The 115,343-nt window shown below is 74.4% G+C and carries 98 protein-coding genes and 3 tRNA genes (2 of these 101 only partly in view); 36 read left to right on the top strand and 65 right to left on the bottom strand.

The features are described from left to right. The 5 genes in view from IR170_RS06030 to IR170_RS06050 are tightly spaced (at most 5 nt apart) and all read right to left on the bottom strand, a layout consistent with a single transcriptional unit that may run on beyond the window. Positions 1-512: the 5' end (the start) of a hypothetical protein gene (locus IR170_RS06030; RefSeq protein ID WP_193661662.1), read on the bottom strand. 709 nt of this gene lie to the left of the window's left edge; 512 of the gene's 1,221 nt are visible here — the first part of the coding sequence; it begins with the start codon at positions 510-512; its stop codon lies beyond the left edge, outside the window. Beyond that, positions 509-1,651, bottom strand: coding sequence for a hypothetical protein (locus tag IR170_RS06035; protein ID WP_193661663.1), 1,143 nt, complete (start codon positions 1,649-1,651; stop codon positions 509-511). Before IR170_RS06035 ends, IR170_RS06030 begins: the two co-directional genes overlap by 4 nt. Continuing rightward, positions 1,648-2,733: a hydroxymethylglutaryl-CoA lyase gene (locus tag IR170_RS06040; protein WP_425572648.1), complete on the bottom strand. Its 1,086-nt coding sequence runs from the start codon at positions 2,731-2,733 to the stop codon at positions 1,648-1,650. The genes IR170_RS06035 and IR170_RS06040 overlap by 4 nt, the downstream gene beginning before the upstream one ends. Further along, positions 2,730-4,859, bottom strand: coding sequence for an ATP-binding protein (locus IR170_RS06045; protein WP_193661664.1), 2,130 nt, complete (start codon positions 4,857-4,859; stop codon positions 2,730-2,732). The genes IR170_RS06040 and IR170_RS06045 overlap by 4 nt, the downstream gene beginning before the upstream one ends. A gap of 5 nt (positions 4,860-4,864) precedes the next feature. Further along, a complete protein-coding gene (locus tag IR170_RS06050; RefSeq protein WP_193661665.1) occupies positions 4,865-6,469 on the bottom strand; it encodes a carboxyl transferase domain-containing protein in 1,605 nt (534 codons plus the stop codon). A gap of 120 nt (positions 6,470-6,589) precedes the next feature. On the opposite strand from IR170_RS06050, the gene IR170_RS06055 reads away from it, so the two are divergent. Further along, positions 6,590-7,165, top strand: coding sequence for an SACE_7040 family transcriptional regulator (locus IR170_RS06055; RefSeq protein WP_251534539.1), 576 nt, complete (start codon positions 6,590-6,592; stop codon positions 7,163-7,165). 34 nt (positions 7,166-7,199) lie between these two features. On the opposite strand, the gene IR170_RS06060 is transcribed toward IR170_RS06055, so the two are convergent. The 3 genes from IR170_RS06060 to IR170_RS06070 form a co-directional block, all read right to left on the bottom strand. Continuing rightward, positions 7,200-8,450: an MFS transporter gene (locus tag IR170_RS06060; protein WP_056865159.1), complete on the bottom strand. Its 1,251-nt coding sequence runs from the start codon at positions 8,448-8,450 to the stop codon at positions 7,200-7,202. A 159-nt stretch (positions 8,451-8,609) separates the two neighbouring features. Beyond that, a complete protein-coding gene (locus tag IR170_RS06065; protein ID WP_193661667.1) occupies positions 8,610-9,371 on the bottom strand; it encodes an SWIM zinc finger family protein in 762 nt (253 codons plus the stop codon). After that, entirely contained in the window at positions 9,368-12,268 is a 2,901-nt protein-coding gene (locus tag IR170_RS06070; RefSeq protein ID WP_227488765.1) for a DEAD/DEAH box helicase, read from the bottom strand. Before IR170_RS06070 ends, IR170_RS06065 begins: the two co-directional genes overlap by 4 nt. Before the next feature lie 196 nt (positions 12,269-12,464). On the opposite strand from IR170_RS06070, the gene IR170_RS06075 reads away from it, so the two are divergent. The 3 genes from IR170_RS06075 (at position 12,465) to IR170_RS06085 (ending at position 16,685) form a co-directional block, all read left to right on the top strand. Next, on the top strand, positions 12,465-12,953 hold the full coding sequence (locus IR170_RS06075) for a glutathione peroxidase (protein ID WP_056865157.1): 489 nt from the start codon (positions 12,465-12,467) through the stop codon (positions 12,951-12,953). 439 nt (positions 12,954-13,392) lie between these two features. After that, a complete protein-coding gene (locus IR170_RS06080; protein ID WP_227488766.1) occupies positions 13,393-15,384 on the top strand; it encodes a glycosyltransferase in 1,992 nt (663 codons plus the stop codon). Beyond that, positions 15,381-16,685, top strand: coding sequence for an acyltransferase family protein (locus IR170_RS06085; protein ID WP_193661668.1), 1,305 nt, complete (start codon positions 15,381-15,383; stop codon positions 16,683-16,685). The genes IR170_RS06080 and IR170_RS06085 overlap by 4 nt, the downstream gene beginning before the upstream one ends. 81 nt (positions 16,686-16,766) lie before the next feature. Here the strand turns inward: IR170_RS06085 and IR170_RS06090 are convergent, their stop codons facing one another. From IR170_RS06090 to IR170_RS06115, 6 genes are all read right to left on the bottom strand, one after another. Further along, positions 16,767-18,029, bottom strand: a complete 1,263-nt coding sequence (locus IR170_RS06090; protein ID WP_193661669.1) for a hypothetical protein — start codon at positions 18,027-18,029, stop codon at positions 16,767-16,769. An 882-nt stretch (positions 18,030-18,911) separates the two neighbouring features. Beyond that, positions 18,912-19,778, bottom strand: coding sequence for an LLM class flavin-dependent oxidoreductase (locus IR170_RS06095; protein ID WP_193661670.1), 867 nt, complete (start codon positions 19,776-19,778; stop codon positions 18,912-18,914). A gap of 52 nt (positions 19,779-19,830) precedes the next feature. Next, positions 19,831-20,379, bottom strand: a complete 549-nt coding sequence (locus IR170_RS06100) for a hypothetical protein (RefSeq protein WP_193661671.1) — start codon at positions 20,377-20,379, stop codon at positions 19,831-19,833. Between the two features lie 132 nt (positions 20,380-20,511). After that, the gene (locus tag IR170_RS06105) at positions 20,512-21,159 is read right to left on the bottom strand and encodes a hypothetical protein (RefSeq protein ID WP_193661672.1); all 648 of its coding nucleotides are present in this window, start codon (positions 21,157-21,159) and stop codon (positions 20,512-20,514) included. Between the two features lie 281 nt (positions 21,160-21,440). Next, positions 21,441-23,546, bottom strand: coding sequence for a RecQ family ATP-dependent DNA helicase (locus IR170_RS06110; RefSeq protein ID WP_056865150.1), 2,106 nt, complete (start codon positions 23,544-23,546; stop codon positions 21,441-21,443). Positions 23,547-23,637: 91 nt separating this feature from the next. Further along, positions 23,638-23,826, bottom strand: coding sequence for a hypothetical protein (locus IR170_RS06115; RefSeq protein ID WP_193661673.1), 189 nt, complete (start codon positions 23,824-23,826; stop codon positions 23,638-23,640). Between the two features lie 44 nt (positions 23,827-23,870). Here IR170_RS06115 and IR170_RS06120 point away from each other — a divergent pair, with 44 nt between their 5' ends. Further along, positions 23,871-24,380 carry a hypothetical protein gene (locus IR170_RS06120; protein ID WP_193661674.1) on the top strand — a complete coding sequence of 170 codons (510 nt, stop codon included), beginning with the start codon at positions 23,871-23,873 and terminating at the stop codon, positions 24,378-24,380. A 58-nt stretch (positions 24,381-24,438) separates the two neighbouring features. On the opposite strand, the gene IR170_RS06125 is transcribed toward IR170_RS06120, so the two are convergent. From IR170_RS06125 to IR170_RS06135, 3 genes are all read right to left on the bottom strand, one after another. Further along, positions 24,439-24,747, bottom strand: coding sequence for a DUF2470 domain-containing protein (locus IR170_RS06125; protein WP_235557697.1), 309 nt, complete (start codon positions 24,745-24,747; stop codon positions 24,439-24,441). Positions 24,748-24,754: 7 nt separating this feature from the next. Next, positions 24,755-26,704: a M13 family metallopeptidase gene (locus tag IR170_RS06130; RefSeq protein ID WP_056865147.1), complete on the bottom strand. Its 1,950-nt coding sequence runs from the start codon at positions 26,702-26,704 to the stop codon at positions 24,755-24,757. A gap of 78 nt (positions 26,705-26,782) precedes the next feature. Then, positions 26,783-27,181: a hypothetical protein gene (locus IR170_RS06135; RefSeq protein ID WP_193661675.1), complete on the bottom strand. Its 399-nt coding sequence runs from the start codon at positions 27,179-27,181 to the stop codon at positions 26,783-26,785. A 375-nt stretch (positions 27,182-27,556) separates the two neighbouring features. Between IR170_RS06135 and IR170_RS06140 the strand changes: the two genes are divergently transcribed. Continuing rightward, positions 27,557-27,853: a putative quinol monooxygenase gene (locus tag IR170_RS06140; protein WP_056865145.1), complete on the top strand. Its 297-nt coding sequence runs from the start codon at positions 27,557-27,559 to the stop codon at positions 27,851-27,853. 36 nt (positions 27,854-27,889) lie between these two features. Here the strand turns inward: IR170_RS06140 and IR170_RS06145 are convergent, their stop codons facing one another. Continuing rightward, on the bottom strand, positions 27,890-28,855 hold the full coding sequence (locus IR170_RS06145) for an NADPH:quinone oxidoreductase family protein (protein ID WP_193661676.1): 966 nt from the start codon (positions 28,853-28,855) through the stop codon (positions 27,890-27,892). 92 nt (positions 28,856-28,947) lie between these two features. On the opposite strand from IR170_RS06145, the gene IR170_RS06150 reads away from it, so the two are divergent. Then, positions 28,948-29,805, top strand: coding sequence for an alpha/beta fold hydrolase (locus tag IR170_RS06150; protein WP_193661677.1), 858 nt, complete (start codon positions 28,948-28,950; stop codon positions 29,803-29,805). 51 nt (positions 29,806-29,856) lie between these two features. Here IR170_RS06150 and IR170_RS06155 read toward each other — a convergent pair whose 3' ends face one another. Together IR170_RS06155 and IR170_RS06160 are read right to left on the bottom strand one after the other, a co-directional pair. Continuing rightward, a complete protein-coding gene (locus IR170_RS06155) occupies positions 29,857-31,188 on the bottom strand; it encodes a M15 family metallopeptidase (protein WP_319804925.1) in 1,332 nt (443 codons plus the stop codon). Positions 31,189-31,418: 230 nt separating this feature from the next. Further along, on the bottom strand, positions 31,419-32,822 hold the full coding sequence (locus tag IR170_RS06160) for an MFS transporter (RefSeq protein ID WP_193661678.1): 1,404 nt from the start codon (positions 32,820-32,822) through the stop codon (positions 31,419-31,421). Positions 32,823-33,019: 197 nt separating this feature from the next. Here IR170_RS06160 and IR170_RS06165 point away from each other — a divergent pair, with 197 nt between their 5' ends. Beyond that, positions 33,020-33,874 carry a GTP-binding protein LepA gene (locus tag IR170_RS06165; protein WP_193661679.1) on the top strand — a complete coding sequence of 285 codons (855 nt, stop codon included), beginning with the start codon at positions 33,020-33,022 and terminating at the stop codon, positions 33,872-33,874. Between the two features lie 128 nt (positions 33,875-34,002). Here the strand turns inward: IR170_RS06165 and IR170_RS06170 are convergent, their stop codons facing one another. Together IR170_RS06170 and IR170_RS06175 are read right to left on the bottom strand one after the other, a co-directional pair. Further along, positions 34,003-34,623, bottom strand: coding sequence for a TetR/AcrR family transcriptional regulator (locus IR170_RS06170; RefSeq protein WP_193661680.1), 621 nt, complete (start codon positions 34,621-34,623; stop codon positions 34,003-34,005). Between the two features lie 92 nt (positions 34,624-34,715). Next, complete coding sequence (locus tag IR170_RS06175) at positions 34,716-36,215, bottom strand: fatty acid desaturase (RefSeq protein ID WP_193661681.1); 1,500 nt, start codon at positions 36,213-36,215, stop codon at positions 34,716-34,718. Between the two features lie 145 nt (positions 36,216-36,360). On the opposite strand from IR170_RS06175, the gene ppgK reads away from it, so the two are divergent. After that, entirely contained in the window at positions 36,361-37,113 is a 753-nt protein-coding gene (gene ppgK / locus IR170_RS06180) for a polyphosphate--glucose phosphotransferase (RefSeq protein WP_406603372.1), read from the top strand. A 24-nt stretch (positions 37,114-37,137) separates the two neighbouring features. On the opposite strand, the gene IR170_RS06185 is transcribed toward ppgK, so the two are convergent. Further along, positions 37,138-38,247: an alkaline phosphatase family protein gene (locus IR170_RS06185; protein WP_193661683.1), complete on the bottom strand. Its 1,110-nt coding sequence runs from the start codon at positions 38,245-38,247 to the stop codon at positions 37,138-37,140. Between the two features lie 144 nt (positions 38,248-38,391). Here IR170_RS06185 and IR170_RS06190 point away from each other — a divergent pair, with 144 nt between their 5' ends. After that, entirely contained in the window at positions 38,392-39,243 is an 852-nt protein-coding gene (locus IR170_RS06190) for a hypothetical protein (RefSeq protein ID WP_193661684.1), read from the top strand. A 29-nt stretch (positions 39,244-39,272) separates the two neighbouring features. Here IR170_RS06190 and IR170_RS06195 read toward each other — a convergent pair whose 3' ends face one another. Beyond that, positions 39,273-40,610, bottom strand: a complete 1,338-nt coding sequence (locus IR170_RS06195; RefSeq protein WP_193662073.1) for an NAD-dependent malic enzyme — start codon at positions 40,608-40,610, stop codon at positions 39,273-39,275. A 158-nt stretch (positions 40,611-40,768) separates the two neighbouring features. On the opposite strand from IR170_RS06195, the gene IR170_RS06200 reads away from it, so the two are divergent. Next, a complete protein-coding gene (locus IR170_RS06200) occupies positions 40,769-41,413 on the top strand; it encodes a TetR/AcrR family transcriptional regulator (RefSeq protein ID WP_227488767.1) in 645 nt (214 codons plus the stop codon). 86 nt (positions 41,414-41,499) lie between these two features. After that, a complete protein-coding gene (locus IR170_RS06205) occupies positions 41,500-43,941 on the top strand; it encodes an MMPL family transporter (protein ID WP_193661686.1) in 2,442 nt (813 codons plus the stop codon). 79 nt (positions 43,942-44,020) lie between these two features. Here the strand turns inward: IR170_RS06205 and IR170_RS06210 are convergent, their stop codons facing one another. From IR170_RS06210 to IR170_RS06220, 3 genes are all read right to left on the bottom strand, one after another. Next, positions 44,021-44,500: a CoxG family protein gene (locus tag IR170_RS06210; RefSeq protein WP_193661687.1), complete on the bottom strand. Its 480-nt coding sequence runs from the start codon at positions 44,498-44,500 to the stop codon at positions 44,021-44,023. Next, on the bottom strand, positions 44,497-44,979 hold the full coding sequence (locus tag IR170_RS06215) for a glutathione peroxidase (RefSeq protein WP_193661688.1): 483 nt from the start codon (positions 44,977-44,979) through the stop codon (positions 44,497-44,499). The genes IR170_RS06210 and IR170_RS06215 overlap by 4 nt, the downstream gene beginning before the upstream one ends. 69 nt (positions 44,980-45,048) lie before the next feature. Further along, positions 45,049-46,023, bottom strand: a complete 975-nt coding sequence (locus IR170_RS06220; protein ID WP_193661689.1) for an SDR family NAD(P)-dependent oxidoreductase — start codon at positions 46,021-46,023, stop codon at positions 45,049-45,051. A gap of 165 nt (positions 46,024-46,188) precedes the next feature. On the opposite strand from IR170_RS06220, the gene IR170_RS06225 reads away from it, so the two are divergent. Continuing rightward, positions 46,189-47,097 (top strand): hypothetical protein, encoded by a 909-nt coding sequence (locus tag IR170_RS06225; protein ID WP_193661690.1) that lies wholly within the window; start codon positions 46,189-46,191, stop codon positions 47,095-47,097. On the opposite strand, the gene eda is transcribed toward IR170_RS06225, so the two are convergent. The 3 genes from eda to zwf are packed head-to-tail and all read right to left on the bottom strand — an operon-like array spanning position 47,054 to position 51,274. Then, positions 47,054-47,734 carry a bifunctional 4-hydroxy-2-oxoglutarate aldolase/2-dehydro-3-deoxy-phosphogluconate aldolase gene (gene eda / locus IR170_RS06230; protein WP_227488768.1) on the bottom strand — a complete coding sequence of 227 codons (681 nt, stop codon included), beginning with the start codon at positions 47,732-47,734 and terminating at the stop codon, positions 47,054-47,056. The two genes, IR170_RS06225 and eda, sit on opposite strands and share 44 nt — an antisense overlap. Continuing rightward, complete coding sequence (gene edd / locus IR170_RS06235) at positions 47,718-49,703, bottom strand: phosphogluconate dehydratase (RefSeq protein ID WP_319804926.1); 1,986 nt, start codon at positions 49,701-49,703, stop codon at positions 47,718-47,720. Before edd ends, eda begins: the two co-directional genes overlap by 17 nt. After that, positions 49,700-51,274: a glucose-6-phosphate dehydrogenase gene (gene zwf / locus IR170_RS06240; protein ID WP_193661691.1), complete on the bottom strand. Its 1,575-nt coding sequence runs from the start codon at positions 51,272-51,274 to the stop codon at positions 49,700-49,702. Before zwf ends, edd begins: the two co-directional genes overlap by 4 nt. An 83-nt stretch (positions 51,275-51,357) precedes the next feature. Here zwf and IR170_RS06245 point away from each other — a divergent pair, with 83 nt between their 5' ends. Then, positions 51,358-52,665, top strand: a complete 1,308-nt coding sequence (locus IR170_RS06245) for an ROK family transcriptional regulator (RefSeq protein ID WP_319804927.1) — start codon at positions 51,358-51,360, stop codon at positions 52,663-52,665. 51 nt (positions 52,666-52,716) lie between these two features. Here IR170_RS06245 and ppsA read toward each other — a convergent pair whose 3' ends face one another. Together ppsA and IR170_RS06255 are read right to left on the bottom strand one after the other, a co-directional pair. Further along, positions 52,717-55,185, bottom strand: coding sequence for a phosphoenolpyruvate synthase (ppsA, locus tag IR170_RS06250; RefSeq protein WP_193661692.1), 2,469 nt, complete (start codon positions 55,183-55,185; stop codon positions 52,717-52,719). After that, entirely contained in the window at positions 55,182-56,081 is a 900-nt protein-coding gene (locus IR170_RS06255; RefSeq protein WP_193661693.1) for a pyruvate, water dikinase regulatory protein, read from the bottom strand. The genes ppsA and IR170_RS06255 overlap by 4 nt, the downstream gene beginning before the upstream one ends. Before the next feature lie 161 nt (positions 56,082-56,242). Between IR170_RS06255 and tpx the strand changes: the two genes are divergently transcribed. Then, a complete protein-coding gene (gene tpx, locus IR170_RS06260) occupies positions 56,243-56,737 on the top strand; it encodes a thiol peroxidase (RefSeq protein ID WP_193661694.1) in 495 nt (164 codons plus the stop codon). Here the strand turns inward: tpx and IR170_RS06265 are convergent. The 3 genes from IR170_RS06265 to IR170_RS06275 are packed head-to-tail and all read right to left on the bottom strand — an operon-like array spanning position 56,707 to position 61,457. Further along, positions 56,707-57,972 carry an MFS transporter gene (locus IR170_RS06265; protein ID WP_319804928.1) on the bottom strand — a complete coding sequence of 422 codons (1,266 nt, stop codon included), beginning with the start codon at positions 57,970-57,972 and terminating at the stop codon, positions 56,707-56,709. The two genes, tpx and IR170_RS06265, sit on opposite strands and share 31 nt — an antisense overlap. 5 nt (positions 57,973-57,977) lie before the next feature. Then, positions 57,978-59,315, bottom strand: a complete 1,338-nt coding sequence (locus tag IR170_RS06270) for an AI-2E family transporter (RefSeq protein WP_319804929.1) — start codon at positions 59,313-59,315, stop codon at positions 57,978-57,980. A gap of 57 nt (positions 59,316-59,372) precedes the next feature. Then, positions 59,373-61,457 (bottom strand): MMPL family transporter, encoded by a 2,085-nt coding sequence (locus IR170_RS06275; protein WP_193661695.1) that lies wholly within the window; start codon positions 61,455-61,457, stop codon positions 59,373-59,375. Between the two features lie 145 nt (positions 61,458-61,602). Here IR170_RS06275 and IR170_RS06280 point away from each other — a divergent pair, with 145 nt between their 5' ends. Together IR170_RS06280 and IR170_RS06285 are read left to right on the top strand one after the other, a co-directional pair. Beyond that, on the top strand, positions 61,603-62,004 hold the full coding sequence (locus IR170_RS06280; protein WP_251534493.1) for a MarR family winged helix-turn-helix transcriptional regulator: 402 nt from the start codon (positions 61,603-61,605) through the stop codon (positions 62,002-62,004). Positions 62,005-62,108: 104 nt separating this feature from the next. Then, positions 62,109-63,818: an alpha/beta hydrolase gene (locus IR170_RS06285; RefSeq protein ID WP_193661696.1), complete on the top strand. Its 1,710-nt coding sequence runs from the start codon at positions 62,109-62,111 to the stop codon at positions 63,816-63,818. A gap of 376 nt (positions 63,819-64,194) precedes the next feature. On the opposite strand, the gene IR170_RS06290 is transcribed toward IR170_RS06285, so the two are convergent. Beyond that, a tRNA-Leu gene (locus IR170_RS06290) sits at positions 64,195-64,278 on the bottom strand. A 174-nt stretch (positions 64,279-64,452) separates the two neighbouring features. Between IR170_RS06290 and IR170_RS06295 the strand changes: the two genes are divergently transcribed. From IR170_RS06295 to pknB, 7 genes are all read left to right on the top strand, one after another. After that, positions 64,453-65,220: an FhaA domain-containing protein gene (locus IR170_RS06295; protein WP_227488770.1), complete on the top strand. Its 768-nt coding sequence runs from the start codon at positions 64,453-64,455 to the stop codon at positions 65,218-65,220. After that, a complete protein-coding gene (locus IR170_RS06300) occupies positions 65,213-65,689 on the top strand; it encodes an FHA domain-containing protein FhaB/FipA (RefSeq protein WP_056865128.1) in 477 nt (158 codons plus the stop codon). Before IR170_RS06295 ends, IR170_RS06300 begins: the two co-directional genes overlap by 8 nt. Then, the gene (locus IR170_RS06305) at positions 65,686-67,113 is read left to right on the top strand and encodes a PP2C family protein-serine/threonine phosphatase (RefSeq protein WP_193661697.1); all 1,428 of its coding nucleotides are present in this window, start codon (positions 65,686-65,688) and stop codon (positions 67,111-67,113) included. The genes IR170_RS06300 and IR170_RS06305 overlap by 4 nt, the downstream gene beginning before the upstream one ends. After that, positions 67,113-68,525, top strand: a complete 1,413-nt coding sequence (locus tag IR170_RS06310; RefSeq protein WP_193661698.1) for an FtsW/RodA/SpoVE family cell cycle protein — start codon at positions 67,113-67,115, stop codon at positions 68,523-68,525. The genes IR170_RS06305 and IR170_RS06310 overlap by 1 nt, the downstream gene beginning before the upstream one ends. 76 nt (positions 68,526-68,601) lie before the next feature. Further along, entirely contained in the window at positions 68,602-70,101 is a 1,500-nt protein-coding gene (locus IR170_RS06315) for a peptidoglycan D,D-transpeptidase FtsI family protein (protein WP_056865126.1), read from the top strand. Then, positions 70,098-71,798, top strand: a complete 1,701-nt coding sequence (locus IR170_RS06320) for a serine/threonine protein kinase (protein ID WP_193661699.1) — start codon at positions 70,098-70,100, stop codon at positions 71,796-71,798. Before IR170_RS06315 ends, IR170_RS06320 begins: the two co-directional genes overlap by 4 nt. Next, positions 71,795-73,669, top strand: a complete 1,875-nt coding sequence (pknB, locus tag IR170_RS06325) for a Stk1 family PASTA domain-containing Ser/Thr kinase (protein ID WP_193661700.1) — start codon at positions 71,795-71,797, stop codon at positions 73,667-73,669. The genes IR170_RS06320 and pknB overlap by 4 nt, the downstream gene beginning before the upstream one ends. Here pknB and IR170_RS06330 read toward each other — a convergent pair. Then, positions 73,645-74,517 (bottom strand): DUF881 domain-containing protein, encoded by an 873-nt coding sequence (locus IR170_RS06330; protein ID WP_227488771.1) that lies wholly within the window; start codon positions 74,515-74,517, stop codon positions 73,645-73,647. The two genes, pknB and IR170_RS06330, sit on opposite strands and share 25 nt — an antisense overlap. 92 nt (positions 74,518-74,609) lie before the next feature. On the opposite strand from IR170_RS06330, the gene IR170_RS06335 reads away from it, so the two are divergent. After that, positions 74,610-75,068 carry a cell division protein CrgA gene (locus IR170_RS06335; protein WP_193661701.1) on the top strand — a complete coding sequence of 153 codons (459 nt, stop codon included), beginning with the start codon at positions 74,610-74,612 and terminating at the stop codon, positions 75,066-75,068. Positions 75,069-75,549: 481 nt separating this feature from the next. Here the strand turns inward: IR170_RS06335 and IR170_RS06340 are convergent, their stop codons facing one another. Then, the gene (locus IR170_RS06340) at positions 75,550-76,254 is read right to left on the bottom strand and encodes a rhomboid family intramembrane serine protease (RefSeq protein ID WP_227488772.1); all 705 of its coding nucleotides are present in this window, start codon (positions 76,252-76,254) and stop codon (positions 75,550-75,552) included. On the opposite strand from IR170_RS06340, the gene IR170_RS19365 reads away from it, so the two are divergent. Further along, the gene (locus IR170_RS19365) at positions 76,244-76,420 is read left to right on the top strand and encodes a hypothetical protein (RefSeq protein ID WP_227488773.1); all 177 of its coding nucleotides are present in this window, start codon (positions 76,244-76,246) and stop codon (positions 76,418-76,420) included. The genes IR170_RS06340 and IR170_RS19365 overlap by 11 nt on opposite strands. A gap of 128 nt (positions 76,421-76,548) precedes the next feature. Here IR170_RS19365 and IR170_RS06345 read toward each other — a convergent pair whose 3' ends face one another. Then, the gene (locus tag IR170_RS06345; RefSeq protein ID WP_056865121.1) at positions 76,549-77,061 is read right to left on the bottom strand and encodes a peptidylprolyl isomerase; all 513 of its coding nucleotides are present in this window, start codon (positions 77,059-77,061) and stop codon (positions 76,549-76,551) included. Positions 77,062-77,226: 165 nt separating this feature from the next. On the opposite strand from IR170_RS06345, the gene IR170_RS06350 reads away from it, so the two are divergent. Beyond that, complete coding sequence (locus IR170_RS06350) at positions 77,227-78,030, top strand: hypothetical protein (protein ID WP_193661703.1); 804 nt, start codon at positions 77,227-77,229, stop codon at positions 78,028-78,030. A gap of 124 nt (positions 78,031-78,154) precedes the next feature. Here IR170_RS06350 and IR170_RS06355 read toward each other — a convergent pair whose 3' ends face one another. From IR170_RS06355 to dnaA, 17 genes are all read right to left on the bottom strand, one after another. After that, positions 78,155-79,210, bottom strand: coding sequence for a 1-acyl-sn-glycerol-3-phosphate acyltransferase (locus IR170_RS06355; protein WP_319804930.1), 1,056 nt, complete (start codon positions 79,208-79,210; stop codon positions 78,155-78,157). Then, complete coding sequence (locus IR170_RS06360; RefSeq protein ID WP_227488820.1) at positions 79,207-80,064, bottom strand: patatin-like phospholipase family protein; 858 nt, start codon at positions 80,062-80,064, stop codon at positions 79,207-79,209. The genes IR170_RS06355 and IR170_RS06360 overlap by 4 nt, the downstream gene beginning before the upstream one ends. Continuing rightward, on the bottom strand, positions 80,061-80,501 hold the full coding sequence (locus tag IR170_RS06365) for a DUF3817 domain-containing protein (RefSeq protein WP_319804931.1): 441 nt from the start codon (positions 80,499-80,501) through the stop codon (positions 80,061-80,063). Before IR170_RS06365 ends, IR170_RS06360 begins: the two co-directional genes overlap by 4 nt. After that, a complete protein-coding gene (locus tag IR170_RS06370) occupies positions 80,498-81,484 on the bottom strand; it encodes an SURF1 family protein (protein ID WP_193661704.1) in 987 nt (328 codons plus the stop codon). The genes IR170_RS06365 and IR170_RS06370 overlap by 4 nt, the downstream gene beginning before the upstream one ends. Before the next feature lie 1,137 nt (positions 81,485-82,621). Further along, positions 82,622-83,530 (bottom strand): hypothetical protein, encoded by a 909-nt coding sequence (locus IR170_RS06375; protein ID WP_193661705.1) that lies wholly within the window; start codon positions 83,528-83,530, stop codon positions 82,622-82,624. Positions 83,531-83,681: 151 nt separating this feature from the next. Continuing rightward, a complete protein-coding gene (locus IR170_RS06380; protein WP_193661706.1) occupies positions 83,682-84,215 on the bottom strand; it encodes a hypothetical protein in 534 nt (177 codons plus the stop codon). A 115-nt stretch (positions 84,216-84,330) separates the two neighbouring features. Continuing rightward, positions 84,331-84,406, bottom strand: a tRNA-Ala gene (locus IR170_RS06385). Positions 84,407-84,474: 68 nt separating this feature from the next. Then, entirely contained in the window at positions 84,475-84,600 is a 126-nt protein-coding gene (locus IR170_RS19370; protein ID WP_228941994.1) for a DLW-39 family protein, read from the bottom strand. Positions 84,601-84,673: 73 nt separating this feature from the next. Then, a tRNA-Ile gene (locus IR170_RS06390) sits at positions 84,674-84,750 on the bottom strand. Between the two features lie 117 nt (positions 84,751-84,867). Beyond that, positions 84,868-85,413, bottom strand: coding sequence for a DUF3566 domain-containing protein (locus tag IR170_RS06395; RefSeq protein ID WP_193661707.1), 546 nt, complete (start codon positions 85,411-85,413; stop codon positions 84,868-84,870). Beyond that, positions 85,413-88,088 carry a DNA gyrase subunit A gene (gyrA, locus tag IR170_RS06400; protein ID WP_406603376.1) on the bottom strand — a complete coding sequence of 892 codons (2,676 nt, stop codon included), beginning with the start codon at positions 88,086-88,088 and terminating at the stop codon, positions 85,413-85,415. The genes IR170_RS06395 and gyrA overlap by 1 nt, the downstream gene beginning before the upstream one ends. Positions 88,089-88,226: 138 nt before the next feature. Beyond that, positions 88,227-90,410: a DNA topoisomerase (ATP-hydrolyzing) subunit B gene (gene gyrB, locus IR170_RS06405; RefSeq protein ID WP_227488774.1), complete on the bottom strand. Its 2,184-nt coding sequence runs from the start codon at positions 90,408-90,410 to the stop codon at positions 88,227-88,229. A 183-nt stretch (positions 90,411-90,593) separates the two neighbouring features. Further along, complete coding sequence (locus IR170_RS06410) at positions 90,594-91,199, bottom strand: DUF721 domain-containing protein (RefSeq protein ID WP_193661709.1); 606 nt, start codon at positions 91,197-91,199, stop codon at positions 90,594-90,596. Continuing rightward, the gene (recF, locus tag IR170_RS06415) at positions 91,192-92,436 is read right to left on the bottom strand and encodes a DNA replication/repair protein RecF (RefSeq protein ID WP_193661710.1); all 1,245 of its coding nucleotides are present in this window, start codon (positions 92,434-92,436) and stop codon (positions 91,192-91,194) included. Before recF ends, IR170_RS06410 begins: the two co-directional genes overlap by 8 nt. 13 nt (positions 92,437-92,449) lie before the next feature. After that, entirely contained in the window at positions 92,450-93,367 is a 918-nt protein-coding gene (gene gnd / locus IR170_RS06420) for a phosphogluconate dehydrogenase (NAD(+)-dependent, decarboxylating) (protein WP_193661711.1), read from the bottom strand. 58 nt (positions 93,368-93,425) lie between these two features. Beyond that, the gene (dnaN, locus tag IR170_RS06425) at positions 93,426-94,565 is read right to left on the bottom strand and encodes a DNA polymerase III subunit beta (protein ID WP_056865110.1); all 1,140 of its coding nucleotides are present in this window, start codon (positions 94,563-94,565) and stop codon (positions 93,426-93,428) included. Positions 94,566-95,026: 461 nt separating this feature from the next. Continuing rightward, complete coding sequence (gene dnaA, locus IR170_RS06430) at positions 95,027-96,460, bottom strand: chromosomal replication initiator protein DnaA (protein WP_082503277.1); 1,434 nt, start codon at positions 96,458-96,460, stop codon at positions 95,027-95,029. 555 nt (positions 96,461-97,015) lie between these two features. On the opposite strand from dnaA, the gene rpmH reads away from it, so the two are divergent. The 8 genes from rpmH (at position 97,016) to IR170_RS06470 (ending at position 102,376) form a co-directional block, all read left to right on the top strand. Beyond that, a complete protein-coding gene (gene rpmH, locus IR170_RS06435) occupies positions 97,016-97,153 on the top strand; it encodes a 50S ribosomal protein L34 (RefSeq protein WP_056156542.1) in 138 nt (45 codons plus the stop codon). A 25-nt stretch (positions 97,154-97,178) separates the two neighbouring features. Continuing rightward, the gene (rnpA, locus tag IR170_RS06440) at positions 97,179-97,511 is read left to right on the top strand and encodes a ribonuclease P protein component (protein WP_193661712.1); all 333 of its coding nucleotides are present in this window, start codon (positions 97,179-97,181) and stop codon (positions 97,509-97,511) included. After that, a complete protein-coding gene (gene yidD / locus IR170_RS06445) occupies positions 97,508-97,777 on the top strand; it encodes a membrane protein insertion efficiency factor YidD (protein ID WP_056865107.1) in 270 nt (89 codons plus the stop codon). The genes rnpA and yidD overlap by 4 nt, the downstream gene beginning before the upstream one ends. 3 nt (positions 97,778-97,780) lie before the next feature. Next, complete coding sequence (gene yidC, locus IR170_RS06450; protein WP_193661713.1) at positions 97,781-98,782, top strand: membrane protein insertase YidC; 1,002 nt, start codon at positions 97,781-97,783, stop codon at positions 98,780-98,782. Then, positions 98,779-99,402: a Jag family protein gene (locus IR170_RS06455; RefSeq protein ID WP_406603373.1), complete on the top strand. Its 624-nt coding sequence runs from the start codon at positions 98,779-98,781 to the stop codon at positions 99,400-99,402. The genes yidC and IR170_RS06455 overlap by 4 nt, the downstream gene beginning before the upstream one ends. 102 nt (positions 99,403-99,504) lie before the next feature. Beyond that, positions 99,505-100,200, top strand: coding sequence for a 16S rRNA (guanine(527)-N(7))-methyltransferase RsmG (gene rsmG, locus IR170_RS06460; protein ID WP_193661714.1), 696 nt, complete (start codon positions 99,505-99,507; stop codon positions 100,198-100,200). A gap of 206 nt (positions 100,201-100,406) precedes the next feature. Beyond that, positions 100,407-101,327 (top strand): ParA family protein, encoded by a 921-nt coding sequence (locus IR170_RS06465; protein ID WP_156697963.1) that lies wholly within the window; start codon positions 100,407-100,409, stop codon positions 101,325-101,327. After that, entirely contained in the window at positions 101,324-102,376 is a 1,053-nt protein-coding gene (locus IR170_RS06470; protein WP_193661715.1) for a ParB/RepB/Spo0J family partition protein, read from the top strand. Before IR170_RS06465 ends, IR170_RS06470 begins: the two co-directional genes overlap by 4 nt. A gap of 93 nt (positions 102,377-102,469) precedes the next feature. Here IR170_RS06470 and IR170_RS06475 read toward each other — a convergent pair whose 3' ends face one another. Further along, the gene (locus IR170_RS06475) at positions 102,470-103,240 is read right to left on the bottom strand and encodes a lysophospholipid acyltransferase family protein (RefSeq protein WP_319804932.1); all 771 of its coding nucleotides are present in this window, start codon (positions 103,238-103,240) and stop codon (positions 102,470-102,472) included. Then, positions 103,240-104,559 (bottom strand): aminotransferase-like domain-containing protein, encoded by a 1,320-nt coding sequence (locus IR170_RS06480; RefSeq protein ID WP_056905117.1) that lies wholly within the window; start codon positions 104,557-104,559, stop codon positions 103,240-103,242. The genes IR170_RS06475 and IR170_RS06480 overlap by 1 nt, the downstream gene beginning before the upstream one ends. A gap of 153 nt (positions 104,560-104,712) precedes the next feature. Here IR170_RS06480 and IR170_RS06485 point away from each other — a divergent pair, with 153 nt between their 5' ends. Continuing rightward, complete coding sequence (locus IR170_RS06485) at positions 104,713-105,396, top strand: GNAT family N-acetyltransferase (protein ID WP_193661716.1); 684 nt, start codon at positions 104,713-104,715, stop codon at positions 105,394-105,396. A gap of 30 nt (positions 105,397-105,426) precedes the next feature. On the opposite strand, the gene trxA is transcribed toward IR170_RS06485, so the two are convergent. The 7 genes from trxA to IR170_RS06520 form a co-directional block, all read right to left on the bottom strand. Further along, positions 105,427-105,756 carry a thioredoxin gene (gene trxA / locus IR170_RS06490; RefSeq protein WP_056865099.1) on the bottom strand — a complete coding sequence of 110 codons (330 nt, stop codon included), beginning with the start codon at positions 105,754-105,756 and terminating at the stop codon, positions 105,427-105,429. Positions 105,757-105,844: 88 nt separating this feature from the next. After that, positions 105,845-106,870, bottom strand: a complete 1,026-nt coding sequence (gene trxB, locus IR170_RS06495) for a thioredoxin-disulfide reductase (RefSeq protein ID WP_193661717.1) — start codon at positions 106,868-106,870, stop codon at positions 105,845-105,847. Between the two features lie 148 nt (positions 106,871-107,018). Continuing rightward, positions 107,019-107,855, bottom strand: a complete 837-nt coding sequence (locus IR170_RS06500) for a hypothetical protein (protein WP_193661718.1) — start codon at positions 107,853-107,855, stop codon at positions 107,019-107,021. A gap of 141 nt (positions 107,856-107,996) precedes the next feature. Next, entirely contained in the window at positions 107,997-108,740 is a 744-nt protein-coding gene (gene sigM / locus IR170_RS06505; RefSeq protein ID WP_193661719.1) for an RNA polymerase sigma factor SigM, read from the bottom strand. Continuing rightward, on the bottom strand, positions 108,737-110,935 hold the full coding sequence (locus IR170_RS06510) for a protein kinase family protein (protein WP_193661720.1): 2,199 nt from the start codon (positions 110,933-110,935) through the stop codon (positions 108,737-108,739). The genes sigM and IR170_RS06510 overlap by 4 nt, the downstream gene beginning before the upstream one ends. Before the next feature lie 268 nt (positions 110,936-111,203). Next, positions 111,204-113,006 carry a murein biosynthesis integral membrane protein MurJ gene (gene murJ, locus IR170_RS06515; protein ID WP_227488775.1) on the bottom strand — a complete coding sequence of 601 codons (1,803 nt, stop codon included), beginning with the start codon at positions 113,004-113,006 and terminating at the stop codon, positions 111,204-111,206. Then, positions 113,003-115,343: the 3' portion of a DUF6049 family protein gene (locus IR170_RS06520; RefSeq protein WP_193661721.1), read on the bottom strand. It continues 170 nt past the right edge of the window; 2,341 of the gene's 2,511 nt are visible here — the last part of the coding sequence; its start codon lies beyond the right edge, outside the window; the stop codon is at positions 113,003-113,005. Before IR170_RS06520 ends, murJ begins: the two co-directional genes overlap by 4 nt.

Raw genomic sequence — 115,343 nt, forward strand, 5'->3', positions numbered from 1 at the left:
GCGAGCTCGCGGCGCCACAGCGAGCCCAGCCACGGGTCGCCGGCCAGGCGGTACGCCGGGGCGCGCCGGGCCCACGGCCACGCCGTGCGCACCCGCTGCAGGACCGGGCGCGCGGTGCGGGGGGCCGCCGCGGCCGGGTCGGACGCGCGTGCGGCCGCCTCCCGGACGTCCTCGGCGACCAGGCCGGTGGCGACGCGCACGAGCTCGTCGTCGGGCAGGTCGGCGGGGTCGACGGGGGCCCAGCCGAAGCCGCGCACCTCGGTGGCGCCGACGAGCTCGAGGTCGGGTCGCCCGCGGCCCGGCGCGCTCGCGCCCAGCACCCGCTGCGCGAGCCGCGGGGAGACCCCGCCGGCGAGGTTGAGCCGGCGCAGGAGCTCGAGCTGCTGGGCGCCGGGCAGGACCCGGCCGCGCGTCGGCACCTCGGCCGACCACCGGGCCCACGGGGTGGTGCCGCCGGCCTGCAGGTGGTCGAGCCACGCCCAGGCGCGTCCCTCGCCGGGCGTGCCGCTCACGAGTCGAGCAGGCGGCGGGCCTGGTCGCGCACGCGGCTGCCGATCTGACGGTCGGGGTCCTCGCGGCGCGCGGCCTCGCGGGTCATGGCGGCGAGGGCGTCGACGGCGGCGGCGAGCTGGCGGCGCGGGGGCACCCGGTCGGGGTCGTTCCACGACTCGTCGGGGCCCGGACGCACGGGGCGCAGGTCGGCGACGTCGCCGACGACGTGCACGCCGCTGGCCTCGACCCACTCGATCCAGCGCTCCGACTGCTCCTCGGCCCAGTCGTGGAAGCGCGGCGGCAGGCCGACGCGACCCGACTCGCGACCCACCAGCTCCTGCTCGGCCAGCAGGCCGCGCACGAGGGCGTCGAAGTCGGGGCCACCGCGGGTGCGTCGCCCGAGGCTGGTGTTGAGCCGGCGCAGCAGCGCGCTCTCCGCGGCACCCAGCGAGGGGTTGGTGCGCTCGCTCTCGGCGGGCGCCCAGGCGGGGTCGATGGAGAAGGCACGGCAGAAGCGCAGCCACAGCTCGTCGCCGCCGGGCGCGCCGGGGCCGGCCACCGAGACCCCCGAGCCCCGCTGGGGCACGGTGACGACGTGGACCTGCTCGGGCGGGAGACCGGCCGACCACGTGCCGAGCACGGCGGGCAGGTCGAAGGACCGGGCGAACCACGTGCGGCCGCGACGCGCGCGCTTGAGGAAGCGGCGGTAGCTCCACGTGCGGCCCTGCTTGATGCTCTCCTGCCACGCGGCGGGCAGCTGCCGACCGAGGTCGCGGGCGCTGTAGACGACGTGGATCTCGGTGTCGCCGCCGGGCCCGGCGAGGTCGCGCTTGGCCTTGGCCACGTGCTCGGCGCTGGCGGGGGCGAGGATCTCGTGGCTGACCACGACGGTGCCGGTGCGGCGGCGGACCCGGCGTACGAGCGCGTCCCAGCTGCCCTCGGCGTGACCCGGCTCGCCGCCCCAGTCCTGGCCCTGGAGGTCGAGGGCGGCGCGGAAGTGGAAGAGCGCGGGGCTGACCAGCGCCGAGCGGGTCGGGAAGTGCACGTCGTGGGCGGCCAGCGCCTTGGCGTTGAGGCTCAGCCGGTCCTGAAGGTAGGTCGTGCCGGTCTTCGGCGCACCGATGTGCAGGTAGACCCGGCGGCGGGCGGCGGCACTCACGGTGCTGATTGTGCCAGCGCCCTCACGACCGCCGACGGGCTGGGCCGCCCGAGCCGCTCGGCCATCCAGGTGCTGGTGCCCACGAGGGCGTCGAGGTCGACCCCGTGCTCCACCCCCAGCCCGGTGAGCAGCCACACGAGGTCCTCGGTGGCGAGGTTGCCGGTGGCGCTGGCCGCGTAGGGGCAGCCGCCGAGACCGCCGGCCGAGGCGTCGAACGTCGTCACCCCGGCGCGCAGGCCCGCGGCGGCGTTGGCGAGGGCCTGGCCGTAGGTGTCGTGGAAGTGCAGGGCCAGCCGGTCGGGGCCGATGCCGGCGTCGCCGAAGGCCTCGACCAGCGCGGTGACGTGGGCGGCGGTGCCGACGCCGATGGTGTCGCCGAGGCTGAGCTGCCCGGCGCCGAGGTCGAGCAGGCGGCGGCCGGTGGCCACGACCTGCGCGACCGGCACCGGACCCTCCCAGGGGTCGCCGAAGCACATGCTGACGTAGGCCCGCACGTCGAGGCCGGCCGCGCGGGCGCGGGCGACGGTGGGGGCGAACATCTCCAGCTGGCTCTCCAGCCCGCGGTTGAGGTTGCGCCGGGCGAAGGTCTCGGTGGCCGAGCCGAAGATGGCGACGTGGCGCAGGCCCAGCTCGAGAGCGCGGTCGAGGCCGCGCTCGTTGGGCACGAGCACGGGCAGGTCGCGCGAGGCCTCGCCGAGGTCGTCGGCCAGGCGGCCCATGAGCTCGGCGGCGTCGGCCAGCTGCGGCACCCACCGCGGGTGCACGAAGCTGGTCGCCTCGACCGTGGTGAGCCCCGCGTCGAGCAGGCGGCGCACGAACTCCGCCTTCACCTCGACCGGCACCAGCGACGCCTCGTTCTGCAGGCCGTCGCGCGGCCCGACCTCGTAGATCGTCACCCGCTGCGGCAGGGCGGGGTCGCGCACCACCATCGGCAGGGCACCCACCGCAGGCTCGCCCGCCGGGGTCGCCGCCGTCGGGCCCGCGCCGGGCGTGTCGCCGGCACCGGCCGGGGCCGCGGCCGCGGCGTCACCGGCGGCGGGAGCGCCGGGGCCGCCCGTGCGGGGCTGCTCGCCGCCGGTCACCGGGCGCCTCCGTCGCGATGTGCTCCGCTGCTGGGTTCTTCGCTGCTGGGTGCTCCGTCGCTGGGTGCTCGCGTGCCGGCGCTGTCCGCCCCGGTGCCGGCGGTGCCGGGCGCGTCGGGCGCGGCCTCGACCACGAAGAGCGTCGCTCCCAGCGCGACCTGGCGTCCGGCGACGGCGTCGACCTCGGTGACGGTGCCGGCGAAGGGCGCCCGCAGGGCCAGCTCCATCTTCATCGCCTCCACGACGCCGAGCACGTCTCCCTCGGCGACCTCCTGGCCCACCACCACGCGCACGTCGAGCACGGTGCCCGGCATCGGGGAGACCAGCGTGCCGTCACCCGCGGCGGGCCCGCGGTCGGCGGCCGGGTCGGGTCGTCGGAAGACGTGGCGCTGACCGCGCAGGACGACCTCGACCTCGTGGGCCCGGGCGTCGACGACGGCCTCGAGGCGCTCCCCGTCGACGTCGAGCAGCATCGTGTGGTGCTCGGCGCGCAGCTGCACGACCCGCACCCCGTCGACGGCACCGCCGAGGCCGTCGGCGGCCCGCTCGACGACCACCGGTCGGTCGAGGCCCACCCGCTGCGGGGCGGGCGGCCCGCCGAGGCGGAACCCGTCGGCGTGGAAGGGACCGGCGCCGGGGCGGGCCCGGCCGGTGTCGCCGACCTCGCCGCTGCCGCCGGTCGCGGTGAGCATCGCCTGGGTCCACGCGGCGACGACCCGGGCCTGCGACTCCTCGGGCCGGGGCAGCTCGTGGCGGTCGAGCCAGGCGGTGTCGATCGTGGCGTCGCGGAACTCCTCGGAGGCGACGAGCGCGCGCAGGAAGCCGGCGTTGGTGGTGAGACCGAGGATGGCGGTGCGGTCGAGGGCCGCCACGAGGGCGCGGCGGGCGCTCTCGCGGTCGGGCCCGTGCACGACGACCTTGCCGAGCATCGGGTCGAAGGCGGTCGAGACGACCTGGCCGTCGGCGAGGGCGTGGTCGACGCGGACCACCGTGGCGCCCCGGGGGTCCGCGGCAGGGCCAGCGGCGGGGCCAGCGGAAGGTCCAGCGGCAGGCGCGGCGACGGGGGCGGCCGAGGTCGCCGCGGGCCAGCGCACCAGGCTGGCCCGACCGGCCTGCGGGAGGAAGCCGGCGTAGGCGTCCTCGGCGTAGACCCGCGCCTCGATGGCGTGGCCCACCAGGGTCAGGTCGTCCTGGGCCAGGCCGACCGGCTCGCCGGCCGCCACGCGCAGCTGCAGCTCGACCAGGTCGACCGGAGCGCCGTCGACGCGGGCGACCAGCTCGGAGACCGGGTGCTCGACCTGGAGGCGGGTGTTCATCTCCAGGAAGTAGAACTCCCCGGTGTCGGCGTCGAGCAGGAACTCCACCGTGCCGGCGCCGGTGTAGCCGACGTGGGCGGCCAGGTCGACGCCGGCCTGGCGCACCCGGGCGCGCGTGGCCTCGTCGAGGGTCGGCGCGGGCGCCTCCTCGAGCACCTTCTGGTGCCGGCGCTGGGTGGAGCAGTCGCGCTCGAAGAGGTGCAGCACGGTGCCGTGGGCGTCGCCGAGGACCTGGACCTCGACGTGGCGACCGCGCTCGACGTACTTCTCCACCAGCATGGTGTCGTCGCCGAAGGCCGCCAGCGCCTCGCGGCGCGCGGCGGCCGTGGCCTCCTCGAGCTCCGCGGCCGAGCGCACCACGCGCATGCCCTTGCCGCCGCCGCCCGCGGCGGCCTTGACCAGCACGGGGTAGGCGGCGTCCTCACCGGTCGGCACCACCGGCACCCCGGCGGCCACCGCGATCTCGCGCGCGGCGTCCTTGCGGCCCATGCGGTCCATCACCTCGGCCGACGGGCCGACCAGGACGACACCGGCGGCCTCGAGCGCCCGCGCGAACGCCGCCCGCTCGGAGAGGAAGCCGTAGCCGGGGTGCACCGCGTCGGCGCCCACGGCCACCGCGGCGGCGACCACCGCGTCGACGTCGAGGTAGCTCTCCACGCGCACCGCGGCGTCGGCGGCGCGCACGTGGGGCGCCGTGGCGTCGAGGTCGGTGTGGATCGCGACCGTGCGCAGGCCCAGGCGGGCGGCGGTGCGGAAGACGCGCAGCGCGATCTCGCCGCGGTTGGCGACGAGCAGGGTGTGGATCGTCATCTCGCTCACATCCGGAAGACGCCGTAGGAGGGGCTGGGCACCGGCGCGTGCGCGGCGGCCGCCAGGCCCATGCCGAGCACCCGGCGGGTGTCGACGGGGTCGATGACGCCGTCGTCCCACAGCCGGGCCGTGGAGTAGTACGGCGAGCCCTGCGCGTCGTACTGCTCACGGATCGGGGCGCGGAAGTCCTCCTCCGCCTCGGCCGACCAGTCCTCGCCGCGGGCCTCGAGCCCGTCGCGGCGCACCGTGGCCAGCACCGAGGCGGCCTGCTCGCCGCCCATCACCGAGATCCGCGCGTTGGGCCACATCCACAGGAAGCGCGGGTCGTAGGCCCGCCCGCACATGCCGTAGTTGCCCGCGCCGAAGGAGCCGCCGATGACGACGGTGAACTTCGGGACGACGCTGCACGCGACCGCGGTGACCAGCTTGGCGCCGTCGCGCGCGATGCCGTTGTTCTCGTACTCGCGCCCGACCATGAAGCCCGAGATGTTCTGCAGGAAGACCAGCGGGATGCCGCGCTGGTTGCACAGCTCGATGAAGTGCGCGCCCTTGAGCGCCGACTCGCTGAAGAGGATGCCGTTGTTGGCCACGATGCCGACCGGGTGGCCCCACACGTGGGCGAAGCCGCACACGAGGGTCTCGCCGTAGAGCTGCTTGAACTCCTGGAAGCGGCTGCCGTCGACGACGCGGCGGATCACCTCGCGCACGTCGTAGGGCGTGCGGACCTCCGCGGGCACGACGTCGAGCAGGCCGGCGGGGTCCTCCAGCGGCTCCTCCACCGGGCGCACCTCCCACGGCGGCGGCGGGGTCGGTCGCAGCGTGTCGACGATGCCGCGCACCACCGCGAGGGCGTGGTCGTCGTCGTCGGCGAGGTGGTCGACGACCCCGGACGTGCGGGCGTGGACGTCGCCGCCGCCGAGCTCCTCGGCCGTGACGACCTCGCCGGTCGCGGCCTTCACCAGCGGCGGGCCGCCGAGGAAGATCGTGCCCTGCTCGCGCACGATGACGCTCTCGTCGGCCATCGCCGGCACGTAGGCGCCGCCGGCGGTGCAGGAGCCCATGACGCTGGCGATCTGCGGGATGCCCCGCGCCGACATCGTGGCCTGGTTGAAGAAGATCCGCCCGAAGTGCTCGCGGTCGGGGAAGACGTCGTCCTGCATCGGCAGGAAGGCCCCGCCGGAGTCGACGAGGTAGACGCAGGGCAGGTGGTTCTCCGCCGCGACCTGCTGGGCGCGCAGGTGCTTCTTGACCGTGAGCGGGTAGTAGGTGCCGCCCTTGACCGTGGCGTCGTTGGCCACCACCACGCACAGCCGGCCGCTGACCTGGCCGACCCCGGTGACGATGCCGGCGCTGGGCACGGCGTCGACCGGGGCCCCGACCGCGGCGTCGGCCCCGGGTCCGGCCTGGCCCGGGGTGCCGTACATGCCCGTGGCGGCGAGGGGGCTCAGCTCGAGGAAGGGGCTGCCGGGGTCGAGCAGCCGGTCGACCCGGTCGCGCACCAGCAGCTTGCCGCGGTCGGTGTGCTTGGCCCGCGCGGCCTCGGTGCCGCCGCGCCGCGCCGCGGCCAGCCGCTCGTGCAGGTCGGCGGTGAGCTCCCTGAGGTCTGTCACGCGCCCAGGTTAGCGATCGTTAACCGCAGCGTCCACGGGGTGCCCCCGGCGACCCGTCCGGGGCGGCCGGGGTCTGGAACGTCGCCCGGTGCGCCGGTGAACGAGCGCTAACCTGTGCCGGTGACGACCGAGCAGGACGCCCCGCCCAGCCGGCGGCAGCAGATCCTCGACACGGCGGCCGAGCTCTTCGCCCAGCGCGGCTTCCACGGTGTCTCGGTCGCCGACCTCGGCGCGGCGTGCGGCATCTCGGGCCCGGCGCTCTACAAGCACTTCGCCAGCAAGGACGCCGTGCTGGCCGAGATGCTGGTCTCGATCAGCGAGCAGCTGCTGGCCGTCGGGCGCGAGCGGGCCGCGGCGACCGACTCGCCGGCGGCCGCGCTCGAGGCCCTCGTCGGCTGGCACGTCGACTTCGCGCTGCGCCACCGGGCGCTCATCGTGGTGCAGGACCGCGACTGGGAGTCCTTGCCCCCCGCCGCGCGCGAGCAGGTGAGGCTGCTGCAGCGGCAGTACGTCGAGGTCTGGGCCGAGCAGCTGCGGCTGCTGCACCCCGACCTCGGGCTCGGCGCCGCCCGCGCGACCGCCCACGCGGCCTTCGGGCTGATCAACTCCACGCCCCACAGCGGCCTGCTCGACGACGCCGCCATGCGCGACCTGCTGCGCGCCATGGCCGTCCGCGCCCTGCGCGCCGACGCCTGACCCGGGCCGGGCGACCGCGCGCGGGGCCGCGGGGTCAGGCGACGGGGCTGACCGCGGGCTCGGGCGTGGCGACGGGGTCGGCGACCCGCTCGATGCGGCGCAGCGCCGGCTGGGCGACGAGGGCGAGCACGACCGCGAGGCCGGCCCCGGTCACCGAGACCGCGAAGGCCGCGGTGTGACCCGAGGCGTCGGCCAGGCGCCCGGCCGTGCTGGAGCCCAGGGCGTAGCCGATGCCGGTGGCGCCGGCCATCAGCGTCATCGCGGCGCCGACGCGGGCGCGCGGGGCGACCCGCTCGGCGAGGGTGAAGGTGGTGATCATGTAGGGCGCGATCACCGTGCCGAGCACCATGACGACGGCGACCAGCGGACCGAGGCCGTCGACCAGCAGCAGCGGCGCGGACAGCACGAGCATGCCGACGGCGAAGGCCAGCAGCCGGCGGGCGGGGTGGAAGGAGTCGGGCAGCAGCACCATCGCGAGGCCGGCCAGCACCGAGCCGATGCCCAGCGTCGCGTGCACCAGGCCGGCCAGGCCGAGCTGGCCCTGGGCCTCGGCGAGCACCGACGTGCCGGTCTGCACCGACCCGAAGAGCACGCCCACCAGCAGCTGGGCCCCGAAGAGCGCCGCGAAGGTGCCGGTCACCAGGCGGCCGCGCGCGGCGCCGGCGTGGTCGGGGTCGACCAGACGGGCCGTCGGGTGCAGGCCGAACCACGTGCCGAAGGCCAGCAGCAGCGCGGCGGCCACCACGACCGCGGTGCCGGGGCTGGCGATCGCGACGACGACGCCGAGCAGCGCCGGGCCCAGCACGTACGACGCCTCGTCGGCCGCGCCCTCGTAGGAGAACGCGGCGTCGACCAGCCGCGAGCGGGCCGCGCCGGTGCCGCGGGTGATCGGGCGCCAGCGCACGCGGGCCAGCGGGCCCACCTGCGGGATGAGCAGGCCGGCCGCGCCGGCCGCGGCGACGAGCACGCCGGTGGCGGCGCCCCGGTGGGCCAGTGCGACGAGCACGAGCAGGCCCGCCCCGCCGAGGAGCGACTGCACGACCACGACGGGGCGCTGGCCCAGGCGGTCGGCGAGCGCGCCGGCGACCGGCGAGCCGACCGCGTTGGCCACGGCGAGGCTGCCGGCGGCCAGGCCGCCCGCGGCGTAGGAGCCGGTGACGGAGGAGACGAGGAGCAGGGCGCCCATCTGGCTCATCGCGGCGGGCAGGCGGCCGACGAAGGCGACGACGACGTAGAGCGGGCCGGTGAGGCCGAGGAGACGGCGGTAGCTGACGAGGGGTGACACGGATCGATCTCGAATCTCGCTGGTGTCGGGGCACGACACGTCCGGCGCGCGTCGAACCCACCTCCGAGACGCGCAGGAACCCTCTGCTCCGACCATCGTAGCGAGTGCTACGTCGCGCCGGGAAGTCCTCGTCCGCGCCGCGGCGCCGGGCCGGGTCGCTCAGAACAGACGGTCGAGCGCGGCCCCGGGGGCACCGTCGGCGCCCGGGTCGCCGGCGCCGCGCTCGAGCAGGTCGAGCAGCCGCGCGGCGCGCACGCTCGCGTCGAGCGCCAGGGTCAGGTCGTCGAGGTCCTCCCCCGCGCCGGCGGCGTCTCCCTGGCCGGGGTGGTCCCCGCGACCGGCCGGGCCGGGGTCCGCGCCGTGATCCCCGTGGTCGGCGTGCAGCCGCGCCAGCAGCTCCTCGCGGCCCAGTCCGCGCAGGTGCAGCAGCACGAAGGGGTCGGCCTCCAGCAGCCAGGTCAGCTGGTAGAGCACCGCGAGGGCGTGCGCGCAGGGGTCGGTCCGGGCGGGGCAGGTGCAGGTGGTGGCGAGCTCGCCGCCGTAGGGCAGCAGCTCGACGCCGGCCTCCTCGGCGTGCTCGACCAGGTCGTGGGGCAGGTCGCCGCCCAGCAGCGCGGCCACACGGCCCGAGGCGGCCGCCACCGCCTCCACCAGGGCCTCGGCGCCCGGCCGGTCGAGCACGGGGACCTCCCCGGAGACCGTCCACAGGCCGTGGGCGTCCTCGACGGAGGCGAGGAAGGACCCGTCGTCGACGCTCACCTGACCCACCCGGCCGCCACGGGCCAGGCTGCGGCCGGCGGCCAGGTCGGCCTCGGCGTAGGCCGACTCCTCGACCGCGCGCACCCACGCCTTGCCCCACCACGTGCTCGCCCGGGTGCGCGAGCGGCGCGGGGCGAGCCGGGGGTGGAGCAGGGCGGTCACGGGAGGTCCGGCCCGCCGGACGAGGCGCCCCCGGCGACGTCGCGGCGCAGGGTCACGAGGTCGCGCAGCTCCTCGTTGCTCAGCTGCGTGAGCGCGGCCTCCCCGCCGCCGAGCACGGCATCGGCCAGCGCCCGCTTGCGCGCCAGCAGCTCGGCCACCTTCTCCTCGATCGTGCCGCGGGTGGTCATGCGGTGCACCTGCACCGGGCGGGTCTGACCGATGCGGTAGGCGCGGTCGGTGGCCTGCTCCTCGACCGCGGGGTTCCACCAGCGGTCGAGGTGGACGACGTGGTCGGCACGGGTGAGGTTGAGCCCCGTGCCCCCGGCCTTGAGCGAGAGCAGGAAGACCGGCGCGGGCTCGTCGGGCGCAGCGTCCTGGAAGCGCCGCACCATCGCCTCGCGCTCGCGCACAGGGGTGCCGCCGTGGAGGAACTGGTGGGCGATCCCCTGGGCCGACAGGTGCGACTCGACCAGCCGCGCCATCGCGACGTACTGCGTGAAGACCAGGGCGGCGCCGCCCTCGGCGAGCACCGTGGAGAGCAGCTCGTCGAGCAGGTCGATCTTCTCCGAGCGTCCCGCGACGCGGCCGCCCGACTGCTTGAGGAAGTGCGCGGGGTGGTTGCAGATCTGCTTGAGCCCGGTGAGCAGGGCCAGCACCAGGCCGCGCCGGGTCTCCTCGTCGGCCCGCTCGATGCGCTCCATCGTGTCGCGCACGAAGGCCTCGTAGAGCACGGTCTGCTCGCGGGTCAGCGAGAGCGGGTGGTCGGTCTCGGTCTTGGCCGGCAGCTCCGGGGCGATGCCGGGGTCGGACTTGCGCCGGCGCAGCAGGAAGGGCTCGACGAGGTCGGCGAACTGCCGGGCCTTGGTCGGCTCGAGGCCCGACTCGATGGGCGCGGCCCACACCTTGCGGAAGGCGTTGCGGCTGCCGAGCAGCCCCGGGGTGGCCCAGTCGAGGATCGCCCACAGCTCGGTGAGGTCGTTCTCGACCGGGGTGCCGGTGAGCGCGACCCGGGCGCGGCTCGGGATGCGGCGCAGGTGGCGGGCCGTGGCCGAGCGGGGGTTCTTGACGTGCTGGGCCTCGTCGGCGACCACGAGGTCCCAGGCCACACCGGCCAGCTGCTCGTAGGAGACCCGCATCGTGCCGTAGGTCGTCAGCACGAAGCCGGGGTCGCCGGTCAGGCCCGCCTCGAGGTCGTCGAGGGAGCGCTGGCCGCCGTGGAAGCGGCGCACCGGCACGCCGGGGGCGAAGCGCGCGATCTCCGCCTCCCAGTTGCCCAGCAGCGAGGTCGGGCAGACCACCAGGGTCGGGCCGGTGGCGCCCTCGTCGTGACGGTGCAGGTGCAGCGCGATGAGGGTGACGGTCTTGCCCAGGCCCATGTCGTCGGCCAGGCACGCCCCCAGCCCCAGCGACGTCATCTCGGCCAGCCAGGTCAGGCCGTGGCGCTGGTAGTCGCGCAGGGTCGCGCGCAGGCCGGGGGGAGTCTCGACGGGCGCCCTGACCGCGGCCTGCGTGATCCGGTCGCGCATCTTCAGCAGGCTCGCCCCGACCACCACCTGCTCCAGGGCGGCGGGCTCGGCGTCGGCACGACGGCGCTCGACCACCCCGACGCCGGTCAGCGCCGTCGCGAGCGCCTCGACCGCCGAGAGCGAGCGCACCATCCGCTGGCGGGCCTTGCGGGCGACCGCGGGGTCGACGACGGTCCAGCCGCCCCGCAGCCGGAGCACCGGGGCCGCGGCGCCGGCCAGCTGCTCCATCTCCTCCTCGGTGAGCGGGTCGCCGTGCAGCGCGACCTGCCAGCGGAAGGCGAAGAGCTGGTCGGGGGCCAGGATGCTGTCCTGGAGGGCCTCCTCCCGCGGGCCGGGCGCGGCCCGGCCGGGTGGGGCGGGCCGCGCGTCGAGCACCGCCGTGGCGGTGAGGTCGCGGCCCAGCGAGCGCGGCCACAGCACGTCGACCCCGCGCTGCCCGAGCACGCCCACGCCGACCTCGAGCAGGCTGACCAGCTCCTCGGCGTCGAGGGTGATCTCGTCGGGCACGCGCTGCTCGAGCAGCCGCTCGAGCACCGGCCAGGTGTCGGCGGCGGCGCGCAGCGCGACGAGGGCGTGGGTGCGGGCCCGGTCGCCGAACCCGTGGCCGCCGGGCTCGCCCGGGTCCTGCGTCCACAGCAGCGCCGCGTCGCAGACGTGGAGCGGGTTGCGCTCGTCGTGCACCTGGGGCACCAGCCGCACCGCACCGGCGACCAGCTCCTCCTCGTCGGCCTCCACCCGCAGCGACACCGTCACCAGCTGCGGGCGGTCGTCGGCCGGCTCCTCGCGGTGGGCCTCGATGCGCCGGCGCAGCCGGTCGGCGAAGGTCTCCCCCGACCCTGACCCCGACCCCGAGCCCGGCCCCGTACGCCGCGCAGCGCCCGCCGCCCGCCGCGCACCCGGCGCGTCCGCGCCGCCGGGCCGGGCCGCGTCGCGCCCGCCGGTGGGGGCGCCGCGAGGCATGGCGTCGCACACGGCGTCGAGCACCTGCCGCACGACGGCCTCCGCCTCCTGCTCGCTCAGGTCGTCGTGGTGGCGGGCCCGCGCCAGCATCGCCACCCGGTCGGCGTCGGCGTCGTCGAGTGGTGCGGCGCGCCACGAGGCCGGGCCGGTCCCGCCGTCGGGGACACCGGCCCCGACCGCGGGCTCGAACCGGCCCGCGGCCACCAGCCGCAGCCCCAGCAGCGCCGCGCCGGAGAGCAGGGCCACGCTCGGGTGGAGGTCGTCGCGCGTGTGGGCCCGGGTGAGCACCGGCAGCGCCGCCCGCATCGGCAGCGCGACCGTGCGTCGCTCGTCGACGAACTCCACCACGCTCTCGCGGGGCGGGTCGGCCGGCCGGAAGCAGGCCGTGCCGGTGACGGGGACGAAGCTCAACGCAGCACCTTCGCAGCCGGGTCGGGGAGGGGACACCGACCGTAGCCGCCCCCGCCGACCACCCCCGCCGACCACTCCCGCCGACCAGCCCCGCCGACCGGCCTCCCCCGGCGCCGGTGGCCGCGCGCCGCGGCCCGCACCCCGGGCCGGGCCCGCCCGCCGCAGGGGCGCCTGGGCGCGCCGTAGGGTCGGGCCCATGAGCATCCTCGACGCCCCGATCGCCCGCCTCGACGGCACGCCGAGCACCCTGCGCGAGATCACCGGCGGCCGCCCGGCGCTGCTGGTCAACGTGGCCAGCCGCTGCGGCCTGACCCCGCAGTACGCCGGCCTCGAGCGGCTCCACGAGGAGGTCGCCCCCCAGGGCTTCACCGTGGTCGGCCTGCCGTGCAACCAGTTCGCCGGCCAGGAGCCCGGCTCGGCCGAGGAGATCGAGGAGTTCTGCTCCGCGACCTACGGCGTGACCTTCCCGATGACCGAGAAGGTCGAGGTCAACGGGGAGGGCCGCCACCCGGTCTACGCCGAGCTGGTCCGCACCCCCGACGAGCAGGGCGAGGCCGGCGACGTGTCGTGGAACTTCGAGAAGTTCCTCCTCGCCGCCGACGGCACCGTCGTCGCGCGCTTCGGACCCCGGGTGGAGCCCCACGACCCCCGCCTCGTCGACGCCGTGGCCGCCCTCGTCGGCTGACCCGCCGGCGGCACCCGCCGCCACCGGCCGGCACCGGCCCCTCCCCGACCCGACCCCCGACCCGACTCCCGGACCCGTCCCCCGCCCTCCGGCGGGAGGCGGGTCCGCTGTCGTTCGCCGGTCCCCGGCCACGGATCGACCTCACCCCCACGGGTGGGCTCCGGGTAAAACCCGTGTGACGGGGCCGACGTAACGCCGGGGCGTTCCAGCGTGCCTGCGCCGACAAGACCCCTCTCAGTGACGGCGCGCACGATCCGCCGACTTGAACGATCCAGACCCGCCTCGCCATGGTGGTCGTTGCCTCGCGGCTCATGCAGCCGCACCGGTCGACGGGCCTCACGCAGCGCCCACCGGCAGTCAGGACCCACGACCCCGTCGTGCGCCGTCCGACCCATCTCACCAGTTCTGCGCATCAGCGCGTCCACCGAGAGGCTTCTCCATGTCCTTGCTCGAACGACACTTCAACGACCCCCACACCGACCACACCGGCGCGCCCGCCGGCCAGACCGGCCGCGTCGTCTCCGCCGACGAGGTCCTCGACCTCACCGTGCGCAGCCGGGTCTCGCTGCCCGGTCCGCGCCCGCGCGAGATCGTCGCGGTGCTCGACCCCGTGCGCGCCGACCCCGAGGACGCGACCTCCTCGGTGCGCACCGAGGAGGAGGTGCTGGCGGCCGCCGCCGAGCGGCTGACCCGCCACCTCCAGCCCGGCGAGCTCGTCGCGCCCACCGACGACGGCCAGCTGCGGCTGCGGCTGCGCCACGAGGACAAGGCCGCGCGCCCCGAGCGCCTGCAGGCCATGGCCTACCACGCCGTCGAGGCGCTGGAGTCGGTCGACCACCGCGAGGGCGACCGGCCCGCGGTGCTCGACCTCGGCGTCGGCTGGGCCCCCGTGAGCCGCAAGCAGGACGCCCACCAGGCCGAGGAGTACGCCGCCTCCGCCGCCGCCGAGTCGGTCCTGCAGCGCGACCTGCAGCCGCGACAGCTGGGTCGTCACCTGCGCGTGCGCCGCCCCCACATCGACTGGTGGTCGGCCGGCAACCAGGTCGCCATGGCCACCGTCGGGGCGGTCTTCCTGCCCTTCCTCGCCCTGGTCGGCCTCTACTCCTTCGGCCTCGACGTCTCCAGCGCCCTCTACTGGGTCCTCGTCGGGTCGCTGGGCGTGACCGCCCTGACGCTGTGGGCCGAGAGCTCCTACGCCCTCGACCCGCCGCGGCTGCCGGCCCGCCCGAGCGCCCCGGCGCCGCGGGCGAGCGCCGTCATCGCGGCGTACCTGCCCAACGAGGCCGACACCATCGTCGAGACCCTCGAGACCTTCCTGGCCCAGGAGTACTCCGGCGGCCTGCAGGTCGTGCTGGCCTACAACACCCCCTTCGCCCTGCCGGTCGAGGACGACCTGCGCGCGATGGCCGAGGCCCACCCCGACCTGACCCTGCTCAAGGTCGAGGACTCGACCTCCAAGGCGCAGAACGTCAACGCCGCGCTGCGGGTGGCCGAGGGCGAGCTGATCGGCATCTTCGACGCCGACCACCACCCCATGCCCGGTGCCTTCGAGCGCGCGTGGCACTGGATCGGCGCCGACGAGGACCCCGCCGACGTCGTGCAGGGCCACTGCGTCATCCGCAACGGCTCGGAGTCGGCCCTGGCCAAGCTGGTCGCGGTGGAGTTCGAGCAGATCTACGCCGTCTCCCACCCCGGCCGCGCCCGCCTCCACGGCTTCGGCATCTTCGGCGGCTCCAACGGCTACTGGCGCGCCTCGGCGCTCGAGCGGATCCGCCTGCGCGGCTCCTTCCTCACCGAGGACATCGAGGCCTCGATGCGGGTGCTGGAGGCCGGCGGTCGCATCGTCAACGACCCGGGCCTGATCTCGCGCGAGCTGGCCCCCGAGACCCCCCGCGCGCTGTGGAAGCAGCGGATGCGCTGGGCCCAGGGCTGGTTCCAGGTCTCGCTGCGCCACCTCGGCCCGATCCTGCGCTCGCGCAGCCTCAGCCTGCGCCAGAAGATCGGCGCGTCCTACCTGCTGGCCTGGCGCGAGCTCTACCCGTGGATCTCCATCACCGCCTGGCCGCTCTTCGGCTTCCTGGCCTGGCGCGACGGCGGGCTCGACATGACCTCGCCGCTCTTCCTGCTCATCACCCTCTTCGTGAGCGTCTCGGGCCCGCTGCAGACGATGGCGGCCTACCGCCTCGCCGCTCCGGAGATCCGGGCCCACAAGGCGTGGTTCTGGGGCGCGATGGTGGCCAACCTGCTGCTCTACACCGAGGCCAAGAACCTCGTGAACCGCGTGGCCCAGCTCAAGCAGCTGCGCGGGGAGCACCAGTGGGTCGTCACCCCGCGGCGCTCGCGCGGCGACGAGGCCGCCTCCGCCGAGCAGCCCCCGTCCGACCGCACGACCGACCGCACGTCCGCCGAGACCGAGGAGGTGGCCGCATGAGCTCGACCCTGACCTCACGTCCCACCGCACACCCCGACACCACGCAGGACACCAGCCAGGACGCCGGCCTCGCCACCGGCCCGACCGGCCGCACGCCGTCGCAGGACCCGGTCGCGGCCACCGCGTCGCCGTCCTCGCCGGTCTACCCGCTCGGCTGGCTGCGCGCGCTCGCGGCGCTGTCGGTCGTGACCTTCCACGCCTACCAGAACAACCGCTCGGGGCCCGACTCCGCCTGGCCCTTCAGCGGGATCGGGCACCAGCTCATGGGCGGCACCGACCTCTTCGTCGACATGTTCTTCGTGCTCTCGGGGCTGGTGCTGTGGCTGCCGATCGCCCGCGCCGCCGAGCGCGGCGTGGCCAGCCGGTCGGGGCGCGCCCTGCTCTACCGGCGCATGGCCCGGCTGCTGCCGCTCTACGTCGTGCTCGTGCTGCTGGTGTGGTCGCTGACCAACCCGACCTTCCCCGGTCACTGGGTCGACCTGGTGACCCACCTGACCTTCACCCACATCTACAGCGACCAGTACATCTTCTGGACCAACGGCCCGGCCTGGTCGCTCGCGGTGGAGTTCCACTTCTACGTGCTCGTCGCGCTGAGCGTGCCGCTGGTCAACGCCGGTGTCCGCCGTGCCACCACCCGCCGCGGCCGGCTGGCCGTCGCCTCGGCGCTGCCCGCCGCCCTGGTGGTCGTGAGCCCGGTCTACCTGGCCTGGGCGATGCTCGCGGGCGTCCCCCACACCGACTGGTCGACGTGGTTCTCCCCGCTCTCGCGGGCCACCGACTTCGGCCTCGGCATGGGCCTGGCCCTGCTCGCGGTCGCCGGCGTCCGCCTCGGCGGCGCCGCCCGCGGGGCGCTGCTCGCCCTCGGGCTGGGTGCGCTGATCGCCCTGGTGATCACCCGCCCGCTCTCGGTGGCCGGCGAGTGGTGGCACCCGCTCTACGCCCTCGCCATCTGCGTGGCGCTGTCGTCGATCGTGCTGCACGACGGGCCCTACCCGTCCTGGCTGTCGTGGCGCCCGCTCGCCTGGCTCGGCGGCCTGGGCTACGGCATCTACCTCATCCACGAGCCGGTCATGCGCTTCCTGGGTTCCCTCGGCCTCTTCCCCGACCCCGCTCCCGGCTGGCGCTTCCTCGTCACCGCGGTGCTGGTGGCCGTGCCTTCGGTGGCGCTGGCCTGGGTCAGCTCGCGCACCGTGGAGGCCGCGGGTCAGCGGATGCTCGGTCTCATGGAGCGCGACGGCTCGCCGCGCGACTTCTACGCCCACCTCGAGGAGCCGGCGAGCGCCGGGTCCCGGCGCGCCTGACGAGATCGACCCCGGCCACCCGGCCCCGGCCCGACGGCCGGGGCCGGGTGGCTTCTGCGCGGGTGGCTTCTGCGCGGGTGGCTACTGGGCGGGCGGCGCGGGCGGCGCAGGCGGCGGGGTCGTGGGCCGGATGCGCGTGCCGTCGGGCTCGGGACCGGTGCCGGGCGGACCCCAGCCGCCACTGGGAGGCTCGCCGGGGGCCGGGCCCCAGGCGGGGCGGGCCTGGTCGGCGTACGCCGGGGGCAGCGGGGGCAGCGGCTGGCTCGCGGGCCCACCACCGCGGCCGCCGGCGCGGGCCAGGCCGCCCGGTCCGCCGAGCGCGCGCAGCACGACCAGCACCAGCAGCGCCCCGCCGAGCGCGCCCAGGACGACGCCCCACCAGGTGGGGTGCTCGACGGCCAGCACGATCGTCGCCAGCGGGGTGACGGTCACGGCCATGGCCACCACCAGCACGCGGAAGCCCACGTGGCGGGTGAGCGCGGCGCAGGCCGACCAGCCGAGCATGAGCAGCAGGGCCAGCACGAGGACCACCCAGGCGTCGTCGTCGAAGCGGTCGACCCGCGGCACGGGGCGCCCCTGGTCGTCCAGGCTGAAGCCGGCCATCGCCCGCGCGAAGAGGCCGGTGACGGCCAGCACCCCGGTGAGCGTGGCGTAGCCGGCCACCGTGAGCGCCCCGACCACCACGCCGCTGAGCGCACGGGTCGGCAGCAGCCAGCCACCGGCGGTGACCAGCACGGCGAAGAGCAGCAGCGCGACGGCGGGGCCGACCGCGCCGAGGTCGTCGCCGCTGTCGGAGGTGCCGAGCACGTCGTCGACGAGCTGGCCGTAGACGACGAAGAGCCCCAGCACGGCCACGACCACGAAGGGCGCCCGGCGGGTCAGCACGTAGCCGCCGGCGGCGAGGAGCACCGCGGCGAGACCCGCGAGGTAGAGGGTCGCGTCACTGTCGTCGAGGGCGACTCCCACCATGAGGGCCACCGCGAGGGCGCCGAAGGCACCCGGCCAGGAGACCAGGTCGTGGCGGTCGCGCCGGTCGTCGGCGCCGCCGGCGGTCCCGCCGCTGGCCGCGCCGCTCGCCGGGACGGACACCGGGCCGGTCGGGCTCGCGCCGACCGGGCGGCCGTGAGCGGACCCCGGGGCCGCGGACGCACCGGTCGCCACGGGGAGGCCCGTGCCCGGGCCGGTGGTGGCGGCGCCTGCGCGGCTGGTCACCACGCCGAGGGCGGCGACGCCCAGCAGACCGAGCGTCGCGAGCAGGCCGACGACGTAGTTGGACCAGTCGAGCTCCTCGTCGAAGCGGGAGTAGAGCGTCGAGAGCACCACCGCGGTCGACAGCAACGCCACCCCGAGCCCGACCGCAGCGCGCTCCGGGTCCAGCGGCCCGTCGGCGTGCAGCCGGGCGAGCAGCGACGGGCCGGGCGGGTGCGCGGCTCCGCCCGGGTGTCCGACACCCGCGCCAGGACCGGGGTACGCCGCTGCCGGCGGCGCCGACGGCGGGGCGCTCGGCGGCGCGCTCGCCGTCGGCGCGCTCGGCGGCGGCGCGCTCGGCGGCGGGGCGCTCGGCGGCGGGGCGCTCGGCCGGGGCCCGGTCGGCCCCGGGGCCGCGGACCCCGCCTGCGGGGGCCCGGACGGAGGCGGGTCCGCCGGGACCGGCACGGGGGCAGTCGGACCTGAGTCAGGCGGCGCGGGGGCGGGCGGACCGGACGAGCGCGGACTGGCGGGAAGGGGGCCGGTGGGGGGCCCGGCGTCGGGGGGCTGCGTCATCCCGGCAGCCTAGGGGCCGGCTCTTTACCTCCACAGCGTTCTTCGCGGCCCTGCCCCCGCCGCCCCGCTCGCGGCGCCACCTCGCAGGGTCCCCGCGCGGCGCCGCGGACCGCAGGTGTCCCGGGCTGCGCCGTCGCCCGAGTCCTCGGCCTGCCTGCCGACACCCCCGGGCCGCGACACGTCCTGAGGTTGAACGAACGTTCGATCAACCCGACGCACTCCTCGACCGTCGGCGACACCGTGGCGCGGACGACACGGGACCCGCACGTCCCGGGTCGGACGAACGTTCGACCAACCCGACGCACTCCTCCAACGTCGGCCACTCCGCGGCGCGGACGACCCGGGGTCCGCGGCTGCGCCGCACCGCCGGGCGCGACCGGTCAGGCCGGGCAGGACGGGCCGTGGGCCGGGCCCCGGCCACGAGCGCGACTACCGCACCGACCGCACCGCCCATGCCGACGGTCAGCCGCGCAGGGCCGGCAGCACGTCGGCGGCCACCTGCTCGAGGACCGCCTCGTGGCCGGCGTAGGGGCCGTCGGGGCGGGGCCAGTGCGTGATGACGTCGGTGAAGCCGAGCGCTGCGGCCCGCCCCGTCATGTCGGTGAAGACGCCGGCGCTCTCCAGCGAGAACTGCGGTGCCGAGTCGAGGTTGAGGTAGCGCGGCACCTCGGCGGGGTCGCGACCGTGCTCGACCAGCGCCTCCTCGAGGGTCCGCCGTGCCTGGTCGAGGCCGTCGAACCACGCGTCGAGGGTGTCCACGCGCGGACCCGTGGTGACCCACGCGTCGCCGGTGCGGGCGGCGAAGCGCAGCGAGCGGGGGCCGTTGGCGGCCACCACGAGGGGCACGTCGCGCAGCGGTGGCAGCGTGCGGGCGTCGCGCGCGGAGAACCAGCGGCCGTCGGCGTCGACGTGGTCCTCGGTGCGCAGCCGCACCAGCAGCTCGACGAACTCCTGGAACCGGTCGACCCGCTCCCGGGTGCTGAGCTCCTCGCCGCCGAGGATGCGCGAGTCGAGGTCGCCCCCCGTGCCGACACCGAGCAGGAAGCGGCCGCCCGACACGTCGTCGAGCGACTGCACGTCGCGGTGCAGGGCCACCGGGTGCCGGAAGTTGGGCGAGGAGACGAAGGTGCCCAGACCGATCCGCGCGGTGACCAGGGCGGCCGCGGTGAGGGTCGGCGTCGTGCCGTACCACGGCGACTCCGGCAGACCGCCCCACACGAGGTGGTCGTAGGTCCAGGCGTGGTCGAAGCCCATGGCCTCGGCGGCCTCCCACCGCGGGCGCAGCTGGGCCCAGGGCAGCTCGGGCAGGATCGTCAGTCCGAAGCGCATGCCCGCGACTCTAGGGGCTGGAGCCCCCGCCCGGTCGGGGCGGCGGCCCGTGTCAGCCGCGCGGGATCCAGACCGAGCTCCCGATCTCGCCCTGCGCGGTCTGCGGCGCCTCGTCGGAGTCGCCGCCGCCCGCGCGCTCGGTGAGCACGGAGAACCGGACGGCACCGTAGTCGCCGTCGTGCAGGCACGTCGAGGGCATCGACAGCCGCGCGACGTCGTCGGCCCAGCGCAGCCGCAGCCCGTCGCACTCCAGCGGCGCCTCGGTGGGCTCGCGGTCGGTGAAGGCGCCCTCCACGACCTCGGCGCTCACGTCACCGCTGCCGTTCTTGCGGGCGACCAGCCGCAGCCCGGTGTCGCCGCGGGGGTCCAGGCTCACGACCAGCACCCCGGACCGGTCGGCGGCGAAGGCCGTGCGCACGACGACGCGGCGGTCGTCGTTGGCGACCTTGACCCGGGTCACGTCGAGCCGCTTGGCGCCGCCGGCGTCACCGGTCGCGTCGGTGACGACCACCGTGGCGGCCGACGCCGGGGCGGTGAGGGCGAGCGGGGCGGCGACCCCGAGGACGAGGGCGGCGGCCGCAGCCGCGGGGAGGAGGCGCATGGTCCTTGCTCCCACACCGGCGGCTCGGCGTCACGCGACACGCCGTACGGCGGCCCCGCGGCCACCCGCTGCCACCCGCTGCCGGGCGGCCGCAAGCCGGTCGCCGCGGTGTCGGCCGGTCCCCGCGGCCGGTCAGCCGGTGGCGCCGGGGTCCTCGAGCCCGGGCGGCGGCGGGTAGCCGTTGCCCTGCCCGTAGTAGTCGAGCCACACGTCGTCGCCGATCGCCGCGCCGGCCTCGACGTAGGACGCGCTGGTGCGGAAGCCGACGGCGGGATCGGCCGCGAGGTCGACCAGCCCGTCGGCCAGGGCCCGCTCGTCGCCGAGCTCCTCCTCGAAGAACGGTCCGTGGCTGCTGATCGTGACGGTCCAGCCGTCGTGGAGGCCGGCCACGCTGAGGGAGCCGGGATCCTCCTCGGGGTAGCCCGCCTCCCAGCTGAGCGCGGTGCGCACGCCTCCCGGACTCGACTCCTCACAGCCGGTGGCGAACCGCGTGGCCCGGCTGTTGCACGTGAAACGCCCGAAGGCCGCCGTACGCCGGCTGACCACGACCCTGACGTGGGTGCTGATCCCGCGGTCGTCGGGGAAGGCCACCTCCACCCCGAGGGCACCGTTCGGCACGCCGTCGCGGCGGAAGAGCGGCGCCGCGGCCGACGCCGGACGCCCGACGTGGTCGATCACCGCTGCCGCGAGGGCGCGAGGGGTCGTCGCCTCGGCGGTGGGGCGCTCGTCGTCGGACCGGTCGGCCGGGCCGGCGCCGCCGCCGCAGGCCGTCAGCGCCACGGTCAGGGTCGCGATCGCGGCGGACCAGCCTCTCCGCGAGGCGCCGCCGGGCCCGGTGCGGACGGGGCCCGACCCCCTCACCGCGGCGACCGGCCCCGGTCCACGGCCCGCCGATCCCTCGCCCCGGCGCCGGGCGCGGCTCGTCCTGCGGGGGCCGGCGGGTCGCGGGGTCATGCCCGGTGACGGTAGTGCCCCGGCGTCACGGGCGGGTCACGACTACGCGGGCTCGCCGCCCCGGGCCACGGCCCGGGAGGGATCTGGGGCGGGGGCCCGGGGCGGGCCTAGGCCTGCGCGGCCAGCGTGAGCGGGTGGACGGCGGCGGCGCCGGCGCCGCGGATCGCCCGGGCGGCGAGGGTGAGGCTCCAGCCGGTGGCGACGAGGTCGTCGACGAGCAGCACGGAGCGGCCCTCGAGCGCGCCGGGCTCGGCCTCCAGGGCGCTGCGGCGACCGACGGCGGCGACGCGCTGGGCGGAGTTCATGGAGCCCTTGCCGGGTGCGACGTCGGGGTCGACGACGGCCCAGCGCCCGAGCACCGGCACCTGCAGGTAGCGCGAGAGGCCGTCGGCGAGGTCGGCGGTCAGGGTCGGTCGGGTGGCCGACTCGACCACGACGATGCCGTCCACCGGGGGCCGCCAGTCGCCCAGCACCTCCACCACGGCGCGCACCAGGGGCACCGGCACCGGCCCGTCGGGGGTCTCGGGGCGGAACAGCTCGCGCAGGGCCTGGCCGTAGCCGAGGTCGGTGAGCCGCGCGACCGCGCGGCCCTCCTCGGCCGCGGCGGCGATCTTGCCCTTGAGCTCGACGCCGAGGCGGTCCATGCCCACCGGCCACATCTTGCGCGGCGCGATCGGCACGCCGGGCCGGGCCAGGCGCTGCTGGGCCTCCTCCACCGCAGCCTGCGACACCGCGCTCGACAGGGTCAGCCCGCCGCAGTTGTCGCAGCGACCGCAGGGCTCGGCGGCCGGGTCGTCGAGCTGGTCGCGCAGGAACCACATGCGGCAGCGATCGGTGTCGAGGTAGTCCAGCATCGCCCGCTGCTCGCGCTCGCGGGCCTCGCGCACGCGGGCGTAGCGCTCCTCGTCGTAGCTCCACTCCTGCCCCGTCGACTCCCAGCCCCCGCGCACCCGGCGCACGGCGCCGTCGACGTCGAGGACCTTGAGCATCGTCTCCAGGCGGGTGCGGTTGAGCTCCACGCGCGGCTCGAGCGCGGCGGTGCTGATCGGCCGGCCCTCCTGCGCCAGCACCTCCAGGGTCTGACGCACCAGCTCCTCGCGGGGGAAGGCGAGGGAGGCGAAGTAGGCCCAGATGTCGCGGTCCTCGGTGGCGGGCAGGAGCACCACGGTGGCCTCGCTCGTGCCGCGCCCGGCGCGGCCGACCTGCTGGTAGTACGACACCGGCGAGGACGGCGCGCCCATGTTGACCACGAAGCCGAGCGTGGCGTCGAAGCCCATGCCGAGCGCGCTGGTGGCCACCAGCGCCTTGACCTTGCCGGCGATCAGGTCGCCCTCGAGGGCCTGGCGCTCGGTGGGCTCGGTCTGCCCGGAGTACGCCGCGACCTCGTGGCCGCGCGAGCGCAGGTAGTCGGCGATCTCCTGGGTGGCCGCCACGGTGAGGCAGTAGACGATGCCCGACCCGGGCTGCTCGGCGAGGTGGTCGGCCAGCCAGGCCAGCCGCTGGTCGGCGGTCGGCAGCCGCACGACCCCCAGGCGCAGCGACTCGCGGTCGAGCGAGCCGCGCAGCACGAGCACGTCGCGGCCCAGCTGCTGCTGGACGTCCTCGGTGACGCGCTCGTTGGCCGTCGCCGTGGTGGCGAGCACCGGGATGCCCTCGGGCAGGTCGTCGAGCATCGTGCGGATGCGGCGGTAGTCGGGGCGGAAGTCGTGGCCCCAGTCGGAGATGCAGTGGGCCTCGTCGACCACCAGCAGGCCGGCGGTGGCGGCCAGCCGGGGAAGCACCTCGTCGCGGAAGCCGGGGTTGTTGAGCCGCTCGGGGCTGACGAGCAGGACGTCGACCTCGCCGGCGTTGATCGCGTCGTGGATCGGCTCCCAGTCGCCGATGTTGGTGGAGTTGATGGTCACCGCGCGGATGCCGGCGCGCTCGGCGGCGGCGATCTGGTTGCGCATGAGGGCCAGAAGCGGGCTGACGATCACCGTGGGCCCGGCGCCGCGCGAGCGCAGCAGCAGGGTGGACACGAAGTAGACCGCCGACTTGCCCCAACCGGTGCGCTGCACCACCAGCGCGCGCCGGCGGTGGACCGCGAGCGCCTCGATGGCCGACCACTGGTCCTCGCGCAGGACGGCGTCGTCGCGGCCGACCAGGGCGCGCAGGTGGGCCTCGGCCTCGTGACGGACCTCGGCGGGGGTGGCCTCGGTGGCTGCTGCGCTCATGCGGCCTGTCTACCAGCGTCCGCCGACGGCCCGGGGGCCGCCGTCCACAGGCCCGTCCGCCCGGCGCACCCCCGGGCCCGCGGCCCGCGACTCAGAGGTCGTGGTCGCCCCCGGTGACCCCCTTGCCCATCGAGAAGCTCAGTGTGAGGCCGGCGTCGACGGGGAGGGAGGCTCCCTTCACGACGTACTCCGAGATCACCGTGGTGGCCGACTTCATCGCGGGACTGATCTCTCCGACGAGGTCGGCGAACCTGTCGAGGGAAGCCGAGAGACCCTTCATGAACGTCCGGCACCCCGTGGCTACCTGGCCCCTAGGGTGGCCGCATGAACCCTGGTCTCGGGACGCCCCTGCCCCGGTCCACGGCCCTGGCCCTGTCGCTCATGGCGGGGGCGGTGGTGCTGGCCGTGCCCACGGCACTCGTGCTGCTGCGCGCCCTCGACGGGTCGGTGGGATCGGCCGTGCTGGGCCTGGGCATGGCCCTCGTCCTCGTCGTGGGGCCCCTGCTGCTGGCCCGCGGACTGCTGCGGATCCGGGTCCACGTCGGTCCCGACGCGGTCACGCGCACCCTCGGCGGCCGGGTGGCCCACCGGATCGCCTACGCCGACGTCACCCGGGTGCGGGTCAAGCGCGAGCCCTACGCCCTGACGATCACGCTGTGGGGCACCGACCCGGAGGGGCGTGAGGTGGTCTTCCCGGTCTCGCGGTCCTACGTCGGCGACCTCGAGCCGCTCGCCCGACGACTCGACCCCGAGGTCGAGCACCGCGGCGCGCAGCTCTTCGCCGACGAGCACGAGCGCCGCTGGTGGCAGGAGTTCCGCGCCGGCACGTTCTGAGCCGCAGCCCGCCGGCCGCCCTGCCGCAGCGGGCCGTCGTACGCCGCCGCGCTCCGGCTCAGCCGCCCAGGGCGGCCCGGGCGGCCTCGTGCAGCGCAACGACCTCGCGTCGCAGCTGCGCCCGCTCGGTGACCGGGCCGCCGGGCCAGGCCACCCGCAGCGAGGCCTCCCCCGTGGCGTCGACGACGTGCCAGGTGCCGCCGTGGGCGTCGACCGAGGTCATCTCCGCCGACGTGGCCGCGGGGTAGCCGTGGGCGCGCACGATCCGCAGCGAGTCCTCGGCGTGGTCGTCGTTCATGTGTGCGAGCACGGCGTCGACGACCTCCTCGCCGAGGCCGCCGTCCGAGGCCCCGGGCCCGGCGGTCACGGCCGGCTCACCAGATCCTGACCCGGTCGGCGGGGTCGAGCCACAGCCCGTCGCCCTCGCGGGTGCCGAAGACCTCGTGGAACTCGTCGAGGTTGCGCACGATGTTGGCGCGGAACTCCGGCGGGGAGTGCGGGTCGATGGTGAGGTACTGCCGCTCCTGCTCCACGCGACGCTTGGTGCGCCAGACGAAGGCCCAGTTGAGGAAGAGCCGCTCGCGGTCCTCGACGCTGGCCGCGCCGCCGGTGGAGATGACGTAGGCCTTGTGGCCGATGGTCAGGCCGCCCAGGTCGCCGATGTTCTCGCCGACGGTGAGCGAGCCGTTGACCTTCTCACCCGGCAGGGCGCGCGGCTCGAAGGCGGCGTACTGCTCGACCAGCGCCTGCGACTTGACCTCGAAGGCGGCCTTGTCGTCGGCGGTCCACCAGTCGTTGAGGTTGCCGGCGCCGTCGTACTGCGCGCCCTGGTCGTCGAAGCCGTGGCCGATCTCGTGGCCGATGACCGCGCCGATGCCGCCGTAGTTCTCCGCCGGGTGGGCGTCGGGGCTGAAGAACGGCTTCTGCAGGATGCCCGCGGGGAAGCAGATCTCGTTGGTGCCGGGGTTGTAGTAGGCGTTGACGGTCTGCGGCAGCATGAACCACTCGTCGCGGTCGACCGGCCCGCCGAGCTTGCCCAGCTCGCGGTCGGTCTGGAAGGCCGACGTGGCGGCGACGTTGCCCATGAGGTCGTCGGGGGTGACCTGCAGGCGCGAGTAGTCGCGGAAGCGGTCGGGGTAGCCAATCTTGGGCCGGAAGGTCGCGAGCTTCTCGTAGGCCCGCTCCTTGGTCTCCTCGGTCATCCAGTCCAGCGCCGCGATCGACTCGCGGTAGGCCGCGAGCAGGTTGGCGACCAGGTCGTCCATCATCGCCTTGGAGGCCGGCGGGAAGTGGCGTGCGACGTACTCCTTGCCCACCGCCTCGCCGATCGCGCCCTCGACCAGCGCGATGCCGCGCTTCCAGCGCGCCCGCAGCTCGGGCGTGCCGTTGAGGGTGCGACCGTAGAAGTCGAAGTTGGCCTCCACGAACTCGTCGGTGAGGTACGGCGCGGCCGAGCGCAGCACGTGCGTGAGCAGCCACGGGCGCCAGTCGTCGAGGTCGACCTCGGTCAGCACCGAGGAGAGGTGCTCGAAGAACGAGGGCTGGCGCACGCAGACCTCGGCCAGCACGAGGGCCTGGTCGATGCCGGGGCCGGCGAGGTTGGTGACGTAGGCGTCCCAGTCGAAGGCCGGGCACAGCGCCAGGAGGTCGTCGTGGGTGAGCAGGTTGTAGGTCTTCTGCACGTCGCGGGTCTCGGCGCGCTCCCAGTGGCCGGCGGCGATGCGGGTGTCGACCGCCAGCACGGTCGCCGCGGCGCCGGCGGGGTCGGCGTGACCGACCAGGCCGAGCAGGCGGGTGAGGTAGGCGACGTACTTCTCGCGGGTCTCGGCGAACTTCTCGTCGCGGTAGTAGGACTCGTCGGGCAGGCCGAGACCGCCCTGGCCCAGGTGGAAGAGGTAGCGGTCGGAGTCGCGGCTGTCGGTGTCGACGTAGGACCCGAAGAGGCCGTGGCCGCCGATCCGCTCGAACTCGCCCAGGAAGGCGGCCAGGTCACGCACGTCGCGCAGGCCGGCGACCGCGTCGACCAGCGGCTGGATCGGGCGGGTGCCGCGGGCGGCGATGGTCTCGGTGTCCATGAAGGAGGCGTAGAGGGCGCCGATCTTGCGGGCGTCGTCGTCGCGGGGCTCGCCCGCGGCCAGCTCTTCCACGATCGTGCGCACGTGCTGCTCGGCCGCGTCGGCCAGCTGCACGAACGGCCCCCAGCTGGAGCGGTCGGAGGGGATCTCGGTCTCCTCCAGCCACCGGCCGTTGACGTGGCCGAAGAGGTCGTCCTGGGGGCGGGTGGCAGGGTCCATGCCCGCGCGGGCGTCGTCGAGGATGCTCACGCAGCGACCCTAGCCGGGCGCCCCGACCGCGGGCACGCGACCGGTGCGGGTCGTGCCCGCCGGGGGGGCTCGGCCGGGTCAGACCGCGTCGTCGATCGCGGCGCGCACGGCCATCACGACGCTCTCCTGGCTCACGCCCTCGCGCACGGCGAGCTCGGCGACGAGACGGCGCACGACGAGCATCACCCCGCCCATCAGCGGCGAGATGTCGAGCTCGACCTCCTCGGCCGCCTCGTCGAAGGCCAGCGCGATCGCCTCGATCTCCAGCAGGTGGGAGAAGGCCAGCTCCATCGGGTCGACGTCGGGGTCGACGCCCTGCGCGTCGGCGGCGGTGACGCCGTCGAGGATGATGTGGCCCGCCCGGCGGATCCGCTCCTCGTCGCCCAGGTCGGCGAAGGGACCGGGCTGGTCGTGGTCGTGGGGCTGGTCGTGGTGCTGGTGGTCCGCGGCGTGGTCGTGGCCGTCGTCGTGGGTCATGGCGCCATCATCTCGCGGGCCGGTCCGGTGCCGGCGGGTGGCGCGCGCCGACCACGCAATGGCGCTCCCCGGCACCAGCACCGCAGCGGTCTGCACGATCCACGCGACCCGCGACCCCCGAGGACTGCCCCAACGACGCAATTGCGCTCCCCCGGCACCCCCACCGCAGGGGTCTGCACGATCCACGCGACCCGCCACCCCCGAAGGCTGCGCCAACCGCGCCATTGCGCCACCCCGACACCCGCACGGCCGCAGCGGGCGGAGGAAGGCCCGACGACACCGCAGCGGGACCGCGGGCCGCGTCCGCCCGCGCCCCGACGGCACGCGCGGTCGCGACGCGCCGGGAGCGGTGCCGCGCGGGAGTACGGTCCGGGCATGAGCTCCGAGCTGCAGGTCGTCGCCACCATCCCCACCGACCCCGCCCACCGTGAGGCGGTGCAGGCCGGGCTGGCCGAGCTGGTCACCGCCACGCGCGCCGAGGACGGCTGCCTGGCCTACACCGCCTACGAGTCGGCCACCGCCCCCGGTGTCTTCGTCACCGTCGAGACCTGGCGCAGCCAGGCCGACCTCGACGCCCACATGCAGACCGCGCACATCGCGCGCGCCTTCGAGGTGCTCGGTGCGGCGCTCGTCGGCGAGGTGGCCATCCACCCGCTGACCCCGCTGGCCTGACCCGCCACCGGCCACCGGCCACTGACAGCGGCGGCCTCAGCGCATCCGCACGACCGACTTGCCGAGGGTGCGGCGCTCGTCCATGTCGACGAGCGCCCGGCCGAAGTCCTCGAGGGCGTAGGTCGCGCTCACGGGAGGCTTGACCACGCCCGAGGCCATCATCGGGGCGAGCTTCTCCCACTGCTGGTGCATGTAACCGGGACGGCTCATCGCGTAGGCGCCCCAGCCGACGCCGCGGACGTCGGTGTTGTTGAGCAGCAGCCGGTTGACCTTGACCTGGGGGATGCCCTGGCCGGCGGCGAAGCCGACCACGAGCAGGCGGCCCTGGGCGCCGAGCAGGCGCAGGGAGTCGGTGAAGACGTCGCCGCCGACGACGTCCACCACCACGTCGACCCCGGCGCCGCCGGTGAGATCCTGCACGGCGTCCTTGAACCCGTCGAGCAGCACGACCTCGTCGGCGCCGGCGGTGCGGGCGACGGCGGCCTTCTCCTCGGTCGAGACCACCGCGATGGTGCGGGCGCCCATGCCCTTGGCCACCTGGATCGTCGCGGTGCCGACCCCGCCGGCGGCGCCGTGGACCAGCACGGTCTCCCCGGCCTGGAGGCCACCGCGCTCGTCGAGGGCGAACTGCGCGGTGAGGTAGTTCATCGGCAGCGCCGCGGCCTCGTCGAAGGAGACCTCGTCGGGCACGGGGAAGGTGAAGATCGCGGGGCTGGCGACCAGCTCGGCGGCGCCGCCGTAGGGCCCGACGCCGGCCACCCGGGTGCCGGGCTCGTAGCCCTCGGGCCCGGAGACGACGACGCCGGCGAAGTCGACGCCGAGGGTGAAGGGCGGCTCGGGCTTGAGCTGGTACTCCCCGCGGCTCAGCAGCAGGTCGGGGAAGGAGATGCCGACCGTGTGCACCTCCACCAGCACGTCGTCGGGCCCGGGCGTCGGCTCGGCGACGTCGCGGATCTCGAGGTGGGTGGGACCGGTGGCGTCGACGACCTGGACTGCGCGCATGGGGGCACCGTAGCCACCCGCGCCGACCCCGGCGCCCATCGCCGCGCCCATCGCTGTGCCATCCGTCACGCCCGCGGCGTCGAAGCACCCCCATGAGGCTCGCCGACCGCGTCCAGGCCACGCTCATGCACGCGACGGCCCGCTGGACGGTGCGCTACGGCGAGGACCTGCGCTTCGCCGGCTCCGACCTGCCCGCCCCGACCCGCCTGCGCGTGCCGACGCGTCACGGCGACGTCCGCGTCATGGAGTACGTCGCGCCCGCGGCCACGCACGGCTCGGGCCCCGCGCACGTGCACCTCCACGGCGGGGCGTGGCTGATGCGCCACGCCGCGATGGACGACTGGTGGTGCCGCTACCTCGCCGCCACCGCCGGCGTGCGCGTGCTCAACGTCGACTTCCGCACCGGCCCCTACGTCACCTACCCCGTGGCCCAGGAGGAGAGCCACGACGTGGCCGCGTGGGTCGCCGACGGCGGCGACCCCGTGTCGGTCGGCGGCTTCTCCTCCGGCGGCGGCATGGCCGCGGCGGTGTGCCTGATGGCCCGCGACACCGGCTCCTTCACCCCGCGCCTGCAGCTGCTCGGCGTGCCGGCCCTCGACCTGGCCAGCGACCTGCCCACCGGCGCGGGCATGATCTCGCCCTCGCTGCGCGCGCTGGTGCGGCGCGTCTACTTCCCCGACCCGGCCACGCGCTCGGCGGCGTACGCCTCGCCCCTGCTGGCCCCCGACCTGGCCGGGCTGCCCCCGGCGGTGGTGATGACCGCCGAGCGCGACACGCTGCGCCGTGACGGCGACCGCTACGCCCAGCGGCTGCGCGAGGCCGGGGTGCCGGTCGTGCACGACGTGACCCCCGGGGTCGACCACTACTTCCTCACCGAGGACCCCGCCCGGGCCCGCACCACCATGGCGATGGCCGCCACCGCCGTGCGCGAGGCGCTGCTCGGCCACTGAGCGGGCTGAGCAGGCCGAGCGGGCTGCGCGGCGCGACCGGCCGGTCGGGGCTCAGCGCGGGTCGACGATCCGGTTGGCCTCGAAGTGCATGGGGTCGGTGTAGCTCCAGTCGCCGCCCCAGGTGAAGCCCCACTTCTTGAAGATGTCGACGACCCCGCGGTCGATCTCGCCGACGGTGCCGCGCAGGTTGCCCGGCACGTTGAAGTCGAGGGCCAGGCCGAAGGAGTGGTTGGACAGCGTGGTCGACCCGGCGATGAAGCGGGGGTAGTAGCAGCCGCCGTACTGCCCCGGGATGATCTTGTCGCCCAGGCCGCGCTCGACGACCTCGCGCAGGGCCGCGGTGAGCTGCGGGATGATCGCCTTGTTGCAGGTCACCGAGCCGAGGATCGGCACGTCGGCGGTGACGATGTGGGTGGAGACCCATGACGGCTCGGGGGCGATGCGACCGCCGCCGATGACGGTGTAGTTGAAGGTGCCGACCGCGTCGGCGACGGCGCCGACGACGAAGGCGGTCTGGGCGGCGTCGATGTCGAGGCCCAGGGTGGCCACGACGTCGAGGCGCTGGATCGACGTCTGCCCCGGGAGCATCCGCTGCAGCGGCCCCACCACCCGGTCGGGGGCGGTGGTGCCGGTCGAGACGAGCAGGGCGTTGGCCGGCTTGGCGCCGATCGCAGCCCCCCACTTCTCGTTGACGACCGCGTCGACGGCGTTGGGGATCTGGGGCGCGAAGGCCCCGACGTGGACCTCCTCGGAGTCCTCCGCGCTGCCCAGCCGCAGGAAGCCGTCGTCGTCGGTGGGCAGCTTCTTCTCCAGGTCGGAGGCCACGGCCACCTCGCCGGCGGCGACGCGGTCCCAGACCTCCTGGGCCTCCGGGCTGGGCTGGGTGGTCCAGGCGCGGTAGCTCGCGGGGTCGACGACCGCGACGTTGAGCACCTTGCCCTCGATGCTGGCCTGGGCCAGGGACATCGACTCCACCGAGACGTCGTCGAGGTCGTCGATCGCGGCCACGGTCTCGGGATCGATGGTGTCCTGGGCGACGACGAGGATGTCGGCGTACTGCGGCGGGCCCTCCAGGGGGCCCGGCGCCTCCACCGCGAAGGCCGGGTCGAGCGCGGGCGCCGCACCGGAGCCCTCGCCCGCACCGTCATCCGCACCGTCGGCGGTGTCGTCGCCGGGCGCGTCGCCGCCGGGCCCGCCGGGCTCGGCGGTCGTCGAGGCGCCGGCCGGCGTCGGGTCGGCGGCGGGGTCGCCACCGGTGTCCTGGCCGCAGGCCGCGAGCAGCAGCCCGAGGGCCACGAGCGCGGCCGCGGCGGCCCGACGGCGCGCGGGCCCGGCCGCCGTGCGCCGGTGGCGCAGCGGTGCTCCCAGGTGCAGCGTCCTCACGTCGATCCCTCCCCTGCCCCAGCGTAGGTGGCGTGCTGTGACGGCGGGCACGATCCCCGCACGTCGTGCGCCTCGACGGGTGTTCGTCACCGCGGCCCGACCGGACGGGGGCCGCCCGCCGCTCTTACTGACCGTTGCACCCTCTGGGCGGGCGTCCTGACGGTCAGGTAGTGGTCGCAACGGTCAGTAAGACGCAGCGGCGCCACGCCCAGCGCCGCCAGCGCACCGGGTCAGCGCACCGGGGCGCGGAGCACGTCGGCGCGCACGGTGAGCCACGACAGCACGCCGCCGGCGACGAGCAGCCCGGCGCAGGCCAGCATGGCCCGGCCGAAGGCGGGGTCGAGGAGGGCGGGGTCGGCGTACTCCTCCCCGCCGAGGCCCACCGCCATCGGCAGCGCGGCCACGGCGAGCAGCGTGCCGGCGCGGGCCACGGCGTTGGAGACGCCGCTGGCGACGCCCGCGTGCTCGTCGGGGGCGGCCGCCAGCACGGTGGCGGTGAGCGGCGCGACGAGCAGCGCCAGGCCGAGGCCGAAGACGGTGATGCCGGGCAGCACGCCGACGACGTAGGGCCGCTCCCCCGCGCCGAGCAGCAGCAGCACGCCCGCGGCCATCACGAGCGGACCGAGGCTGAGCGGCAGCCGTGGCCCGGTGCGGGCGCCGAGGGCCCCGCCGCGGGAGGCCAGCAGCAGCATGCACACGGTGAGCGGCAGGCTCGCGAGACCGGCCTGCAGCGCGGTGTAGCCGCCCACGACCTGCAGCTGCAGGGTGAGGAAGAAGGTCATGGCGCCCAGCGCGCCGTAGACGAGCAGCGTCATCGCGTTGGCGGCGGCGAAGGTGCGGTCGGCGAAGAGCCCGGGCTCGAGCATCGGCCAGCGCTCGCGCCGCTCGACCACGACGAAGGCGACCAGCCCCGCCACCCCGACCGCAGCCGCCGCGGGCGCCAGCGGCCGGCCCCACTCGATCAGCGCGTACGTCGCGCCCGCCAGCCCCAGCGTGGCCAGGGCCGCCCCGGCCCAGTCGAGCCGCGGGGCGGCGTGGGGGTCGCGGGTCTCGGGCACGCCGCGGGCCAGCCACACGGTGGCCGCGGCGAGCGGGAGGTTGACCAGGAACACCCACCGCCACGAGGCGTGGTCGACCAGCAGGCCGCCGACGAAGGGCCCGGCCGCGGCGGCGATCGCGCCGAGACCGGTCCAGGTGCCGATGGCGGCCGCGCGGTCGGCGGGGCGCACCGCGCCCTGGATCATGGCCAGGCTGCCGGGGGCGAGCGCGGCCGCGGCGACCCCCTGGGCGACGCGGGCGGCGACCAGCACCTCGGGGGTCGGCGCCAGGCCGCACAGCAGGCTGGCCAGCGCGAAGCCGATCGTGCCGGCCACGAAGACGCGGCGCCGCCCCAGCCGGTCACCGAGCGAGCCGCCGAGCAGGATCAGGCTGGCCAGGGCGAGGAGGTAGCCGTTGGTGACCCACTGCAGCTGGGCCAGGCTGGCGTCGAGGTCCTCCCCGATCGAGCGCAGCGCCACGTTGACCACGGTGCCGTCGAGCATGGTCAGGCCCGAGCCGAGCACCGCCGCCGCGACCACGCGGCGACCGGCGGGGCTGCTGCGCGCGACGCCTCCCGCGGCGGGCTCGACGGTCATGGGCCCACCGTAGGGGCTGCCCCCCCGGGGCACCCCCGCGTGTGACCCGCCGGCGCCACCCCCGCCCCGGCGCCGCGGACGTCCTACGGACCGTGCCTGCGCCTCCACCCTGCGCATGACGTCCCGCCCGCCACGCCGGGCGGGCTCGCCCGCCCGGATCGACCCGGGCGGGGGGCGCCCGTCCTAGGGTGTGGTGCGTGCGCACGACCTCGACCCCGCGACGGCTGGCCGAGCACGTCGCCCGCCTCGGTGAGGAGCACCCGCCGATCGACCCGGCCACCGTCGACTTCACGGTGCGCCGTCCCGCGGAGCTCGAGCGGCGCTTCGGCCACGTGCTCGACTACATGGCGCGCGTCGAGCTCGAGGTCGACCGCAACGTCCTCGAGATCACCACGATGCTGCCCGACCCGCCCGAGATCGACGTCGTGTTCTACCGCGACGTCTGGCACCCGCAGGAGACCCGCCACGGAGCGATCCTCGACGAGCTGCAGGTCAGGCTCGGCCGGGCACCGGCGACGCCCGACCTCGACTCGGTCGGCGCCAAGCTCCGCGTGCTGGGCGCGCTGGCCCACCTGCCGGCCTTCCAGGACGTCTGCCGGATGCTCTACTACCTCACCGGCATGGCCACCGAGCGCTCCGCCGTGCTGGCCTACAACCTGCTCCACGACGGGGTCGCCGAGATGGGCGAGCACGCGATCAGCGAGACCCTGATCGCCCCGATCCGGCGACAGGAGCCTGGCCACTACGCCTTCTACCAGCTCTCCGCACGCGACCTGTGGTCGGCGCTGGCGCCGTGGCAGCGCTGGCTGGTGCGCCGCCTGCGCACGCTCTCCTTCGCCCCGGTCGGCGCCAACGACGCGGCCCAGCGCGGCGACTTCGGCGCCGTCATGGGCTCCCTCGGCGTAGCCGACGCGCCCGACGACTTCGCCATCCAGGTGGCCCGCGTCGAGACCGAGCTGCTGTGGGCCCACCGCGACGGCCTGGCCGTGCCGGGCTACGTCGCCCGGGCCTTCCGCGACGCCGTCGAGCTCGCCCGCGACCGCGCCGCCTGACCCCACCCGTCCACGACCCGCCTCGTGCGGACGTCATGCGGACCGTGGATGCGCATCCACCCTTCGCATGACGTCCCACCCGGCCCGTCGCACCCGCGAAGGGCCGGCGACGCGCCCGCCCGGTGCGGCTAGGGCCGCAGCACCCGGGCGGAGACCCAGGCGATGGCGTCGGCGGAGGCCTCGGGGGTCGCGGTGGGCTGCATGACGTGGCTCAGCACCAGCCGCACGACCATGTCGATCGCGGCGTCGAGGCGCTCGCCGGGCAGGTCGAGACCGTAGGGCGGCAGCCGCTCGCCGACCACGGTCTTGGCCACGGCGAGCAGCGACTCGGCGTGGGTGGTGAGCAGCGGCAGCAGCTCGGTGTCGGCGCCGTGGGTGGCCGAGACGACCGCGTGCAGCAGGGGGTTGCCGTGGGCGTTGCGCAGCACCAGCAACGCCGAGTCGTGGATCGCGGCCACCAGGTCCTCGGGGTGGTCGTCGAAGGCGGAGGACACCAGCGCGAGGAAGTGCTCGAGCTCGCGCAGGATCATCGCCTCGGCCAGGCCCGGCTTGGTGCCGACCTCGTTGTAGACCGTCTGCCGGCTCACACCCACCCGGTCGGCCAGCCGGGCCATGGTGACCCGCGACCAGCCCACCTCCGCGGTGAGCTCGACCGCGGCCTCGACCACGCGGTCGCGCGTGCTGCCCGCCGTACGCCGCACCGGGCCCGCGTCGCCCGCCGACCCCACCCGCGCGCCCGAGGACTCCATGCCGGTCAGTCTAGGAAGGCCCACCAGCGGCTCCCGGACCGACCCGACCGGGGGGACCGGGTCGGCGGAGGCGGACGCGCCGGCGGGGAGGCTCAGGCCGCCTCGGCGGTGGACAGCGGCACGAAGTCGACCTTCTCGCGCACGCCGCAGTCGGGGCAGCACCAGTCGTCGGGGATGTCGGCCCAGGCCGTGCCGGCGGCGAAGCCCTCCAGCTCGTTGCCCTTCTCGACCTCGTAGGTGTGGCCGCAGCCGGGGCAGCGGGCGGCGAGCACCTCCTCGGCGACCGCGCCGGGCATCGCGTCGACCGCCCCGCCGGTGAGCGCCGCCGCGGTGGCCGCCTGCTCGGCGCGGGCGGCGGCGGAGGGGTAGCGGGCCAGGTAGCGCTCGCGCTTCGAGGGGTGCACGTTGGCGCGGGTGACGTCGCCGTCGAAGTGGGCCAGGACGCGGGGGTCCATGACCCGGCGGAAGAGCGGCGGCACGAGGGCGAGGACGATCATCCCGGCGTAGCCCGTCGGCAGCACCGGGCTCTCCTCGAAGTCGCGCAGGGTCTGGTAGCGCCGCGTCGGGTTGGCGTGGTGGTCGCTGTGGCGCTGCAGGTGGTAGAGCAGCACGTTGGTGGCGATGTTGTTGGAGTTCCACGAGTGCGAGGGGTCGACGCGCTCGTAGCGCTGCCGGGCGCCGACCTTCTGGCGCAGCATGCCGTAGTGCTCCATGTAGTTGACGACCTCGAGCAGCGAGAAGCCGACGACGGCCTGGAGCACGAGCAGCGGCAGGATCGACCAGCCCAGCCACGCGACGAGGGCGCCCCACAGCACCAGCGACATCACCCAGGCGTTGAGCACGTCGTTGCCGGGCCGGAAGGGGTGCTGCTGCTTGCGGGCGTAGCGCTTCCGCTCCAGGCTCCAGGCGCTGCGCACGCCGCCGGAGACGGTGCGCGGCCAGAAGGCGTAGAAGCTCTCCCCGAGCCGCGAGGAAGCGGGGTCCTCCGGGGTCGCGACGCGCACGTGGTGGCCGCGGTTGTGCTCGATGTAGAAGTGGCCGTAGAAGCTCTGGGCCAGCGCGACCTTGGAGAGCCAGCGCTCGTTCTCCTCGCGCTTGTGGCCGAGCTCGTGGGCGGTGTTGATGCCGATGCCGCCGATTGTGCCGATGGTGATCGCCAGCCCCACCTCCCCGATCGTGCCGAGCTCGCCGAGGCCGAAGGGGGCGCCGCGGGCGATGACGTAGAAGGCCGCCACGAACCCGAGGTACTGGATGGGCAGGAAGAGGTAGGTGATCCAGCGGTAGTAGCGGTCCTTCTCCAGCGCCTCGATCGCGTCGTCGGGCGGGTTGGTGCGGTCGAGCCCGGCGACGAGGTCGATCGCCGGCACGAGCCCGAGCACGATGATCGGGCCGATCCACAGCCACACGCCCCACCCGGTCGCCGCCCATCCTCCGAGCGCGACGAAGGCCAGCGACGGCACGACGAGGCCGATCAGCCACAGGTAGCGCTTGCCGTCCTTCCACTGCTCGGTCGACGCGGCCGACACCGTGCTGTGCGGGATCGACTCGGGGGTGCCGGGTGCGGGCGGGCTCGTGCGGGGGTTCGTGGGCATCGCGTCCTCCAGGGGGTGACCCCGATCACGACATCGGGTTGACAGAACCCTAGGGATTGTCAAGCCGCTTGACAAGAGGCTGTGCGATGTAAAGCGGGCGGGGTCCGTCGGCGCCCGGGAGGCCGCGCCCGGCACAATGAGCCCGGTGAGCCACGACCAGCACCCCTTCGGCATCGACTTCGGCGGCACGGGCATCAAGGGCGCCCCCGTCGACACCGCGCGCGGGGAGTTCGCCGCCGAGCGCGTGCGGATCAAGACCCCCCGGCCCGCCACCCCCGAGGCCGTCGCCGCCGTCTTCGTCGACCTGCTCGCGCAGTTCGAGCCCTCCGACGCACCCATCGGGGTCACCGTGCCCGGGGTCGTGCGGCGCGGCGTGGTCGGCTCGGCCGCCAACATCCACGACTCCTGGATCGGCACCGACGCCGACGCCCTCTTCACCGCGGCCACCGGTCGCGAGGTGCACGTGGTCAACGACGCCGACGCCGCCGGCCTGGCCGAGGTGAGGTACGGCGCCGCCCGCGACCGCAGCGGCCTGGTCATCGTGACCACCCTCGGCACCGGCATCGGCTCCGCGCTGGTCCACGACGGCGTGCTCGTGCCCAACGCCGAGCTCGGCCACCTCGAGGTCGACGGCCACGACGCCGAGTCGCGCGCGGCCAACAGCGTGCGCGAGGCCGAGGACCTCTCCATGGAGCAGTGGGCGCAGCGCCTGACCCGCTACTACCGCACGCTGGAGCGGCTCTTCTCCCCCGAGCTCATCGTGGTCGGCGGCGGCATCAGCAAGCGCTCGGAGGAGTTCCTGCCGCTGCTCGACCTCGACACCGAGATCGTCCCGGCCCGGCTGCGCAACCGCGCCGGCGTCGTCGGCGCGGCCTGGTGGGCCTCCCTCCCCCGCTGAGCGACCCGCGCGTGCGGTGCGGGGTCACTCCCAGTCGAGGTCCTGCTCGGCGTCGAGGAGGCTGCCGGCCAACGCCGGCAGACCCAGCAGGTCGAGGGCGACGTTGGCCAGGTCGCCGTTGCGCACGGGCTGCGCCCCGTCGTACGACGGACGGCTGCGGCCGGGGTCGCGGTAGTCGGGGTTGAGCGCGTAGAGGTCGCCCGCGGCGACGCCGGGGCCCCACACCAGGAAGGGCACCCGGTAGTCGACGAACCTCGTGGGGTCGGAGTGCCCCGGGCCGCGACCGCCGTGGTCGGCGGTGAGCACGACCCTCACCTCGGCGGCGTCCTCGGGATCGGCGGCCAGCGCGGCCAGGAGCCGCCCGACGAGACGGTCGGTGCGCACCACCGCGTCGAGGTAGGCCGGACCCATGAAGCCCTCCGCGTGGCCCACCAGGTCGGGCAGGGCGACGTGGACGAAGGTCAGGTCGCGGTCGGTCTCGGCGAGGTCGGCCGCCGCCCGCGCCACGAGCGAGCGCGGCCGCTCGTCGAGCACGAAGGTGTCGACCGCGCCGGGCCAGGAGTCGTCGAAGAGGCGGAACTTCGCCTTGCCCGCGAAGAGCGCCGTGGTGAGGCCCGCGTCGTGGGCGGCGCTGAGGACCGAGCCGACCGGGCGCCCCGCCGCCTCCTGCACGGTCGTGCCGGGGCGCTCGACGTTCCACGTCACGCCGTGGCCGCCGCGGTCGGCGTCGACCCGCAGCCCGGTGAGCATGCCGGTGTGGTTGGGCAGGGTGTCGGTCAGCTCCCGCTCGGTGCGGGCGTGGGTGGTGGCCGCGCCCTCGCGCAGCAGCCGGTGCAGCACCGGCGTCCGGTCGCGACCGAGCCGGTCGAGGGCGGCGACGTTGAAGCCGTCGAGGGAGACCGCGAGCACCCGGGCGGTGCCGTCACCCGCCACCGGGGCCGTGCTGGCGGAGGTCGGGGCCGTGCCGGCCGCGACGACACGGGCCGTGGCGCGCTCGCGGTCGGGCGCGCCGCCGGTGGCGCAGGACGCGAGGGTCCCGACCGCGAGAGTCGCCGCGAGCGCCGCGGCCGTGCTGCGACGCCGACCCGAGGGGGGTGCGGCGGAGGGGGACGGCGCGGTGGGCCGGGGCGTCATGCCGGCGACCCTACGCCCGCTCGGCCGCCCGGGTCCCCGGGACGGCGCAGACTCCGCGAGCACCGGGCCGCGGTCGACCTGCACCTTCTCCGGACGTGCGCCAGGGTCGTCGGTCACAATGGCGCGCAGACGACAGGAGGCCCCATGCCGCAGACCCAGGCGCAGCCGGGCGCCGAGTGCGCCACCTGCGGCGAGGAGCTCGGCGCCTCGCGGTACTGCCTCAACTGCGGCACGCCCCGCCCCGGCACCGTCCGCCCGCCCACCGGCACCGCGAGCACCGCCGGCGGGTCGGAGGCCGACGGGCACGACGTGACGGGCGACGGGTCCGCCCCCGACGGCGAGGACCCGCTCGTCGGCGAGGACCCGCTCGTCGGCGAGCCGCCCCCGCTGGCGGCCTCCCCCACGGGCGCCTGGGGCGTGGTCTCGGTGGTGGTGCCGCTCGTCGTGCTGCTGGCCACCGCCGGCCTGATCGTGCAGCGGGCGGTCTCCGGCGAGCGCGGCGAGGCCCTCGCCGCCGCCACCGAGACCTGCTGGGACGGCCGGGTCACCGACGCCGGGTGCGAGCTGCCCACCGGCGTCGAGGGCCTGGAGTGGGTGTTCCCGTCGTTCCGCCCCGACGAGCAGACCTGCCGCGACTTCCTGCTCCGCAACCCGCAGTTCAACCGCCCCACCATGTGGCAGTGCGACGTGGTCGTCGACGACCTCCCGGTCGTGGTCACCTACAACGAGCTGACCGGCCAGCGCGCCGCCCTGCGCTTCTTCGACCAGCGCCACGGCCGGGAGAACCGCACCGAGGTGCCGGGCTACGACGGCCAGGACGCCGCCTGGGTCTGGCTCGACGAGGCCGGCGACCGGCGCAGCTCACGCACGCTCATGCTGCAGGGCTACCCCTACGCCGTCACCGTGGAGAGCGGCTCGACCACCGCGGTGGAGGCCGCCTTCGAGGAGGTCGTCGAGATCCGCCCCGTCGACGAGCTGGCCGTGCGCCCCGACTGAGGCGCCCGGCAGCGGGGCCAGCCGCGGGGTCAGCCGCGGATCGCGTCGGCGACGGCCTTGGGCACGTCGGGGTGGAAGACGGTGGGGATGATGAAGTTGGGGTTGAGCTCCTCGTCCTTGACCACGAGCGCGATCGCCTCGGCGGCGCGCAGCAGCATGTCGAGGGTGACGTCGGAGGCGCGCGCGTCGAGCAGGCCGCGGAAGACGCCGGGGAAGGCCAGCACGTTGTTGATCTGGTTGGGGTAGTCGGAGCGGCCGGAGGCGACGACGGCGGCGTACTTCTCCGCCTCGGCGGGGTCGACCTCGGGGTCGGGGTTGGCCAGGGCGAAGACGACGGCGTCGTCGGCCATGTCCTTGATCCACAGCGGGTCGAGCAGGTTGGGGCCGCTGACGCCGATGAAGACGTCGGCGCCGGTGAGCCCGTCGTGCAGGTCGCCGCGCACCAGGCGCGGGTTGGTGACCTGGGCCAGCTCGTGCTTGGCCGGCGGCAGCGCGTCGTCGTCGCGCGACAGGCAGCCCTCGCGGTCCCACACGACCACGTCGACGGCGCCCGCGGCGAGCAGCAGCGTGACGATCGCCGTGCCGGCGGCGCCGGCGCCCGAGACGACGATGCGCACGTCGGCGAGCCGCTTCTTCACCACGCGCAGCGCGTTGGTGAGGGCGGCGAGCACGACGATGGCGGTGCCGTGCTGGTCGTCGTGGAAGACGGGGATGTCGAGGCTGGCGCGCAGGCGGCGCTCGATCTCGAAGCAGCGGGGGGCGGCGATGTCCTCGAGGTTGATGCCACCGAAGCCGGGGGCGATCATCTCGACCGCGCGCACGATCTCGTCGGTGTCCTGGGTGTCGAGGCAGATGGGCCAGGCGTCGATGTCGGCGAAGCGCTTGAAGAGCGCCGCCTTGCCCTCCATCACCGGCATGGCGGCGCCGGGGCCGATGTTGCCGAGACCCAGCACGGCCGAGCCGTCGGTGACCACGGCGACGGTGTTGCCCTTGGTGGTCAGGCGCCAGACGTCCTCGGGGTGCTCGGCGATGGCCATGCTGACGCGGCCCACCCCGGGGGTGTAGGCCATGGAGAGGTCGTCGCGGTTGCGCATCGGGACCTTCGAGCGGACCTCGATCTTGCCGCCGATGTGCAGCAGGAAGGTGCGGTCGCTGGTCTTGTGCACCGTGACGCCGTCGACGGCGTCGACGGCCTGCTCGAGCAGCTTGGCGTGGTCGGCGTCGCCCGCGGAGCAGGTCACGTCGACGACCAGGCGCTCGTGGCTCGACTCGGCGACGTCGACGGCCATGACGATGCCGCCGGCCTGGGCGATCGCGGTGGCGACCGCTCCGACCACCCCGTGGTCGGGCGCCGTGTGCAGGCGCATGGTGATCGAGTACGACGACGTGGTGGCGGCACGGGAGGTCACGGGGTCACTGTCGACCCGGCACGGGGTTACCAGCAAGTCACCTGCGGCCGCAACGACCAGAAGTGACCGTCGTCACCTTTCTGCACTTCTTGGCTAATAGTGCAAGAATGCACTCCATGTTCGAGAGTGCAACGCTGCGGGCGTCGAAGCGTCGACGCACCGAGCACCACATCAACCACTGCGCCCAGCAGCTGACCGAGGCGCACGGGCTCGACGGCTTCACCATGGACGACCTCGCCGAGGCCGCCGAGGTCTCGCGCCGCACCCTCTTCAACTACTTCCCGAGCAAGCTCGACGCCGTGCTCGGCAACATGCCGGTGCTCTCCGCCTCGGCGCTGGCCACCTTCGAGGCCGGCGGCCCCCACGGCGACCTGGTCGACGACCTCGGCGAGCTGGCCCGTGTGATCTTCACCGACGAGGGCCTCAGCCGCGAGCAGCTCGAGCTGAGCCAGCGGGTCTTCTTCGCCAACCCGCGGCTGATCGTCACCGCCCACGAGCGCTTCGAGGCCTTCTCCGAGGCCCTCGTCGAGCACATCCTGGCCCGCGAGGGCGCCGACTTCGGCCGGGCGCGGGCCCGGCTGCTGATGCGACTGCTGGTCGCGGTCTTCGACTCCTCCCTCGTGCTCGACCCCTCCGCCGAGGGCCGCGGCGCCCGCGGGACCGACGGGTCCGACGAGGACGGCGCGCCCGACGTGCCCGACCGGCCCCTGGCCGACGTCTTCAGCGACCACCTCGCGACCGCGCGGGCGCTCCTCGCCTGACCACGGCGCCGGCCGGCCGGCGTCCCCGCCCCTGCGGCGTACCCCTGACCCGCTCGTCCCTTCCCCACCCCGACCAGGAGACCTCGATGGCCACCCTGCTCCACCGCCTCGGCACGACGGCCTTCCGCCGCTGGCCGCTCTTCATCGCCGGCTGGGTCGCCGTGCTGCTCGCCATCGGCGCGCTGGCGGCCGGCTTCGCCAAGCCCACCTCCGACTCCTTCTCGATCCCCGGGATCCCCTCGGAGCAGGCCGCCGACCTGCAGGCCGAGCTCTTCCCCGGCGCCACCGACGCCTTCGACCAGGCCAACGTGACCGTGGTCGTCGCCGCGCCCGAGGGCGAGAGCCTCAGCGACCCGCAGTGGTCGGGCGCCGTGGACGACCTCGTCGCCGCGCTGTCGGGGCTGCCGCAGCTGCCCGAGGACCCGCAGGCCACCAACCCCGGCCTCGGCAACCCGGTGCAGGTGGCCGCCGGCCAGGAGCAGCAGCTGGTGCAGCAGGCGCGCCAGTCCGGGGGCGACGTCGACGCCGCGCGCGCCGACGCCGCCGCCGTCTCGCCGCTGTCCTCCGACGGCCGCGTCGGACTCATCACCTTCGCCTGGGACGTCGACACCGTCGCCGACGTCGAGCCCACCACCATCGACGACCTCACGTCGGTCATGGACGACGCCCGTGACGGCGGCCTGGTGGTCGAGGCCAACGGCGCCGGCTCGCAGACCCAGACCGCCCCGGGCGGCACCGCCGAGCTGATCGGCGTCGGCATCGCCCTGGTCGTGCTGCTGCTGACCTTCGGCTCGCTCGTGGCCGCGGGCCTGCCCATCCTCATCGCCCTCGTGGGCGTGGCCATCGGCAGCCTCGGCATCACCGCCGCCACCGCCCTGGTCGACGTCAGCTCCTTCACCCCCGTGCTCGCGGTGATGATCGGCCTGGCCGTCGGCATCGACTACACGCTCTTCATCCTTGCCCGCTACCGCACCGAGCTCGAGCACACCGACGACCGGCAGGAGGCCGCCGGCCGCGCCGTCGGCACCGCGGGCTCCGCGGTGGTCTTCGCCGGCCTGACCGTGCTCATCGCGCTCTCGGCGCTCTCGGTCGTGCGGATCCCGTTCCTCACCGCCATGGGCGTCGCCGCCGCCGCCACGGTCTTCATCGCCGTGCTCATCGCGCTGACCCTGCTCCCCGCCGTGCTCGGCATGCTGAAGTCGAAGTCCTTCGGCGGCCGCGTGCGCCGCTACGCCCCGAAGCGCGAGGCCGACGGGCGCCTGCTCAACAACGGCGTGCGCTGGGCGCGCGTGCTCGGCAAGCGACCCGTCGCCTTCGTGCTGCTCGTCGTGGTCGCCCTGGGCGCCCTGGCGATCCCGCTCAAGGACCTGCGCCTGGCCTTCCCCACCGACTCCACGGCCTCCACCGACACCACCCAGCGCCAGGCCTCCGACCTGATGGCCGAGGCCTTCGGCGCCGGCCGCGAGGGACCGCTGCTCGTCGTGGTCGACGCCCGCGACGTGGCCGCCGCCGACCGCAACGCCGCCTTCGGCGAGGTCGCGGCCTGGGCCGCGGGCCAGGACGACGTGGTCAACGCCCAGATCGTCGCCACCAACGCCGACCCGACGGCCGACCCCGCCGACCCGGCGTCGGCGCCCACCGGCGCGCTCGTGCAGATCACCCCGGCCTCCGGCCCCGACGACCCCGACACCCAGGACCTGCTCACCGCCCTGCGCGACGGGCAGTCCGACATCGAGGCCTCCACCGGCACCACCACCGGCGTCACCGGCCTGACCGCCATCACCACCGACGTCTCCGACCGGCTGGCCGACGCCCTGCCGATCTACCTGGTCATCGTGATCGGGCTGGCCTTCATCCTGCTGATGATCGTCTTCCGCTCGATCCTCGTGCCGCTCACCGCCACGCTGGGCTTCCTGCTCTCGGTGCTGGCCACCCTGGGCGCCACCGTCGCGATCTTCCAGGAGGGCGCCTTCGGCATCTTCGAGGGCCAGCCGATCGTCAGCTTCATCCCGATCTTCCTCATCGGGGTGGTCTTCGGCCTGGCGATGGACTACCAGGTCTTCCTGGTGACCCGCATGCGCGAGGCCCACGTGCACGGCATGACGACCCGCGAGGCCGTGGTCGACGGCTTCCGCAACAGCGCCCGCGTCGTCACCGCCGCCGCCACGATCATGACCGCCGTCTTCGCCGGCTTCATGCTCGAGGACGACCCGATCATCAAGTCCATGGGCTTCGCGCTGGCCATCGCCATCGTCTTCGACGCCTTCGTCGTGCGCATGGTGCTCGTGCCCGCGCTGCTCTACCTGCTCGGCGAGAAGGCCTGGTGGCTGCCGCGCTGGCTCGACCGCATCCTGCCCGACGTCGACGTCGAGGGCGAGAAGCTCGGCCGCCCGGCCGGCGTCGCGGCCGGCGGGGCCCACGCGGGCGCCGTCGCCGACACCGAGGACGCCGCCCACCACGGTGGCGCCCACGCGGCCCGCGGCCACCTCGCCGCGGACCGCTCCGAGGAGGAGCGCACCCGCTCCTGACCGCAGCGCCCGGCGTACGACGGGCCCCGGTGACCTGCTGGTCACCGGGGCCCGTGTGCGTGTCAGGTCCGCGCCGGGGTCAGGCCTTCGGGTCGATCCCGAGGTGGTCGAGCAGGTTGCGGGAGAAGCGGTCGCCCATCTGGTCGATGACGCCGCGCATCGCGGTGGTGACGACCTTCGAGGAGAGCTTGGGCAGCGGCAGGTCGAGGGCGATCTCGAGGCTGGTGGCCAGGTGGGTGCCCCCCTCGACCTCCTTCAGGACGTACCACCCCGTCACCGCCGTCCGCTCGGTGCGACCGGCCGGCGGGTCGTGGTGGAAGTCGATGCGCTCGAGCTCTACGAAGTCCATCTTCTCGGTGAAGACCGGCGCGACCTCGATCGGCAGCACGTCGAGGCCGGTCATCTCCCAGCGCCAGTGCGAGTCGCCCTCGGGCGTGATCCGCTTGAGGAAGGGCGTGAGCGAGGCCAGGGTGTCGGGGTCGGTCAGCGCGTCCCAGATCGCCTGGCGCGGCGCCGCCACGACGGCCTCGGCGGAGGTCCTCGCGGTGAAGACCGTCACCGGGCGAGGGCCTTCTCGATGTCCTTGGAGATCTTCTCCGGCTTGGTGGTCGGGGAGTAGCGGCCGAGCACCTGGCCGTCCTTGCCGATGAGGAACTTGGTGAAGTTCCACTTGATCTTGCCGCCCAGCAGGCCCGACTTCTCGTCCTTGAGCCACTGGAAGAGCGGGTGGGCGCCGTCGCCGTTGACCTCGATCTTGGAGAAGAGCGGGAAGCTGACGCCGAAGTTGCGCTCGCAGAAGCCGGCGATCTCCGCGTCGTCGCCGGGCTCCTGGTTGCCGAACTGGTCGCAGGGGAAGCCGAGCACCGCGAAGCCCTGGCCGGCGTAGCTGTCCTGGAGCTGCTGCAGGCCCTGGTACTGCGGGGTGAAGCCGCACTGCGAGGCCGTGTTGACCACCAGCACCACCTGGCCCTGGTACGTCGAGAGGTCGACGTCGTGGCCGTCGATGCTGCGCGCGGAGAAGTCCTGGAGGGTCGTCATACCGACAGTCTGCCAGCGCGGACCAGCCGCCGTGGCGGCTCGGCGGGAGCCGCGCAGCGGTCCGGACCCTCAGTCGAGCACCGGGGTCCCGGTCGCCGAGGCGACGTAGGCCAGCAGCCGCGCCACCAGCGCGGGGTCGTCGGAGCGCTGCCAGCCGTAGGTCGTGGGGCGCTGGGCGCGGTCGTGCCAGAAGTGGCCCGGGCGCGACTCCGGCCGGGTCGCGACCAGCCAGACCGCGGTGTCGGCGCCGTCCTCGGCGTCGCGCAGCAGCGGACCGGTGAGCCGGTTGAAGCCCGGCAGGCTCTCGGCGAAGCCGGCCGTCTCCACCCAGCCGGGGTGCATGCTCTCCACCCGCACGTCGTCGGCGCTGAGCCGGCGCGCCCAGGCGTCGGCCAGCACGACCTGCATCCGCTTGGTGCGGGCGTAGGCCTGGACGCCGCTGAAGCGGCCGGTGCGGTACTCGATGGCGTCGTCGTCCTCGGCGCGCAGGCGTGCGCCGTACATGCCGCCCGAGCTCATCCACACCACCGACGAGCCGTCGGCGGCCGCGAGGAGCGGGGCGAGCAGGTCGGTGGCGAGGTGCGGGCCGAGCACGTGCGCGGCCAGCGACATCTCGTGGCCCTGCGCGCTCTCCTCCCGGTCGGTCGTCATGACGCCGGCGTTGTGCACCAGCCCGTCGAGGGAGGGCACGCGGGAGGTGAGGTCGGCGGCCCAGGCACGCACCGCCTCGAGGTCGCTGAGGTCGCACAGCTCCTCGACGACCTCGGCCGTCGGGTGGGCCAGGCGCAGGCGCCGCGCGGAGTCGGCGGTCTTGGCGGGGTTGCGGCCGAGCACGTGGACCGTGGCGCCGAGCGCGGCGAAGGAGCCCGCCATCGCCTCGCCGATGCCCGAGGTGGCCCCGGTGACCAGCACGCGGCGCCCCGCCATCGAGCCCGGCTCGGGGTCGGCGGGCCACCAGCGGCGGCGCAGCGAGGAGCCCACCTTGGTGTAGCCCAGCACCACCGAGCGGTCGAGCGCGACGTCGAGGACCCGGGTGAGACTCATGGCCCCAACCTAGCCAGACCGCCCCCGCTGCCCGACGTCGGACGTCATGCGTCGCGAGGATGCGCATCCACCGTCCGCACGACGTCCGCACCCGGCGCCGCGCCACCCCACCACGCCCCGTTGCCGACCCCGGCTCCGACGCGGGCCCGTGGGACGATCGCGCCCATGAACCGGGTTCGCTCCGCCCTCGCCCACCTGATCGCCGTCGTGGCCGTGCTCCTCATGCCGCTGGCGCTGACCTCGGCGTGGTCCTCGGCGGTCGTCAACGACGAGGACCGCTGGGTCGAGACGGTCGGGCCGCTGGCCACCGACCCCGACGTGGTCAACGCGGTGGCGGTGCGCCTGGAGGACCTCGCGGTCGCCACGGTCGACGTCGGCGGGGCCGAGCGCGCCCTGGAGGACATCCTCGGAGCCGACCTGGGCGGCGCGGGCGCGCGCACCGAGCAGGCGCTGCGCGAGGCGGTGCGCCAGGTGGTGGTGCGGGTGGTCTCCAGCGACGTCTTCCCCCCGGCGTGGGAGGAGGCGATGCGGGCCACGCACACCCAGCTGCTGCGCGCGCTGCGCTCCGACAGCGGCGCCGAGGTGAGCGTCGACCTGGGCCCGCTGCTGCAGGCGGTGCTCGACTCGCTGAGCGAGCAGGGCCTGCCGGTGACCGTCGACGCCTCCGGGCTCGACGCGGCCTTCTCGGTGGCCTCGAGCGGCGAGCTCGACCAGGCCCGCGCGGGCTACCAGGTCGTCGACGCCGCGGGCCTCGGCCTGCCGGTGGCGGTGGCGCTGCTCGCCGCCGTGGCCCTGCTCGTCAGTGCCCGACGCATGGTCACCGCCGGCATCCTGCTCGTCGGCGCCGCGCTCTCGGCGGTCGTGGTGTGGCTCGGCCTGGGCGCGGCGCGCACGCTGCTGCTCGACCGCGCCCCGACGGCCGACCGCAACCTGCTCGCCGCGATGTACGACGTGCTCGTGGCCGACCTCGAGCGGCTCGCGCTGCTGGTCGTCGTGGCCGGACCGGCGGTGCTGGTCGTGCTGCTGCTGCTCAGGCGCCTCGGAGGTCGGCGGCGGCGCGAGCCAGCTGCGTGACCCGGGCCCAGTCGCCGGCCCGCACGGCGTCGGCCGGGGTGAGCCAGGAGCCGCCGACGCAGCCGACGTTGGGCAGGGCGAGATAGGACGCCGCGCTCGCCGCGGTGATGCCGCCCGTGGGGCAGAAGCGCGCCGCGGGCACGGGCGAGGAGATCGCCTTCAGGAACGGCGCTCCCCCGGAGGCCTCGGCGGGGAAGAACTTCATCTCGCTCAGCCCCGCCTCGAGCACGGCCAGCACCTCGGAGACCGTGGCCGTGCCGGGCAGGAAGGGCAGCCCGGTGGCGAGCATCGCCTCGAGCAGCGCCGGCGTCGCGCCGGGCGAGACGAGGAACTGCGCGCCGGCGTCCTGCGCCTCACGGGCCTGGGCCGGGGTCACCACGGTGCCGGCGCCGAGCACGATCTCGGGCACCTCGGCGGCGATGGCGCGGATGGCGTCGAGCGCCACCGGGGTGCGCAGGGTGAGCTCGATGACCGGCAGGCCGCCCGCGACCAGCGCCCGGGCGATCGGCACGGCGGTGTCGAGCTCGTCGACGACCACGACCGGCACGACCGGCACGAGGTCGAGCAGCGAGGCCAGCGGCGCCGGGGCGGCGAGCGGCGAGCCGGTCGAGGAGCGGGTGTCAGACGTGCTGGGCAAGGGGGACCTCCTGCTGAGGGGCGTCGTACGCCGGGAACACCGAGGCGCCCGCGTCGGCGGGGCCGACCGTGGCGCGGAAGGCGGAGAAGAGCTCGCGGCCGGTGCCGGCCCAGTCCTCGCCCTGGGGCGCGGAGCCGGTGGCGGGGCGGGCCAGGACCGTCTCGGCGTCGGCGAGGCCGAGCAGGCCGCGCTCGGCGTCGACGGTGACGACGTCGCCGTCGCGCACCCGCGCGAGCGCACCGCCGAGGGCGGCCTCGGGGGTGACGTGGATCGCGGCGGGCACCTTGCCCGAGGCGCCCGACATGCGGCCGTCGGTGACGATGGCGACCGCGTGGCCGCGGTCCTGGAGCACCCCGAGGGCCGGGGTGAGCTTGTGCAGCTCGGGCATGCCGTTGGCGGCGGGGCCCTGGTAGCGGATGACGGCCACGAAGTCGCGGTCGTCGAGCTCGTGGGCGGCGAAGGCGGCCAGGAAGTCGGCCTGGTCGTCGAAGACGACGGCGGGCGCGGTGACCACGCGGTGCTCGGGCTTGACCGCGGAGGTCTTGATGACCGCGGAGCCCAGGGGCCCGCCGAGCACCCGCAGGCCGCCGTCGGGGGCGAAGGGGTCGCTGGCGGGGCGCAGCACGTCGGTGTCGAGGCTGGCGGGTGTGCCCTCCACCCACTCCAGGCTGCTGCGGCCCCCGGGGCCCTCGGGGCCCTCGACCAGGCGCGGCTCGCGGGTGTAGCGCGACAGGCCGGGCCCCGCGACGGTCTGCACGTCGTCGTGGAGCAGGCCGGCCTCGAGCAGGGTGCGCACGAGGAAGCCGATGCCGCCGGCGGCGTGGAAGTGGTTCACGTCGGCGGAGCCGTTGGGGTAGATGCGGCACAGCGACGGCACGACCGCGGAGAGGTCCGAGAGGTCGGCCCAGGTGAGCACGATCCCGGCGGCGCGGGCCATGGCCACGAGGTGCATGGTGTGGTTGGTCGACCCGCCGCTGGCCAGCAGGGCCACGCAGGCGTTGACGATCGCCTTCTCGTCCACGACCTCGCCGACCGGCGCGCGGTCGGGCTGGGCGGCGCGCTGCGACCACTCGCCCAGCGGCAGGCCGGCCAGCCCGGCGCTGCCGCGGGCCAGGGCCACCGAGCGGGCGGCCGCGGCGTCGGTGAGCGCCTCGCGCAGCTCGGTGCCGGGGTTGACGAAGGACGACCCGGGCAGGTGCAGCCCGAGCACCTCCATGAGCAGCTGGTTGGAGTTGGCGGTGCCGTAAAAGGTGCACGTGCCGCGGGAGTGGTAGGAGGCCGACTCGGCCTCGAGGAGCTCCTCGCGGGTGGCCAGCCCCTCGGCGTAGCGCTGCCGCACCGCGGCCTTCTCCTTGTTGGGCAGCCCCGAGGTCATCGGCCCGGCGGGCACGAAGACCGTGGGCAGGTGGCCGAAGGACAGCGCGCCGATGAGCAGGCCGGGCACGATCTTGTCGCAGACGCCGAGCATGAGGGCGCCGTCGAACATGTCGTGGGAGAGCGCGATCGCCGCCGACATCGCGATGACGTCGCGGCTGTAGAGGGAGAGCTGCATGCCGGCGCGGCCCTGGGTCACGCCGTCGCACATCGCGGGCACGCCGCCGGCGACCTGGGCCAGCCCGCCCGCGCCGATGACGGCCTTCTTCAGCTGCCGCGGGTAGGTCTCGAAGGGCTGGTGGGCCGAGAGCATGTCGTTGTAGCTGGTGACGACGGCCAGGTTGGGCTTGACCCCCGAACGCAGCTCGGCCTTCTCCGCCGGATCCGAGGCGGCGAAGCCGTGGGCGAGGTTGGCGCAGGCCAGCCGGCCCCGCGCGGGGCCGGTCTCGGCGGCGCGGGCGATCCGGGCGAGGTAGGCCGCGCGGGGGCCGGCGCTGCGCGCGACGATCCGCTCGGTGACCTCCTCGAGCACGGGGTGCAGCCGCTCGGGCAGCACGGGCGCCCCGGAGGGGGCGGGGGTCTCGGGGGTGCTCACTGGTCGGTCTCCTGCCAGGCTCGGCCGTCGCGCTCGAGGAGCATCGCGGCGGCGGTGGGGCCGGTCGTGCCGGCGGGGTAGCGCAGGGGCCGCTCGCCGAGCTCGTCCCAGCGCTCGAGGATCGGCTCCACCCACGACCAGGCCGCCTCGACCTCGTCGCGGCGCATGAAGTGGGTGGGGTTGCCGCGCACGACGTCCATGAGCAGCCGCTCGTAGGCGTCGGGCGAGCGCTGCGTGAAGGTCGTGGCGTACGACAGGTCCAGCGACACCGGCCGCAGCCGGATCCCGCCGGGGCCCGGCTCCTTCGCGGTGAGGTGCAGGCGCATGCCCTCGTCGGGCTGCACGAGGATGTGGAGCCGGTTGGCGGTCGTGGCGCCCTCGCTGCCGGGGAACATCGCGTGCGGCGGCTCCTTGAAGACCACGACGATCTCCGAGACGCGGCGGTCCATCCGCTTGCCGGTGCGCAGGTAGAACGGCACGCCGGCCCAGCGCCAGTTCTGCACCTCGGCCTTGAGCGCCACGAAGGTCTCGGTCGAGGAGCCGGCGCGCCCCAGGTCGTCGGAGTACGCCGCGACCGCCTGGCCGTCGACGAGCCCCTGGCGGTACTGCCCGCGCACGGTGTCGCGGTCGACGTCCTGGGGGCCCATCGGCTTGAGCGCCTGGAGCACCTTGAGCTTCTCGTCGCGCACGGTCTCGCGCCCGACGTAGGTCGGCGGCTCCATCGCGGTGAGGCAGAGCAGCTGGAGCAGGTGGTTCTGCACCATGTCGCGCAGCGCGCCCGAGCCGTCGTAGTAGCCCCCGCGCTCGCCGACGCCGAGCGACTCGGCCACGGTGATCTGCACGTGGTCGACCCACCGGGAGTTCCACAGCGGCTCGAGGAAGGTGTTGGCGAAGCGCGTGACCAGGAGGTTCTGCACGCTCTCCTTGCCCAGGTAGTGGTCGATGCGGAAGATCTGCGACTCCTCGAAGACCGCACCGACGGCGTCGTTGACCGCGCGCGCCGAGGCCAGGTCGCGCCCGATCGGCTTCTCCATCACCACGCGCGCGGTCGGGTCGACCACGCCGATCTCGTCGAGGCGCGCGCAGATCGGACCGAAGAGGGCCGGTGCCACCGCGAGGTAGAAGACGCGCACGGCCTCGTCGGGGCCGCCGACGGCCGCGGTGCGGCCGCGGTCCTTGAGCAGGCCGTGCAGCTGGTGCCAGTCGTCGGGCTCCTCGGCGTCGAGCACGAGGTGGTGCAGGCGCCCGACCAGGCGCTGGAGGGCGGCGTCGTAGGTGGCCGGGTCGTGGCCGGCGGGGTCGACGTGGCCGGGCAGGGCCTCGCGCACGAGCTGCTGGTAGCCCTCGGTGTCGAGGTCGCTGCGCGAGACGCCGATGATGCGGAAGTCGTCGGGCAGTTGGCCCTCGAGGTCGCGGTGGAAGAGCGCGGGCAGCAGCTTGCGGAAGGCGAGGTCGCCCGTGCCGCCGAAGACGGTGAAGTCGCAGTGCTCGGGCAGCGCGGCCGCCGCCCCGGCGGGGGTGCCGGGCTGGCTGCTGGGCTGGCCGCCGAGCGGGGGGTGCTTCTGGTCCATGCCTCTACGGTCGCAGGACTTTTGGATCGATACAAGCGCTCTTACGCTTTTTTGTGAACAAAGTCTGTGCTTGACTCCTCGTCGTGACCGACAGCACCGCCTCGCGCCCGGGCTCCCGGCCCGCCCCGCCCGACGGCGTGCGCGGCCCGGTCCCGGCCACAGTCCTGGCTCCGACGACCCCCGCGACCTCGGCCCTGCCCGGCTCGGCGGCCCTCCCCGACACCGGGCCCGGCGGCACCAGCGGCACCGGCACGTCGGCGGGCGCGCTCCTCCACCTCGTGCGCACCGGTCGCGCCGCCACCCGCTCCGACCTCGCCCGCGTCACCGGGCTCTCGCGCAGCGCGGTCACCTCCCGCGTGCACGCCCTGCTCGACGCCGGGCTGCTCGTCGAGGGCGGCGGGTCGACCTCCACCGGCGGCCGCCCGCCCGGCACGCTCGGCCTCGACGTCGACGCCGCGGTGGTCGTCGGCATCGCCGTGGGCCGCTCGCGCAGCCAGCTCGGGCTCTTCGACCTCGCCGGGCGCGAGATCGTCGGCGACACCCGCGACCACGTCGTCGGCACCGCTCCCGGCGTGCTCATGCCCGACGTCGCCGCCCGCCTCGCCGCGCTGCTCGCCGGCACCACCGTGCCGGTCGCCGGCATCGGGATGAGCCTGCCCGGCACGGTCGACCCCGAGACCCGGATGAGCCTCGACGCCCCGGTCATGGGCGGCTGGGACGGCGTCGCGCTGGGCCCCTACCTCGCCGAGGTCTGCCCCGCGCCGCTCCACCTGGCCAACGACACCGCCGCCCTCGCCCACTCCGAGCTCTTCGGCGTCGTGCCGCCCGCCGACGTGCTGGTCGTCAAGGCCTCCACCGGCCTCGGGCTCGGCGTCGTCGCCGACGGCCGCCTGCTCGGCGCCCACCGCGGCATCACCGGCGAGCTGGGCCACACCCGCATCGACGCCGCCGACGGGCTGCTGTGCCGCTGCGGTGCCACCGGCTGCCTGGAGTCGCTGGCCGGCGGCTGGGCCCTGGTCAACACCATGGTCGACGAGGGCCACGACGTGCGCCACGTGCGCGACCTCGTGCAGCTCGCCCTCGACGGCGACACCCTCGCCCGGCAGCTGCTGCGCCAGAGCGGGCGCCACCTCGGCGAGGTGCTCGCCACCGCGGTCAACCTCCTGCACCCCGGCCTGGTCGTCGTGGGCGGCGACATGGGCGCGGCCTTCGACCTCTACACCGCGGGCATCCGCGAGACGGTCTACGCCCGCGCCGCCGCGTCGGTCGTGCGCGACCTCCGCTTCGCCCCTGCCACCCACGGCGAGTCGGCCGGGCTGGTCGGCTGCGCCGCCCTCGCCATCGACGCCGCGCTCACCCCCGCCGCCGTCGACGCGCACCTGCGCGCCTGACCCGACGGGGGCCGACGGCCGGGGGCCGACGGAGGCCGGCCGGGCCGTCGCTCAGCCGGCGCTCACGCCCCCCAGCCGCAGCCAGGTGTCGACGACGGTGTCGGGGTTGAGCGACATCGACTCGATGCCCTGCTCCACCAGCCAGTCGGCGAGGTCGGGGTGGTCGGAGGGGCCCTGGCCGCAGATGCCGACGTACTTGCCCTGGCGCTTGCAGGCCTCGATGGCCGACGACAGCATGTGCAGCACCGCCGGGTCGCGCTCGTCGAAGCCGTCGGCGACCAGCGCGGAGTCGCGGTCCAGGCCCAGGGTCAGCTGGGTCATGTCGTTGGAGCCGATCGAGAAGCCGTCGAAGTGCTCGAGGAAGGCCTCCGGGATCACGGCGTTGGACGGCACCTCGCACATCATGACGACCTTCAGGTCGTTCTCGCCGCGGCGCAGGCCGTGCTCGCCCAGCAGCGCGATCACGCCCTCGGCCTCCGTGACGGTGCGCACGAAGGGGATCATCACCCTGACGTTGGTCAGCCCCATCTCGTCGCGCACGTGGCGCAGCGCCTCGCACTCCATCGCGAAGCACTCCGCGAAGTCGGCCGAGAGGTACCGCGACGCGCCGCGGTAGCCGATCATCGGGTTCTCCTCCTCCGGCTCGTAGCGCGTGCCGCCGACGAGGTTGGCGTACTCGTTGGACTTGAAGTCGCTCATGCGCACGATGACCGGCTCGGGCGCGAAGGCCGCCGCGATCATGGCGATGCCCTCGGCGACGCGCTGCACGAAGAACTCGCGCGGCCCGGCGTAGGCCGCGATGGTCTCCTCGATGTCGGCGCGCAGGTCGCCCGGCAGAGAGTCCGGGTCGGCGGCGAGGTCGAGCAGCGCCTTGGGGTGGATGCCGATCTGGCGGTTGATCACGAACTCCAGGCGGGCCAGGCCCACGCCCTTGTGCGGCAGCCGGGAGAAGGCGAAGGCCTGCTCGGGGGTGCCGACGTTCATCATGATCTTCACCGGCACGTCGGGCATCGAGTCGAGCTCGGTGCGCTCAACGCTGAAGTCGAGCACGCCGTCGTAGACCAGGCCGGTGTCGCCCTCGGCGCACGACACGGTGACCTCGCGGCCGTCGGCGAGGTCACGGGTGCCGCTGCCGGTGCCGACGACCGCGGGGATGCCGAGCTCGCGGGCGATGATCGCGGCGTGGCAGGTGCGCCCGCCGCGGTTGGTGACGATGGCCGAGGCGCGCTTCATGATCGGCTCCCAGTCGGGGTCGGTCATGTCGGCGACGAGCACCTCGCCCTCGTGGAACTCGTGCATGTCGTCGATGGAGCGCATCACGCGCACCGCGCCGGCGCCGATCTTCTGCCCGATGGCGCGGCCCTCGACGACGACGTCGGCGCCCGCGGTGGTCTTCGCCTCGATCTTGAAGCGCTCGAGCGTGCCGCCGCGGCGCGACTGCACGGTCTCGGGGCGGGCCTGGAGCACGTAGAGCCGCCCGTCGAGTCCGTCCTTGCCCCACTCGATGTCCATCGGGCGTCCGTAGTGCTCCTCGATGGTCAGCGCGTGACGGGCCAGCTCCTCGACCTCGTCGTCGGTGAGGCTGAAGAGCCGGCTCTCGGCCGGGTCGACCTCGACGAACTCCGTGGTGCGGCCCACGGTCTGGTCGTCGGTGTAGACCATCTTGGTGGCCTTGCCGCCGATGCCGCGCTTGAGCAGCGCGGGCCGGCCCGCGCGCAGGGCGGGCTTGTAGACGTAGAACTCGTCGGGATTGACCGCGCCCTGCACGACGCCCTCACCCAGCCCGTAGGCCGAGGTCACGAACACGGCGTCGTCGAAGCCCGACTCGGTGTCCATGGTGAACATGACGCCCGAGGAGCCGATGTCGGAGCGCACCATGCGCTGCACGCCGGCCGAGAGGGCCACGGCGTCGTGCTCGAAGCCGTGGTGCACGCGGTAGGCGATGGCGCGGTCGTTGTAGAGCGAGGCGTAGACCTCGCGGATCGACAGCAGCACCGCGTCGATGCCGCGCACGTTGAGGAAGGTCTCCTGCTGCCCGGCGAAGGAGGCGTCGGGCAGGTCCTCCGCGGTCGCCGAGGACCGTACGGCGAACGACGGCTGCTCCCCCGACCCGTCGCCCGCGTCGGAGCCGCCGGCGCCGGCGACGAGCTGGTCGTAGGCGGCGCGCACGTCGGCCTCGAGGTCGGCCGGGAAGGGCTGGGCCACGACCTCCTCGCGGATGGTGCGGCCGACCTCGGCCAGGCGCCGCACGTCGTCGGTGTCGAGGTCGCGCAGCAGCCCGCTGATGCGCTCCTTCAGGCCGGTGTCGCCGATGAAGTGGTGGAAGGCCTCGGAGGTGGTGGCGAAGCCGTCGGGCACGCGCACGCCGAGGTCGGTGAGGTGGGAGACCATCTCGCCGAGGGAGGCGTTCTTGCCGCCGACCTGCTCGATGTCGCCCATGCCGAGGTCGGAGAACCACCGCACGTTGACGGTGGACCCGGGCTGCCCGCCGGCGGGGCTCGGGGTGGAGGTCTCGGTCATGGGGTGGTGCCTCTCTGTCGACGGGTCTGCTCGCCTCGCCGGGACTGCTCGCGGCGCAGGGACTGGATGATGAGGGCCGAGATCTCCTCGACCGACTTCGCGGAGGAGTCGATCGTCGGGACCCGGTGGGCGTTGAAGAGGTCGGTGGCGCGGCGCAGCTCCCAGCGGCACTGCTCGGCCGAGGAGTAGCGCGACCCCGGTCGGCGCTCGTTGCGCACCCGGCTGAGCCGGTCGACGGTGGTGGTGAGCCCGAAGCACCGCTCCTGGTACTGCTGCACCGGCTCGGGCAGGTGGCTGCGCTCGAGGTCCTCGTCGACCAGCGGGTAGTTGGCCACGAAGAGCCCGTGCTGGAGCGCGAGGTACATGCTCGTGGGGGTCTTGCCGCACCGCGAGGGCGCCAGCAGGATCACGTCGGCCTTGTCCAGCGCGCGCAGGCTCTGCCCGTCGTCGTGCTCGATGGTGAACTCCACCGCGGCCATCCGCTCGTTGTAGCGGTGCACGTCGCCCACACCGTGCAGGCGCAGCGGCTGGCGCACGCCGCGCTGGCCCAGCAGCCCCTCGACCTGCTCGATGTGGACGCCGAAGAAGTCGATCACCGGGGCGCGGGTGCGCAGCAGCTCGGCGCGCACCTCGTCGTTGGCCGCGGTGACGAAGGCCAGCGGGGCCTGGCCGTGGTCGAGCAGCGTGTCGAGGGCGGCCACGACCTCCTGCGCGTCGGCGACGGTGGAGATGAAGGGGATGACCGTGCGGTCGAAGGTGCGGTCGGGGAACTGCAGCAGCAGCGCGTTGCCCATCGTCTCCGCGCTGATCCCGGTGGAGTCGGAGAGGAAGAAGACCGGCACCACGTCGTCGGCCCCGGGACGCGCCTCCTCCGGGATCGGGTCGGTCTGCGACATGTGGGCCCTCCAGCGGCTCCCGCCCCGGGCGGCGCGGTGCTCGGGAGGCTACCGCGCACCGCGCCCGGACGCAGGTGACGTCCGCCACCACGGACGGTGCCGGCGCGGGCACCACCCGGCCTCGCGGGCCGCGGGCTCGACGTACCTGCTAGACCTTGGCCATGACCATGACCACCGCCCTGGGCGGCACCCCCTGCACGACCGTCGGCGACCTGCCCGCCGTCGGCGCCACCGCGCCCGAGGTCCGCCTCGTCGGCTCCGACATGTCGGAGGTGACCCGCACCCCGGGCCGCCGCACGGTGCTCAACATCTTCCCCAGCGTCGACACCAGCGTGTGCGCGGCCAGCGTCCGCGAGTTCAACGCCCGGGCCGCCGGGCTGGCCGACACCGAGGTCGTGTGCGTGTCGCAGGACCTCCCCTTCGCGCTCCGGCGCTTCTGCGGCGCCGAGGGCATCGAGGCCGTCACCGTGGCCTCGGGCTTCCGCTCCACCTTCGGCGACGACTACGGCGTGCGCCTGGCCGACGGCGGCTTCGCCGGCCTGCTGGCCCGCTCGGTGGTCGTGCTCGACGCCGACGGCACGGTGCTGCACTCCCAGCTGGTGCCCGAGATCGGCCAGGAGCCCGACTACGACGCCGCGGTCGCCGCGCTGGGCTGAGCGCTCCCGCGGCCACGCTCGGCCGCGACCATGGCCGCCGCCCCGACCGCGGGCCCCAGCGCCAGCACCACGAGCGCCAGGCGCCACGACACCGCGTCGACCAGCGCCGGCACCAGCCACAGGGTGAGCGTGGTGGTGGCGTAGCCCAGCGCGAGCTGCACCGAGAGCGCACCGCCCACGCTGCCGGGCGGGGCGCTCTCGGTGACCATGGCGGAGAACTGCGCGGAGTCGGCGATCACCCAGAAGCCCCAGAAGGCGCAGAGCCCCACGACCACCCCCAGCGGCGCGACCGGGTAGCTCGCGGCCAGCACCAGCGCGGCGCCGCCGGAGCAGACCAGGCTCAGCAGCGCCGCGCGCGGGCGGCCCCACCGGTCACCGAGCACGCCGCCGAGCAGGCAGCCCAGCGCGCCGACCCCGATGCAGGCGGAGGCCAGCACCCCGGCGTACGCCGCCGCGTCGGGGCGGGCGGCGACCTGCGGCAGCGCCAGCAGGAAGGCGCCGACGCCGGCCCACATGGCGTAGAGCTCCCACATGTGCCCGACGTAGCCGAGGTCGGCCAGCAGCACGTCGCGGCGCGCCAGCGCCCGGAAGCCGGCGCCGAGACTGACCGGGCCGCGGGCCACCGCGTGCGGTCCCTCCCCCCGCACCGCGGCGAGCAGCAGGCCGCCCGCCACCGCCAGCGCGCTGGTGACGCCCACGACGACCCGCCAGTCCGGGCCCGCGGCCCCGGTCCCGCCACCGGCGAGGCCGCCCACCAGGTGGGGCAGGGCCGAGCCGAGGGTGAGCGCGCCGATCATCAGCCCCAGCGCCACACCCCGCCCGCGCAGGAACCACGCCGAGACCTCCTTGAGCGCCACGGGGTAGAACAGCGCCAGGCAGACCCCGGTGAGCAGCCGCAGCGGCACGGCGAGCGCGAGGCCGTCGGCGAGGAGCAGCCCTGCGGTGCAGGCGGCCGCGCCGAGCGCCCCGGCGGCCATGAGGGCCCGGCCCGGCAGCGCGTCGGCCAGCCCCAGCACGGCCGAGCCGACCGCGCCGAGCACGAAGCCGACCTGCACCGCGATGGTCAGCGCCGCGGCGCCCCCGCTGCCCAGGCCCCAGGCGACCTCGAGGCGCGGCACGACGGCGGTGGCGGAGAACCACACGCCCATCGTCAGCAGCGTGCTCGCCGCCACCACCGTCAGCGCCCACGCCGGCGAGCTGCGCGGCCCGGCGTCCGTGGTCGTGGCGGGGGGCACGCGGGTCAGCGGCCGCGCAGCGGCCGGGTGTCGTCGCCGGTGTCGTCGCTCGTGTCGTCGCCGGTGTTGTCGGCAGGGCCCTGGCCGGGGCCGCGCTCGTGGGCTCGGGCGCGCAGCTCGTCGGGGTCGACGTCGCCGCGGCGCAGCGCGTCGTCGTGGCGGTCCATCTCGGCCCGCTCGGCGTCGCCCTGCTCGGCCAGCTCGGTGTCGGAGCCGCGGTGGGGCGCGGGGCCCTGGCCGGTGCGGGCCAGCAGCAGCTCGTCGAGGTAGCGCAGCACGACGGCCACCACGGCCACGACCGGCACGGAGAGGAAGGCGCCGGCGACGCCGAAGAGGGTCGAGCCGAGCACGATGGAGAGCAGCACGACGCCGGCGTGCAGGCGCAGGCTCTTGCCCTGCAGCCACGGCAGCAGCACGTTGCCCTCGAGCTGCTGCACGGCGAGCACGATGAGCAGCACGATCACGGCGGCGACCCAGCCGTTGGCCACCAGCGCGACCAGCACCGCGACGGCGCCGATGGTGATGGCGCCGACGATGGGGGCGAAGGCGGCCACGAAGGTGAGCACGGCCAGCGGCCCGGCCAGCGGCACGCCCACGATCACCAGGCCGAGGCCGATGAGCACGGCGTCGATGAGGCCGACCAGCGCCTGGGTGCGGATGAAGCTGCCCAGGGTCGACCAGGCGCGGCGCAGCACCTCGGAGAGGTGGGAGCCGACGCCGCCACCGGAGACGTGGGTCAGCCACGGCAGGAAGCGGTGGCCGTCCTTGATGAAGAAGAAGGTGAGCACGAGGGTCAGCACGAGGTTGACCAGCGCGTTGGTGACCGCGCTGACCCCGACCAGCAGGCCCGAGGCGATCGAGCTGGCGCTCGACTGCAGCTGCGACTGGGCGGCGGCCACGGCGTCGTCGAGCTGGCCCTCGGTCACCGGCAGGCTGCTGCTCAGCAGCTGGTCGCGCAGCTTGAGCAGGCCCTTCGAGGCGCTGTCGGCGATGTCGGCGACCTGCGAGCCCACGGAGGGGGCGATGAAGGTGACCACGCCGGCCACCACCGCGAGGGCCCCGATGATGACCAGGCCCGCGGCCAGGCCCCCCGGCACCGGCGTGCGGCGCTGCAGCCAGTGCGCCGCGGGCGCGAGCACGGTGGTGACGATCAGCGCGAGGACGATCGGCAGCAGGATGCTCCACAGGTACTGCACGGCCTCGCCCAGCACGTAGGCGCCGACCACGATCACCAGCCAGCGCAGCGTCCAGCGCGAGAGCCAGTGGACGCCGCGCCCGATCTCCTGCTCGCGGGTGGCCGCGCCCGGGTGGCGCGCGGCGGGGGTCTGCTCGGAGGAGGTCACGATCGGCCATCCTGTCAGCGCGCGGGTGCCCGGGCCTACACCGCGTGGGGGGAGCGCCTAGACCGTGCGGGCGGGGCGTGCCGCGTGCTGCGGCACCGCATCGGCGCCCACCCGGCGAGGCCACCAGAAGCGGTCTCCCAGCAGCACGGCCAGCGCCGGCACGAGCACGGTGCGCACCACGAGGGTGTCGAGCAGCACGCCGACGCAGATGATCGTGCCGACCTGCGCGAGCACCACCAGCGGCAGCACGCCGAGGACGGCGAAGACCGCGGCGAGCAGGATGCCCGCGCTGGTGATCACCCCGCCGGTGGCGGTCAGCGCGCGCAGCATGCCCTCGCGCGAGCCGTGGGCCGCGGCCTCCTCGCGGGCGCGGGTGACGAGGAAGATGTTGTAGTCCACGCCCAGCGCCACCAGGAAGAGGAAGGCCAGCAGCGGCACCCCGCTGTCGAGGGCGCTGAAGCCCAGCACCTGGGTGAAGAGCCACCACGAGGCGCCGAGGCTGGCGGCGTAGGTCGCGACCACGGTGGCCACCAGCAGCAGCGGCGCGACCACCGAGCGCAGCAGGAGCAGCAGCGCGCCGAGCACGAGCAGCAGGATGATCGGCAGGATCAGCAGCCGGTCGCGGGCGGCGCCCTCCCCGGCGTCGAGGGCCTGGGCCTCGCTGCCGGTCACGTGGGTGTCGTCGAAGCCCTCGAGGTCCTCGCGCAGGGTCTCGATCGCGTCGGCGGCCTGCGTGCTGCCGGGGGCGGCGTCGAGCACGGCGTCGACCTGGGTGATCCCGGCCCCGCTCGCGCTGATGCTCGCGCTGGCCACGCCCGCGCTGCCCTCGACGGCGGCCAGCACCTCCTCGCCGTCGGCGCGGGTCAGCACCTGGGTGGGGTCGGAGACCCCCGCGGGGAAGGACTCACCGAGCCGGGTCGAGGCCGCGATGGCCTCGGGCTCCTCCAGGAACTGCTCGGCCTGGTCGAGGCCGGTGTCGATGCGGAAGAGGCCGACGGCGAGCACCGCGAGGAGCACGAGGGTCCCGGCCACGAAGGCGGCGGGGCGTCGGGCCACCTGCACGCCGACCTTGTGCCACAGCGAGTCGCTCTCGGCCAGCGGGGCCTCGCCGACGCGGGGCACCCGGGGCCAGAAGACCCAGCGCCCGAAGCACACCAGCGCGGCCGGCAGCACGACGAGCGCGAAGGTCGCGGCGATCACCACGCCGATGGCGCAGGCCAGCCCGAGGCCGCGGGTGGTCGGCACGAGGGAGAGCAGCAGGGTCAGCAGGCCGAGCACCACCGTCACCGAGCTCGACAGCACCGCCTCCGCCGTACGCCGCAGCGCCGTGGCCATCGCCCGGTGCCGCGACTCCTCGTGGCGCAGCTCGTCGCGGTAGCGCGAGATCAGCAGCAGTGCGTAGTCGGTGCCGGCGCCGAAGACCAGCACCGAGAGGATGCCGACGGTCGACTCGTCCCAGGCCACGCCCAGCCCGGCCATCGCCTGCGTCGAGGCCACCGCGGCCAGGCGGTCGGCGACGCCGACGACGGTCAGCGGCACCAGCCACAGCACGGGGCTGCGGTAGGTGAGGATCAGCAGGATCGCCACGACCGCGGCGGTGGCGCCGAGCAGGCGGAAGTCGGCGCCGTCGAAGACCGCGGCCAGGTCGGCCTGGATCGCGGCGGGCCCGGTGACCTGGGCCGTCACCCCGGCGGGCACGCCCTCGTCGAGCCGCTCGCGCAGCTCGGTCACCGCGTCGGCGGTGTCGGTGGCCGAGCCCGCCGCCACCGGCACCACCACGATCGCCGCGGTGCCGTCCTCGGCCACGGTGACCGGGCCGTCGGGGCCGGTGGCCACGCCGCCGACCTCCTCGCCCAACCGGCCGAGCTCGCGCACGGTCGCGTCGTCGAAGGTGCCCTCGTCGGCGGTCAGCACCACCACGGCCGCGCTGGAGTCGTCCTCGGGCAGGGCGTCGCGCAGCTCGGTGCCCTGGGTGCTGTCGAGACCGGCCGGCACGCTGTCGGTGCTGCGGGCCTCGCGCTCCCCCTCGCCCACGAAGAGGATCGCGAGCACGGCGAGCAGGAGGGGCACGAGGGCGACCAGGGCGGCGGTGCGGCGGCCCGTGACCACCCCGGTCACGCGGTCGCTCAACGAGGACGACATGGCAGGCTCCTGGGGCTCGACGTAGGCTTGGGGCGTTGGTTCGGAACCTTAGTCACTAAGTTGGTGAAACAAAATCTCCGAGGCCCCCACCCCGCCCGAGGGTCCCCTCTCGGCCCAGCTGCTGCGCGACGTCGTCGACCGCGCCGTGCGGGTGCGCCACGAGCTGGCCCGCCGCTCGCGGGTCAGCGACTCCGAGCTGTCGGCCCTCGAGCACCTCGTGCGCGAGCCGATGGGACCGGCCGAGCTGGCCCGGCTCCTCGAGGTCAGCACCGCGGCGTCCACCGGCGTCGTCGACCGGCTCCAGACCAAGGGACACGTGCAGCGCGAGCCCCACGCCGAGGACCGCCGGCGCACGGTCGTCACCCTCACCGACTCCGGGCGCGCCGAGATCCTGGGCCACCTGATGCCGATGTTCGAAGCGCTGCGGGCCCTCGACGCCGACCTCGACGACACCGAGCGCGCCGTCGTCGCCCGCTACCTGCGCGGCGCCGCCGCGGCCTTCGAGACCGTCACCGGCCCTCCTCCCGCGCCGCGATCCACCACCTGACCGCCACCTGGCCACCGCCTGACCCGCGGCCGAGCGTCCCCCGGCCCCACCCGCGACCCGGGCGGCTGTTGCCAGGCCGGTCGCCGGGCAGCAGGATGGCGGAGGTGCGCAGGACAAGACACCTCTCAGGCCCCCGACCCCTCCCCGCGGTGCTCGCCGCCGGCCTCGCCGCCGTGCTGGCCCTCGGTCTCGCCTCGGCCCCCGGCGGCGCAGCCGCCGCCCCGAGCGCGGACCCCGCGACCACGACCCCGGCCGCCACCGTGCGCGTCGCCGACACCCCCACCACCGACCGCGCCGTGCCGCGCGTGCGCTTCCGCGACTGCGGCCGCTTCCGCTGCGCCCGCGTGCCCGCCCCGCTCGACTACGACGCCCCCGACGGCGCCACGGTCAGCCTCGCCGTGCTCAAGGTGCCCGCCCGCAAGCCCTCGCGCCGCCTCGGCACCCTCTTCGTCAACCCCGGCGGCCCCGGCGGCTCGGCCACCGAGTTCGCCACCTACGCCGGGCAGTTCCTCGGCGCGACGGTGCGCAACCGCTTCGACATCGTCGGCATCGACCCGCGCGGCGTGGGCGGCACGGCCGACCTGCTCTGCGAGGGACGGGGCCAGGTCGGGTACCCCCGCCAGGCCTACCCCCGCACGTCGACGCAGATCGACCGCTGGCTGGCCTTCGACGCCCAGGAGCGGCGGCTGTGCGAGGGCCGCCGGATCCTCGACCACATGAGCACCGCCGACGTCGCCCGCGACATGGACCACGTGCGCCGGGCCCTGCGCGAGGACACCGTCAGCTACTTCGGCGCCTCCTACGGCAGCATGCTCGGCTCCACCTACGCCGCACTCTTCCCCTCCTCGGTGCGCGCGCTCGTCGTCGACGGCGTGCTCGACCCCGTGGAGTGGACCAGCGGGCGCGACGGCACCGGCACCACGGTGCCCGTCACCACCCGCCTCGGCAGCGGCGAGGGCTCCCGCGAGGCCCTCGTCGCGGGCCTCGCCGCGTGCGACGCGGCCGGGCGCCCCGCCTGCCCCGTGGCCGGCGACGCCCTCGGCGCCTGGGACACCGTGGCCGACCGGCTCCAGGACGACCGCGCCCTCGGCCGCGCGATCCGGCTGAGCTACGACGACTTCGTCGGCACCACCCTCGGCCTGCTCTACGCCGGCGACCTGTCCACCGTCGCGCAGATGACCGCCCGGGCCCGCCGCGCGATCCGCGCCCAGGACGCCCGCGGTCGCGGCGCCGGGACCGGCGCGGCCGTGGCCGACCTCGCCGCCGTACGCCGCGCCGCCGCGCGCACCGTCGACGCCCTGCCCTTCCCCGGCCCCGACGAGACCGTGCTGGCCCGCACCGGCTCGACGCCCTCCGCCTCCGGCACGTCGGCGCGGGCGCGGATCGCGATCAGCGGCGCCTTCCACGGCGTGCTCTGCTCCGACAGCGTCAACCCGTCCTCCACCGACGTCTGGCCCACCGCCGCCGACACCGCCGACGCCGCCGCGCCCGACTTCGGCCCGCTGTGGACCTGGTCCTCCTCGGCGTGCGTGGGCTGGCCCGGCTCGGGCGACGACGCCTACCGCGGTCCCTTCGCCACCGACGCCGCCGACCGGATGCTCATCGTCAACAACCGCTACGACCCCGCCACCCCGCTCACCGGCGCCCTGGCGCTGCAGGGCGAGACGGGCGCCCGCCTGGTCACCGCCCAGGCCTACGGCCACGTCGCCACGGGCACCAACCGGTGCGCCACCCGCGCGGTGTCGGACTTCCTGGTCTCCGGCGTCGCCCCGGCGGCCGACCGGACCTGCTCGGGGGTCGGTCCCTTCGGGTGAGCCTCCCGGCGAGGGGCACCCCCGGACGGCTGCACTTCCCCGCGTGAGAGGTCGCGGACGGGCCCGATCCGGCCCGTCCGCGACCGGCGCACACGGGACCTCAACAGAACCTCGAAAAAAATCTGCATCTTTTGAGTTTCAACGAGTGCGGGCCCGGGCATGAAGGTGTCAGGCACCCAGAACAAGCGCTCCCCGCCCCCGACCCGGTCACGCACCGGCCCTCGGGGGCGGGTCGCATTTACCGGCGGCTGCACGTCGCGCCGCCCGCTGCCCCCCGCGTCGGCGAGGGGCCGGGAACAGCAGAAGGCCGGACCACCCTGGGGTGATCCGGCCTTCCGTCGTCGTGCTGTCCCGAGGAGCTGTCCTCGGGTCCACGTGCGCGAGGGGGGAGTTGAACCCCCACGTCCTTTCGGACACACGGACCTGAACCGTGCGCGTCTGCCTATTCCGCCACTCGCGCGTGAAGCGACTGCACGGTATCCCAGACGCGAGGCCATCCCCAAACCCGGGCCGACCCCCCGCTCGGGGTGACCAGCCGCACGGCCCCGTCCCGTTACGATCGTCGGCAACCCGGGCACACACCGGGTCGCTAGGCCTGCCATGCGCGGGCCGCGCACCGACCAGTGCCGACACGATGGCCAGCACCAGGGCCGACACCAGGGAAGGAGGCGACACGGTGGGTGGGATCCAGAAGTTCGAGCAGCGCCTCGAGAGCATGATCTCCGGCGCGTTCGCCCGCGCCTTCCGCTCCGCGGTGCAGCCGGTGGAGATCGCGGCCGCCCTGCAGCGCGAGTGCGACAACAACGCGCAGATCCTCTCTCGCGAGCGCCGCCTGGTGCCCAACGCCTTCCACGTCGAGCTGTCGATCACCGACCTCGACCGCCTCGCGCCCTACGACACCGCGCTGGCCGACGACCTCACCGGCCAGCTCCAGGAGCACGCCGACGCGCAGGGCTACTCCTTCCCCGGCCCGATCAGCATCGAGTTCGAGGAGTCCGGCGACCTCACCACCGGTCGCTTCCGCATCCGCAGCCGCGCGCAGGCGCGCGTGACGGGCAACGCCACCCACACCCAGGTCAGCCGGGCCCGCGCGATCCTCGAGGTCAACGGCACCCGCCAGCCGCTGCACCCGCCCGGCGTGGTCGTGGGTCGCGGCAACGACGCCGACCTGCGCATCAACGACCCCGGCGTGAGCCGCCGCCACATCGAGTTCCGCGTCGCGGCCCGCACGATCGGCACCCGCGAGGGCGTCCACATCGAGGTCCACGACCTGGGCTCGACCAACGGCATGCTCGTCAACGGCCAGAAGATGAGCCGCTCGATCGCCGACGACGGCACCGAGGTGCGCATCGGCAACACCACGCTGACGGTCCGCATCGTCGAGGAGCGCATCGATGTCTGAGCTCACCCTGCTGCTGGTCCGCATCGCCTACCTGGCGATCCTGTGGATCTTCGTGCTCTCGGCCATCTCGGTCATCCGCTCCGACATGTTCGGCGCGCGCGTGCCCGAGGCCGCCCGCGGCCGGGGGCAGAAGGCGCCGAAGGAGAAGAAGGCCAAGGCGGCCAAGCCCCGGCGCGGCTCCCCCACCCACGTGCTGGTCGTGGAGGGCTCCAGCGCCGGCGAGCGCGCCGAGCTCGACCAGGCCCCCATCCTCATCGGCCGCGGCAACGACGCGGCGATCCGCCTCGAGGACGACTACGTCTCCACCCGCCACGCCCGGATCGCCGCCGCCGGCGACCAGTGGTTCGTGGAGGACCTCGGCTCCACCAACGGCACCTACATCGGCACGGTCCGCATCACGCAGCCGACCACGATCACCCTCGGCACCCAGGTGAGGATCGGCAAGACCATCCTGGAGCTGCGCAAGTGAGCTCCCCGACGCTGGTCCTCGACTACTCCGCCATCTCCGACGTCGGGCGGGTGCGCAAGGACAACCAGGACTCCGGGTACGCCGGCCCCTGGCTGCTCAGCGTCTGCGACGGCGTCGGCGGCGCGGCGCGCGGCGACATCGCCAGCGGCACCGCCGTGCAGCAGCTGCGCCGCCTCGACGAGCAGCCCCCCGGCGAGCTGGCCCCCGACGACCTGGTCGGCCAGGTCGCGGGCGCCCTGCACCGCGCGCACGACCGCATCGGTGAGCTGGTCGACGAGGACCCCGCCCTCAACGGCACCAGCACCACCGCCACCGTGCTGCTCTTCGACGGCCACCGCGTCGCCGTCGGCCACGTCGGCGACAGCCGGGCCTACCTCTACCGCGACGGCCGCATCAGCCAGCTCACCAGCGACCACACCTTCGTGCAGAGCCTCATCGACGAGGGCCGCATCACCGAGGCGGAGGCGCGGGTCCACCCCCACCGCAACCTCATCCTCAAGGCCCTCGACGGCATCCACGAGGCCGAGCCCGACCTCTTCCTCGTCGAGCTCGAGGCCGGCGACCGGCTCTTCCTGTGCAGCGACGGCGCCTGCGGCGTGCTCGACGACGCCCGGCTGGCCGACATCCTCTCCTCCGGCACCCCCGACTACGCCGCCGTCGAGCTGGTGCGCGCCAGCCTCGAGGCGGGCAGCTCCGACAACGTCACCTGCATCGTCGCCGACGTGCTCGACGAGACCGGCGCGGCCCAGCGCGCCGACGAGCTCGCCGCCCTCGAGCCGCTGCTGGTCGGTGCGGCCGCCGAGCTGCGCCGCCGGGTGCCGCGCGGCACCCGCAGCCCCAGCCTCTTCCGCGGCCACCGCTCCGGCGACACCGGCGAGCTCGAGCCCGTGCTCGCCGAGATCCCCGAGGGTCTGCCGCCCGACGCCCACGCGATCCCGTCGGACCCCATCGACCCCGAGGCCGCCCGCTACGCCCTGCGCCCGCCGGCACGCTTCGGCTGGCTGCGCTGGGTGATGGTGGCCGCCGTGGTCGGCGGCCTGGTGTGGATCGCCGCGGCCGCGGCCTGGTCCTGGAGCCAGCAGCAGTACTTCGTCAGCGAGGAGGAGGGCGTCGTCTACATCTACCGCGGCGTCAACACCGAGCTGCCCGGTGCCTCGCTCTACGAGCCCTACGAGCGCACCAACGTCGACCTCGACCGGCTCACCGAGCTGCAGGCCGACAACGTCCGCCAGGGCATGAGCGCCGGCAGCCTCGACGGCGCCCGCCAGATCATCGAGAACCTCGTGGCCGCGATGGAGGACGAGACCGCCGACTCCGGCACCGACTCGGGCACCGACTCCGGCAGTGACGCGGGCACCGGTGACGCCGGCACCGAGCCGGGCGCCGACGCCTCGTCCAGCCCGGCCACCGCGGGAGCCCGCTGATGGCCGCCCGCACCGCGCTGCCCGCGCAGGGCGCCAACCCGATCATCGGCTTCGTCCACCGGCGCCGTCGCGGCGCCGAGCTCTTCCTGCTGGTGCTCGCCCTCGCGGTCGGCATCGGCGCCTACGCCGCGGTCGGCATCGGCGTGCAGGGGCGGGTGCCGGCCGACATCGTCGGCTACGGCGGCTGGCTGACCGCGCTGGTCGTGGCCGCCCACGTGGTCGTGCGCATCGTCGCGCCGTACGCCGACCCGGTGCTGCTGCCGGTCGTGGCCGCGCTCAACGGCCTCGGCCTGGCCTTCATCCACCGCGTCGACCTGGTCGACGGCACCGACCTGGCCCGCAACCAGCTGATCTGGATGACCCTCGGCGCGGTGCTCTTCATGGTCACCCTCGTCGTGCTGCGCGACCACCGGGTGCTGACCCGCTTCACCTACACCGCCGGGCTCAGCGCGATCGTGCTGCTCCTGCTGCCGATGATGCCGGTCCTCGGCACCGAGATCCGCGGCGCTCGGATCTGGATCTCGCTGGGCCCCTTCAGCTTCCAGCCCGGCGAGGTGGCCAAGGTCCTGCTGGTCATCGCCTTCGCGGGCTACCTCGTGCTCCACCGCGACGCGCTCGCGCTCGCGGGGCGCCGCGTGCTCTTCGTCGACCTGCCCCGCGGGCGCGACCTGGGCCCGATCCTCGGCATGTGGCTGGTCAGCCTGGGCATCCTCGTCTTCCAGAAGGACCTCGGCTCGAGCCTGCTCTTCTTCGGCCTCTTCCTGGTGATGCTCTACGTCTCCACCGAGCGGCCCGGGTGGCTCGTGGTCGGCGGCGCGCTCTTCCTCGGCGGCGCCCTCACCGCCTGGCGGCTCTTCGGCCACGTGCAGACCCGCGTGTCGGTGTGGCTGGACCCCTTCGCCTACTACGGCGAGGGCACCAACGACACCGGCTTCCAGAACGTCGAGGGCCTCTTCGGCATGGCCTGGGGCGGCCTGCTGGGCCGCGGCTTCGGCGGCGGCGACCCGACCCGCATCCCGATCGTGGAGTCCGACTTCATCATCGCCGGCCTCGGCGAGGAGCTCGGCCTGACCGGCGTCATCGCCATCCTGCTGCTCTACGGCCTCATCGTGGAGCGCGCGCTGCGCGCCGCGATCATCTCCCGCGACGGCTTCGGCAAGCTGCTGGCCACGGGCCTGGGCAGCGTCTTCGCGCTGCAGGTCTTCGTCGTCATCGGCGGCGTCACCGGCCTCATCCCGCTCACCGGGCTCACCACGCCCTTCCTGTCGCAGGGCGGGTCCTCGCTGGTCGCCAACTGGGTGGTCATCGCCCTGCTGCTGCGCATCTCCGACCTCGCCCGGAGCCCGGTGCCCGACCTCACCGCCGACGCCGAGGACGACGCCGACGAGTCGACCCAGGTGATCAAGCTCTGACCACCCCGACCCGCCGACCGAGCGCCACCCCCGTCAGCGCCCCCGCCAGCACCCGCCCAGGAGAGGAGCACCACCGGTGAACAAGCCCATCCGCACGGTCTCGGTCGGCATCATGCTGCTGTTCCTCGCCCTGATGCTCAACGTGACCTACCTGCAGTACTGGCGCGCCGACAGCCTCGACAGCGACCCCGAGAACCGCCGCGCGGTCGACGCGACCTTCTCCCAGGAGCGGGGCGCGGTGCTCGTGGGTCGGCAGGCCGTCGCCGAGAGCGTGCCCTCCGACGACCGCTACGAGTTCCAGCGCACCTACGCCAAGCCGCTGCTCTACGCCCACGCCACGGGCTGGTTCAACTACTACAACGCCCAGTCCAGCGACTGCACGACCTGCCAGCAGTGGATCGAGCAGACCCAGAACGACATCCTCTCCGGCGACGACGACCGGCTCTTCGTGACCCGGCTGGTCGACCTGCTCAGCAACCAGGGCCAGAAGGGCGGCAACGTCCAGCTCACCCTCGACCCCGAGGCGCAGCAGGCCGCCTTCGACGGCCTGCGCCAGACCATCGGGCCCGACGGCCAGGGCTCGGTCGTCGCGCTCGACCCGCGCACCGGCAAGGTCCTCGCGATGGTCTCGCTGCCGTCCTTCGACCCCAACCGGCTGGCCTCCCACGACCTCAGCGAGGTCAACGCCGCCTACGAGCAGCTCGACGCCGACGAGGACGACCCGCTCAACAACCGCGCCATCCAGACCACGCTCCCGCCGGGGTCGACCTTCAAGATCGTCACGGCCGCCGCGGCGATCGAGAGCGGCGAGTACACCGCCGCCGACCAGGTGCCCGGCGGTGCGACGTACCAGCTGCCGCTGACCTCGGGCGAGACCGGGCTGATCGACAACGAGGGCCGCTCCTGCGGCACGAGCCTCATCCCCTTCGCCCAGGCGATGGAGCAGTCGTGCAACACCACCTTCGCGCGCCTGGCCGTCGAGGTCGGCGCCGACGCGATGCGCGACCAGGCCGAGGCGTTCGGCTTCAACGAGGAGTACTTCGACGACCTGCAGCCGCAGGCCGAGTCGGTCTTCCCCACCGACATGAACGAGCCGGAGACCGGCCAGAGCGGCATCGGCCAGTTCGAGGTGCGGGCCACGCCGCTGCAGATGGCCATGGTCGCGGCCGGCATCGCCAACGACGGGAAGGTCATGCGGCCCTACCTCGTCGACGAGGTGCAGTCGCCGGAGTTCGAGCGGATCGAGGCCACCGAGCCCGAGCTGCTCTCCGAGGCGGTCAGCGAGTCGACGGCCAACCAGGTCACCGAGCTCATGGTCTCCACCGTCGACAACGGCACGGCCTCGCCGGCCGCGATCGACGGCATCAGCGTGGCCGGCAAGACCGGCACGGCCCAGAGCGGCATCGACGACGTGCCGCCCTACGCCTGGTTCACGTCCTTCGCCCCGGCCGACGACCCCCAGGTCGCCGTGGCCATCGTCATCCAGAAGGCCCCCGGCATCGACCGCGGCGAGATCGCCGGCGGCCTGCTCGGCGGGCCCATCGCCAAGGCCGTCATGGAGGCCGTGATCCGATGACCACCTCGATGCCCGAGATCGGCGGCTCCGCCGACGACGCTGGCCGCTACCGCCTCGACGCCCGCATCGCCACGGGCGGCATGGGCGCGGTCTGGCGGGCCACCGACACGACGCTGGGTCGCACGGTGGCGGTCAAGCTGCTCAAGAGCGAGTACGCCGACGACCCGTCGTTCCGGTCGCGCTTCGAGACCGAGGCCCGCCACGCGGCCTCGCTGCACCACCCCCACATCGCCGCGGTCTACGACTTCGGCGAGGCGCAGAGCGCCGACGGGTCCGGCGTGCCGCGGCCCTACCTCGTGATGGAGCTCGTGGAGGGCCAGCCGCTCTCGGCGCTGCTGCGCCCGGGCCAGCCGATGGACCCCGACGTCGCCCGCGACCTGGTGGCCCAGGCCGCCGACGGCCTGGCCGCGGCCCACGCCGCGGGCATCGTGCACCGCGACGTGAAGCCGGCGAACCTGCTGGTCACCGCCGACCGGCAGGTCAAGATCACCGACTTCGGCATCGCCCGCGCGGCCCAGTCGGTCGGGCTGACCCAGACCGGCCAGGTCATGGGCACGCCGCAGTACCTCTCCCCCGAGCAGGCCCGCGGCACCACCGCGACCGGCGTCTCCGACGTCTACAGCCTCGGCGTCGTGGCCTTCGAGTGCCTGGCCGGGCGTCGTCCCTTCCAGGGCGACACCCCGGTCACCACCGCCCTGGCCCACCTGAACCAGCCCGTGCCCGACCTGCCGGCCGCGGTGCCCGCAGACCTCGCCCGCGTCGTGCGCCGGGCCCTGGCCAAGGAGCCCGCCGAGCGGTACGCCGACGCCGCGGCCTTCGCCGCCGCGCTGCGCGACCCCTCCTCGCTGGGCCCCGACGCGCCCTCGGCCGCCTCGACCCAGGTGCTCGCCCCCGGGGCGGTGCCCGCCGACCGCACCCAGGTGATGACCGGCGTCGGCGCCCCCGTGGCGCCCGACCCCACCCCGACGCCCGCATCCACCCCGCCGCCGGCCGACGACGAGCGCCGCAGGGGCACCGCCGGCTGGGTGTGGGCCCTGGTGCTGCTCGCGCTGCTAGCCGTCGGCGCGCTGGTGCTGTGGCTGGCCCTCTCCGGCGGCGGTGACGACACCGAGGAGACCCCGGAGCAGCGGCCGAGCCCGACGCGCACGCAGCAGAGCCCCAGCGAGTCGCCGAGCTCCAGCCCGACCGAGGAGGCCCCGGCCACCGTCGAGGTCGACCCCGACCAGTACGTCGGGCGGGACTACCGCGACGTCCAGGAGGCGCTGGAGGCCCTCGGCCTCAACGTCACCCTCAACGAGGTCGACAACCCGGGCGAGGAGGAGCAGGGCATCGTCGACTCGGTCAACCCCACCGGCGCCCTCACCGAGGGCGACACCGTCACGGTGAGCTTCTGGGGCGCCGCCCCCGAGCCCGAGCCCACCCCGACCCCGACGCCCACCCCGACGCCCACTCCCACACCGACCCCGACGCCGACCCCGACCCCGACCCCGACCGCCGCGTCGCCGGCCGACGGACGGGCCCCGGCCGACCCCGCCGCACCTCCCGCCCCCGACACCGCCCCCGGGGCCACCGACCCGGCCGCCACGACGACCAGCCCCTCGACCGCCACCGGGACCGCCGGGACCACCACCTCCGGTCGCTCCGCCGACACAGCCGACACCGCCGACACCGCCCGCACCGAAGGGACCACGCCATGACGGGCTCGCAGCCGATCCTCATCGGCGGGCGCTACCAGATCGGTGAGCTGCTCGGTCGCGGCGGCATGGCCGAGGTCCGCAAGGGCACCGACACCCGGCTGGGCCGGGTGGTGGCCGTCAAGCGCCTGCGCACCGACCTGGCCAGCGACGCCACCTTCCAGGCCCGCTTCCGCCGCGAGGCGCAGTCGTCGGCCTCGCTCAACCACCCCTCGATCGTGGCCGTCTACGACACCGGCGAGGAGCCGGCCGCCGACGGCTCGGGGGTGCAGCAGCCCTACATCGTCATGGAGTTCGTCGCCGGCCGGACGCTGCGCGACATCCTGCGCGAGGGCCGCAAGATCCTGCCCGAGCGGGCCCTGGAGATCACCAGCGGCGTGCTCTCGGCCCTCGACTACAGCCACCGCGCGGGCATCATCCACCGCGACATCAAGCCCGGCAACGTCATGCTGACCCCGTCGGGCGACGTCAAGGTCATGGACTTCGGCATCGCCCGCGCCATCAGCGACGCCTCCTCCACGATGACCCAGACCGCCGCCGTCGTGGGCACCGCGCAGTACCTCTCCCCCGAGCAGGCCCGCGGTGAGACCGTCGACTCCCGCTCCGACGTCTACTCCGCCGGCTGCCTGCTCTACGAGCTCCTCGCCGGCCGCCCGCCCTTCGTCGGCGACAGCCCGGTCGCCGTGGCCTACCAGCACGTGCGCGAGCAGGCCCAGCCGCCCTCGGACCACGACACCTCGCTGCCGCCGGAGATCGACGCCATCGTGATGAAGGCGCTGGCCAAGCGGGTCGAGGACCGCTACCAGTCCGCGGCCGCGATGCGCAGCGACATCGAGCGCTACCTCGCCGGCCGCCCGGTGCAGGCCACGCCCCCGCCGCCGATCGTGCCCGTCTCGCAGACCCCTCCGCCGCGGCCGATGCCGGTCGCCGCCCCGGCGCCGACGCCCGACGCCACCGGCGAGGAGGAGTCCTCCTCCTCGCGCGGCGGTCTGGTCGTGGCCCTCGTGCTGCTGCTGATCGGGCTGATCGTGGCCGGCGTGCTGCTGTGGCCGCGACTCTTCCCCACCGCGCCCGAGCAGACCCAGGTGCCCGACGTCGTGCGCACCAACATCGACCGCGCCCGCGCCGCCATCGGCGAGGCCGGGCTGACCCTCGGCGACATCAACTACGTCGCCAACGAGAATGTCGCCGCCGACCGCGTCATCTCCCAGGACCCCTCCGGCGACAGCTTCGTCGACCCCGGGAGCACCATCGACCTCACCGTCTCCACCGGCACCCCCGAGGTGCCGGTGCCGAGCGTGGTCGGCCTCCAGCAGCGCGCCGCCGTCGCGGCGCTGGAGGACGTCGACCTCGTGGCGCGGGTCGCCGAGACCCAGTCCGACCTGCCCGCGGGCCAGGTCGTCTCCACCGCTCCCGAGGCCGGCCAGCAGGTCGAGTCGGGCTCCACGGTGACCCTCACCGTCTCCGACGGCCCCGAGACCGTGCCCTCGGTCGAGGGTCTCACCGAGGCCGAGGCCCGGCGCCAGATCATCGCGGCCGGCTTCAACCCCGTGGTGCGCGAGGAGGACGGCGAGACCGACGCCGAGACCGGCACCGTGGTCGACCAGGTGCCCGAGGCCGGCGAGGAGCTGGCCCAGGGCAACGACGTCTACATCTTCGTCACCACCTTCGAGGAGCCCACCGAGGAGCCCTCGGAGTCGCCGTCGGAGTCGCCCAGCGACGACCCGTCGGGCTCGCCGTCGCCGAGCCCCGGCGACACGACCTCGCCCGGGCGCGGCGGTGGCCGCGCCCTGCTCCCGGCCACGCCCTCCCGGCGTACGGCGGGGCGGCGCGCGCGTCGCGGGCCGGCTCAGCCCTCGAGCGGCTCGGCGTAGCTGAGGTCGAGCAGGCCGTCGAAGGCGGGCGCGACGACGTCGGACTCGGCGGCGAAGTCCCAGCCGATCTGCACGTCGGGCAGCTCGCTCTGGGCGCGGTAGCGCGCGAGGTAGTCGTCGCCCTCGATGGAGGCGGCCAGCGCGGAGGGGTCGCCGACGGCCTCGATGACGTAGGGCTGGGGGTAGGGCACGTTCTGCAGCAGCACGGAGTTGCCCTCGCACTTGATGCCGGTGGTCGACACGACCCGCTGGCCCGCGACGGTCACCGCCGTCGCCCCGCCGCGCCACATGGCGTTGACGACGGCCTGGATGTCCTGCTGGTGCACCACGAGCAGCTCGAGCGGCTGCTCGGTGACCTGGGCGACCTCGAGGGGGGCGTCGGCCAGCGTGACCGAGACACCGGCGCCCTCGCGCGGCTCGAGACCCGCGGGGTCGCGCAGCGTCTCGATGCGCTCCTGCACCCGCCGGGTGTCGGCGTCGCCGACCTGGGCGCCGAGGGTGGCGACCTCGCCGGTGAGGTCCTGCACCCGCTGGCGCAGCTCGTCGTACCGGTCGGCCTCCGCGCCCACGAGCGACGACAGGTCGGTGTAGCGGCCCGGTCGCAGGTCGGTGCCCTCGCTGGACTGGGCGCTGATGACGAAGAGCGACCCGCTGAGCAGCACCACCAGGGGGGTGCCGACCCGCCACGCCAGCGGACGTCCGCCGCCCGGCCGGCGGCGCGCACGCAGCGACGCCGCGACGCGGTGCCACCCGGCCACGGCCCCCGAGCCGTCCTGCGGCTCCCGCTGCCCCGACTGCCCCGACGGGTCCGGCGGCTGCGGCGGCGCGGCGTGGGAAGTCGGGGTCATGCCGACTAAGGTAACCCGCGACAAGCGACGGGACCCCGTCCCCGCCCACCCCGAACCCCGAGGCGTCCGCGCCCTCGACGAGGAGCACCACCGTGAAGTTGAAGGACAAGGACCCCTTCGCCGAACCCCGCCAGGGCCCGGCGGTCGGCCCCCGCTTCGTCGTCGCGCTCCTGCTCGTCGCGGCCGGCATCGCCTGGATCGCCTACTACTACCTCGGGGTCCGCGCCGACCCGACCGTGCTCGACGCCGAGGCCTCGGGCCCGGCCTTCATGGGCGACATCGAGCGATGGAACTACGTCATCGGCTTCGGCCTGGTCCTCCTCGGACTCGTGGTCTCGGCCCACCCCTCGACCCCGCTCGGTCGCGGCCGTGGCGTCGTCGTCGGCATGCTGGGCTGCTTCGTGGTCGGCCTGATCTGGATCTGCACGTTCTACGTCTTCAGCAACGACCTCACCGACGTGCCGGTCTTCAACGACCTCAACCAGTCCAACCTCATCGTCGGCATCGCCTTCATGGCCGTCGGCTTCGTCTTCGCCACCCGCTGGGAGTGAGTCCCCCGGGGGCCTTCGCCGGCCCCCGGACCCGTCCCCGCCGCAGCGCCCGCACCGCCCGTCGTCCCCCCGGACGGCGGGCGGTTCTGCACATCTGGGGACAAACATGTGGAGAACTACACGCGTGTAGTTCTCCACATGTGATTCCACAGCTGTGGACAACTAGCCCCGCACCCCGGTGGTTGAGGAGCGAGCGCCAGCGAGCGTCTCGAAACCACGGACCGCCACGGTGGTTGAGGAGCGAGCCCTTCGAGACGCTCGCTGCGCTCGCTCCTCAGGAACCACGCCAGCGAGCGTCTCGAAACCACCCGCACCCCGGTGGTCGAGGAGCGAGCCCTTCGAGACGCTCGCTGCGCTCGCTCCTCAGGAACCACGCCAGCGAGCGTCTCGAAACCACGAACCACGGTGGTTGAGGAACCACGCCAGCGAGCGTCCCGACGCCACCCCGCACCCCGGGTGGCCGGAGAAGGTGAGGCTCGGCTCAGACGGTGAGCAGCCGCAGCACGACGGCGGCGGCGAGCACGGCGACGACGCCGGCGAGCCCGGCGGCCTGGACGACGGAGCGTCGGGGTCCGCGGGGGGAGTAGACGAGCACGGCGGCGACGGCGGCGCCGCCGAGGAAGCCGCCGAGGTGGCCCTGCCAGGAGATGTAGGGCACCGTGAAGGTGATCAGCGCGTTGAGGCCGACCCACAGCAGGATCTGCTGGACGTTGCCGCCGACCTTGTAGGCGATGACGAGCGTGGCGCCGAGCAGCCCGAAGATCGCGCCGGAGGCGCCGAGGGTGAGCGTGTTCTCGTCGGCCGCCCAGAGCACCAGCGTGGACCCGGCGAGCAGCGACACGAAGTAGAGCGCGAGGAAGCGGGTGCGGCCCAGCGCCACCTCGAGCTGCGGGCCGAGGGCGTAGAGGGCCAGCATGTTGAGCCCGATGTGCAGGATCGAGGCGTGCAGGAAGCCGTTGCTGAGCAGCTGCCACAGCGCCCCGTCGGCCACGCCGGGGGCGAAGTAGGCGCTGCTGGGGCCCGCGCCCTCGCACACCGCCTGCGTGACCCCGGGGAAGTAGCGGCCGTCGGGCAGCTCGCAGCGCCCGAGGGTGTGCTGGCCGAGGTAGGCGACCAGCTTGCCGGCGGTGCCTCCCGAGGCCAGGGCCATCAGGAAGACGACCACGTTGACGCCGATGAGCACCATCGACGTCGTCGACGCCTTGGTCGGGCGCAGCCCGCCGTACGCCGTGCGCCCGCTCCTGGTGCTCTTCGCCCCCTCCGCCACGCACGACGGGCACTGGAACCCGACCGCTGCGTCACGCATGCAGTCGGGGCAGATGGGCCGGCCGCACCGCTGGCACCGGATGTAGGTCTCCCGGTCGGGGTGCCGGTAGCAGGTGGGCACCCCGGTCTGGGAGGTCGGGTCAGCGGTCACGGCTCGGCCTGGTCGTGGTGTCGGAGCGGGGGCGAGGAGTCAGGAGCGGGCGTCGGGGAGGGCTCAGCCCTCGCGGATCTCCACCGACTCGAAGACGACGGGCTCCACGGGGCGGTCGCCCGGGCCGGTCTTCGTGGCGGCGATCTTGTCGACGACGTCGCGGGAGGCCTGGTCGGCCACCTCGCCGAAGATCGTGTGCTTGAAGTTCAGCCACGGGGTCGCGCCCACGGTGACGAAGAACTGCGAGCCGTTGGTGCCCGGGCCGGCGTTGGCCATCGCGAGCAGGTAGGGCTTGTCGAAGGTGAGCTCGGGGTGCGGCTCGTCCTTGAACGTGTAGCCCGGACCGCCGGTGCCGGTGCCGAGGGGGCACCCGCCCTGGATCATGAAGCCGGCGATGACGCGGTGGAAGCCGAGACCGTCGTAGAACGGACCGGTCTTGCCGTTGCCGGCGTCGTACTTCTTCTCGCCGGTCGCGAGACCGGTGAAGTTGGCCACCGTCTCCGGGGCGTGGTCGGGGAAGAGGTCGAGGACGATGTCGCCCTGGTTGGTCTTGAGGACCGCCTGCGGCTGCGCCATGACTGCCTTTCGCGCTGATTGGGTACTTCGGGGTGTGCGCTACGTGCCCACCCGTGCGGGACGATCCTCGCACGAGCCGCAAGAGCAGGCCCGTGCCGGCCGGGCTCGCACCGCCGCTGCGGGCGTGGTCTGATGGCTGAGCACCCGACGAGAGGAAGTGGCGCGATGCGTCTGCGCAAGAAGAAGACCCTGATCGAGCAGGCGGGTGACTACGTCGAGTCCGTGCGGCCCCAGATCGAGGCCGCCGTCTCCACCGCCCGCGACGAGGCCGTGCACCTGCTCGGCGAGGCCCGCGACAAGGCCGCCCCCTACGTCTCCGACGCGCGCGACAAGGCGGCCCCCTACGTCGCCGACGCCCGCGACAAGGCCGCCGAGCGCGCCGCCGACGCCCGCAGCAAGGCCGCCGACCTGAGCGCGGAGGCCCGCAGCAAGGCCGCCGAGCGTGCCGCCGACGCCCGCAGCAAGGCCGCCGAGCTGGGCGCGGAGGCCCGGAGCAAGGCCGCCGACACCGCCTCCTCCGTCTCCAGCGACGCCAAGACCAAGGCCGCGGCGCTCGGCGCCACCGGCACGGCGCTGGCCAGCAGCAAGGCCTCCGACCTGCAGGACCTCGCGCAGGCCAAGATCGCCCAGGTCAAGGGCGAGCCCGCCCCCTCGAAGGGCGGCAAGCTGAAGAAGCTGCTCCTGGTCGTCGTGCTCGCCGCCGTCGGCGGCGTCGTGGCCAAGAAGCTCCAGGGCGGCAAGCAGGCCGACAACTGGCAGTCCTCGTACGTGCCGAGCCCCGCTCCCGCGGCCCCGGCGACCCCGGCCTCCCCCGCCGCGCCGCTGGCCGGTGTCAGCGAGGACGACGCCGACGACGCCGCCGGCTCCTCGCCCGACGAGGCCATCGCAGACCGCGCCGAGGCCGCCCACCCCATCACCACCCCCGACGAGCCGGCCGAGGTCGTCGACCTCGACGGCGACAAGAAGTAGCACCCGGGGCCGCCCACCGCGGCCCGCACGACCCGGCACGACCCGGCACCGCCACAAGGGCGCCGGACCACCACGGTCCGGCGCCCTCGTCGCGTCCGGGCCCGGCCCCGGTCAGCGGCCGGCGTCAGCGGCGACGGGCCGGCAGGTCCTCGGGGCGGTGCTCCTCGACCCAGGCGTCGATGCGCTCCCACCAGTCGTAGAGCCAGGCGATCTGCTCCTCGCGGTCGGTGGGGATCTCGGAGCGCGGCACCTGCCACCACCGCATCGTGATCCGCTTGTCCATCGGCAGCTCGCGCCACAGGTCTCGCACGCCGAGCACGTGGTCGAGGCCGGTGTGGGCCACCATCACCACGTCGGCCTCGGGCGCGGCCTCGAGGGCGGCCAGCAGCCCACCCGGCTTCGGTGCGAGCACGTGGAGCATCGCCTCGGCGCGCCCGGCCATGGCGTGCAGGCCGAGGCGGTGCAGCCGGGCGATGGCGCGCTCGCGCCGCTCGGGGGAGAAGTTGCCGCCCTCGGGGAAGATCACGAAGGCGTCGTCGCGGTCGAGGCCGGTGGCCAGCGAGGCGATCTGCGACTCCAGGTCCTCCCCGTCGCCGGGGCTGGGGGAGATGAAGCGCGCCGGCAGCCGGGTGAGCAGGCAGCCGATGACGGGGTCCCACGCGAGGGTGTCCTTGAGCACCACCCGCGGCTCCCTGTCGTACCAGTCCATGAGGGCGTGCACGAGGGTGAAGGAGTCACCCGGCCCGGCGTGGCGGCAGCACACGAGCAGCGGGTGGCCGGGGTGGGCGTCGGGCGCCGGGCCGACCGTGGTGATCGACAGGTGCAGCACCCGGCGCGCCTCGGAGAACAGCACCCACATCACGCCCTGCACGAGGTCGTAGTGGATCCCCTCGAAGTACGGCGTGCGCAGGCGCCGCCCGAAGCCTGAGGAGAGCCACAGCCCCAGCAGCACCGCGAGCAGCACCGTCTCCATGGTCAGGTAGACCACCGCCAGCCAGGCCAGGCGCAGCGCGCGCCAGCGCCCGGGCACCCACGGCGAGACCGCCGCGGCGCCGAGCAGCCACAGCGGCAGGGCCAGCCAGAGCACCGCCGTGAGGCCCACGACGAGCGGGGCCACCAGCCCTAGGCGCAGCACGCGGGCCGCCCCGGCAGGCAGGCGGCGGCGACCGGCCGTGCTCACGGCAGGTGCTCGCGCAGGTAGTCGCGGGAGGCCTCGTAGGTCAGCTGCACCCGGGTCTCCACGTCGCGGAAGTCGCTGCCGGCCCGCAGCCCGTCGTCGCGGCTGCTGGTGCCGCGGGCCGGGAGCACGTGGGCCTCCACCCCGGCGGGCAGCTCGGCGAGCTCACGGGTGAAGCGGTGGCGCCGGGCCACCTCGAACGACACCCGGGCCACCTCCCAGGGCCGCCGCGGCGGTCGCAGCGGGCGGTCGAAGCGACCGACCTGCAGCACGAAGACCCGCGTCGCGCCCAGCTGGTGGGCGCGCGCCAGCGGCACGGAGTTGACGATGCCGCCGTCGAGGAAGTGCTCCCCGCCCACGCGCGCAGGCGGGAGCAGGCCCGGCACCGCGGCGCTGGCCATCACCGCGTCGACCACCGGCCCGGAGTCGAACCAGTGCTCCGCCGCGCGCTCGATGCTGGCCGCGCACACCTGGAGCGGCACGGCGAGCTCGGCGAAGGTGACCTCGCCCAGCTCCGCGCGCAGCCGACGCTCCAGCGGACCGGCCGACCACAGGTGGGTGCCGCTGGCCACCGCCCGCCGCACGCTGCGCAGCGGGCGGTCGCCGAACACCGCCTCCTCGCGGGCACGCCGTACGCCGCTCGCCGCGCCGGCCGCGGCCTGCCACAGCCCGGTGAGGTGCTCGACGACGTCGAGGGTGGGCTCGCGGGCCACCAGGGCGCCGTTGAGGGCGCCGACGCTGGTGCCGAGCACGAGGTCGGGGCGCACGCCGTGCTCGAGCAGGGCCCGGAGCATGCCGACCTCGACGGCGCCCAGGGCGCCGCCCCCGCCGAGGACGAAGGCGGTGGTGATGCTCAGGCCACCGGGTCGGGCACGGTGAGCGCGCGGGTCGCGCGGGTGGCGCGGCGCTCGGCCCAGAAGCTCAGCAGCGGCACGGTGCCGCACAGCAGCGTGACGACGGTGAAGCCGGGCTCCCAGCGCGCCTTGCGGGCCAGCAGGAAGGCGGTGACGAGGAAGATCATGTAGAGCCAGCCGTGGGCGACGCCGAGGTACTCGGTGATGTCCTCGCCCACCTGCTGCACGCCCGAGCCCGGGGTGACCAGCTCGGGGGTGCCGGGGATGAAGCCCCACATCGCACTGCCGTCGAAGTTGGCGAGGGGCACGCCGACCAGGATGAGCACGACGAGCAGCACGCCGACGACGCTGGCCATGATCCGGTAGCGCAGCAGCGTGCCGCGCACCTCCGACTCGGTCAGCGTGGTCGTGCGGCGGGACGAGGCGGGTGCGGTGCTCACGGCTTCGACGGTACCGGGTCGGCCACCGGCCGGGTGCCGGCTCCCGGGGCGGCGGCGTCGTCGATGTCGGCCACCTCACCGCTCCCGGCGCGGGCGGGCTCACCGGGCCCCGGGGCGGGGTCTCCCCCGGGCTCGTCTCCGGTGTCGCCTCCAGGGCCGTCGCCCTGCCCGTCCTCGTCGAGGGGCTCGGCCTCGTCCTCGGGCTCGGCGGTCACCTCGCGCACGTAGCGCCACCACACGAAGGCCGCGAAGGCGGCGAAGATCCACCACTCCAGGGCGTAGAGGAAGTTGCGCAGCCCGGTGAACCGGTCGGCGGCCGGCAGCTGCTCCAGGGTCGCGGCGGAGAGGCCCTCGGTGCCGTCGTTGACGGCGGTGTCGCCGGTGGGCCAGTCGCCGGGGGCCACGTCGGTGGCGACGACGCCGTAGGCGCCGTAGAGGTCCTGGTCGACGCGCTGGATCAGGTCGGCGGTGCGCACCTGCGGGATGATGTCGTCGCTGCGGTCGGTGTCGGCCTCGCCGGTGCCCTCCGCGGGCTGCAGCCAGGCGACCATCTCGGCCGCGCCCTCGGGCGGCGCGGGCGCCTCGGCCGGGTCGGCGGTCCAGCCCCGCACGATCGGCAGGGCGGGGGCGTCGCCCGCGCCCGGCTCGTCGGCGGCGTCGACCGGCCCGATCGCCAGCGGCGTCACGACCCAGTAGCCGTCCTGCCCGTCGAGCTCGCGACCCGAGACGTAGACGGTGCCGTCGGGCACCCACACCCCGCTCACCACGACCGGCTGCCCGACCTTGTCACCGGGGAACCGGTCGTCGGCCCCGATCACGTCGGCCAGCGGCTCGGGGTCGAGCCGGGTCAGGTCGGAGGCCTCGGCCGCACGCTGGGCCTGCCACGAGTCGAGCTGCCACATGCCCAGCCCCGACGCCGCCACGATCGCGGCGACCCCCAGGGCGTGCACGCCCCACAGGCGCGGGGCGAGCGGCGACGACACGCCCCCAGTCTACGAAGCCCCCCACGCCGCACCGCCCCGCCGAGGCCGGCGGCCCCGCTCCTCGTGAGCCACGACTCAGCCGCGGTGGTCGAGGAGGGAGCCCCACAGCCGCACGGTGGTCGAGGAGGGAGCCCCACACCACACGGTGGTTGAGGAGGGAGCCCTTCGAGACGCTCGCTGCGCTCGCTCCTCAGGAACCACGCCAGCGACCGTCTCGAAACCACCCCACCACGGTGGTCGAGGATGGGGCGCGAGCCACCGGCGCTCCCATGGATCGTCACGTCGTGACCCGTCGGCGCCCGCGTAGTCGGTGGAGGTCTCGAGCACCCGGCCCCGGACGGTCGGTCACCGCGAGCGCCGCCGACCGGCCACGCGCGGCTGCCTCGCCTCCCGGCCGGGGCGCCCGAGAAGTGGCGGCGTACGACCTGTCGAGGGCCGCCGCAGCTGTCGTCTCCCGCCACTACGCACGCTCGGTCACCACGAGCGCCGCCAGCACCGGCCCCGCCACGCGGGGCTGCCTCGCGTCCCCCGGCCGGCCCGCGCGAGAAGTGGCGGCATACGACCGGTCAACGGCCGCCGCAGGTGTCGTCTCCCGCCACTACGCACGCTCGGCCACCACGAGCGCCGCCAGCACCGGCCCCGCCACGCGGGGCTGCCTCGCGTTCCCCGGCCGGCCCGCGCGAGAAGTGGCGGCATACGACCGGTCGACGCCCGCCACAGGTGTCATCTCCCGCCACTTACCGCACAATCGGTCACCGCGAGCGCCACCAGCACCGGCCCCGCCACGCGCGGCTGCCTTCCGTCCTCCGGACCGCCTCGCCCGAAAAGTGGCCGCAAACGACCGGTCGACGGCCACCGCAGGTGTCGTCTCCCGCCACTTGCCGACGCCGGCCATCGGGCCGGGCGGCGGGTCGACCCGCGTGCGGACACGGATCGGCCGAGATCCCGATCAGGTCGGCACCTCCGACCGGCCCGGGCCGGAAGCCACCAGCGGACAGGTCGGTCGAAGGCACGAAGCCGGTCTCATAACGAGTCACACCCGCAGCCACCAGACCACAGCCCCTCACCGACGGGACGGCAACGCGATCCTCACAGCCTCGTCACCCCCGTACCCCGACCGACCGGCCTTGAGCCCGATCAGTCGCAGGAGGCCACCGGCACGTCACCCGAGGCGACCAGGTCCGCCGCCGCGGGCGGGTCGCTGAGCCGAAAGCCGATGCGCCCCGTGGAGGGGTCGGCCACCCCGTCGGTGAAGCTGCGCGCGAAGCTCGTCGAGGCCTCGGCCACCTCCAGCCGGTCGAAGAGGTCGGCCCGGTCGGGGCCCAGCGTGGCCGTGGCCAGGCCACCCTGGAAGGACATGGCCCACACCTGGAGGTCGTCCAGCCCCGACACGTCCGCCCCCTCGGGGTCGAGGCAGCCCCGGGCGAGATAGGTCGAGATCGCCGGCGCCCCGACCAGCGCGACGACCGCCGGGTCGTCGGCGTACGAGCCGCCGGAGGCGTCGAGCCCCTGCACGATGACGCTGTCCTCGGCCACCACGCTCGCCCCGGCCAGCGGGCCCACGCCCGCCTCCACCGCGCGGGTCAGCGCCTCGGGGTCGACGACCCGGTCGATGCCGAGCACGAAGCCGGTCTCGGTGCCGTCCTCGTCGAAGACGTGCGCCTCCCAGGAGACGTCGGCCTGCCCGAACCCGAAGCGCCGCACGAGCTGGTCGTCGACCGGCAGCAGGGTGCCGTCGGTGAGGGCCGCGGTCTCGGCCGTCGTACGCCGCTCGAAGGCCGCCCGGTCGGCCGCGGGGTCCTGCGAGGTCGGGTCCTCGACGCCCAGCTGCACCGCCACGCGGGCGAAGTCGGTGACCTCGAGGCGCGCCGCGTCGGCCGGCACGTACGGCAGCGCCAGCACCGCGGGCTCCGGCACGCCGGCGGCGACCACCGCCTCCACCGCGGCGGGCGGCGGCTGGTCGGCATCGGGCGGCGGGATCTCCTCGGCGCACCCGCCGAGCAGCAGGGTGGCCGCGCAGACGGCGAGAGTCAGGCGGGGAAGCACGCGCGGCAGTCTGCCACCCGGCCACCGTGGGCGGGCCGAGTCCGCCGAAGTCCGCCCAGCCGTCGTGGACAGCGGACCCGACACGGTCCCGGTCGACCGACCGCATGGTTTCCCGTGGAACATCGGGAGGGCGGCCCGTCCGGACCAGCGGCTAGTAGGCGAAGACGTGGACGCTCAGGACGTCGATCTCACGCCGTTCGTCGCCGAAGAAAGCCCCCAGCCGACGAGAGACGGTGAGGAACGGGCGCTCTCTGGGCCGGCCGTCCTCGCGCCAGTTGTTGTGAGGGACGATCAAGAACAGGTGGTGTGCGTCAGCCGCCACGTGGGCCTTCCACAGGTCCTTGAGATCGTGGTTGTTGGTGATGGTGCCACCGCGCTCGACCTCGGCGATGATTCCCCGCTGCTCCGCGAGCGTGAAGAAGAAGTCCGGCCGGGCCTGCGTGACGAGCCCCGTCTGGGGAGTCAGCACCACCTCCTCCCCGAATCCCAACTCCTCGCGCAGGAGGACGGCGAAGTGATCCTGGATGGCCTTGCTCTTCGCATTGTGGACGTGCAACGTCGCGATCTCGTCAGCTGTCGATGCGATGTGGGCGAGCAACCGAGCGGCGAGGGCGTCGACGGCCTGCATCTCGAGGGCTTGGTCCGGGGAGAGGGACGCCTTGACGTGCCGCGCATAGCCCTCCATCGGCCGAAGCTTCGCAGCTCGCCCACCAAGAAGCTAGTCGTCCAGCGCGAGCACGGTGCGGCGGACTCCGGCGGGCTGGCGCGTCGAGCAGAGAGGGGTCATGAGGGCGACCGAGTGGTGGAGCCTAGGGGACTCGAACCCCTAACCCCCTGCTTGCAAAGCAGGTGCGCTACCAATTGCGCCAAGGCCCCGTACGGCGTGAGCCGCGGGTGTGGCCGCGGGGGCCACCGGGTGGATCAGTCGGTGGGAGGCCGAGGCCTCAGGAGCGGGCGACCGGGTCGGTGGCCTCGGCCCACAGGGCCTGCTCCGAGCGGCTCTCATCGAGCTTGCGCTTGGTGAGGACGGCTCCGGCGGCGGCGAGGGCCAGCAGGACGATCTTCTTCACGGTGTGCCTCCGCAGTGGTGGGGCGATCGGTGACTCCGGCTGTGCCTCGTGGAGCGGGAGGCGGTGGTCGTGCTGGTGGGCCTAACAGGACTTGAACCTGTGACCTCTTCCTTATCAGGGAAGCGCTCTAACCGTCTGAGCTATAGGCCCTCTTCCCGACCTGGATCGGGGTGGACGCCGGGCGACCGAGGCGTGACGTTACCCCACCGCGCCGGGCCGGGACAAAACGGGCCGCGGCCGGTGCTCCGGCCGCGGCGCCGCGAGGTGTCAGTTGTCCTCGGAGAGGGTGACCTCGATGCCGCCGAGGAGCGCGGCGGCCATGTTGTAGAGGAACGCACCGAGGGTGGCGACGGCGGTGATCAGCACGACGTCGATGGCGGCCACCAGCATCGTGAAGCCCAGGACGCGGGAGGTGCCGACGTAGTTCTCGACGTCGAAGTCGCCGGCCTCCTGGCCGCCGATCATGTTGCGCACGGTCTCGTTGATCGACTCCCAGACCCCGGCGGCGCCGAGCACCGACCAGACCATGAGCACCGAGACGACGGTGACCACGGCGAAGGCGATGGCCAGCAGGAACGACGTCTTCATCACCGACCAGGGGTCGATGCGGGTCAGCCGCAGTCGCGCCCGGCGCGGGCCCCGGGAGGTGGCGCCGGCGCCCGGGGTGACGGTGGTGCCGGTCGCCTTGGCCTTCTTCTCCTGCGTCATCGAGGAGAAGGCCGACTGCACGCGGTCTGTGAGCGCCGGCCGCGTGGCGGTGGCATCGGGGTCGTCGGTGCGGGTCGAGCCCCGCTCGGCGGGTCGGTCGGTCATCAGTCCTCGCCCTCTCCGTCGTCGGTCGCGGAGGTGGTCTCGTCGGCGGCGCCGTCGACAGCGGCGTCGGCGACATCATCAGCGGTGGCGTCCACGTCCTGCGACGCGTCACCGGCTTCGATTGTTGCATCCGCGTCGGCATCGGCCGACTCCTCGACCTGCTCCTCCACCTTGGCCTCGACCGAGCGGGCTACCACGGCGACCGCGTCACCGGCCTTCGGGCCGACGAACTTCACGCCCATCGTGGAGCGGCCCGTGGGGCGGAACTCGTCGTTGACGGGGCTGCGCACGACCTGGCCGCTCTGGGTGATGGCCATGATCTCGTCACCGTCCTCGACGATGAACGCACCGACCAGGCCACCGCGGTCCTCGTTGGCCAGCGACATCGCCTTGATGCCGATGCCGCCGCGCGACTGCAGGCGGTACTCCGAGATCCGGGTGCGCTTGGCGAAGCCCCCATCGGTGATGGTGAAGACGTACTGCGGCTTGACCTCCTCCACCTGCTCCGGGGAGGCCTCGACGTCGGGGGCGTCGAGGTCGGTCTCGGTGTCGAGGCCGGCGGCCATCTCGGCGGCCACCTGCGCCGCACGGATGACCGACATCGACAGCAGCGAGTCGCCGTCGCGGAACTTCATGCCCGAGACGCCCGAGGTGGCGCGGCCCATCGGTCGCAGCTGAGTGTCGTCGGCGCGGAAGCGGATCGACTGGCCCTTGCGGGAGACCAGGAGGATGTCGTCCTCGGAGCCCACCAGCTCGGCGCCGATCAGCTCGTCGTCGTCCTCGCGGAAGTTGATCGCGATGACGCCGGCCTGGCGCGGGCTGTTGTAGTCGCCGAGGCGGGTCTTCTTCACCAGCCCGCTGCGGGTGGCCAGGACGAGGTAGTCGGCCTGGTCGTAGTCGCGGATCGCGAGCACCTGGGCGATCGACTCGTCGGGCTGGAAGGACAGCAGGCCGGCCACGTGGCCGCCCTTGGCGTCGCGGGAGGCCTCGGGCAGGTTGTAGGCCTTCGTGCGGTAGACCCGGCCGGCGGTGGTGAAGAACAGCAGCCAGTGGTGGTTGGAGGTGGCGATGAAGTGCTCGACGACGTCGTCGCCGCGCAGCGTCGCGCCGCGCACGCCCTTGCCGCCACGCTTCTGGGTGCGGTACTGCGCCCGCTGGGTCCGCTTGGCGTAGCCGCCGCGGGTGATGGAGACGACGAGCTCCTCGTCGGGGATCAGGTCCTCCATCGACAGGTCGCCGTCGGCCGCGATGATCTGGGTGCGCCGGTCGTCGCCGTACTTCTCCACGATCTCGCCGAGCTCGTCGGAGACGATCTGCCGCTGGCGGGTGACGTTGGCCAGGATGTCCTGGAGGTCGGCGATGGTCAGCTCGATCTCGGCCAGCTCGTCGATGATCTTCTGCCGCTCCAGCGCGGCCAGGCGGCGCAGCTGGAGGTCGAGGATCGCCATGGCCTGCACGTCGTCGATCTCGAGCAGCTCCATGAGCCCGTCGCGCGCGTCGGTGACCTCGGGCGAGCGGCGGATCAGCGCGATGACCTCGTCGAGCTGGTCGAGGGCCTTGGCCAGGCCGCGCAGGATGTGGGCGCGGCGCTCGGCCTCGCGCAGGAGGTACTCGGTGCGCCTGCGGATGACCTCGACCTGGTGCTCGACCCAGTTGCTGATGAACTGGTCGATGCTCAGGGTGCGCGGCACGCCGTCGACCAGGGCCAGCATGTTGGCGCTGAAGTTGGTCTGCAGCTCGGTGTGCTTGAGCAGGTTGTTGAGCACGACGCGGGCCACGGCGTCGCGCTTGAGCACGACCACGAGGCGCTGGCCGGTGCGGTCGGAGGTGTCGTCGCGGACGTCGGAGATGCCCTGGACCTTGCCGGAGTCGGCGAGCTCGGCGATCTTCAGCGCGAGGTTGTCGGGGTTGACCATGTACGGCAGCTCGGTGACCACCAGGCAGGTGCGGCCCTTGGCGTCCTCGTCGACCTCGATCACCGCACGCTGGGTGATCGAGCCGCGGCCGGTGCGGTAGGCCTGCTCGATGCCCTGACGGCCGGTGATGAGCGCGCCGTTGGGGAAGTCGGGGCCCTTGATCCGCTCGATGAGGGCGTCCTGGAGCTCCTCGCGGCTGGCGTCGGGGTGCTCGAGGGCCCAGCGGGCGCCGGCGGCGACCTCGCGCAGGTTGTGCGGCGGGATGTTGGTGGCCATGCCGACCGCGATGCCGGCCGAGCCGTTGACCAGCAGGTTGGGGATGCGCGAGGGCAGGACGACGGGCTCCTGCGAGCGACCGTCGTAGTTGGGCTGGAAGTCGACGGTCTCCTTCTCGATATCGCGGACCATCTCCATGGCCAGCGGCGCCATGCGGCACTCGGTGTACCGCATGGCCGCGGCGGAGTCGTTGCCCGGCGAGCCGAAGTTGCCCTGGCCGTTGATGAGCGGGGCGCGCATCACCCACGGCTGCGCGAGGCGCACCAGGGTGTCGTAGATCGCGGTGTCGCCGTGGGGGTGGTACTGACCCATGACGTCGCCGACCACGCGCGAGCACTTCGAGAAGCCGCGGTCGGGGCGGTAGCCGCCGTCGAACATCGCGTAGAGCACGCGGCGGTGCACCGGCTTGAGGCCGTCGCGCACGTCGGGCAGCGCGCGCCCGACGATGACGGCCATGGCGTAGTCGATGTAGGCGCGCTGCATCGAGGTCTGCAGCTCGACGGGCTCGATGCGCCCCCCGGGTCCTCCGTCGGAGGGAGGGGTGCCGTCGGTCGGGGTCTGGGTCACGTGTCTCGGTCTCTCTGGTCGGTTCTACCGGAATCTAGCGATCTCGCGAGAGAGCTAGATATCCAGGAATCGGACGTCCTTGGCGTTGCGCTGGATGAAGGAGCGCCGCTGCTCGACGTCCTCGCCCATGAGGATCGAGAAGATCTCGTCGGCGTGGGCGGCGTCGTCGAGGGTGACCTGCAGCATCAGCCGCTGATCGGGATCCATGGTCGTCTCCCACAGCTCCTTGGCGTTCATCTCGCCGAGGCCCTTGTAGCGCTGGACCGGGTTCTCCTTGGGCAGCTTCTTGCCCGCGGCCTGGCCCTCGCGCAGCAGCGCGTCGCGCTCGGCGTCGGAGTAGACGAACTCGTGCTCGGCCGGCTTGTTCCACCGCAGGCGGTAGAGCGGGGGCTGGGCCATGTAGACGTAGCCGCCCTCGATGAGGGGCCGCATGAAGCGGAAGAGCAACGTCAGCAGCAAGGTGTTGATGTGGTGGCCGTCGACGTCGGCGTCGGCCATCAGCACGACCTTGTGGTAGCGCAGCTTGGCGGGGTCGTACTCCTCCTGGATGCCGGTGCCCAGGGCGGAGATGATCGACTGCACCTCGGTGTTGCCCAGCACCTTGTCGATGCGGGCCTTCTCGACGTTGAGGATCTTGCCGCGGATCGGGAGGATCGCCTGGATGCGCGGGTCGCGGCCCTGGCGGGCCGAGCCGCCGGCCGAGTCGCCCTCGACGATGAAGACCTCGCACTCCGCAGGGTTGGTCGACTGGCAGTCCGAGAGCTTGCCGGGCAGTCCGCCGCCGCCGAGCAGGCCCTTGCGGTTGCGGGCCAGGTCGCGGGCCTTGCGGGCGGCGAGGCGGGCCGACTGCGCGGCCTGGGCCTTGCGCACGATGTCCTTGCCCTCGGCGGGGTTCTTCTCCAGCCAGTCGCCGAGCTGCTCGTTCATCAGGCGCTGCACGAAGCCCTTGGCCTCGGTGTTGCCGAGCTTGGTCTTGGTCTGGCCCTCGAACTGCGGCTCGCCCATCTTGATCGAGATGATCGCGGTGAGGCCCTCGCGGATGTCGTCGCCGGAGACGCGGTCCTCCTGCTTCTTCATCAGGCCCCACTCGAAGCCCCACGTGTTGACCAGCCCGGTCAGCGCCGCGCGGAAGCCCTCCTCGTGGGTGCCGCCCTCGTGGGTGTTGATGGTGTTGGCGAAGGTGTGGACCGACTCGGTGAAGCTGGTGTTCCACTGCATCGCGACCTCGAGCGACATGTGGTTCTCCACCGACTCCGGGGTCTCGGCCTCGAAGGAGATGACCGTCGGGTTGGCGGCGGTCTTGCGGCGGTTGAGGTGCTCGACGTAGTCGACCAGGCCGCGGTCGTACTTGAAGACCTGCTCCAGGCCGCCGGCGTCGCCGCGCTTGATCGCGTCGTGGCCGGCGTCGTCGATGCCGCCCTCGTCGTCGGGGTCGACGGTGTCGTCCTCGACCGCGTCGGCGACGTCGCTGGCCGCGGGCCGCTCGTCGCGCAGGACGATCTCGAGGCCCTTGTTGAGGAAGGCCATCTCGCGGAAGCGGGCGGCGATGGTCTCGAGGGAGTACTCGGTGGTCTCGAAGATCTCCGGCGAGGCCCAGTAGGTGACCGTCGTGCCGGTCCGCTCGCCGGGCTCCATCGCGCGGACCTGCTCCAGCGGGCCGTCGGGCACCCCGATGGTGAAGGACTGGCGCCACAGGTGGCCGCGGTTGCGCACCTCGACGACCAGGTGGGTCGACAGGGCGTTGACCACGGAGACGCCGACGCCGTGCAGACCGCCGGAGACCTTGTAGCCGCCCCCGCCGAACTTGCCGCCGGCGTGGAGCATGGTCAGCGCCATCGTGACCGCCGGCATCTCCTGGCCCGGGGCGGTGTCGGTGGGGATGCCGCGCCCGTTGTCCTCGACCCGGATGGCGCCGTCGTCGGTCAGCGTCACGACGATGCGGTCGCAGTAGCCCGCCAGCGACTCGTCGACCGCGTTGTCGACGATCTCCCAGATCAGGTGGTGCAGGCCGCGCACGCCGGTGGAGCCGATGTACATGCCCGGGCGCTTGCGCACGGCCTCGAGGCCCTCGAGGACCTGGATCGCGGAGGCGTCGTACTCGACGCCGTTGGGCGGCTGGGGGGCTGTCGTCTCCGGGATCTCTGCCTGGTTGTCCTCGGACACGTCCACCTCTTCAGACTCCGGCTCCGCGAGGAGCGTGACATGAGCAGGGTCGCGCGAGGCGACCCAGGGGCCCATGATAGCCCGCTGAGGGCCTCTGCTCACGCAGGCGTCCCCAGCCGGGGGTCCTCACTGTGGAAAAAACCGCCCTGAGCGCTCCCTGAGGGCCTCGTGGAGCGCACGGGAGGGGGTCGGACAGGGACGGGTACGCCGGAGCCGCTCCGTGGGGCGCCGAGCGGCGCCGAGCGACGCGGCCGCTGGTCAGCCGTAGGTGTCGCGCGGGCCGCGACCGTCGCGCACCGAGCGCGGGCCCTTCTTCCACGTCGGCCCGTGGGGGCCGAGCACCTCGATCACCACGACCGTGCCGTGGCCCAGCTCCTCGTTGAGCCGGCGCACCAGCGTCGGCGCCAGCAGCTTGAGCTGGGTGGCCCAGGCGGTGGAGTCGGTGCGCACGACCAGGCGCCCGTCGGCGAACGACTCCGGCGTGCAGTGCGAGGAGACCTCCTGGCCGACCAGCTCGGGCCAGCGCCCGAAGACGCCGTGCACCCGCAGGTCGAGCTCCCAGCCGTGGTCGCCCACGAGCCGCGCCAGCGTGGCGTCGAGCAGCTGGGGGTCACGGTCGTCGGGGTGCGAGCCGCTGACCCGCCCGCCGCTGCCGCGGTCGCGGCGCGGCTTGCGCCGGCGCGCCGCCGACGTCGTGCCGGCCGTGGCCCGTGCGATCGCCCGGGCCAGCTCCAGCCCGTCGGGGCGGTGCTCCGGCTGCTCGTCGGGCCCCGCCGCGGTCGGGCCGTCGGAGGAGGCGGGGCCGGCGGGCCGCTCGGGGCGGTCCGGTCCGCGGGGGTCGGCGGGGTCGGTGGGGTCAGGCATCGTCGCGGCGTACCTTCCCCTCCCCCACCAGGAACCTCGCCCCGGCCAGCGCGGCGGGCACGTCGGCGGCGACGGCCGCGGTCACCAGTACCTGCTCGGCCCCCGCGACCAGCTCGGCGAGCTGCGCCCGCCGCTCGGTGTCGAGCTCGGCGAAGACGTCGTCCAGGATCAGGATCGGGTCGTCGCCGTCGGAGCGCAACAGGTCGTAGGAGGCCAGGCGCAGCGCCAGCGCGAACGACCACGACTCGCCGTGGGAGGCGTAGCCCTTCACCGGCAGCCGCGGCCCGCCGCTGGTCGGGGCCTCCTCGCCGTCACCGGCGCCGGGGTCGGCGTCGGCCTCGGCCGCCTCGTCGGTCGAGGCGCCGGTCGCGGGACCGGCGCCGTGGCCGATCGTGAGCAGCAGCTCGTCGCGGTGGGGTCCCACCAGCGAGATGCCGCGGTCGAGCTCGTCCTTGCGACGCCGCTCCACCTCGGCCAGCAGCGCCTCGGCCAGCTCGGGCTGGGTGCGGGCACCGCCGAGCTCGAGGCTGGGGCGGTACTCGATGTCGGCGTCGTCGCGGCGCGCACCCCGCGCGACGGTCGCGTAGGCGGAGCCGACGTAGGGCCGCAGCTGCTCGACCAGCGCCAGCCGCTCGGCGAGCAGCTCGGCGCCGGTCGTGGCCAGGTGGGAGTCCCACACGCCGAGCGTCGACAGCGCGCCCTCCTGCGCCGAGCTGCCGCGGCGCGCGGCGCCCGCGGTCTTGAGCAGCGAGTTGCGCTGGCGCAGCACCCGGTCGTAGTCGGAGCGGACCCCGGCCAGGCGCGGGGTGCGCAGCACGAGCAGGTCGTCGAGGAACTTGCGCCGGTCCGACGGGTCGCCCTTGACCAGCGTGAGGTCCTCCGGCGAGAAGACCACGGTGCGCACCAGGCCGACCAGGTCGCGGGCCCGCGGCAGCGGGGAGCGGTTGATGCGGGCGCGGTTGCTCCTGCCGGGGTTGAGCTCGACCTCGAGCACCGCCGTGCGCCCGTCGCGCACGACGGCGGCCCGCACGATCGCCTGCTCCGCGCCGGCCCGGATCAGCGGGGCGTCGCTGGCCACCCGGTGCGAGGCCAGGCGCGAGAGGTAGTCGATCGCCTCGACCAGGTTGGTCTTGCCCTGGCCGTTGCGGCCGATGAAGGCCGTGACGCCCGGCTCGAGCGCGACGTCGGCCGCGGGGTAGGAGCGGAAGTCGTGGAGGGTGAGGTGGGAGACGTACACCCGGCGGCCGGGCCTAGCCGCCGCGGACGTCGGGGTTGGCGTCGCCGCCGACGGGGGCCTCGGTGTGCACGGCGTGACCGCCGAACTGGTTGCGCATCGCCGCGATCGCCTTCATCGCCGGGCTGTCGTCCTGGCGCGAGGTGAACCGGGCGAAGAGCGAGGCGGCGATGACGTTCATCGGCACGGCGTTGTCGATGGCCGCCTCGACCGTCCACCGGCCCTCGCCGGAGTCGTCGGCGTAGCCGCGCAGCTGGTCGAGGTGGGTGTCGTCCTCGATGGCGGCGACGAGCAGGTCGAGGAGCCACGAGCGGATGACGGTGCCGGAGCGCCAGGAGTCGAAGACCGCCGGGACGTCCTCGACGAGGTCGACCTTCTCCAGCAGCTCCCAGCCCTCGGCGTAGCTCTGCATCATGGCGTACTCGATGCCGTTGTGGACCATCTTGGCGAAGTGGCCCGCGCCGGGCTTGCGGCCGGCGTGGACGAACCCGCCCTCGGCGGGCTTGAGGGCGTCGAGGGCCGGCTGGACCTTGGCGACGTCCTCGTCGGAGCCGCCGCACATCAGCGCGTAGCCGTTCTGAAGGCCCCACACACCGCCGGAGACGCCGCAGTCGACGAAGCCGACGCCCTTCTCGGCGAGCATCGCGGCGTTGGCCTGGTCGTCGGTCCACTTGGAGTTACCGCCGTCGACGACCAGGTCGCCCTCGCCGAGCAGCTCCCCCAGGGCCGCGACGGTCTCGCGGGTGGGGTCGCCCGCGGGCACCATCACCCACACGACCTTCGGCGAGGGCAGCTGCTCGACCATCGAGGCCAGGCTGTCGGCGTCGGCCAGGTCGGGGTTGCGGTCGTAGCCGACGACGGTGTGGCCGGCCTCCCGCAGGCGCGAGCGCATGTTGCCGCCCATCTTCCCGAGTCCGACGAGTCCGATGTCCATGAGTACCTCCGGGTGCGCGGGCAGGGGTGGGCCCCGGCGGGGGCCGAGGGGTGGTGGGTCAGGAGAGCAGGCGGCGCGGCATGAGCAGGTAGCGGAAGCCGGTGTCGGTGCCCGCCTCGGCCGGCGACCCGCTGATGACGACCGGCTTGGCGGCCTGGGTGAAGGCCAGCTCGACGATCGGCTCGTCGATGGCGCTCAGCCCGTCGAGCAGGAACTGGGGGTTGAAGCCGGTCGTGATGTCGTCGCCCTCGATCTGGGCCTCGATCGACTCCGAGGCCTGCGCCTCGTCGCCCGACCCGGCGTCGAGGGTGAGCACACCGTCGCTGAAGGCCAACTGCACGGCGGTGTTGCGCTCGGCGACGAGCGAGACGCGCTTGACCGACTCGATCAGCGCCGCCTTGTCGACCTTGGCCACGGTGAGGTGCTCGCTGGGGAAGAGGCTGCGGACCTTGGGGAACTCACCGTCGAGCAGTCGCGTCGTCGTACGCCGCACCCCGCCCGGCGCCGCGCCCTCGAAGCCGATGATGCCCTCGCCGCTGCCGCTGGCGGCCAGCGCGATGACGACCTCGCTGCCCGCGGTCAGCGACTTGGCGGTGTCGCCGAGCACCTTCGCCGGCACCAGCGCAGCGAGGGTCTCGTCGGGGGTGCGGGGGTCCCAGCCCAGCTCGCGCTGGGAGAGGCGGAAGCGGTCGGTGGCCAGCAGCGAGATGCTCGAGCCGTCGATCTCGAGCCGCACGCCGGTCAGCACCGGGAGCATGTCGTCGCGCCCTGCCGCCGTGACGGCCTGGGCCACCGAGTGGGCGAAGACGTCGCTCTGCACCGTGCCGGTCGCCGCGGGCATGTCGGGCAGCGACGGGTAGTCGGCCACCGGCATGGTCTGGAGGCTGAAGCGGGCCGAGCCGCAGGTGAGGGACACCCGTGAGCCGTCGAGCACCATCTCGACCGGCTTGGCCGGCAGGCTGCGGCAGATGTCGGCGAGCAGCCGGCCGCTGACCAGGGCGCGGCCCTCGGTGGTCACGTCGGCCTTGAGCGTGGCGCGGGCCGAGGTCTCGTAGTCGAAGGTCGAGAGCACCAGGCCCTCGTCGTCGGTCTCGATCAGCAGGCCGGCGAGGACGGGGACGCTCGGACGGACCGGCAGGCTGCGGGCAGCCCAGGCGACGGCATCGGCGAGCACGTCGCGTTCGACGCGGAACTTCACGGTGTGTCCTTCGGGTGCGGCTGGGCTCTGGGGGGCTGATCCTGCCACGTCGTCCCGGCCGCTGGGAGTCCGGTGCGTCCTGTCGTGCTCCGTGCACCGGGTGCTCGCCCTGCGCTCATCGGTCCGTCACAGGCGCCGGGCGGAGGAGTTGTGCACAGGCAGGGGGGTCGGAACATGTTCACGGAGGATCTGGACGTCTGGAGGTACGGAGGAGTCATAGCAGCGGTGGAATCTGTGGACAGCCAGCGTCTGCGCAGGTCAGGCCGCGTGGCGCTCGCTCACAGGCCCTGTGCACGACGCCGTGGAACCACAAGGACCGGTGTGCAGTCGCGGGCGGCCGGTGAGTTCCGTCCACCGCTCGTCCACAGCCTCTCCCGGCGATGCGGGGCCGGCGCACAGGCGGCTCCACATCCCACAACGGTGTAGTTCACCCGCGCACCGACGAGGTGGCGACGGGCGGATCAGACCTGACGGGCCTGCATCTTCACGCGGTTGGTGAGCTCGCTGACCTGGTTGAAGACGGCCCGGCGCTCGGCCAGCAGCTGGTTGATCTTGCGGTCGGCGTACATGACCGTGGTGTGGTCGCGGTTGCCGAACTGCGCGCCGATCTTCGGCAGCGAGAGGTCGGTGAGCTCACGGCACAGGTACATGGCGATCTGGCGGGCCATGACGAGGTGCCGACCGCGCGAGGGGCCGGTGAGCTCCTCGATGGACAGACCGAAGTACGCCGCCGTCTGGGCGATGATCAGCGCAGCGGTGATCTCGGGCTCCCCGCCCTCGGGGATCAGGTCCTTCAGCACGATCTCGGCCAGGGTCATGTCGACCTCCTGGCGGTTGAGGTTGGCGAAGGCCGTCACCCGGATCAGCGCGCCCTCCAGCTCGCGGATGTTGGTCTGGATCTTCGAGGCGATGAACTCCAGCACGTCCGGCGGCGCGGTCAGGCGGTCCATGGCGGCCTTCTTGCGCAGGATCGCGATGCGCGTCTCGAGGTCGGGGGGCTGGACGTCGGTGATCAGCCCCCACTCGAAGCGGTTGCGCAGCCGGTCCTCGAGCGCCTCGAGCCGCTTGGGCGCGCGGTCGGAGGTCAGCACGATCTGCTTGTTGGCGTTGTGGAGGGTGTTGAACGTGTGGAAGAACTCCTCCTGGGTCTGGGTCTTGCCCTCCAGGAACTGGATGTCGTCGATCAGCAGCACGTCGACGTCGCGGTAGCGCCGCTTGAAGCGGTCCTGCCGGTCGTCGCGGATCGCGTTGATGAACTCGTTGGTGAACTCCTCGCTCGACACGTAGCGCACCTTGGCGCCGGTGTAGAGCGAGCGCACGTAGTGGCCGATGGCGTGGAGCAGGTGGGTCTTGCCCAGCCCGGAGTCGCCGTAGACCAGCAGCGGGTTGTAGGCCTTGCCGGGAGCCTCGGCGACAGCGACGGCCGCCGCGTGGGGGAAGCGGTTGGACGAGCCGATGACGAACGTCTCGAAGGTGTACTTGGGGTTGAGCCGCGTCTCCAGCGCGCTCGTCTGGCGGCTGCCCGCCTGCTCCGCGACGGGGGCGGGCTCGGCGCGTCGTGTGTCTATGTCGACATGTCGATCAATGGTCTCGACCGGGGTCGGGTCGGGACTGGTGGGGCGGGGCTCGTCCTCGAGCTGGGGGTTCACCGTCACCGCGATGCGGATCTCCCGGCCGAAGGAGACCGTGAGGGCGTCCTCCAGCTGACCGCGCAGCCGGCCCTCGAGCTGCCCGCGCGTGAAGTCGTTGGGCACCGCGATGATCGCCGTGTTGCCGTGGAGGGTCACCGGCTCGCTGGCGTTGAGCCAGGCGCGCTGGTTGGGCTGCAGGTCCGCCACCACCGAGCGCCAGGCCGGGCCGAGCTCCGGGGGCGTCTGGTCCACGTCTTGGTCCACGTCCTTGCCGCCTTCTGGTTGACCTTCTGGTTCGGTCCTCCGAAGGGGACCTCGGCCCGGGCGGGCCGCACGGTGCTCTGCTTCTCCACACCTTTGTCCACAGGTTGTGAAACTCCGTCGCGACCTCGTCGTCGCCGCGGTGCCGAGGCGCCGGGTGCGTCCGCCCTCCGCAACGTCTTCGCAGGTCAGAGGGGTGATGCGAGGGTGCTGCGGCGCGGTGCTCCGGTGCTGGCCACCTCGTCGGCGCCGTGGGTGCACGGGTCATCGGAGACCGCGAACGTAACGCGGTGCGCGAGCCCCGAGCAAGACGTCATCCACAGGCTGGGGCGACCCCGTAGGCTGAGGTCGCCCGAGGGTTTGACCCTGTGGAATTCGAACGCGTACCGTTTGCCGGTCATCCGGCGTCGACGGGTGCCGCATGTCCAGGTCCTGCAGTGGACCTGGGTGGGCGGTGCCAGCCGACAGGTGCGTCGGGGCCCCGGTCCGCCGGGCGCTCCCGGGGTCCGGGCTCGCAGAGCCGTTGACCGCCAGTCCCTTGAACCGAAAGAGAAGCTCGTGAGCAAGCGTACGTACCAGCCGAACAACCGTCGTCGCCACAAGGTGCACGGGTTCCGCCTGCGCATGCGCACCCGCGCCGGCCGGTCGATCCTCTCCTCGCGCCGCCGCAAGGGCCGCAAGAGCCTGGCCGTCTGAGCCTGACGACGGCCTCGGCCACCCGGTGCTCCCCCGCGACCACAGGCTCCGCGACTCGGACTCGTTCCGACGCGCGGGGCGTGGTCGGCGCGCGGGGAGCCGCACGCTCGTGGTGCACCTGAGCACCCCGGACGCCGCGGGTCCGGCACGGGTCGGCTTCGTCGTCAGCAAGGCCGTCGGCAACGCCGTGGCGCGCAACAGCGTCAAGCGGCGTCTGCGACACCTCGCCCGGGAGCAGCTCGACACGCTCCCGGGCGCTGCTGTGCTCGTGGTCCGTGCGCTGCCGGCCGCCGCGAGCGCCCCCAGCGCGGAACTCCGCTCCGACCTCGAGCGTTGCCTCCAGCGGGTGATGGCGTGAAGTACCTGCTCATCGGCTTCCTCCGGCTCTACCGCGCGGTGGTGAGCCCGCTCTACGGTCAGGTCTGCCGCTACCACCCGTCGTGCTCCGCCTACGCGCTGGAGGCGGTGACCGTGCACGGCAGTGCCCGCGGCAGCTGGCTCGCGGCACGGCGTGTGGCACGGTGCCACCCGTGGGCCGCCGGCGGCTACGACCCCGTGCCACCCTCTGTCCGTCCCACCCGCCGCTCGGCGGGACCCGTCTCGACATCCCAGCAAGGAGCCTGATCGGTGGGCGCAATCGGCGACTTCTTCACCTTCATCGCGACCCCGCTCTACTACGCGATCTCGGGCGTGCTGATCCTGTGGCACAAGCTGTTCACGGCCCTGGGTCTCGACCCGGCCGGTGGTGCCTCGTGGGCGCTGTCGATCGTGGGCCTGACGCTGGTGATCCGCGCGGCGCTGATCCCGCTGTTCGTCAAGCAGATCAAGTCCAGCCGCAACATGCAGCTGATCCAGCCCAAGGTCAAGGAGCTGCAGAAGAAGTACGGCCACGACCGGGAGCGTCTCGCGCAGGAGACGATGAAACTCTACAAGGACACGGGCACCAACCCGTTCGCCTCGTGCCTGCCGATCCTGCTGCAGATGCCGATCTTCTTCACCCTGTTCCACCTGCTCAACGAGGCCGCGAAGGACTACACGGCCCGCGGCTTCCTGACCAGCACGCTGGCTCGTCAGTTCGGTGACTCGAAGCTCTTCGGGTCCATCCCCCTGGCCGACAGCTTCTGGGGCTCGGGCGTCTGGCGCGAGGGGGGTGGCGACCTCAGCGTCATGCTCCTGGCGCTCTTCCTGGTGCTCGCCATGACCGCCACGACGTTCTTCACCCAGCGTCAGCTGATGAGCAAGAACATGCCTGCCGACGCCCTCTCGGGACCCTACGCCCAGCAGCAGAAGCTGCTGCTCTACGTCCTGCCCGTCGCCTTCGGCCTCGGCGGCGTGGCCTTCCCGATCGGCGTGCTCCTCTACTGGACCACCTCCAACCTGTGGACCATGGGTCAGCAGTTCTACGTCATCCGCAACAACCCCGCGCCCGGCACGCCGGCCTTCGCGGCCAAGGCGGACCGCGACAAGGCCAAGGCCGCCAAGCACGGCACGGTCGTCGAGGAGGTGGAGGCGCCCGTCGAGGAGCCCCGCCGTCCCGCCGTGCGGCAGCAGCCCAAGAAGACCACGAAGCAGCAGCGCAAGTCGGGCGGCAGCAAGCCCGGCGGCGGCACCCAGGGAGGCAAGAAGTGACGCAGGAGTCCGCCCAGCAGGAGGCCCTCGAGGGCGAGGAGCAGGCCGCCTCGGCCGACGACGCCCGGACCTCGACCGTCGCCGGCGTGGAGGAGGTCACCCATGACCTCACCGCCCAGGCGGCCCAGGGGCCCGGCAGCGAGTCGTCGGCCGCCGAGCGTCGCCTGGCCGAGCTCGAGGCCGAGGGTGACATCGCCGCCGACTACCTCGAGGAGCTCCTCGACATCGCCGACCTCGACGGCGACCTCGACATGGACGTGGAGGGTGACCGGGCGTCGGTCTCCATCGTCGGTGCCGACCTCAGCCAGCTCGTCGGGCAGCACGGCGAGGTGCTCGACGCCCTGCAGGAGCTGACGCGTCTCGCGGTCTACCGCGAGACCGGCGAGCGCTCGCGTCTCATGCTGGACATCTCCGGCTTCCGCGCGCAGAAGCGGACCGAGCTGGAGGCCCTCGCGGCCGACAGCGTGGCGCAGGTGCGCGAGTCCGGGGAGCGTCTCTCGCTGCAGCCGATGTCGCCCTTCGAGCGCAAGGTCGTCCACGACGCGGTCGCCGAGGCCGGGCTGTCCTCGGAGTCCGAGGGTGTCGAGCCCCGGCGCTACGTGGTGGTGCTGCCGGAGTGACCGTCCACTCCCCCGCCCGCGGTCGGGCCGCCTCGGTGGACCGGCGTGTCCGAGGCTGACGTTCCACGTGAAACACCCTCCCCGCCCGACGTGGCCGGGAGGGTGTTCTCGCTCGACCGCCTTCCCCTGGCCGTCCGGCTGTGGGAGCTGCTGGCCGACGCCGGCGTGGTCCGGGGGCTGATCGGCCCGCGCGAGGTCCCGCGGCTGTGGGACCGCCACCTCCTCAACTGTGCGGTGCTCGCCGACGCCCTGCCGGCGGGGTCCTCGGTGTGCGACATCGGGTCCGGGGCCGGCCTGCCCGGGCTCGTGCTCGCAGTGCGGCGGCCCGACCTGAGGCTGACCCTGGTCGAGCCGTTGCTGCGGCGCACGACGTTCCTCGACGAGGCGGTGGAGGAGCTCGGCCTCGACACCGTGGTCGTGCGCCGTGGACGCGCCGACGACCTCCACGGCGAGCAGACCTTCGACGTGGTCACCTCCCGGGCCGTGGCGCCGCTGGAGCGGCTTCTGGGGTGGTCGATGCCCCTGGTGGCGCCGGAGGGCGCCCTGGTGGCGATGAAGGGGTCCTCGGTGGCCGACGAGGTGGAGGAGGCGCGCGGCGCGCTGCAGCGCTGGGGATGCGCGGAGCCTGAGGTGCTCACGCTGGGAGCAGGCACCGTTGATCCCCCGACCACGGCCCTCCGGGTGGCCTGGTCCGACCCGGCGACGGTACGTTGGCCTCCTGCGCCGACGCGCGACGAGCCCCGCAGACCCGCCCGCGGGGCGTCCGCCCGTCGTCGTGGCAGTCGCCGCCCCCGCTGAGGGGCACCGGAGTTATCCACCGGGACGCGCCCCTGCATTCCGCCTGTTCCACGCTCAGAGAGGCCAGTTCTCCACAGATGGCACACCATTCTCCACAGGGCGTACCGACGTCGTCAGACCAGTCCGTTTCACGTGAAACGGGAGCGGCGAGCAGCGGCCCCGGGTCCGCGGGGTCGTCGGGCTACACGGTGAGGACGGCGGGCGAGATGGCGGCGTACGAGCCCTCGCTGCACGACGACGCCACTCCCCTGGCCCGCGCGGCCGAGCACACGGTGCTGGCACGCGAGGGACGGCGCACGGGACCGGCACTCCCCCGGCCCCGTGAGACCCGCGTCTTCGTGGTGGCCAACCAGAAGGGCGGGGTCGGGAAGACCACCTCCACGGTGAACGTCGCCGCCGCCCTGGCCCAGCTGGGCCAGAAGGTGCTGGTGGTCGACCTCGACCCTCAGGGCAACGCCTCGACCGCGCTGAACATCGAGCACCGGCGCGGTGTCGCGTCGACCTACGACGCCCTGGTCGACGGCGCTCCCCTGGAGGAGGTCGCCGTGGCGTGCCCCGACGTGGCGGGCCTCATGGTCGTGCCGGCGACCATCGACCTGGCCGGCGCCGAGATCGAGCTCGTGAGCGTCGTGGCGCGCGAGGGCCGGCTGCGCAAGGCCATCCACGGCCATCCCCTGGTCGGCAGCCTCGAGGAGATCGGGGACGAGCGCATCGACTACGTGCTCATCGACTGCCCGCCGTCCCTGGGGCTGCTCACCCTCAACGCCCTGGTCGCCGGGGACGAGATGATGATCCCGATCCAGGCGGAGTACTACGCGCTGGAAGGGCTCGGACAGCTCCTGGAGACCGTCGACATGGTGCGCAAGCACCTCAACCCGGAGCTGTCGGTCTCCACCATCCTCATCACCATGTACGACGCGCGCACCCGCCTGGCCGCCGGCGTGGCCAGCGAGGTGCGCGAGCACTTCGGGGAGCAGGTGCTCCGCACCAACATCCCCCGCTCGGTGCGGGTCTCCGAGGCGCCGTCCTACGCCCAGACCGTGATGACCTACGACCCCGGCTCCCCCGGCGCGCTCAGCTACCTGGAGGCGGCCCGGGAGATCGCGACGAAGGCGGTGGCGGTGTGAGCGGCTCCCGGCCTCCCGCGCGTCGGGGCCTCGGACGCGGCCTGGGCTCGCTGATCCCGACCTCGGCCCCGCCGGCGGAGGCCGACGACGCCTCGACATCCCCTGACGCCAGCCCGGGACGCGCCGCCGCGGGCTCGGCCCCGACCCACGCCGTGGACGGCGCGGCGCCCGCGCAGGCCGACGTACGCCGGCCCGCGCCCGGGAGCACCGGTGAGGAGCTGGCCCCGGTGGCGGGCGCCTACTTCGCCGAGATCCCGCTCGACCAGGTGCACCCCAACCACGCGCAGCCACGGCAGGTCTTCGACGAGGAGGCGATGGCCGAGCTGGTCCACTCGATCTCCGAGGTCGGGCTGCTGCAGCCCGTGGTGGTGCGGCGCACGGGGTCGGAGTCCTACGAGCTGGTGATGGGGGAGCGGCGCTGGCGCGCCTCCCAGCAGGCCGGCACGGGCACCATCCCGGCGATCGTGCGCTCCACCGACGACACCGACATGCTGCGCGACGCGCTGCTGGAGAATCTCCACCGCAGCCAGCTCAACCCGCTCGAGGAGGCCTCGGCCTACGCCCAGCTCCTCGAGGACTTCGGCTGCACCCACGACGAGCTGGCGCAGCGGATCGGACGCTCGCGCCCGCAGATCAGCAACACGCTGCGGCTGCTGCGGCTGAGCCCGGCGGTCCAGCGGCGCGTGGCCGCGGGCGTGCTGAGCGCGGGCCACGCCCGCTCGCTGCTCGCCGTGGCCGACGCCGACGCTCAGGACCGGCTCGCCAGCCGGGTCGTGGCCGAGGGCATCAGCGTGCGCGCGCTGGAGGAGATCGTCGCGCTGGGGGAGACCGGCGGCGAGGACGAGCCGCGGGTGCGGCGCCGTAAGCCGACGGCACCGGGTCTGGCCGACCTGTCGGACCGGCTGGCCGACCGGCTGGAGACCAGGGTGAAGATCGACCTGGGCAAGAGCAAGGGCCGGATCACCGTGGAGTTCGCGACGCTGGAGGACCTGCAGCGGATCATCGACCTCATGGACCCGGACGCCTCGACGCCAGCGATTGATCGTTAGATCGCTTTGTCGACAAAGCCATCTAACGACTTATAGTCAGTGTTAGGCGCGCAGTCAGCGGCCGGAAGGCTCCGGAGGGGGCTTTCGAGTTCGTCAGGAGCGATTCTGAGCGCGCTTCGCCGCGCGCCGCGCCGCGCGATCGCGCTTCTCGGCCGCGTCGAGCTCCTCAGCGCGCTCGGGAGTGGGCGCCGAACCGCCGTGACGGGCGGGGAGCCACCACGATCCGGGCGGCTGCTCGTCGGCGGGGTAGGCCGCGATGGTCTCGTCGAGCATGCGCGACATCACCGAGCGCAGCTCGGCGGTCTCGCCCACGGGGTCGGCACCGGTCGGGTGCAGAGGGGCGCCGACGGTGAGGGCGATGGTCTTGCCGCGGGAGAAGTCGCGGGGGTGGTCCTTGGTCATCATCCGCTGGGTGCCCCACATGATGACCGGCACCAGCGGCACGCCTGCCTCCGCCGCGATGCGCACCGCGCCGGACTTGAACTCCTTGAGCTCCATGGAGCGGGAGATGGTGGCCTCGGGGAAGATGCCTACGGCCTCGCCCTCGCGCAGCCGGTCGACGGCGGTGCGGAACGACGCGACGCCCTCGCCGCGGTCGACCTCGATGTGGTGCAGCGAGCGCATCAGCGGTCCGCCCAGGCGGTGGTCGAAGATCTCCCGCTTGGCCATGAAGCGCACCAGGCGACCCGACGGGTTGGCGGCCAGGCCGCCGTAGACGAAGTCGACGTAGCCGATGTGGTTGTAGGCCAGCAGCACTCCGCCGCTGCGCGGCACGTGCTCGGTGCCCGTCATGACGAAGCGCTGCCCGAGCAGCTTGAAGCCGGTCTTGGCCGCGACGATGATCGGCGGGTAGGTGAGGTCCATCAGGACAGGTCCGTCCCGGGCGCGTCGTAGCCCTGGTAGGGACCGATCCCGCGCTCGGGGGCGGCGGCACCGAAGGTGGCCCGCAGCTCCATCTCGGCCTCGAGCACGCCGGCGAGGCGGCGTACGCCCTCGCGGATCCGCTCGGGCGTGGGGTAGCAGAACGACAGCCGCATCGAGCTCGAGCCGTAGCCGTCGGCGAAGAACGCGGTGCCGGGCACGTAGGCCACCCGGGCGGTCACGGCGCGGGGGAGCATCGACTTCGCGTCGATGCCCGGGGGGAGGGTGAGCCAGACGTAGAACCCGCCGTCGGGGACGTTCCACTGGCAGGCCGCCGGCATGAGGTCCTCGAGTGCCGAGACCATGGCGTCGCGCCGCTCGCGGTACATCTCCCGGAACTGCTTGATCTGGCCCTGCCAGTCGTGGTTGGCGAGGTAGGCCGACACCGCCATCTGCGAGAACTGCGGCGGGCACAGCGTCGCGGACTCCTGGGCCAGCACGAGCTTCTCGCGCACCGGGTGCGGCGCGAGCGCCCACCCGACCCGGAAGCCCGGGGCGAAGGTCTTGGAGAACGACCCGAGGTAGATGACGCCCTCGGCCTCGTCGGCGCGCAGCGCGCGCATCGGCTCCTGGTCGAAGCCCAGCAGGCCGTAGGGGTTGTCCTCGAGCACCAGGACGCCCTCGCGGCGGCAGATGTCGAGGATGCGGGGGCGCCGCTCGGCCGAGAGCGTGATGCCGGCGGGGTTGTGGAAGTTGGGGATCGTGTAGAGGAACTTGATCCGGCGACCGGAGGCCTGCACCGAGGCGATGGCCTGCTCGAGGGCCTCGGGCACGAGCCCGTGGGCGTCCATCTCCACGTGCACGACGTCGGCCTGGTAGGCCTTGAAGACGCCGAGCGCACCGACGTACGACGGGGCCTCGCACAGCACGACGTCACCGGGGTCGCAGAAGATCCGCGTGACCAGGTCGACGGCCTGCTGGGAGCCCACGGTGACCACGACGTCGTCGGGGTGGGCCTCGATGCCCTCGAGGCGCATGACGTCGGTGATCTGCTCGCGCAGCTCCGGCACGCCCTGGCCCGAGCCGTACTGCATCGCGACCGGGCCCTGCTGGGTCACGAGGTCGCCGATGGCGCTGCTCACGACGTCGAGGGGGAGCCCGGAGATGTTCGGCATGCCGCCGGCGAGGGAGACCACCTCGGGCCTCGACGCGACGGCGAAGAGAGCTCGGATCTCCGAGGCGGTCATGCCGGCCGTGCGCGCGGCGTATCGGTCGACGTAGGAGTCGAGACGGGACTGTGAGCGCGCAGGCGTGGATTCCATGACCCCTCTAGCATGAACGATGGAGGCGACTCGCGCACGCGCGGATCGCTGTTCGGTCGGCCACCTTTGCCCTGGCCCGTGACGCGGGCCTGCGTGGAGGCAGGGTCGAGCGGCCACGAGCCCCGCCCGGTGCGGGGGAGTCCGGGAGGTCCCATGTCGCGCAGGGTCGTGCACCTCACCCTCGACCACCTCGCCGCGCTCGACGCGCCGTGCCGCGACTGCGTGTTCTGGCAGCTCGACCCGGTACGGCGCGCCCGCGTCGACCTGGAGGGCGACGCGGGGGAGGAGAAGCGGGCGTGGCTCTCGGCCGTGCTGCGCGACTGGGGCTCCTGCGGGCGGGTGGTGCTCGTCGAGGGACGGCCCGTGGGCCACGTGGTCTACGCGCCGCCGGCGCTGCTGCCGAGCGCCGACGCCTTCCCCACCTCGCCGGTCTCGCCCGACGCCGTCCTGCTCGCCTCGGCGTACGTCGACCCCGCGCACGCGGGCGCCGGGCTGGGCCGGCTGCTCGTGCAGGCGATGGCGCGCGACCTCGTGGAGCGCGGCGGCTACCGCGCGGTCGAGGCCTTCGGCCGGGTCGACGGCCCCGACGCGGCGGGCCGGCGAGGACGGCAGTGCCTCCTGCCGGCCGACTTCCTGGGCCGCGTGGGCTTCGGCACACGCCGCGCCCATGGCGGGGTGCCGCGGATGCGGATGGACCTGCGCTCGGCGCTGACGTGGCGCGACGAGGTCGAGGTGGCGCTGGAGCGGCTGCGCGGGGTGGTGCGCCCCGCGCCCGCGCCGAGCCCGGACGCACGCGTCCCCGGCACCCCACGAGGGGTGCCGGGGACGGAGGAGTGAGCCCGCGGCGACCGCGGGTGCTCCGGTGCGTCAGGCGTTGATGAAGTCCGACAGCTCGTTGAGCAGCGTCGCCTTCGGGCGGGCGCCGACGATGGTCTTGACGACCTCGCCGCCCTGGTAGACGTTGATCGTCGGGATGCCGGTCACGCGGTAGGACGAGGGCGTGACGGGGTTCTCGTCGACGTTCATCTTCATGAAGGTGATCTTGTCGCCGTGGGCCGTGGCGATCTCGTCGAGGATCGGGGCGACCTGGCGGCACGGGCCGCACCACTCGGCCCAGAAGTCCACGAGGACCGGCTTGTCGGACTTGAGCACCTGAGCCTCGAACTCGGCGTCGGTGACGGCACTGATGTTGGCCACGATGATCCCTACTCTCTCTGCTGACGTCTGTGGTGGTGGAACGCGGCGCGCGGGGTGGTTGTTCCCCGCGGCGGCCGCGTGGGGCGGCTCAGAGCCCGGCGGTCTTGACCGCGTCGGTGGCGGCGGAGCCGGCCACGGCGTCCTGGGCCTCGGCGCGGGTGGCCGCGGTGTGGTCGAGCTCGGCGACGTAGCGCTCGGCGTCGAGGGCTGCGGCGCAGCCCGTGCCGGCCGCGGTGATGGCCTGGCGGTAGTGGTGGTCGACCAGGTCACCGCAGGCGAAGACGCCGGGGATGTTGGTGGCCGTCGAGGGGTGCTCGACCAGCACGTAGCCCTCGTCGTCGAGGTCGACCTGGCCGGTGAGCAGCTCCGAGCGCGGGTCGTGGCCGATGGCGATGAAGAGACCGGTGGCCTCCAGCGCGCGGGTCTCGCCCGTGGTGGTGTCCTCGAGGGTGAGCGACTCCAGCTTGTCGGCGCCGTGGATCTCCTTGACCGCGGAGTTCCAGACGATCTCGAGCTTGGGGTCGGCGAAGGCGCGCTCCTGCATGATCTTGGAGGCGCGCAGCTCGTCGCGACGCACGATGAGGGAGACCTTGGAGGCGAAGCGGGTCAGGAAGGTGGCCTCCTCGACCGCGGAGTCGCCGCCGCCCACGACCGCGATGTGCTGCTCGCGGAAGAAGAAGCCGTCGCACGTCGCGCACCACGAGACGCCGCGGCCCGACAGCTCGTCCTCGCGGGCGATGCCGAGCTTGCGGTAGCCCGAGCCGGTGGCGAGGATCACCGAGCGCGCGGTGTAGGTGTCGGTGGCCGTGCGCACCGTCTTGATGTCGCCGGTGAGGTCGACCTCGACGATGTCGTCGGAGACCAGCTCGGCACCGAAGCGCTCGGCCTGGGCGCGCATCTCGTCCATCAGCGCCGGGCCCATGATGCCGTCGCGGAAGCCGGGGAAGTTCTCCACCTCGGTGGTGTTCATGAGCGCACCACCGGCGGTGACCGAGCCCTCGAAGACCAGGGGCTCCAGGCTCGCGCGCGCGGCGTAGACCGCGGCGGTGTAGCCGGAGGGACCCGAGCCGATGATGATGACCTGTCGGGTGACGTCTGGGCGGGTGTCGGACATGGAGTCCAGTCTCCTCGGGATGACGGGGGCGGTGCCTGGGAAGGGGTGCTGCGGCACCTGCGGGTGGAACCGATCCTAGGTGAGCGGCATTCCCGGGCCCGCGCCGTCGCCTCCGCGGGTCCGGGTCGCGGCGGTGTGTGGTGGCGGCTCAGCGCCGGGGGAGGGTGACCGAGCGGAGCACCTCGGCGGTGCCGCACTGGAGCAGGTCGACGACCTGGGTGTCGCCGGCCGGGCTGCGGAAGGCCAGCACCGCGGGCTCGCCGGCGTAGCGCACGCGCACCAGCAGGCCGGGCCCCCAGTCGGCGCTCTCGCAGACGTCCCACCCCGCGAGGGCGCGGGCGGCCCGCCGCGCCGAGCGCTCGGCGAGGGCGTTGAGGCTGCTGTCGTTGCTCGGACCGGCCAGCTCCTCGGAGCCGTCGTCCTCGGCGGCGAAGGCGTCGACGCGGCGGGCGGCGGCGGAGGCCTCGTCGCGCACCCGCGAGACCGAGCCGGTGAAGTCCCGCTCGGTGAGGCGGCGTACGCCGGGCACCGCCAGCTGGGCCGACTCGAGGAGGCCGTCGGCGGCCTCGGCGTCGGACTCCGTGTCGGCCCGGTCCTCGGTGGCGGGAGCGGTCTGGGACGGGTCGGCGCCCGACCCGGCGGAGCCGGCCGCCTCCGCGCCGGCGTCGGAGGTGGACTCGCCGGCGTCGCCCGAGCCGGCGGGGGTGAGCTCGGGGACGACCTGGGCGGCGCCGACACCGACCACGACGACGGCCGCGGCCGCCACGAGGAGCCGGGTGACGCGGCGTCGCCGGCGCGCCTGGTGGGCGGCGAGGTCGATCGGGGCCGGGGAGGTGGCGACGTCCTCGCCGGCGTCGAGACGGGCCAGCACCTGGTCGAGCCGCGCGGCGACGTCGACCGGGAGGGGCTCGGTGTGGCGGGCGTCGGCCAGCCGACGGGTCACCTCCCGCTGCTGCTCGGGGGTGAGGTCGGGGTCGTGGGCCATCGGGCTCCTCCTCTCGGTGCTGGCGGTGGTGGTGCTGCTGGTGGTGGGCGCGGAGCTGGTCGTGCTGGTCGTGCCGGTCGGGGGCCGGGTCAGGTGCCGGCGTCGGTCGGGGGCTGCTGGTCCAGTGTGGCGGGGGCCCGGTCAGGCCGGTGGGCCTCGTGGGTCGGCCTCGGATCGGACGGCCGCCGGCGTGGTCGGGTTCCGCGGCTCGGGGTGGTCGTCGTCACGCCGCTCGCGCAGCACCCCGAGCAGCGGCGCCAGCCGGGCCCGCCCGCGCGAGCACCGCGACTTCACGGTGCCGACGGCGCAGTCGAGCACGGCGGCCGCCTCGGCCACCGAGTAGCCCTCCATGTCGACGAGCACCAGGGCGGCGCGCTGCTCCGGGGGCAGCGAGGCCAGCGCGGCGAGCACCTGTCGCCGCTCCTCGGCGCGCACCGACCGGTCGGCGGGGTCCTCGGCCTCCGGCGCGGCGGAGAGGCGCGAGCCGCGGTCGCCGTACTCCTCGAGGTCGTCGGGCAGGGCGTCGGTGCGGCGCACGCGCGCCGCGCGGAGGCGGTCGAGGCAGGCGTTGACCACGATGCGGTGCAGCCAGGTCGTCACGGCGGCGTCGCCGCGGAAGGACCCCGCGCGCCGGTAGGCCGCGATCATGGCGTCCTGCAGGCCGTCGGCGGCGTCCTCGGGGTGCCCGGTCGTGCGCAGGGCCACCGCCCACAGCCGGTCGCGGTGGCGGGCGAAGAGCTCGCCGAAGGCCGCGTGGTCGCCGGCGACGTGGGCGTGGAGGAGCTCGACGTCGCTGCGGGAGCCGACGCCGGCCTCGTCGGCAGTGGCGTCCTCGGGGGCCTCGGCGCCGTCGGGTCGCGGCCCCGCCGCCCCGGGCCCGCTCACCCGCGGACCTCGACCTCGGCCACCTCGCCGCGCCAGCCGCCCTCGACGGCGGGCAGCGAGGTGAGCCAGACCGTGAGGTAGGAGCCGGTGACGGGCTCGTCGAGCACCGCCCGCTGCTGGGTGCCGCCGGAGGTCTCGGCCACGGGGTCGAGACCCTCCACGTCGGTGGGGGCGGTGTCGGTGACGTAGAGCGCGGTGGCGGTGCCCTCGCCGACGAGCGTGAGGTCGACCTCGCTGACCTCCTGCTCGCCGCCGAGGTCGACCACCAGGCCCACGCCGGTCTTGAGGCCGCCCGGCCCGAAGTTCTGGAGGTACGTCGCGGTGCGCCAGACCGTCGCGGGGTCGCCGTCGACGGCGAGCGGGGTCAGCTCGGGGTACTCCTCCTGCGGGGGGTCGCCCTGGGGGTCGAGGTCGCTCGCGCTGAGCCCCGTGAGCGGGGTCGGCGCCGCGGTGGGCGTGGCCGACGACGACGCGCTCGGGGAGCTCGACCTCTCGGGCTCCGGCTCGGCGCCCAGCGGGGTGCGACCGCGGCCGACGTTGACGGCGACCACGACGCCGACGAGCAGCACCAGGCCCAGCAGCAGCGCCGCGGCCAGGCGGAAGGTGTTGCGACCGGGGACCTCGCCCGCGGCGCCGTCGTCGGGCTCGGCGTCGTCGGTGCCCGGCGGGGGCGGCGGCGCCGCGGGCCCCCACGGCCAGAACTCCCCCGACTCCGCCTGCTCGGCGCCGGGGCGGGCGCGACGCACGGGGCCGCCGTCGTCGGGCTCGGGGGCGAAGAGCGGCCGCTCGGGCGGGTCCTCGAAGGGCGGGGGCGGGGGCACCGGCTCGCTGCGCGCCTGCAGCCAGGACACGTCGTCGGTCTCGTCGTCGAAGATCGGCAGCCCGGCCTGGGTGGGCTGCTCGGCGGCCACCGGGGCGGGGGAGGACCCCGCGAGCAGCCCGTCGCCGGGCGCCGAGGAGCGGGCGGGCTCCTCGGCGCGCGCGGCCCGGGTGGTGTCAGCCGGGTGCGTCGCGGTGACGGTGCCTGCGTCGGTGTCGGTGTCGGTGTCGGTGTCGGGGAGCGCCACGACGGTGGTGGGCGCGTCGGTGGCCGCCTGCGGGCTCTCACCGGTGGTGTCGGTGGGGGTCTCGGGGGTCCCTCCGGTCAGGGGCACGACCGTGGTGGGCTCCTGGTCAGCAGGCTCCGGGCCGGGGGTCTGGGAGGCCGGGGAGGTCTGGGAGGTCGGGGAGGGCGCGGGACCCAGCGGGTCGCTCGAGCGGACCGGGGCCGCTGCGGGCGTCGCCGCCACGGCCGGCCCGGCGGTCGTCACCGCGGTGGTCACGGGGGCCGGGGCCGGTGTCGGCCCGGGGACCGCGGGCAGGCTGATGGTCTCGTCGCCGCGGTCGACCAGGCGGGTGGCGAGCTCCTCGGGGATGCCGACGGGGTCGCCGACGAACTCCACCAGCTGGTCGGCGAGCGCCTGGGCCGTGGCGGGGCAGCGGGGGTCGTGGCCCCGCTGGGCGGCGGTGGCGGGGTTGAGGACGTTGTCGCACAGCTGGTCGAGCATCCGGGGGATGCCGGCGCGCACCTGGCGCGGGCGCAGCAGGCGCCCGTGCTCCTGCGGGGCCGGCACGACGACCGACCCGGAGATGCCGGCCCACCGGCCCGTGAGGGCGGCGTACAGCAGGCCGGCGAGGTCGGTGAGGTCGTCGTCGGGGTCGGTGTGGGTCAGCCCGTGGAGGGCGGCGTCGACGCACAGGCCGATCAGCCGCACCGAGCCGTTGCGGTCGACGAGGACGTTCTCCGGGTTGAGCCGCCCGTGCGAGACCCCGGCCCGGTGGGCGGTGGCGGCGGCGGCCGCGACCTCGGCGACCAGCCAGGCCGCCCGCCGCGGGGCCAGGGGGCCGCCCGCGGCCAGCATGATGTCGAGCGACGTGCCCGACCCCCACTCGTTGACGACGTAGCAGAGGGCGTCGGTGCGCTCGGCGTCGAGCACGCGCAGCACGTGGGGGTCGTGCACGGTGGCCGAGCGCCGCGCGGCCTCGAGCAGGCCGGCGGCCCGGTCGTCGTCGGCGGCGATGACGTGGATCGCCACCTGCCGCTCGAGCACGCGGTCGTGGGCCCGCCAGAAGCGACCGTCGCCGCTCTCGCTGAGCAGGTCGACCAGCCGGTAGCGACCGGCGAGCTGGTCTCCGTGCCTGATCGAGTGGGGCACCGCGGTCCTGGCTCCTTCGTGCGCTGGGGGCGGGCGTCGGGCCCGGGCCAGCCGGGCGCGCGGGCGCCAGCGGCGCCCGGACCATGGTAGGCGCCCGGGTCGGGACGGGGCGACCGACGTCGCACAGCCGCGAGACGCCCGCGCCGGTTGCCGTAGGCCGGATCCGGACCGCCTCTGGCCCGGGCGTCGGGCCGGTGGTGCCGGCTCCGGGGGAGGGCCGGGAGGGAGAGGCGCAGGGGAGACCGGGGGGAGTGCGGGGAGCCCCGGGTCAGCGGCGTCCGAGGCGCCCGGTCACGGTGGCCAGCACGTCGGTGACCTCGGTGAGCCGGAAGACCCGGGCCAGCGCCAGGAAGGCGACCACGTCGACCAGGGTCACCCCCACGCCGCGGGCCAGGGTCGGCAGCACGGCCGCGTCGAGCGGCAGGTCGCCCAGCAGCGCGGAGACGGCGTAGGCCAGGCCGGTGGACAGCGCGACCACCAGGCCCAGGCGCACCAGGAAGCGCGAGGTCGTGCGCCCGCCGAGGTCGCCGGTGCGGCGCTCGAGCACGGAGTAGGAGAGGGCGGTGCCGACGAGGTAGGCCGCGGCATAGGCGGTGGCCAGGGCGGCCGAGGTCGCGGCGGCGTCGGTGAGCGCCACCAGCACGACGGCCGCGCCGATGTTGGTGGCCGCGACGCCGCACTGGATCCAGAACACGGTGCGGGTGGCCTCGAGGGCGTAGAAGCCGCGCAGCATCAGGTAGTGGACGGTGAAGAGCACGATCCCGGGGCCGAACAGGGCCAGCGTCGGCACGGCGTTGGGCCACGACTGCGAGGCGGCGGCGTAGCCCCACACCACCCGGGCGACCTCGGGCGCGACCACCGGGAGCAGCGCGGCGAAGGGCAGCAGCACGGCCAGCGAGGTGCGCAGCGTCGCACCCAGCGAGCGGCCCAGCCCGGCGAGGTCGCCGTCGGCGGCGCGCTGGGAGAGCCGCGGCAGGATCGCCGTGGCCAGCGAGACCGTGATGATCGAGTGGGGCACCATCACGATGAGGAAGGCCGAGGCGTAGACGGCGTTGCCGGTGCCGTCGGCGCTGCCGTCGGCCACGCCGGTGCCGGCCAGGCGCACCACCACGGTGTAGGCGACCTGGTTGACGATGACGAAGGCCACCGTCCAGCGGGCCAGACGCAGGGTGTGGCCCAGGCCCGTGCCGCGGAAGTCGAAGCGCGGACGGAAGCGGAAGCCGGCCGAGCGCAGGTAGGGCACGAGGATGAGCAGCTGCGCGGCGATGCCGAGCGTCGACCCCAGGCCCAGCAGCAGCTCCTGGGAGGGGCTGAAGGGGCCCACGACCTCCGCACCGGAGGCGGCGCCGAAGACCACGAGGTAGACCACCAGCACCGCGACGGCGATGACGTTGTTGGCGATCGGGGCCCACATCATCGGCCCGAAGCGGCCGCGCGCGTTGAGGATCTGACCGACCAGCACGAACATGCCGTAGAAGAAGACCTGCGGCAGGCAGTAGCGGGCGAAGTCGATCGCCGAGTCGCGCGCCTCGGGCGGCCACGAGTCGGGCAGGTAGATCGCCATCACCCAGGGCGCCACCGCCACCAGCAGGAGCGTCACCGCCCCGAGGAACAGCAGCGCGAGGGTGACCACCCGGTTGGCGTAGGCCTCTCCGCCGTCGGGGTCGTGCTTCATCGAGCGCACGAGCTGGGGCACCAGCACCGCGTTGAACACCCCGCCGGCCAGCAGGATGTAGAGCATGTTGGGGATGGTGTTGGCGACGGTGAAGATCTCGCCGTGCAGCTGGATGCCCAGCGCCGCGGCCAGCAGGGCCGAACGCACGAAGCCGCTGAGCCGCGAGACCACCGTGCCGGCGGCCATGACCGCGCTGGAGGAGAGGATCGAGCGCTGCTCGGCCGCCGACGACTCGGCGGTGCCGGGGCTCCCAGGGGCCGAGGGGTCGGAGGGGTCGGAGGGGCGCGCCTCCTCGCGGGCGGCGCCCACCGCCTCGAAGGAGCCCGTGGGGTCGTCGACGGCGTCGGCGGCGTCGCTGTAGCCGACGACGGGGGGGCCGGGGGCGCGGTGCCTCATGCGGGGGTGCCTCTCGGCGCGGGCGCCGGGTCGCCGGCGCTGCCCGGGGTGGTGGCGGGGGTGGTGTCGGGGAGGTCGTCGGCCGAGCCGGCGTCGGACGGCCGGTCGGACGGCTGGTCGGACGGCCCGCCGCGCCGCGCGTCGCGGAGCCGGCGTACGAGGCGCAGGCCGATGGTGCCGAAGAGCAGCACCAGGCCGGTGCCCATGATCAGCCAGATCACCTGGCTGACCTGCGCGGAGCGCACCGCGAGGTCGTCGCTGGAGCCGAGCACGCGGCCCTCCTCGTCGGTGAGCACCAGACGCAGGTCGTGCACGCCGAGCTCCGAGGTGCTGGCGTTGAGCAGCACCGTGGTGGCGCTGTCGGCCGGCACCTCGATGCTGCCGGGCGGTCCCTCGATGGTCATCGGCCGGTCGGACTCGTAGCGCAGCCGGATCGTCACCGGCTGGTCGAGGCCGTTGACGATGGTGGCGCCGAAGCGCCCGCTCTCGCTCGACAGCGTCACCGCGCGGGGCGCCATCACGTCGACCTGGCCCCGCAGGGCGTCGATGCTCGCCTCCGCGGCGCCGGCCGAGGCGAGGGCGTCGAGCGGGGCGGTGCGCGCGGTGTAGGAGACCGAGGCCAGGGCCTGGTCGAGCACGGCGGTGCCCACCTGGTCGTTGAGCGTCAGCAGGTCCTGGAGCGACTCGCCGGCCGTGATGAGGTCGTCGGCGGCCTGGAAGCCCGAGGCGGGGAGCGTGATCTCGCGCTGGTGCTCGGGGTAGGTGAGGTCGTCGCCGGCCACCGAGGCGTCGCGCGCGGTCTCGTCGGCGGTGGCGTCCTCGACGGTGGCCAGGTCGACCCAGCCCTGGTCGAGGCCGGAGAAGAACTCCTCACCGTCCTCGGGGAGCCAGTCGAAGGGCAGCACGGTGACCAGCGGGTGGTGGCGTCCCTTGGCCAGCACGCGCACGGCGGCCTCGGCCAGGATCCGCTGACGCATGGCGGTCGCGGTGCGCTGCTCGCCCGGTCCGGGTCCGCCCGCCACCGCGCCGGAGGAGGTGAGCACGACCCGGCGACCGTCGACGGAGGCGACCGCGGGCAGGGTGCCGGCGTCGTCGCGCAGCTCGGCCGCCCGGTCGCGGGGCACGGCGCGATCGGTGAGGAGGACGGTCTCGCCGTCGACCGCACCCGCGACGGCGGCCCCGGGCAGGAAGCCCACCGGGGAGCCGATGGCCGGGGTGGTCTCCACGCCGAAGGGGGCGAGGGTCGACCCGCCGCGACGCCGGGCGCGGTCGTAGAGGTCGGGGTCGTGGGCCTGCGCTCCGGCCACGTCGACGTCGCCGTACGGCAGCGCCAGCACCTGGCTGTTGGCGCCCAGGGCGTCGCCGAGGTCGTCGAGCCAGGTCTGGCCGGTCTCGGCCGCAGCGGCCGTCACCGGGTCGAGCGGGTCGACGTCCTCGCCCTCGCCGCTGCTCCCGTCACCCGCGCCGGTCGTCGGGTCGCCGGGGCTCGTGGGCTCCGCACCGGCGGTGCCGAGGGAGGCGGAGGGGGAGCCCGACGCGTCGCCCGTGTCGCCGCCGGCGCCCGACCCGCCGTCGGCCGGGGAGTCCCCGTCGGAGCCCTCCCCGTCGCCACCGGGCTGCTGCGGGTCGATCGTGGGGGCCAGCGAGCGCTCGGGGTTGCCGGCCGCGAGGCGGGTGACGGCGTCGGTGAGCGCGGGGTCGACCAGCCAGCTCACCGGACGCGACCCGGCCGCGGCCCCGAAGTCGAGCAGCGACCGCAGCCGGCCGCCCTCGCCGAGGTCCTCGTCCCAGTCCGCGACGTCGTCGAGCGCGCCCTCGGGGGTGTAGTCGAGCTGGCGGCGCAGCGGCACGACGATGGAGACCGGCAGCGAGCGCTCCCGCAGCCTCACGAGGGGCAGGAAGGTGCGGGCGCGGCCGTCGGCGGTGTCCTCGCGACCGTCCTCGTTCTCGCCGTTGGCGTGCACGCCGAACCAGTAGACGCCCGGCTCGGTGACCTCGATGCGGTTGCTGGGCAGCGTGATCCGGTAGTCGGCGCTCTCGCCGGGGGCCAGGGAGTCGATCGTGTCGTAGGGCCCGGGGTCGGTGATCCGCTCCCCGACGTAGGACAGCGGGTCGGAGGCCACGGCGGCCCGGAGGTCGCCGGCGGTGGTCAGCGGCGCGTCGCCCACCACGGGGTAGAGGTTGATGGCCGACCACGCGGTGTCGTCGAGGTTGGTCACGGTGCCGGTCACGCGCACCGGACCCGACTCGGGCACGACCGAGGGCGTCATCGACTCGATGGTCACCGACAGCGGCTCGACCGGCTCCTCCTCGGCGCGGCGCGGCAGGGGAGCGGTC

The sequence above is a fragment of the Nocardioides kribbensis genome (assembly GCF_015070375.1).
In the GTDB taxonomy this organism is placed as follows: Bacteria; Actinomycetota; Actinomycetes; order Propionibacteriales; family Nocardioidaceae; genus Nocardioides; species Nocardioides kribbensis.

Coding starts and splice junctions, on each gene's coding strand:
- IR170_RS06045 (WP_193661664.1), bottom strand. CDS start 4,859: ATGACGATCCACACCCTGCTCGTCGCCAACCGCGGCGAGATCGCGCTG.
- IR170_RS06075 (WP_056865157.1), top strand. CDS start 12,465: ATGAGCATCCTCGACGCCCCGATCGCCCGCCTCGACGGCACGCCGAGC.
- IR170_RS06080 (WP_227488766.1), top strand. CDS start 13,393: ATGTCCTTGCTCGAACGACACTTCAACGACCCCCACACCGACCACACC.
- IR170_RS06085 (WP_193661668.1), top strand. CDS start 15,381: ATGAGCTCGACCCTGACCTCACGTCCCACCGCACACCCCGACACCACG.
- IR170_RS06095 (WP_193661670.1), bottom strand. CDS start 19,778: ATGCGCTTCGGACTGACGATCCTGCCCGAGCTGCCCTGGGCCCAGCTG.
- IR170_RS06100 (WP_193661671.1), bottom strand. CDS start 20,379: ATGCGCCTCCTCCCCGCGGCTGCGGCCGCCGCCCTCGTCCTCGGGGTC.
- IR170_RS06110 (WP_056865150.1), bottom strand. CDS start 23,546: ATGAGCGCAGCAGCCACCGAGGCCACCCCCGCCGAGGTCCGTCACGAG.
- IR170_RS06115 (WP_193661673.1), bottom strand. CDS start 23,826: ATGAAGGGTCTCTCGGCTTCCCTCGACAGGTTCGCCGACCTCGTCGGA.
- IR170_RS06120 (WP_193661674.1), top strand. CDS start 23,871: ATGAACCCTGGTCTCGGGACGCCCCTGCCCCGGTCCACGGCCCTGGCC.
- IR170_RS06135 (WP_193661675.1), bottom strand. CDS start 27,181: ATGACCCACGACGACGGCCACGACCACGCCGCGGACCACCAGCACCAC.
- IR170_RS06140 (WP_056865145.1), top strand. CDS start 27,557: ATGAGCTCCGAGCTGCAGGTCGTCGCCACCATCCCCACCGACCCCGCC.
- IR170_RS06145 (WP_193661676.1), bottom strand. CDS start 28,855: ATGCGCGCAGTCCAGGTCGTCGACGCCACCGGTCCCACCCACCTCGAG.
- IR170_RS06150 (WP_193661677.1), top strand. CDS start 28,948: ATGAGGCTCGCCGACCGCGTCCAGGCCACGCTCATGCACGCGACGGCC.
- IR170_RS06160 (WP_193661678.1), bottom strand. CDS start 32,822: ATGACCGTCGAGCCCGCCGCGGGAGGCGTCGCGCGCAGCAGCCCCGCC.
- IR170_RS06170 (WP_193661680.1), bottom strand. CDS start 34,623: ATGGAGTCCTCGGGCGCGCGGGTGGGGTCGGCGGGCGACGCGGGCCCG.
- IR170_RS06175 (WP_193661681.1), bottom strand. CDS start 36,215: ATGCCCACGAACCCCCGCACGAGCCCGCCCGCACCCGGCACCCCCGAG.
- IR170_RS06185 (WP_193661683.1), bottom strand. CDS start 38,247: ATGACGCCCCGGCCCACCGCGCCGTCCCCCTCCGCCGCACCCCCCTCG.
- IR170_RS06190 (WP_193661684.1), top strand. CDS start 38,392: ATGCCGCAGACCCAGGCGCAGCCGGGCGCCGAGTGCGCCACCTGCGGC.
- IR170_RS06195 (WP_193662073.1), bottom strand. CDS start 40,610: ATGCGCCTGCACACGGCGCCCGACCACGGGGTGGTCGGAGCGGTCGCC.
- IR170_RS06200 (WP_227488767.1), top strand. CDS start 40,769: ATGTTCGAGAGTGCAACGCTGCGGGCGTCGAAGCGTCGACGCACCGAG.
- IR170_RS06205 (WP_193661686.1), top strand. CDS start 41,500: ATGGCCACCCTGCTCCACCGCCTCGGCACGACGGCCTTCCGCCGCTGG.
- IR170_RS06215 (WP_193661688.1), bottom strand. CDS start 44,979: ATGACGACCCTCCAGGACTTCTCCGCGCGCAGCATCGACGGCCACGAC.
- IR170_RS06220 (WP_193661689.1), bottom strand. CDS start 46,023: ATGAGTCTCACCCGGGTCCTCGACGTCGCGCTCGACCGCTCGGTGGTG.
- IR170_RS06225 (WP_193661690.1), top strand. CDS start 46,189: ATGAACCGGGTTCGCTCCGCCCTCGCCCACCTGATCGCCGTCGTGGCC.
- zwf (WP_193661691.1), bottom strand. CDS start 51,274: ATGGACCAGAAGCACCCCCCGCTCGGCGGCCAGCCCAGCAGCCAGCCC.
- ppsA (WP_193661692.1), bottom strand. CDS start 55,185: ATGACCGAGACCTCCACCCCGAGCCCCGCCGGCGGGCAGCCCGGGTCC.
- IR170_RS06255 (WP_193661693.1), bottom strand. CDS start 56,081: ATGTCGCAGACCGACCCGATCCCGGAGGAGGCGCGTCCCGGGGCCGAC.
- tpx (WP_193661694.1), top strand. CDS start 56,243: ATGACCATGACCACCGCCCTGGGCGGCACCCCCTGCACGACCGTCGGC.
- IR170_RS06275 (WP_193661695.1), bottom strand. CDS start 61,457: ATGTCGTCCTCGTTGAGCGACCGCGTGACCGGGGTGGTCACGGGCCGC.
- IR170_RS06295 (WP_227488770.1), top strand. CDS start 64,453: ATGGCCAGCACCAGGGCCGACACCAGGGAAGGAGGCGACACGGTGGGT.
- IR170_RS06300 (WP_056865128.1), top strand. CDS start 65,213: ATGTCTGAGCTCACCCTGCTGCTGGTCCGCATCGCCTACCTGGCGATC.
- IR170_RS06310 (WP_193661698.1), top strand. CDS start 67,113: ATGGCCGCCCGCACCGCGCTGCCCGCGCAGGGCGCCAACCCGATCATC.
- IR170_RS06320 (WP_193661699.1), top strand. CDS start 70,098: ATGACCACCTCGATGCCCGAGATCGGCGGCTCCGCCGACGACGCTGGC.
- pknB (WP_193661700.1), top strand. CDS start 71,795: ATGACGGGCTCGCAGCCGATCCTCATCGGCGGGCGCTACCAGATCGGT.
- IR170_RS06330 (WP_227488771.1), bottom strand. CDS start 74,517: ATGACCCCGACTTCCCACGCCGCGCCGCCGCAGCCGCCGGACCCGTCG.
- IR170_RS19365 (WP_227488773.1), top strand. CDS start 76,244: ATGAGCACCATCGACGTCGTCGACGCCTTGGTCGGGCGCAGCCCGCCG.
- IR170_RS06340 (WP_227488772.1), bottom strand. CDS start 76,254: ATGGTGCTCATCGGCGTCAACGTGGTCGTCTTCCTGATGGCCCTGGCC.
- IR170_RS06345 (WP_056865121.1), bottom strand. CDS start 77,061: ATGGCGCAGCCGCAGGCGGTCCTCAAGACCAACCAGGGCGACATCGTC.
- IR170_RS06350 (WP_193661703.1), top strand. CDS start 77,227: ATGCGTCTGCGCAAGAAGAAGACCCTGATCGAGCAGGCGGGTGACTAC.
- IR170_RS06380 (WP_193661706.1), bottom strand. CDS start 84,215: ATGGAGGGCTATGCGCGGCACGTCAAGGCGTCCCTCTCCCCGGACCAA.
- IR170_RS06395 (WP_193661707.1), bottom strand. CDS start 85,413: ATGACCGACCGACCCGCCGAGCGGGGCTCGACCCGCACCGACGACCCC.
- gyrA (WP_406603376.1), bottom strand. CDS start 88,088: ATGCAGCGCGCCTACATCGACTACGCCATGGCCGTCATCGTCGGGCGC.
- gyrB (WP_227488774.1), bottom strand. CDS start 90,410: ATGGGCCCCTGGGTCGCCTCGCGCGACCCTGCTCATGTCACGCTCCTC.
- IR170_RS06410 (WP_193661709.1), bottom strand. CDS start 91,199: ATGCCTGACCCCACCGACCCCGCCGACCCCCGCGGACCGGACCGCCCC.
- gnd (WP_193661711.1), bottom strand. CDS start 93,367: ATGGACATCGGACTCGTCGGACTCGGGAAGATGGGCGGCAACATGCGC.
- IR170_RS06465 (WP_156697963.1), top strand. CDS start 100,407: ATGGCGGCGTACGAGCCCTCGCTGCACGACGACGCCACTCCCCTGGCC.
- IR170_RS06475 (WP_319804932.1), bottom strand. CDS start 103,240: ATGGACCTCACCTACCCGCCGATCATCGTCGCGGCCAAGACCGGCTTC.
- IR170_RS06480 (WP_056905117.1), bottom strand. CDS start 104,559: ATGGAATCCACGCCTGCGCGCTCACAGTCCCGTCTCGACTCCTACGTC.
- IR170_RS06485 (WP_193661716.1), top strand. CDS start 104,713: ATGTCGCGCAGGGTCGTGCACCTCACCCTCGACCACCTCGCCGCGCTC.
- trxB (WP_193661717.1), bottom strand. CDS start 106,870: ATGTCCGACACCCGCCCAGACGTCACCCGACAGGTCATCATCATCGGC.
- IR170_RS06500 (WP_193661718.1), bottom strand. CDS start 107,855: ATGGCCCACGACCCCGACCTCACCCCCGAGCAGCAGCGGGAGGTGACC.
- murJ (WP_227488775.1), bottom strand. CDS start 113,006: ATGAGGCACCGCGCCCCCGGCCCCCCCGTCGTCGGCTACAGCGACGCC.